Origin of the sequence: Streptomyces sp. NPDC090083 (genome assembly GCF_044747445.1) — a bacterium.
Taxonomy (GTDB): domain Bacteria; phylum Actinomycetota; class Actinomycetes; order Streptomycetales; family Streptomycetaceae; genus Streptomyces.
The window spans coordinates 885071-998605 of the sequence record NZ_JBIVED010000003.1; the positions used below are offsets into that span (position 1 = coordinate 885071).

Below are 113535 nucleotides of genomic sequence, written 5' to 3' on the forward strand. Positions count from 1 at the left end.
CACCAGCTTCGCGGACCCCGCTGCAAGTCCTCTGCAAGTTGCCTGCAGGCGGCCCACCAGGACTTCTGCAGACGCGCGGACGGCCACGGCGACGCCCGGCCGCTCCCTGGGCCGCCGGTGCCGCGTACCGAGCGGGAGGTGCGGGCTACCGGGTTCCCGTGGCCGGTTCCTGTGCCTCGCGGCAGCCCAGCTCGCGGAAGACGGCGAGCGCTTCGGCCCTGGCCGCCCGCGCGGCCGACGCGTCTCCGTGCGCCTCCCGTACGGCGGCCAGGTCCCGGAGCGTGCGGGCCCGCCATAGGGGCAGCCGCAGCGTCTCCCATGCCGACAGGGAGCGCTCCAGCGGCTCCCGCGCGCCGTCCGGATCGCCCGCGGCGAGATGCCATTCGCCGAGCGTGCGCAGGACGAGCGCCTCGCCGAAGCGGTCCTGGCGCTCGCGGGCCACGGTCAGGCAGCGGCCGAGCCGCGCCCGTGCCTCGTCGAGACGGCCGAGCCTCAACTCCGTCTTGGCCAGCGACTGTTCGGTGTACATCACCCCGAAGGTGTCCCGCAGGGCCGAGAAGATCCGCAGCGCCTCGCCCAGCAGCCGCTCGGCGTCCGCGAGCGCGCCCTCGGCCCGGTCGCACAGGGCCAGCGACCGCAGGGTCAGCGCCTCGCCGTGCCGGTCGCCCTCCGCGCGGTACAGCTCCAGCGCCCGCGCGAGCGCCTCCCGGGCCGCCGCGCCGCGCCCCTGTTCCCGGTGCACGTACCCGATGCCGTACAGCACCCGGGCCCGGGCGCCCCGCTCCGCGGACTCCCCGTACCGCTCCAGCGCCGCGTCCAGCAGCTCCGACGCCTCGGCGTACCCGGCCTGTTCACGGCGGACGGTCCCCATCCCGGCGAGGGCGAGCGCCGCGCCCTCGGGCACGTCACCGCGCGTCTCGAACAGCCGCAGGGCCTTGCCGAAGTAGCTGTACGAGTCCTCGAACTCGTCCTGTTCGTAGCGGAGTTGGCCAAGTCCCGCGAGCAGCCAGGCCTCTCCCTCGTCGTCCCCGCCGCGGTGCACGGCGGCCATGGCGGCGGCGTGCGAGCGGGACCAGGCGTCGAACTGGTTGTACAGCGCGGCCGAACTCGCGATCAGCGCCCCGGCCAGATCGCGGGCGGCGCGGATCATGCCGTGGTCGGCGCAGTACTCGACGGCCGCCAGGAGACAGGCCTGTTCGGCGGCGAACCAGGACGTGGGCCGCTCCAGCAGTTCCTCCTCGGTCTCCGCGTCGAGGGGCCGTACGGCGGCCGGTTCGGGGAAGCGCCGGGCCGCTCCGCCCGGGCCGAGGGCCGCCGCCTTCTCGGCGAGACCCAGCCAGGACGCCACCAGCCGCAGCACGGCCGCCGTACGCTCCTGCGGGCTCTCCTCGGACAGACAGCGCTCGCGGGCGTGTTCGCGGGCCAGGTCATGGATGCGGTACCGGCTGCGTCCCGTCCCGTCCACGCCGATCACGTCGATGAAGTGGCAGTCCACCAGCCGCTCCACCGCCTCCTCGGCCTCTTCCGTGCCGATGTCCAGCAGCGGGGCGGCGATCCAGGCCGCGAAGTCCGGCAGGTCGAGCAGGGCGAGCCGGCGCAGCGCCCGGCGCTCCGGCGGGTCCAGGTCGGCGTAGCCGAGCTCCAGGCTGGAGCGCAACTCCAGGTCTCCGGCGCGCAGTTCGCTCAGCCGGCGGCGTTCGTCGCGCAGCCGGTCGGCGAGCCGGCCGGCCGCCCAGTGCGGGCGGGCCGCCAGCCGGGCGCCCGCGATGCGCACCGCCAGCGGCAGCCGCCCGCACAGCGAGACGATCTCCGCGGCCTGCTCCGGCTCGGCGTTCGTGCGGCCCTGTCCGGCGACGCGGCGCAGCAGTTCGAGCGCCTCCGCCTGGCCGGGCACGGCCAGGTCCAGGTGGGCGGAGCCCTCCAGCGCCACGAGCCGGCGCCGGCTGGTGACGAGGACGGCGCAGCCCGGGCCGGGCGGCAGCAGCGGCCGTACGTGTGCCTCGCCGCCCGCGTTGTCCAGGATCAGCAGGACGCGCCGGTGCCCGATGTGGGTGCGGTACAGCCCGGTCAGCTCCTCGACCGAGGTCGGCAGGGTCTCGGGGTCGGCGCCCATGGCGCGCAGCAGCCGGGCGAGGGCGTCGGCGGGCTGCAGCGGCGCGCTGTCGGCGGCCCGCAGGTCCACGAACAGGCGGCCGTCCGGGAAGAGGTCGGACACCCGGTGGCCGACGTGCACGGCGAGCGCGGTCTTGCCGGTGCCGGACCGGCCGGAGATCACCCCGATCGGCGGAGCGGTACGGCCGGCCTCGTCGACCCCGCCCACCAGCGCGGCGGCCCAGGCGATCTGCTCGGTGCGGCCCACGAAGTCGGCGATGTCCGGCGGGAGATGGGACGGCGCGGGGGTGGCGGCGGGACGGTTGGCGGCCGGCGGTCCCGGGGGCGCCGCGGGTTCCCGTCCGGTGCCGGGCGGGCGGGCGGTGCCGGGCGGCTGCGGGGGGCCGGCCGGACCGGGGCCGCCGGGCGGGCGTGACGTGCCCGCCAGCTGTGCGTCGTTGGTCAGGACGGCCTGGTGCAGTGCCTGCAGTTCCGGGCCGGGATCGATGCCCAGTTCCTCGCGCAGGACCGCGCGGCCCTCCTGGTAGGTGCGCAGGGCGTCGGAGACGCGGCCGGTGCGGACCAGCGCGGTCATCAGCTGGCCGCGCGGCCGCTCCCGCAGGGGGTGGGCGGCGACGTGCGCGAGCAGCGGGGCGATGGTCCGGTCCGCGCGGTCCAGATCGAGGTGCAGCCCGAAGGTCTCCTCCTGCGCGAGGATCCGCAGTTCGCCCAGCCGGGCCGCCTCGATCCGGGCGAAGGACTGGGCCAGTCCCTCCAGCGCGTCCGGGCCGCGCCACAGGGCCAGTGCCTCGCCGAGCAGGTCGGCGGCCTCCTCGCGGTGGCCCGCGGCGGCGGAGGCCCGGCCCGAGGCGAGCAGGTCCTCGAAGCGGCGGGCGTCGATCCGGGACGGGTCGAGGTCGGCGACGTAGCCCGGTGGCCGCGTCGTGACCACGGCGTCCTGGGTGACCTGGGCCAGTGCCCGGCGCACGGCGGAGACGTGGGTGGCGACCAGGGCGCCCGCGGTGGCCGGTGCCCGCTGGTCCCAGACGCAGTCCACGAGCCGGTCGGTGGAGAGCACCTCACCGAGGTGGACGACCAGTGCCGACAGGACCGCCAAAGGTCTGACACCGCCGAGCGGGGCCCGCCGGTCGCCGGCCCACACCTCCACCGGACCGAGCAGCCGCACTTCGAACATCGTTCCCCGATCGCCGCACCACCCGCCCGATGGAGCACGGCCAACATAGCGGCGAAGATGCCCATGACATAGCCGGGGCACAGCAAGGGCCGGACCGCCGTGACCGGATTCGATCGATGCGGCGGACCGGTGTCCCTCACCTGCGATGTCAGGGCAGGTGGGGTCGGTGGTGCCCGTCACCGCTCAGGGCGGCGGCGCTTCTCCCTCCTTGTGCCGGTTGACCTGTTCTCGACGGTCGGCGAGGCCGGTCGCGTGCAGGGAGGACGGTTCTCCGACGGCCGTCGTATGAGCGCCGGAGAAAGAAAAAACCCTGTGATCCAGGGGGCATACGGACGGGACCCGCGGGGCGTCAACCGCTCGAAAGCACCACGTCCGTCCGACCGGATCCCCGGGAGCCGCCCCATGCACCGCTGGACCCTGGCCCTGCTGACCGCCGGTCTGCTGGCGACGACGGCCACCGCATGCGCGGGCACCACGACGACGCCCGGGGCGTCCGCGAGCGGCACGCCCCGCCCCGCGGGCGGCCCGGCGGAGACGCTGCGGCTCGCGGAGCAGCTCCTCATCAGGACGTGCATGGAGAAGGAGGGACACAAGTACTGGATCGAGCCGCCCGTCCCGCAGGACGTCTCGGCCCGGTTCCCCTACGTCGTGGACGACCCGGCCTGGGCCGGGGCCCACGGCTACGGCACCGATCTGCGGCGCGAGCGCGAGGCCCAGGTCCACAGCGACCCCAACCAGCGGTACTTCCACTCCGTGCCGGCCGGCACCAGGGCCGTCCTGGTGAGCGATCTCAACGGGGCGCGCCCGCAGGGACTTTCGGCCCGGCTCCCGAACGGCATACGGGTCTCGCACAGCGACCAGGGCTGCCAGGCCACCGCCGAACGGCAGCTGTACGGCGACCTCCAGGCCTGGTTCAGGGCCACCCGGGTCACCGACAGCCTGGCCGGCATGCGCGTCGGCCTCGTCACGGCCGACAAGCGCTACAAGGCGGCCGTCACGGTGTGGGCACGCTGCATGCGCGAGCGGACGTACCGCTACGCGGACCCCGCCCGGGCCCGTGCCGCGGCCACCCTGCCGAAGACCCCGTGGCCGCACGACAAGGAGGTACGGCTGGCCTCGGCCGAGGCGGCCTGCGCCGTCTCCAGCGGCCTGTCCTCCGTGGCCGGGTCCCTGGACTCCGAGTACCGCGACCGGCTCCGGCGCGAGCACCCCCGGGAGACGGCCGACCTCGCCCGCCTCAAGCGGGAGGCGCTGCCCCGCGCCCGCGCGATCGTCGCCCGCGGCGACTGAGCGCGGCCCGCCCGCCTCCCCGCCCACCCAGACCACCACGGCCGTCGGGCCGTGGGCGCACCACCCCACCGCAACGAAACGAGGGAAACCATGTCCGTCAAGCGTCTCCTCACCGTCGCCGCCTCGGCCGCCGCCGTCGCCGCGCTCTTCTCCCCGGTCTCCAGCGCCAGCGCGCTGGACGCGGGCACCCAGAAGACCGCGAGCGCCCAACTCGCCAACGACGGCTACCTCCACGTCTACACCCAGCCCTACGGCGGCGGCCGCGAGTGCAAGTGGTCCGGCAACTCCGACAACTGGGGCAGCTGCCGCAACCTGACCTCCGACATCTGGAACAACGGCTACGCGGGCGGCCTGGACGCCGTCGACCTGTACACCGCCCCCAACGCCGGCGGCGCGCACGCCTGCATCAGCCAGGGCGACAGCTGGCCCGACACCACGACCGGCGAATACCGCTTCACCTACGGCGCGGGCCTGGAGCAGTTCGGCAAGAGCGTCAACAACAACATCTCCTCGCACCGCTGGGTGGACTACTGCAGCCAGGGCTGAGGACCCGGCGGTCTCGCCCCGGTACGCCCGCGCCCGGGCGTACCGGGCCGACCCGCGTCCGGGTGCCTCCCCGCCGAGTGCGTCCGCCGCGCGGAGCCCGTGCGCGACCGGTCCGTCCGTACGACGGTCCTCGCGCCGGCCCGGAGCCGCGCCGCGGCCCGGTCGCGATCCGGGGTCCGGAGCGCCCCCCGCGCGCCCCGGACCGTGGACCCCCCATTCCCCGCGTTCGGTCAGCTCTTCGGTGGCCCGTGCGACACGGGGGCGACGCCGGATGTGCTGCGGTCGAATGCCCCCGGCATATCGACCGCAGCACGCGCCTCGGGATCGTCCGAAGGCATGACGAGTGCGCCCGTTCCCCCATGGGACGCGCCCCCGTGCCCGTAGGCTCCGGCACAGACAGCTTCCCCGGTCGTCGGGCCGGTCCGGAGGGGTCAGGTGTTGCCAGCGGGTATTTGGCAACACCGATCGGGCGGTGCGTTGTTGGGGGGATGGTCATCGAGCACGACGGGTTCGGCGCCGAGTTACGGCGGCGCCGCATCGCGGCCGGCATGTCGCTGAGCGAGCTGGCCGGCAAGGTCTACTGCAGCCGCAGCTTCCTGAGCCGCGTGGAGAACGGGCGGCGCAGGGCGTCCCTGGAACTGGCCCAGCTCTGCGACGCGGTGCTGGACGCCAAGGGCGCACTGGCCGGACTGGCACCGCTGCCGGGCACCGACGCCGTACCGAAGGCGGTCCGGGGCGGGGCGGGGGAGCGGGCCGCCGGGGCGGTCACGTCGCCGGAGCGGGACGGGCGTTCGGCCGCCGGACCGGACCGGGCCGAGTTCCGCAGGCTGCTGCGGCGCGGCGACCTCAGCCACGCCGCGGGCGAGATGCGCGAGGCCGAACGGCACTACACGGCCGCCTACCGCGGCGCCGAGGGCGATCCGCGGGCGCAGGCCGAGGCCGTGATCAGGATGGCGCGCCGCTGGTCGGACCCCGGGCAGGTCGACCGCGAGCTGCTCCAGTCCATCCGGGGCTGCCTGGCCGCGCTGGACGGCGACGGCGGCGCGGAGGCGGCGGGGCTGCGGCTGCGGCTCGAAGCCCATCTGGCGAAGAAGATGGCGCTGGCCGTCAGCCAGGACACCGCCGCGGGACTCGCGGGACCCGCCGAGGGCGCGCGGCTCGCCGAGGACACCCTGCGCCGATTACCCGACGACGGCGACGACGAGGTCCGCTGCGAGGTCCTCACCGAATGCCGGTGGGCACGCTACGACTTCCTGCCGGCCCCCGAGTCGCTGACGCTCTCCGAGCGGCTGCGCGAGGCCGCGGCCCGGCAGGACTCCCCGTACTTCCGGGGCGAGGCACTGATGGCGGTGGCCGTCGACCAGCTGCGCAACGGCCGGATCTTCAGCGCCCTCGCCACCGCGAACCAGTACCGCAAGCACGCCGCCGACACCCACAGCGCCCTCGCCCGCTGGCAGCGGCACACCCTCGACGCCCTCCTCGACCTCTGGCACGGCCGGTTCGACGCGGCGGCCGAGTGGATCTTCGTGGAGTCGCTGAAGTTCATCGAACTCCTCCGTGCCGACTACGCCGTTCCCGCCGACAACCTCACCCAGACCCGCCTCGGCCAGGCCTACTGGCTGCTGAGACAGCAGGGCCGGCTGGCCGAACTGTTCACCTCCGACCTGGCCGGTGACGTCGAACGGCACGCCTACTTCCCGGTCTGGCGGGCCGGACTGGCCCTCGCCCTGTGCGAGACCGGGCAGTACGCCGAGGGCGCGGACCTGTTCCTCGGCTGCGTCGCCGACGTCGACCGCTTCCCGCCGTCCGGCTGGGCCGTCCCCGCGCTCGTCCTGCTGGCGGAGGTCTGCGCGGCGCTGGACCTGGAGGGCGGATTCGACGCCGAGCTGGCGCCGGTGCTGCCCACGCTCCGGGCCCGCCTCGCACCGCACGACGGCGAGCAGATCGCCCTGGGCGGCTGGCCCACCGTCCTCGTCGGCCCGACCGCCCGCGCCTGCGGTGTCCTCGCGCTGGCCGCGGGCGAACCGGAGACCGCCCTCGACCACTTCCGCCGCGCGGCCGTCCCGGCCCGCTCCTCCCAGCCCGAACTGGCCCGCCTCCGCCTGGCCCAGGCCCGCGCGACGCGCCGGATGGGCGGCCCGGGCAGCGAACCGAACGCGGTACGGCTGCTGCGGGAGGCGTCCCGGGGCGCGGAGACGTACGGGATGACGTGGCTCCGGGGGCAGTGCGAGGGGTTGTTGGAGGAGCCGGGGCGGGCGTGAGTCCGCGGCGCCCTCGTCACCGCCGGAGATCGGTGGAGCCGACGTGTGCGGACCGTGTTCATGCTGTGAACTAGGTCACACGGCCGTCGGTGTCCACCGCCTCGCGGCGCCGCGCTCCCACCGCCCCGGGAGCCCCCCGCGCCACCCCCTGCCCCGCACCTCACCTTCTGTAGTCAGCCAAAACGTCTTCGTGGCCGCGGAGTTGGAGGTGACGGATTCCGAATCGTCTACGCGCATAGTGTGCCGAGTGGTCCAAACCCGTGTCTCCGGTGGGTTTGTGGGGTCTCTTGACCCGGGTGGGATGGCTGAGTTTCATACCTAACCAACTGCGCGGGGGGCATGGGCGCCCATCGTGAAATCCGCAGGGTGTCCTTGGTGTTCCTGGCGTGTCGCGCCGTCAACTCCCCAATGTGTGCAGGCGTGTTGACGTGTCTGCCGACTCGTTCGGCACGTCGTGCGCCACCCCGGAAAGGAAAGCGCCGGTGTCGCAGTTCCTCACCGCAACCCCGCCTCTCTGCCGTGCCGCCGCAAGCCGGTGGACGAGGTGAGCCGGCACCGGGGTACGGCCGCACCGGCCGACGCGGGAGCGAAGAACGGGCGGGGACGCAGTATCCGGACCTCGCTCATCACGCTCGCGGTGGTGCCGGCGATGGCGCTGGTGCTGCTCTGGGTCAGTGGTTCCTACGCGCTCTTCGACCAGTGGCACAAGGCCGGCCAGGAGGGACAGCCGGCGAAGACCACCTACGCCCTGGTGCCCGCGGTCGGCGAGTTCCAGAAGGAACGGCTGCTGACGGTCGGGGTACTGGCCTCGTCGCACCGCGGTTCCGCGGCGCTGACGGCACAGCGGCGCCGGACGGATGCCGTCATCGCCGGGTTCCGCACGGTGGACGCCGCGTCCGGGAAGGTCGGATCGGCCCAGTACCGGGCCCAGTTGGCCACCGTACGGAAACGGCTCGCCGGGCTGACCGCCGAACGCACCGCCGTCGACGGCGGCACGACCGACCGGCAGCAGGCCTACGCCGTCTACTCCGACGCCGTGTCCTCGGTGCTGAACCTCTTCGGGATGCTCAGCACCGACAGCGGTGACGCCCCCACCGCGGCGGACGCCGGTCACGCACTGGCGTTCCTGCGCGGCACGGAGGCGCTCTCGCAGGAGGAGGCGATCCTCAACGGGGTCGCCGGATCAGGGAAGTTGAGCGTCCAGGAGCGGTCGGCGCTGGGCGCGGCCCAGGCCGTGCGGGTCTCCGTGCTGTCCAACGAGGTCGAGCCGTATCTGCCGGCGAAGCTCGGTGCCGAGCTGGGCAGCGCCATGGGCGGGCAGGACTGGGCCGCCATGACCGCCTTCGAGAAGACCGTCGCCGGGGCGTCCGCCGGACACGACGGCACGATCTCCGTCCCCTCCGTCCCGGCCGCCCGCGCCGCCGCCCCCGGGCGGGTGTCCGGCGCGGTGCAGGCCGTGGAGGGGCAGTTCCTGGGCAAGGTCACCCAGGACTCCGCCGACCGCACCCACCAGGTGCTCGTCAAGGCACTGCTCGGCAGCGCGCTCGCGCTGGTGGCCGTCCTCGCCGTGGGCCTGCTGTCCTGGCGCATCGCCCGCTCCCTCATCGGCCGCATGTCCGGGCTGCGTACGGAGACGCTCGAACTCGCCGAGGAACGGCTCCCGGAGCTGATCGCCCGGCTGCGCACCGACGGGAAACGGGCCGACGCCGGCGACCTGCCCGAACTCGACTACGGCAGCGACGAGTTGGGCAAGGTCGCCGATGCCTTCAACACCGCCCAGCGGACCGCGGTCGGCGTCGCGCTGGAGCAGGCCGCGCTGCGGGAGGGGGCGCGGCTGGTGTTCCACAACATGTCGCGCCGTATCCAGCTCCTCGTGCACCGGCAGCTCACGGTGATCGACTCCATGGAACGCAAGGAGCAGGACCCCCAGCTCCTCGCCGACCTCTACCGGGTCGACCACCTCGCCACCCGGATGCGGCGCAACGCGGAGAGCCTGACCGTGCTGTCCGGCGCGGCGCCCCGGCGGCGCTGGAAGCAGGCGGTGCCGCTCGCGGATCTGCTGCGCAGCGCGGTGTCCGAGATCGAGGGCTACACCCGGGTCGTGGTCGAACCCCTGCCGCCCGTCGCGGTGCTGGGCCCCGCCGTCGGCGACACGATCCACCTCATGGCCGAACTGATCGAGAACGGCGTGACGTTCTCGCCCCCGCACACCGAAGTGCGGGTACGGGCCCTGCCGGTGGCGCAGGGGTACGCCGTCGAGGTCGAGGACCGGGGGCTCGGACTCTCGGCCGAGGAGTACGCGGCGGCCAACGAACTCCTGCACCACCCCAAGGACTTCAGCTTCACCACCCTCGGCGAGGACCCGCGCCTCGGCCTCTTCACCGTCGGCCACCTCGCCCAGCGCCACGGCATCACCGCGAGCCTCCAGGCCTCGTCGTACGGCGGTTCGCTGGCCGTCGTCGTCCTCCCGCACACCCTGACCGAGCCGGCGGCGGACCTGGCACCGCCGCCCCTGGACGTACGGGGGGAACGCCACCTGGCGTCGGTCGCGGAGGCGGCGACGGGCGGGACGGCGGCGGGGACGGCGGCCGGTCCGGTCGCGGGCTCTCCCACCGGTCCGGTCGCCGGAATCGGACGCGGCAGGGTGACGGCCGCGGGCATGCCGATGCGCACCCGCACCCGCACGGCGTCGTCCACCCGGGCGAACACACCCGCGCAGGGCGACACGCCCACCCGGCCCGCCACGTCCAACCAGGCCGGCGCACCGGCCCGGCCCACCACGTCCGCCCATCCGGCACCCGCCGCCCCCGGTTCCGGCCGGCTGCCCCGGCGCGTTCGGCAGGCCCATCTCGCGCCGCAGCTGCGGGACCGGGCGGAGGACGCGGACGGGGAGTACGGGGCGGGGCGGGAGGCCGACCGGCGGCCGGAGCAGGCCCGGTCGATGCTGGCCGCGCTGCGGGACGGCACCCGGCGGGCCCGCGCGCAGGAGGACGTGCCGCTGCCCGCCTGGCCGTCGGCGGCACGGGGAGACGCCCGTCGGCGGGACGTCCCCTGGTCCACGGCACCGCAGGAGAAGGCCCCCTGGTCCGGGTCGCCCCGAGACGAAGCCCCCGTAGCCGACCGGAACACGGACCCGTCCGACCGGCGTCAGTTGCCCACCCGTCCCCGTCCGACAAGGAACACCCCATGACCGCGCCCAACACCACGCACGGCGGACTGGCCTGGCTGCTGGACAACCTGATCGAGCGGATCCCGGAGACCCTGCACGCCATCGTGCTGTCCGAGGACGGTCTCCTCGTCGGCGCCTCCGAACGGCTCGCCCGGGACGACGCCGAGCAACTCGCCGCGATCTCCTCGGGAGTCCACTCGCTCGCGCTGGGCACCAGCCGGCACTTCGGCGGCGGGCGGGTGCAGCAGACCGTCATCGAGATGGACGACCTCTTCCTCTTCGTCACCACCGCGGGCGGCGGCGCCCGGCTCGCCGTGCTCGCGACCTCGCAGGTGGACGTCGGCACCGTCGGCTACGAGATGACCATGGTCGTACGGCAGGTGGGACAGTTCCTCAGCGCGCCCCCGCGGTTCCCGGAGTACAGCGGAGCGCCCTTCGCGGGTGAGCATGAATGAGACATTGGTCGGAGGAAGACCCGTGGGAGGACGAAGACCCCGCGCTGCTCGTCCGCCCCTACACGGTGACCGGCGGCCGGACCCCGTCCGCGCGCCCCGGCGTCGAACTGATCACCCTGATCAGCACCGTCCGGCCGCCCACCCGCGACCAGCGTCTCCAGCCCGAGCAGAACCGGCTGCTGGCGCTCTGCCGTACCCCGACCGCGCTGGTGGAGGTCGCCGCCCGCCTCGATCTGCCCGTCGCGGTCATCCGGGTCCTCCTCGATGACCTGCTGGACAACGACCTCGTCTCCGTCTCCCCGCCCACCGCGGCCGGTATCCCCGACGCCCGTTTCCTCCAGGCAGTGATCGATGGCATTCGCAGAATCTGACCGCCGCACGGCCCGCCCCCGGGTCACCGCCGTCGCGCCCGACGCCGCCACCGCCAAGATCCTGGTCGCGGGCGGCTTCGGCGTCGGCAAGACCACCCTCGTCGGCGCGATCAGCGAGACCGCGCCGCTGCGGACCGAGGAACTCATCACCGAGGCCAGCGTCGGCGTCGACAGCCTCGCCGGGGTGGAACGCAAGACCACCACGACGGTCGCCATGGACTTCGGCCGGATCACGCTCAGTCAGGCCCTCGTGGTCTATCTCTTCGGGGCGCCGGGGCAGGACCGGTTCTGGTTCATGTGGGACGACCTGTCGCGCGGCGCGCTCGGCGCGGTCGTCCTCGCGGACACCCGGCGGCTGGAGAGCTGCTTCCCGTCCGTCGACTTCTTCGAGCACCGGGGCATCCCCTTCGCCGTCGGCGTCAACTGCTTCGACGGCCGGTGCGACGAGGACCCCGAGGAGATCCGCGCCGCCCTCGACCTCGCCCCCGACATCCCGCTCGTGCTGTGCGACGCCCGCGACAAGGAGTCGGTGAAGACGGTGCTGCTGGCCCTGCTCGAACACGTCATGCGGGGGCTGGCGGTGGAGGCGTCGGGCGACCGCTGGCCGGGCTAGCCGTACGGTCAGGAGGGCTTCGCCGCCGATACGGCCGTCGCGGTCAGCGTGCCGTCGCACTCCGCGAACTGTCCGTCGTCCAGGACGACTTGGTGGGCCCCGGAGTGCGGCAGGCCGATCACCATCGTCGGGTAGAGGACGGGCGCCGACCCCGACTCGCAGAAGCCGTCGCCCTCGCCCTGCACCTGCACGAAGGTCAGCTTCAGCCAGGCCTGCGCGCCGGGGGCGAGCCGCACGGGGGCGGCGGGGCCGACGGGGGTGACGGTCAGCGGGACGTTGAGTTCCGGGGAGCCGTTCGCGGCGCCGGCGACCGTGGGATGCCCCTGGAGGACGCAGGAGGTGGCGCCCGCGTTGGTGAACCGCACGATCGCCGCCCCGGTCCCGGTACCGGCCGGGCGGTCGGCGGCCTGGTAGGCACTCGCCTTCAGGGAGCCCGCCGTACAGGCCTTCGCCGCCGTGCCGGTGGACCCGGCCGACCCCGATGACCCGGACGAGCCGGGGGAGGAAGCGGTCGCGGTCGGCGTGCTCGACGAACCGTCGGCCCCGTCCGCCGGGGTGTCGCCCGGCTGACACCCGGTCACCACCGCCGCCACCGACACCGCGGCCACGGCCCACACGCTCCTGCGGATGCTGCTCTTCTGCATGACGTCCCCCGAACCGGCTGTGCACGGGCCGGACTTCGCCGGCGCTCGCGGGGGGAGACAGGTCCGCCCGCGCCAGGAGTTCCGCCCGTGCACCATCTGTGACGCAACGGTGACGCTCAGTCGAAGCTGGCGAAATAGGCCGCCGCCATGTCCTCGTCGCCGTGGCCCTGCGCCGCCGCCCGCGCGAACCGCTCCGCCCCGGCCGCCGCGACGTCCAGCCGCACGCCGTTCGCCGCGCCCGCGCCCACGATCAGCCGGGCGTCCTTCTCCGCCGTGGTGACCGCGAAACTCGCCGGTGTCAGCCGGTCGTCGAGGATCGCGGCCGCCTTGGCGTGCAGATAGCCCATGTCGAGCGGGCCGCCCGCGATGAGGTCGAAGAAGTCCTGCGGGTTCACGTCCAGGCCCTTGGACAGGGCCAGCGCCTCGCCCGCCGCGTTCGTCACCGCCAGCACCCAGCTGTTGGCGACCAGCTTCAGCCGGGTCGCCGTCGCCGCCGCGCCGTCCTCGCCCACCCACAGGGTGCGGACGCCGACCGCGTCGAAGACCGGCGTCACCCTCTCGCGGCCGGACTCGGGACCCGCCGCCAGGACGGTGAGCTGACCGGCCTCGGCGGGCTGGCGGGTGCCGAGGACGGGAGCGTCGTAGAAGACGAGTTCGTGCCGGGCCGCGAACGCGGCCAGCTCGCCCACCGATTCGAGGCTCGACGTCGTCGACTGGACCCACGTGGCGCCGGGGCGCAGCGCCGGTGCGGCCTCGCGGACGACGTCGAGGACGGTGTCGCCGTCGTAGAGCATCGTGAGGACGACGTCCGCGTCGCGCACGGCGTCCGCGATCGTGTCGGTGACGTGCGCGCCGTCGGCGGACAGCGGGTCGGCCTTGGCGCGGGTCCGGTTCCAGGCCCGGACGGTGTGTCCCGCGCGGGCGAGGTTGCGGGCCATCGCGGCGCCCATGATGCCGGTGCCCAGGACGCCTACGGTCAGCTTCTCGGTGGTCATGTCTCGGCTTTCGTCCTCGACGGTGTTGTCGGGGACCAGGGTGCCAGGGTGACGCGCGCCCGGCCTCCCGGCGGGGCGCGCGCCGCCCGTCAGCCGGTGACCGTGAACCAGGTCGCGCGCGACTTCTGCCACTCCGGGTGCGAGAGGTCCTTCGCCTCGGTGCCGTCGCCGTACAGGTCGGCCGCGCCGTCGTCGGTGATCAGCTGGGCGCGGGCCCCCGGGACCGTCAGGTCCGGTACGTCGACGACGGCCTCCCAGGCGCCCGGGTCCGTGGTCGGCAGGTCGCGCAGCTTGACCGGCTTGTCGGCCGCGCTGCCGGTCCAGGAGTAGAGGGCGTACGGGTCGGAGTTGTCGTCGGCGGCCCAGGAACCGGCGACGATCAGGTACTGGTTCGCCGCGTTCTTGCGGATGTCCCGCACCGAGAGCCCGCCGAGGTCCAGCTCGATCGGCGTGCCGAAGGCCGCGGCGGTGCCGTCGGCGACCACCTTGTCGATGTTGGTGACCGGCACCAGCAGCGCCTTGCCGCCCTTGACCGCCGGGGCGAGCGGTGCGCGGAAACCGAGGTACGCGGTGGTCGTCGAGCCGGGCGCGAACTCCAGCCCCTCCACGTTGAACCCGTTGATCTCCTTGGGGATCTGGCCGTCGGCCGTGCCCGCCGCGAAGCCGTACCGGTTGCCGTTCGCCTTGTCCCACGCCACCAGGTTGTCGCGCAGCTTGCCGTACGAACTGCCGTAGGACAGCGAGGTGCCGGCGCCGGTGCCGGTCACCTTGGTGGTGAAGACCGTGTTGCGGGCCGACTTGTACTCGCCGTCCTTGTTGTTGCCCAGCGAGCCGGTCCAGTAGATCGTGTCGCCGACGCGGGCCGCGCCCTCGATGTCGATCTCCTTGGACACGTCGATGTCGTCGCTGAAGTCCCACGTCCTCACGGGCGCGCCGGACGCCGAACGGTCGTACAGACGCAGCACGTTGGACTCGTCGTCGGCCACGACGACATAGCCGCCGCCCACGTCCACGGCGGCGGAGGCGTCGCTGGAGCCGGTGAAGTAGCGGGTGTCGGCAGGCAGTTGGACCGCCGCCGAGGCCGCGTAGTGCAGGGTCTTCGTGGCGGTCTTGCCGCCGAGGCCGGTGACCTTCACGGTCAGGTCGGTGTAGCCCTGCGCGGCTGCCGCGACGGCGAGCCGGCGGGTGGCGCCGGTGCCGGTGACGGTCACCGCGCTCGTCGGCGCCACGGACGTCTTGCTGCTCTTGCTCGCCGCGACCGTCAGCGCGCCGGCGTCCGCGCCGCTCTGCGCGACCGTCACCTGGACGGTCGGGTCACCGGTCGCGCCCACCGCGCCCGACAGGTAGCCGGCCGAGAGGGAGATGGTCGGTGTGCCGTAACTCGCCGCGTGCGCCTGGCTGTTCAGGCCCAGGTTCAGTCCCAGGGCCGTGAGGGCGAGACAGGTGCCCGCCACGGCGACCGCCCGGCGACCGTTCGAGAAAATGTAGTCCTGCTGCACAGGGACCCCTTCGTCGGCTCGGTGTCGACGAGAAGGTTCAGCGGGCTTCACCAACTCCGCGGGGTGTGGGCGGGTCCTGGGGGTGAACAGCTGCGGACGGGCCGAGGGAGCGTGCCATGACCCGGTCCAGGTGACGGGTGAACACCTCCCGCGTGTCCGGGGTCAGCGTGCGCAGCGCCACCAGCGCGGTGATCACCACGTCGCACAGCTCGCCCTGCACGTCCTCCCAGGTGTGGGTGACGCCCTTGCGCGGGTTCTGGCCGGTCGCACCGATCACCGCCTGGGCCACCTCGCCGACCTCCTCGGAGAGTTTCAGCATGCACACGAGCATGCCCTCCCGGCCGTCGAGGGGGTCGTTGCGGTCCACCCAGGTCCACAGGTCGTCGATGCCGGTCCAGAGGTCGGCTGCCCGGTCGTCGTGATCGCTCATGCGCCCAGCCTGCCAGCACCGGCCGGCCCGTCCGCCCTACTCGTCGAACAACGTCTCCTGCCCGGACTCCCCGGACGCCGACGCCTCCCGCACCCGCCGGTTCCGCAGTCCGACGACCACGGCCGTCGCCGCGCCGGTCACCGCGAGCGCGGCCGGGACCATCCAGCCCCGGTTCACCGCGTGCCCGAGCGCGTGGTCCAGGGAGATCCGGCCCGGTCCGGTGACCGCGAGGCCGGCCGCGGTCAGGGCGAGGGAGGCCGCGTACTCGTAGCCGCCGCCCGCCGCGAAGAAGCCGTTCGGGGCGTGCACGGCGGTCGCTCCCACCATCGCGCCGGCCGCCGCGGCGCCCGCCGCCGGGGTCGCGAGGCCCAGCGCGAGCAGCGCGCCGCCGCCCGCCTCGGACAGGCCCGCCATGACGGCGCTCTGTCTGCCGGGGGAGTACCCCATCGCCTCCATGGCCGCGCCGGTGCCCTCGATGCCGCCCCCGCCGAACCAGCCGAACAGCTTCTGCGCGCCGTGTGCGGCCAGCACCCCGCCGGTACCCAGCCGGAGCAGCAGCAGGCCCAGATCGCTTCGGTCGTAGCAGGTCACGATGACTCCCCGGACGGACGGTGCGGACGGTCCCTCCACCGTCGCACCCCGGGCGCGCGGCGGGCGGGTTCGCGCGGCCGTTCGGGTGGCGGGGCCCGGGGAACGGTGTGAGTCTGACCGGCATGACGATTCAGACAGCCAAGCTCAGCGATCCGGCCGTGCGGGCGTTCGTCAGCGCCGTCAACGCCCATGACCGGGACGCCTTCCTGGCGCTGCTCGCACCGGGCGCGACGATGGCGGACGACGGCTCCGACCGTGACCTCGCCGAGTGGATCGACCGGGAGATCTTCTCCTCGCACGGCCACCTGGAGGTCGACCGCGAGTCGAACGGCGGCCGGGCCCTCGTCGCCCGCTACTCGAACGACGCGTGGGGCGAGATGCGCACCCGGTGGAGCTTCACGGTCGGCGACGACGGCAGGATCGCCCGCTTCGAGACCGGCCAGGCCTGACCGAGGCGGCGATCCGGCGGAGCGGAACGCGGGGGCGACGACGGGACGAAGGGGCCGCTCACTCCCGGGCGGTCGGCCGAGGCCGGCCAGGTGCTCGGTGGGTGAACGGCCCCTTCGGCGGCCGACAGGCGGGCGGGACGGCCCCGTTGGGGCTGCTCCGGCTCAGTGACCCTGGTTGCCCTGCTGCGCGTACTCCTGCTGCCCGGCGAACCGGCCGCCCCGGCCCTGCTCGGTCAGCGTGATCCGGCCGGCCTTGATGGTCGCGAGGCGCGGCGCGCGGCGGGCGATCGACGAGTCGTGGGTGACCATGACGAACGTCAGGCCGTACTCGTGCCAGAGGCCTTCGAGCAGGCCCATGATGTCGTCGCGGGTGCCCTCGTCGAGGTTGCCGGTGGGCTCGTCGGCGAGGAGCACCTTCGGCTTCTTGACCAGCGCGCGGGCGATCGCGACGCGCTGCTGCTGGCCGCCGGAGAGCTCGGAGGGGGCGTGCCGGAGCCGGTCGCCGAGGCCCACCGACGCGAGCGCCTCCGCCGCCCGCTCGCGGCGCTCGGCGGGCTTGACGCCGAGCGGGACCAGGGCCGTCTCGACGTTCTCCTGCGCGGTGAGCGTCGGGATGAGGTTGAACGACTGGAAGATGATGCCGATCTTCTCGGCGCGCAGCCGGGTCAGCTTGGCCTCGCTGACGGCGGCCAGGTTCACGCCGTCCAGCTCGACACTGCCCTCGGAGGGCCGGTCGAGGCCGCCGATCATCTGCAGCAGCGTCGACTTGCCGCCGCCGGTCGGGCCCTGGATGACGAGCTGGTCGCCGTCCTCGATGGTGAGGTCGACGCCCCGCAGCGCCTCGACCGTCTCCTTGCCCCGCGTGTAGCGCTTGGTGACGCCGGTGAGCTTGTACATGGGATCTCCGTCGGATACGTCGGTGAGGAAGAGGGTCGGGGCGCCGCCCCTCGGGGGGAGTGGAGGCGGCGCCCCGGATCAGGGGCCGCGGCTAGGAGACGCTGCGCAGCGCGTCCGCGGGCCGCATCCGGGAGGCACGCCAGCCGCCCATCGCGCCGGCGATCAGCCCGCCGGTGACGGCGAGGCCCACCGCGAGGGCGATCGTGGTCAGCGAGACCGGCGCGTTCAGGGCGATCTCCAGGGTGTTGGAGGCGGTCTGCCGGCCGGGTCCGCCCTGGCCGCCGGGGCCGCCGCCCATGCCGCCGCCACCGCCGGTGGAGCCGAGCTGCGCGGTCAGCTTGGGGCTGATCGCGGTGACCGCGTAGGCCGCGGCGAGGCCCAGCGCGATACCGAGGGCGCCGCCGATCAGACCGTTGACCATGGACTCGCCGACGACCTGCCGGGTCACCTTGCGGCTGGGCCAGCCGAGCGCCTTCAGCGTGCCGAACTCACGCACCCGGCGCGACACGGCGGAGGAGGTGAGCAGCGCGGCCACCAGGAAGGCGGCGACCAGCACCGCGATCGACAGCCACTTGCCGACGCTGGACGCCAGGTTCGAGGCGGTGGACAGCGAGCCGGACACGGTGGACGCGAGGTCGGCGGAGGTGGTGACCGTCGTACCCGAGATGTTCTTCTGGATGGTCGACTTGACGGCGGAGATCTGCTTCGAGTCGGTCGCCTTGACGTAGATCGTGGTGACCTTGTTCTTCGCGTCGCCCAGCGTCTGCGCCTGCTTCAGCGGCAGGTACACGTCGATCGTGGACTCGCTGCTGGTGGGCGTCGCGATGCCGATGACGGTGAACTTGGTGCCGGAGATCTTGAAGGTCGAACCGACCTTGTACTTCTTCGACTTGGCGTACGACGCGCTGACGACCGCGACCTTCGCGTCGGTCTGCGTGGCCGTGAACGTCTTGCCGGTGCTGATCTTCGAGGTGGACAGCGGGCCCAGGGCCTGGTTGGTGACGTCGATGCCGGCGACCGAGTACGAGTTCACGTTGAAGTTGGCGCCGCCGCCCTGGACCTGCGGCTGGCCGCTGCCGCCGCTGCCCGTGCCGCCGCCGGGGCCGCCCTGCTGCGAGGAGCCCGAACTGCCCGACGTGGTGGACGACTTGGCCTTGCCCTGGGTGAAGGAGCCGTCGACCTTGGTGACGTTCAGGGTGAGCGCGCCGACCGCGCTGGACACGCCCTTCTGTCCGGCGACCTTGGTGACCAGCGAGGACGCGAGGGCCTGACCGCCCTGCGTGTTCACCCGGTCCGAGCTCTGCGAGCTGCTGCTGGAGGAGGTGGCGCCGAACTTGAAGCTGGGCCCCTGCGAGCTGCCCGCCTTGGGAGCCGACTGTGCTTTGGTCACGGTCATGTCGGTCCCGAGACCGTAGAGAGACTTGAGGACCTTGTCCTGAGCCTGATTCATGCCGGCCGACACCGAGTTGACGGTGATGACCAGCGCGATACCGAGCGCCAGACCCATCGCGATGACCAGGGCCGCCTTCTTGCGGCGGCCCAGCTCGCGCTTGAGATAGATGCCAAACATCCCATTCCCCAAAGGTTCTTGGCGCCCGCTGTGGGCGCGGCCACAAGCTATGGAGGAACCTTTGAGTCGACCTGAGTAAAGGATGTGTCAGGCCTGAGAAAAAAGGGCGCGACATCAGAATTGAGTCAGACAGCTCATTCCTATGCTGCCGAGGGCTTCCTGCCAGGAAACCCCTGTTCAATGGCCTGCTGGCATGGGATGTCGATCACCTTTTCGATGCCGGTGCGGCCACCCCGCCGCGCACCGCCGCACCCCCGTTTTGTACGGTCCCGGGATGCGCGATTCCTCTCGGCTCACCCGGCGTGCCGCTCTCGGCCTGACCGCCGCCGTTCTTCCCCTGGCGGCGGCGACCCCCGCGTCCGCGGCGACCGCGATAGGCGGTGAGCGCCTGGGCCGGGACGGGATCCAGGCGGGCGATGCGGCCGGCCTGCCCAAGAAGCTCACCGCCCGCTCCTGGCTGATCGCCGACCACAAGACCGGCGAGGTGCTCGCCGCGTACCGCGCGCATCAGCGGCTCGCGCCCGCGTCCACGCTGAAGATGCTGTTCGCCGACACCGTGCTGGGCAAGTTCGAGCGGACCCGCACCTACCGGGTGACCGACGCCGACCTCGCCGACGTCCCCTCCGGCTCCAGCCTCGTCGGGGTGAAGCCCGGGATCCAGTACACCGTCCACCAGCTGTGGCAGGGCGTCTTCCTGCGCTCCGGCAACGACGCCGTGCACGTGCTGTCCCACATGAACGGCGGGATCGCCGCGACGGTCGCCGAAATGCAGGCCAAGGCGAAGGACCTCCAGGCCCTGGACACGCATGTGGTGAGCCCGGACGGCTTCGACCACCCCGGGCAGGTCTCGTCGGCGTACGACCTCACGCTCTTCGCCCGGCACGGGCTGCACGACGACGACTTCAGCTCCTACTGCTCGACCCGGGTCGCGAACTTCCCGGCCGGCGGCAAGAAGACCTTCCAGATCCAGAACACCGACCGCCTGCTCAGCGGTGCCTACGGCCTGCGCCCGTACCCGGGCATCATCGGCGTGAAGAACGGCTACACCAGCCACGCGGGCAACACCTTCACCGGCGCCGCCACCCGCGACGGCCGCACCCTGCTGGTCACCGTGATGCACCCCAAGAACGGCGGCAACGAGGTCTACAAGGAGACCGCGGCACTGCTCGACTGGGGCTTCGGCACAGGGAGTTCGGCCCAGGCCGTGGGCACGCTGGTCGATCCGCTGAGCGAGGGCGGTGCCACCGCGAGCCCGGTGCCGTCGGGCGCCAAGGGGGCGCCGGGAGCCTCCGGGAGGTCCGCCTCGTCCGCGTCGGACGGTGCCTCGCCCTGGCCGGTGCTGGGCGGTGCGGCGGGCGCGGTCGCGGTGCTCGCGGGCGGCGCGTTCGCGCTGCGCCGCCGTCGGGCGGCCGTGGCGGCGGCCGGGTCCGGGGAACCCGACGGGAGCTGATGTGACGCGACAGCCGCTCCACGGTCCGGTGCACAGCCCGCGGTCCCACGCGGGCTCCACCCCCACCCGGGCCGTGGAACGACTGTCGCCTCTCCCCCCTCGGAGTGGCTTACGGAACGCGGGCTTCCGGCGGTGCGGAAGCCCTGTGCTCCAAGTGTGAAGCTTTGATGGAGAGAGTTGAGCATAAGTCAGCAACCGGCCGCAATGGTGCGGACGGTCAAATTCCGGTTGTGCAACTTGCCCTAGCCGCGCCCGACATACGGCATCGCGGTCGCCAGCACCGTCGCGAACTGCACGTTCGCCCCCAACGGCAGCTCCGCCATGTGCCGTACGGTACGCGCCACATCGGCCACATCCATCACCGGTTCCGGGGCGACCACCCCGTTGGCCTGCAGCGCCCCGGTCTCCATCCGCGCCGTCATGTCCGTCGCCGCGTTCCCGATGTCGATCTGCCCGACCGCGATCGAGTACGGCCGCCCGTCCAGGGACAGCGACTTGGTGAGCCCGGTCAACGCGTGCTTGGTCGCCGTGTACGCCACGGAATGCGGCCGGGGCGCATGGGCCGAGACCGACCCGTTGTTGATGATCCGCCCGCCCTGCGGCACCTGCTCCTTCATCCGCCGGTACGCCGCCTGCGCGCACAGGAACGCCCCGTTGAGGTTGGTGTCCACCACATGCCGCCACGCGTCGTACGGCAGCTCCTCCACCGGCACCCCGCCCGGCCCGAACGTCCCCGCGTTGTTGAACAGCAGGTCCACCCGCCCGAACCGCTCCACCGTCGCGTCGAACAACGCGTCCACGTCCTCCGGCCGCGCCACATCCGTCGCCACCACGAGGGAGGCGCCCCCGGGCACCAGCGCGGCCGTCTCCTCCAGGGTCCCGGAGCGGCGGCCGGCCAGCGCCACCGACCAGCCCGCGCGCAGGAGTTCCACGGCGACCGAGCGGCCGATCCCGGAACCGGCGCCGGTCACCACGGCGATCTTCGATGAGTGCTGTGCGTTCATGGGCCGCAGCCTACGAGTCACCCCTCCTGCGGATACCGCACCCCGATCCGCTCCCGCACCGCGTCCAGCGTCCGCATCACCGCGAGCGTGCCCTCCAGCGGCACCCACGGCGACTCGGTCTCCCCGGCCCGCACCGCCCGCATCACCTCGGACGCCTCGTGCCGCAGCGTGTTCCGGGGCCCGTCCGCCGGGTCGAGGACGAACTCCTCGGGGTCGCGCCCGTCCCGGTGCAGCACGAACCGGTCCGGGTGGAAGAAGCCGTCCGGGATGTCGATCCGGCCCAGCGAGCCGGTCACCGACGCCGAGGTCCCTGTACCGCCGACGATCGAGCAGTGCAGCGCGGCCAGCGCGCCGCCGTCCCAGGAGAACAGGGCCGCCGTCTGGAGGTCCGCGCCCTCGGGGGAGAGCACCGCCGACGCCTTGATGTCGTCGGGCTCGCCGAGGAGCAGGTGCGCGAACGACACCGGATACACCCCGAGGTCGAGGAGCGCGCCGCCGCCCTGTGCCGGGTCGCGCAGCCGGTGCGCGGGCGGGAAGGGGCCCGCGAGCCCGAAGTCGGCCTGGACGGTGCGGACTTCACCGATGGCCCCGTCGTCGACGAGGGCCTTGAGCCGCCGTACCAGCGGATTGCAGTACATCCACATGGCCTCCATCAGGAAGCTGCCGCGCCCGGCCGCCAGCGCGACCAGTTCGGTGGCCTCGCGGGAGTTCAGGGTGAAGGCCTTCTCCACCAGGACGTTGCGCCCGGCCTCCAGACAGAGACCGGCGGCCGTGCGGTGGGCCGCGTGCGGGGTGGCGACGTAGACGACATCGATGTCCGCGTCGTTCGCCAGCGCGTCCCAGTCGCCGTAGGCCCGCTCGATCCCGAAGCGCTCGGCGAAGGCCTTCGCCGAGGCCTCCGTGCGGGAGGCCACCGCGACCACCTCGGCGTCCGGCAGATCGACGAGCTCCGCCGTGAACGCGGCGGCGATCCCGCCGGTCGCCAGGACCCCCCAGCGCACCTTCTGCTCCGTCATCGCTGTCCCACCCTCGCTCACCAGACCCTCGGCACCCTGTACGAGCTGAGAGCATAGGTGGCGGATCACCCGGAGAGGGAGGGGCACATGTCCGAGCAGGGGGCGCAGACACCGAGCGTGTCGCAGTCCACCGAACCGTCCGTCGTACCGTCCGCCGCGCCGTCGCCCGGGGCGGTCCGGCGCGCCGGACTCCTCGTCGTGCTCGTGCTCGGCGGCCTCACCGCCACCCCGCCGCTCGCGATGGACATGTACCTCCCCTCGCTGCCGGAGGTCACCCGCTCCCTGCACGCGCCCGCCGCGACCGTCCAGCTCACGCTCACCGCCTGCCTCGCGGGCATGGCCCTCGGCCAGCTGGCGGTCGGCCCGATGAGCGACAAGTGGGGCCGCAGACGCCCGCTGCTGACCGGCCTGGCGCTCTACGTCGTGGCGACGGCCCTGTGCGCCGTCGCGCCGAACGTCGAGTCCCTGATCGCCTTCAGACTGGCGCAGGGCCTCGCGGGCGCGGCCGGCATAGTGATCGCGAGGGCGGTGGTCCGCGACCTCTACGACGGTGTGGCGATGGCCCGCTTCTTCTCGACCCTGATGCTGGTCTCGGGGGTGGCACCGATCGTCGCGCCGCTGGTCGGCGGACAGATCCTCCGCGTGACGGACTGGCGGGGCGTGTTCGTCCTCCTCACGGTCGTGGGCATCCTGCTCACCGCACTGGTCTGGCGCCGCCTCCCCGAGACCCTCGCCCCGGCCGACCGCCACGCGGGCGGCACCGCGGAGGCCCTGCGCTCCATGCGCGCCCTCCTCACGGACCTCCCCTTCACCGGCTACATGCTCACCGGCGGCTTCGCCTTCGCCGCGCTCTTCGCGTACATCTCGGCGTCCCCGTTCGTCATCCAGGAGATCTACGGCGCCTCCCCGCAGACCTTCAGCCTGCTGTTCGGCGTCAACTCGGTCGGGCTGGTCGCGGTGGGCCAGATCAACGGCAAGCTGCTGGTGGGCCGGGTCTCCATGGACAAGGTCCTGGCGGCGGGCCTGGCGGTCGTGGTGCTGGCCTCGACGGCGCTGCTGCTGATGGCGACGGGAGCGTTCGGCGAGGTGGGCCTGATCCCGGTCGCCACCGCGCTGTTCGTCCTGATGTCCGCGATGGGCGTGACGATGCCCAACGCCCAGACCCTCGCCCTGATGCGCACCCGCCACTCGGCGGGTTCGGCCTCCGCCCTCCTCGGCACCTCGTCCTTCCTGATCGGCGCGGTGGCGTCTCCGCTGGTGGGCATCGCGGGCGAGCACACCGCGGTGCCCATGGCGGTCGTCCAACTGGTGGCCGGACTGGTGGCGGTGGCCTGCTTCGTGGGAATGTGCCGTCCCTGGAACACACGTACGACCGCGGAGGGAGTGGGGAGCTGAGCGCCCCGAGACTGCGCCACGACACCCCGGAACGGGCGGGCCTCGACCCCGAGGAACTCCGCCACCTGGTCCGGGAGGTCCACGACCTCACCACCGGCGAGCATCCCTGGGCCGCGGGCGCCGTCGTGGTCGCCGGCCGCGGCCCGGTGATCGCGGTGGAGGAGGCCGCGGGCTGGGCCGTACGGTATTCCGCCTACGACCCCGAGACCGACCGGGGCGTCGAACTGCCACCGGCGTCCCGCGTCCCGACGCGGGTGGACACCCCGTTCGACCTGGCATCGGTGACCAAGCTCTTCACGGCGGTCGCCGCGATGCAGCAGATCGAGCGGGGAACGCTGGGCATGGACGCGCGGGTGGGCGCGTACCTCCCGGACTTCCGGGCCGCGGCCCGCCACGGCATCACCGTCCGCCAACTCCTCACCCACACCTCGGGACTGCGCCCCGAACTCCCGCTCTACGACTGCGCCGACGACGCCGAACGCCTGTCGATGCTCCGAACGGAGGCGCCGGTCGGCGAGCAGGGCGCGTACGTCTACTCGGACCTGAACCTCCTGCTGCTCCAGTCCGTCCTGGAACGCATCACCGGCCGCACGCTCGACGTCCTCGTCCACGACGGGATCACCCGCCCGCTGGGGATGCGGTCGACGGACTTCGGCCCCAGCCCCGGCGCGGCGGCCACGGAGGACGAACGCCGTCCCTGGGCCAAGGCCGACCGCGGCATGCTCCGGGGCGTCGTCCACGACGAGAACGCCTGGGCGCTGGGCGGGGTGGCCGGCCACGCGGGCCTGTTCTCGACCGCCCGGGACCTGGCGGTCTTCTGCCGCACCCTGCTCGCCGGCGGCTCCTACGGCCCCGCCCGCATCCTGGGCTCCGACTACGTGGAGCTGCTGCTGACCCCGCCGGGCCTCGGCTTCGGGGTCGATCAGGCGTGGTTCATGGGGGAGCTGGCGGGACGCGGCGCGGTGGGCCACACCGGGTTCACGGGCACGTCGGTGGTGCTCGACCCGGCCACGGACACGTTTCTGGTGCTGCTGGCCAACACGGTCCACCCCCGACGACGACCGGCGGACAGCGGGCCGAGAGCGGCAGCGGGGACGCGGCTGGCTCGGGCGGTGCGGGGGTGACGGGGGTGACCGGGGGTTCGGGGGCGGAGCCCCGGGGACCTCGGCGGCAGCTCCGGGGCACTTAGAATCGGCGGGTGAACGACCCCGTGGCCCCGGCCGAATCCCTCCGTACCGCTCTGGCCCGCCTCCTCGAGGACCTCCCGCCCCGGCAGGCCTCCGCCGCCGTGGAGAGGCTGATCGCCAATTACCGCGGAGCCACTCCCACCGACGCCCCGATCCTGCGGGACCGCGCGGACGTCGCGGCCTACGCGGCGTACCGGATGCCGGCGACCTTCGAAGCCGTACGGTCCGCGCTGGAAGCGTTCGCGGACGCCGTGCCCGGGTGGAGCCCCGAGGGGCACACGGACATCGGCGGCGGGACCGGCTCCGCGACCTGGGCCGTCGCCGCGACCTGGGCCGGCGAGCGCCCGGTGACGGTCCTCGACTGGGCCGAACCCGCCCTCGCCCTCGGCAGGGAGATCGCCGCCGCCAACCCGAGCCTGCGCAAGGCGGGTTGGCACCGCGAACGGATCGGCCCCGCGCTCACTCTCACCCCCACCGACCTCGTCACCGTCTCCTACGTCCTCAACGAACTCAGCACCTCCGACCGGGCGGTCCTCGTCGACACCGCCGCTTCCGCGGCCCAGGCCGTCGTGATCGTCGAGGCCGGCACCCCCGCCGGTTACGCCCGCGTGATCGAGGCCAGGGACCGGCTCGTCGCGGCCGGTTTCCACATCGCCGCCCCCTGCCCGCACAGCGCCGCCTGCCCGATCGCCCCCGGCGAGGACTGGTGCCACTTCTCGGCGCGGGTCAGCCGCTCCTCCCTGCACCGCCAGGTCAAGGGCGGCTCCCTGCCGTACGAGGACGAGAAGTTCAGCTACGTGGCCGCCGCCCGCTTCCCCGTACGGCCCGCCCCCGCCCGTGTCGTACGCCACCCGCGGATCCGCAAGGGCCAGGTCCTCCTCGACCTCTGCGAGGCCGACGAACAGCTGCGCTCGACGACGATCACCAAGCGTCACGGCGACCTGTACAAGGCGGCCCGGGACGTGAGCTGGGGAGATCCCTGGCCGGAAAAAGAGTGACACCTGCCCCGAAAGCGCCACCCGTGTGTCTCGTCCCACCCACCCCGGATGCGAGGTCCCGCCTCTCGGGGCGCAGGATGGTGGGACCATAGGGGAAGTTCTCCGCACAACGGCAGGACTCCGCACAACGGCAGGGCAAGAGCGGCACGGCGACAACAGCAGGGCGAGGAGATAGATGAGTGCGACGTTCGGAGGCCGGACCGGTCGGCAGGGCAAACTCTCCTCGTGGCTGCGTGGACGCCGCCCGCAGGAGGCCCCCGACGGCAGCGGGCGCGAGGCGCTGCTGCTGGCCGCCGCCGAGGCCGGGCTGCCGCTGGCGCCCGCCGCGCACCCGGCCCCGGGCTACCGGTGTTCGTGCGACCGTGTGGGCTGTCCCACACCGGCCCGGCACCCCGTCTCGTTCGCCTGGCAGACGCAGTCCACGACCGACCGCGCCCAGATCGAGCGCTGGGCCCGCCACCAGCCGCAGGCCAACTTCATCACCGCGACCGGCATGGTCAACGACGTCCTGGACGTCCCCCTGGAGGCAGGGCACGAGGCACTGGAGCGGCTGCTGGCCGCCGGTGTCGAGGTCGGCCCGGTCGCCGCGAGCGACGACGGGCGGCTGCTCTTCTTCACCCTCACCCGCGGCACCCCCGAGGACGAGGACGAGTGGTGGCCGTGCGAACTGGACTGCCACCCCGAGACGATGGACGAACACCCCGGCCTGCGCTGGCACTGCCGGGGCTCCTACGTCCTCGTCCCCCCGGCCCGGCTCCCCGGTGAGAACCAGTCCGTTCACTGGGTACGCGGCCCCGAGCACCCGCTGCCCGACCCGCTGACCCTCCTCGAAACCCTGACGGACGCCTGCGCCCGCCATGCGGGTGCCGAGCCGGACCATGCGAACTCGGCCTGGCCGCTGGGCCGTTGACTCCCCAGGTCAGCCGCCCTGCGCCGAGGTCAGCCCCTCGATCCGCCCCAGCACCGACACCTTCCCGCCCCGCTTCGGGTCCAACGCCACCTCGTTGGAGATGAGTTGAAGGGTGAGGCTCTGCTGCACCTCGCCCGTCGTCAGCGCCTGGACGTCCTTGTTCTGGGCCGGCACCGACGTGCCCGCCGCCGCGGTCTCCTTCTGGAAGTACCGCGTGGTGAAGAACACCAGCGCCCCGCCGTCCGCCGTGCGCAGCGCCAGCGGCGCGTAGTCGCCGCTCGTCAGCGGCTGGTCGAGGAACTGGACGGCGAGCCCCGGCTTGGTGGCCTTCTCCCGGCTCGCCCGCCATCCGCTGGTGTGCACGCCGTCGGTGAACTCCGACCCGCCGCTCTTCAGATAGGTCGCGTAGCGCTCGCTCAACTCGCCCGGCGGAACCGCCAGTTCGGCAGAGTTCGCCGGTACGGCCTCGGCCCAGCCGTCCTTGTCGGTCTTGAACTCCGGTACGGCGGTGGGCGCGAGCAGCGTCAGATACGCCACCTGCCACGGCTCGCTCAGGTCGTTGCGGGTGAAGACCAGCAGCCAGCGGGAGCTGCCCCCCTTGTTGGCGGCGGTGTCGGCCACGAACCAGCGCGGCCAGCCGGCCTTCTTCGGGATGGTGAACGTGGCGTCCGTCAGCTCCAGCGGCGTGTGACCGGCGTTCCCGGACGGCGAGTTGGCGTGCCCGGCCTTCAGCCGCGCCGCGTCGATGTCACCGAGCGCGCCGGTGACATGGGCCGCGTCCAGGGAGCTGTCGTACGCCTTGTCCGCCGCGTTGTACGCGGTCGTGAACTGCTGGAGCGCCGTGGCGGCCTCGGCGCGCGTGGTCGCGGGGAGCACCTCGCGCTCGCCGTGCACCACCACGCAACCGCTCGCCGTGAGCGACAAAGCGGTCACCGAGGCCGCTGTCAGTACACGCCGGTCAAGCCTGCGGAGCCTTCGAGGGCCGCGATCCCTGCTCATCAGGTGTCTTCACCTTCCCCTTCCCGGAGGCGAACCCTACCGGGGCGAAGAACAGTGCGAGCGTGGGGACCAGGTACAGCAGCCACACCGTGATCTGCAGGACGGTCGGGTCCGGCTGGAAGTTGAAGACGCCCTTGAGGAGGGTGCCGTACCAGCTGTCCGGCGGAATCGTGTCACTGATGTCGAACGCCTGCTTCGTCAGCCCCGGCAGCCAGTCGGCCTCCTGCAGGTCGTGGAAGCCGTACGCGAGGACACCCGCCGCCACGACGACCAGCATCGCGCCGGTCCAGGTGAAGAACTTCGCGAGGTTGATCTTCAGCGCGCCCCGGTAGAACAGCCAGCCGAGCAGCACCGCCGTGGCCAGACCCAGTCCTACGCCGACCAGCGGACGCGGGGTGCCGTCGCTCGCCGCGTGCACCGACGCCCACACGAACAGGGCGGTCTCCAGGCCCTCACGGCCGACGGCGAGGAACGCGGTGGCGACCAGCGCGCCCGTGCCCATCGCGAGGGCGGCGTCCAGCTTGCCGTGCAGTTCGGTCTTCAGGTGCCGGGCGGTGCGCCGCATCCAGAACACCATCCAGGTCACCAGACCGACCGCGAGGATCGACAGTGAGCCGCCGAGCGCCTCCTGCGCCTCGAACGTCATCTCCTGCGAGCCGAACTCCAGCGCGCACCCGAAGCCCATCGCGATGAGGACGGCGACGACGATGCCGGTCCAGATCGGCTTCAGCGCGTCACGCCGGTCCGTCTTGACGAGATAGGCGATCAGGATGCAGACGACGAGGCTGGCTTCCAGGCCCTCGCGCAGACCGATCAGATAGTTCGAGAACACGGTCTACGACTCCTTCGCGTCCGGGGAGAACAGCGTGCTGCCCCACCAGTCGTCCTTGTCGCGGACGCCCGGCGGGACGGCGAAGACCGCCGAACCCACGTGCTGGATGTACTCGTTGAGCGCGTCGGACGCCGACAGCTTCCGCTGCAGCGGGATGAATCCCTTGCGTACGTCGCGCTGGTAGGCCAGGAAGAACAGGCCCGCTTCGAGACGGCCGAGGCCGTCGGTGCCGTCGGTGAAGGAGTAGCCCCGGCGCAGGATCGTGATCCCGCTGTTGGAGTCGGGGTGCGCGAGCCGGACATGCGCGTCGGGCTTCATCGCCTTCAGGAACGGCGGATCGTGCTCCTTCGCCTTGCCGACCGGCGCGCCCTCGCCCTTGTCCCGTCCGAAGACGTCCTCCTGCTCCTGGAGCGAGGTCCGGTCCCAGGTCTCGATGTTCATCCGGATGCGCCGGGCGACGAGATACGAACCCCCCTTCATCCAGGCCGAGTCGGCACCGCCGTCGCCGTCGCCGACCCACACGAACTTCTTCAGCCGGTCCGTCTCGGTCCCCGCGATGTTGCGGGTGCCGTCCTTGAACCCCATGAGGTTGCGCGGGGTCTGAGCCCCCGGGGTCGTCGACGACGTCTTCCCGAAGCCCAGTTGGGACCAGCGGATGGCGACCTTGCCGAACCCGATGCGGGCCAGGTTGCGGATCGCGTGCACGGCGACCTGCGGATCGTCGGCACAGGCCTGGACGCAGAGGTCGCCGCCCGTACGGGACGCGTCGAAGTTGTCGCCGGGGAACTGCGGCAGGTCGACGAGTGCGTCGGGGCGGCTGTTCCGCAGCCCGAAGCGGTCGAAGAACGACGGCCCGAAGCCGATGGTCAGGGTCAGCCGCGAGGGTTTCAGCCCCAGCGCCTCACCGGTGTCGTCCGGCGGCGCCTCGGCGAGCCCGCCGTAGGCCCCGTCACCGACCGGGTGGCCGCCGGTCATCCGGCGGGCGGCGGCCGTCCAGTCCTTCAGCATCCGCACGAACTCGGCGCGGTCGTCGGTCTTCACGTCGAACGCGGCGAAGTGCAGCCGGTCCTGTACGGGGGTCGCGATGCCGGACTGGTTCGCGCCGTGGAAGGCGACCGCGGCACCGGTGTCGGCACCGGCCGGATCGACGTCGTCGCCGGTACGGGTCATCGCCACCGCGCCACCGGCCGCGACGGCACCGAGCGCGAGCCCGGCACCGCCCCAGCCGATCAGTGAACGGCGCGACGGGGATTCCGACTTCGGGGTCTCGGTCATGGCCACGCCCTACTTCACGACGGCGGCGGCGAGCTTCGACAGCGGCTCCGCGAGGGCGTTGACCGCGTCCGACAGTTCCTTGCGCTGGTCCTTGGTGACCTTGTCGTACGACACGAAGCCGTCCGAGGTGGAGGTCGAGCGGTACTTGTCCAGCAGCGTGTTCAACGCGGCGAACTGCTTGTCCAGTTCGGTCGTCAGGGCCGCGTCGTTCTTCTGCGCGACCGGCTTCAGCAGCTCGTACGCCTTCTGCGCGCCCTCGACGTTGGCCTTGAAGTCGCTCAGGTCGGTGTGCGAGTAGCGGTCCTCCTCACCGGTGACCTTGCCGGTGGCGACCTCGTCGAGGAGTTCCTTGGCGCCGTTGGCCATCGAGGTCGGGGTGATCTCGGCCTTGCCGACGCGCTTCTGCCAGTCCTTCAGATCGGTGACCAACTCGTCGGCGAGGGCGGTCTGTTCGGCACCGGTCTTCTTGTCGGTCCACAGCGCCTTCTCCAGCGCGTGCCACCCGGTCCACTTCTGGCCCTTCTCCAGGTCGTTGACGCGGGTGTCGGTCTTGGGGTCGATGTCCCCGAACGACTCGGCGATCGGCTCGGTGGCCTCCCAGCCGTAACGGGAGGGCGCGTAGGCGTTCTTGGCGGCTTCCAGGTTCCCGGCCTTGATGGCGGCGGCGAAGGTCTCCACCTTCGGGATCGTCGCGTCGGCCTGCTCCTGCGCGTACTCGCGGTAGGCGGCGACGGCCGCGTCCAGCTTCGGGTCCCGCTTGGCGACCGAGCCGCCGGTGACGGTGAGCTTCTGCCGCACACCGTGGCCCTTCATGCCCGGACGGCAGGCGATCTCGTACGACCCCGCCTTCACCTCGGCGGTCAGCGTGTACTTGGTGCCGGGCCCGATGTTCTCCTTCTCGGAGACGATCCGGTCGTCCGGGAAGAGGATCTCGACCTCGGTGGCCTTGGAGCCGGTGTTCTCTATCTTCAGCGTGACCTGGCCGGCCGGGATCGACGTGGCGGAGGTCGTGCACTTGGAGTCGGCCGCGGTCACCTGGATCGCGTCCCCGTCCTTGGCGTCGCTCTTGGCGGTGCACGCCGTGACGGCGGTCAGTGCGGCCGCGGCGGCGACGGCGGTGGCGACGGGAAGTCGGACGGCACGCATGCAGGCTCCAAGCGAGAGGGTGTGACGGGGTGACTGCCGTGAGGCGGTGTGGTGAGGCTGCCCTAACTTACCTGAGGCTTACCTCAGTGATACCCGTCCCGTCCGGCATTCACCGCCCACAGAAAAATCACAGACACGGCTTGATATCGGTGGCGAAAAACGGATGGCAAGGGACGGTCAAGAGAGGGTCAAGCGGGTCGGTGCGGGGTCACGACGACCGCGCCCGTGCGGGGATGCGGGAACACCTCGACCGCCTGGTCGTAGACGTCCGACAGCAACTCCTCGGTGAAGACGGCTCCGGGCGGACCGTCGGCGGCGACACGACCGGCGCGCAGAATCGCGACCCGGTGCGCGTAGGCGGCGGCCAGCGCGAGATCGTGCAGCACCACGACCACCGCATCCCCCGCGTGCGCCCTTTCCCGGCACAGCCGCAGCACCAGTTCCTGATGCCGCAGATCGAGCGCGGCGGTCGGCTCGTCGAGCAACAGCACCGGCGCCCGCTGGGCCAGCACCCGCGCGAGCGCGACCCGGGCCCGCTCCCCGCCGCTGAGCGCGGAGAACGGCCGGGGCGCGAAACCGGTCACCTCGGCCCGCGCCATGGCCTCCGCCACGGCGATCTCGTCCTCGACGGGGTCGCCGGCGTGCGGCGCCCGTCCCATCCGCACGACCTCCTCGACCGTGAAAGGGAAGGACAGCGTGGCCGCTTGCGGAAGCACGGCCCGCCGCAGCGCGAGCTCGGGCGCGGACCATTCGCCGACAGGCCGCCCGTTGATCCGAACCACCCCGGCGGCGGGCGTCAGATCCGCGGCGAGCGCCCCCAACAGGGTCGATTTCCCGGCCCCGTTGGGCCCGACGAGCGCGAGCACCTCCCCGGCCCGAACAGCCACGGACACCCCGTGCAACACCTCACGCCCACCGAGCCGCACCTGCACCCCCTCGGCCTCGACAAGCACCTCACCGGGTTCAGCCGGAGAGGGCGGCACAGCACGACGACGCAGAAGTCTCATCCGAGGGCTCCTTGAGAGGGACGGGCGAGGTCCGACACCTGACGACCGGACTCCGCCCCGGCGTAACAGAGGCGCGGGGAACTGCGCGACCAGCCACGGACGGCCCGCGCTTCCCGACGTACGGCCACCGGCAGGGCGTGAAAGGGACCCGGGCTCACGCCCAACCTCCCTGCCTGCGCCGCGTCCTCCGCAGCAGCCAGAAGAAGAACGGGCTCCCGAGCAACGCCGTGAGAACACCCAGCGGAAGCTCCGCCGGCGCCGCGACCGTCCGGGCGGTCAGATCCGCCGCCAACAACACCAACGCTCCCAGCAGCGCACTGGCCGGGATCAGGAACCGGTGACCGGGCCCCGCCGCCATCCGCAGCAGATGCGGGACGACGAGCCCCACGAAGCTGATGATCCCGGACACGCTCACCGCCGCCGCCGTGAGCAGCGCGATGACCAGCACCAGGACGATCCGGAGCCGCTCGACGTCGACTCCCAGGTGGCGCGCGGGGCGTTCCCCGAGGGCCAGCAGGTCGAGGCGACGGGCGTAGAGCGGCGCGAGGCCGAGCCCGAGCACCGCGCACGGCAGGATCGCGAGGACCTTCGGCCAGGTCGCCTGGGAGAGCGAGCCGAGCTGCCAGAAGGTGATCTGGTTGACGGCCGCCGTGTCCGCGAAGAACAGGAACAGCCCGATCAGCGCCCCGGCGAACGCGTTCAGCGCGATCCCGGTGAGGATCAGCGTCACGACCTCCGTTCGGCCCCCGGAGCGCGACATCGCGTAGACGAGCAGCACGGTGGCCAGCCCGGAGACGAACGCCACCGCCGACACCGTCCAGTTACCGAGGAAGTCCAGCCCGAACGCGATCACCGCGACCGCGCCCACCGCCGCCCCCGAGGACACCCCGATGACCCCGGGCTCCGCGAGCGGATTCCCGAACACGCCCTGCATCAACGCCCCCGCGCACCCCAGCGACGCCCCGACGAGCAGCGCGAGCACGATCCGCGGGAACCGCACGTTCCACAGCACGGACTCCGGGACCCGGCCCAATGGCCGCCCGCCGAGCCCGAGTTGGTGCTGCACGGACGCCAGGACGTCCCCGGTGGGGATCGGGTACGCGCCCAGCCCGGCGGCCACCGGCACCAGCACCAGCAGGGCGGCCACCAGCCCGGCGGTGACCATCCAGCCCGTACTGCGTCTCCGACGCGGGGGAGCCGGGGCAACGCTCGCCCCCACCCCCTTCTCCAGCACGGTCATTCGCTTCCGCCCCCGTACAACTGGTCCACCAGCGACCTGAGCACCTGGTCGGTGCGCGGCCCGTAGTTGAGGAGCACCCCGTCCTCGATCGAGACGACCCGCCGGTTCATCCCGGCCGGGGTCTGCGCGACGCCGGGGATCTTCACCAGTCCGTCGATGCCGCCGACGGATTCGAGTCCCTTGGTCATGACGAGGATCGCGTCCGGCGCGGCCTGCGCGAGCGCCTCGGTGGTGATGGCGGTGAAGTCCTTCGTCAGGCCCGACTCCGCGCCCGCGTCGACCGCGCCGGCTGCCTCCAGGAGCGAGGTCGCGCCCGACCCCTTGCCGCCGATGAGATAGACGGACGCGGACCCGCGCAGGTACAGGAACGCGACCCGCGGTGTGTCCTTGTGCCGAGGAATCGCCTTGCGCACGGCGGCGATCCGGTCCTCCGACCGCTTGGTCAGCTCCGTGCCCGCGGCCGGGACGCCGAGCGCGTCGGCCACCGCCTGGATGCGCGGACCGACGTCGGCGAGACCCCGCGCCGGGTCGACGACGAGGACGGGGACACCGGCGGCGCGGATCTGCCCCATCGCCTCGGACGGTCCCGTGGTCTTCTCCGCGAGGACGAGATCGGGCTTGAGGGACAGCACGCTCTCGGCGGAGACATCGTGGTTCCGGGTCACCATCGGGAGTTTCACGGCCTGTTGGAACGTGGCGGTGATGTCCCGGGCCACGACCCGGTCGCCGAGTCCGAGGGTGAACACGATCTCGCTGAGGCTGCCGGAGAGCGGGACGATGCGCCGCGCGTTCCTGACGGTGACCTGCTTGCCGTCGGCGGACCGGACGGTGACCGGCAGCCGGGGCGTGGGGGTGTCGGTCAGCGGTTCCACGCGGTTGGCCGGGGCGGTGGCCTTCGCCGGCGTGGTGTCCGCGGACGTGGCCGCGCCCCCGCATCCGGTGAGCGTGAGCGCGAGCACGGTCAACAGTGCTCCCGCCAGTCGTGTGCGCAAGCGTGGCACGGTCCCGTCCGTCTCTCTCGGCATGCTCGGTGTCTCTCGGGCACTGTCGTTTCTGATGAGGAAAGCTTAGGTTAGCCTTACCTTTGTTCGCTACCGGCCGTCGTCAACCGGAGGACCCACCCATGCCCGCGCGCCCAAGAGCCCTGGTAGCCGTGTTGTGCGCGGCGATCCTGGGTGTCCTCCTCCCGGCGGCCGTCGCCCACGCCGAGAGCCGTACCGTGCAGGGCGGCCGGCTGGACTGGGGCATCAAGTCCTCGTTCCAGAGCTATGTCACCGGCCCCATCGCGAACGGCGGTTACTCCCTCACGGGCGGCGCGGCGACCGTGGGCAGCAGCCAGTTCCGCTTCCCGTCGGCGACCGGTTCGTACGACGGCTCGACCGGCGCGTTCCGCTCGTCCTTCGCGGGCGGGGTGCACTTCGTCGGCCACAGGAAGACCGACGGCAGCTACGAACTCGACCTCACCCTGAGCCGCCCCACGGTCCGCATCTCGGGCTCGACCGGCACCCTCTACCTGAACGTCACCAGCAAGGCGAAGGGCACCGGGACGGTCACGACGTCCTCTCAAGTGCCCTTCGCCTCCCTCTCGTTGGGCGGCATCGACATGCGCGGCGGCGGCAACGCGGTCGTCCTCAACAACGTGCCCGCGACACTCACCGCCCAGGGCGCGAAGTCCTTCGCCGGGTACTACACGGCGGGCACGGTGCTGGATCCGGTGAGCCTCTCGGCGGACGTGAAGCCCGCGACCGCGGCCACCAAGACCACCACGCCCACCCCCACACCCACCAAGTCCGCGGCGAAGAAGAAGACTTCGGGCGGGACGATCGCGGACGGCGCCGTCGACTGGGGCGTGCGCCGCACCTTCCGGGAGTACGTCACCGGCGACATCGCCAAGGGCAAGTGGACCCTCTCGTCCGGAGCACAGGACGGCGGCGCCCTCTTCCGCTTCCCGGGCGGCGAAGGGACGTACAGGAGCGGGGAGTTGACGGCCGCGTTCAAGGGCGCGGTGCGCTTCACCGGCGCCGGAGGCCTCGATCTTCGGCTGAGCGGTGTCCGGGCCACGGTCGAGGACGGCAAGGGCACGCTCTACGCCGACGTCACCGGAACCGACGGCGCGGGCGCCGGCTTCACCGGTGAGAAGGTCCCCCTGGTCACCTTCGCGGCCAAGGGACTCAAGGCCGCCAAGGGCCTGGTGAAGGTCACCGAGGCGCCCGCGCGGCTCACCGCCCAGGGCGGGAAGGCCTTCGGCGGAATGTACCCGGCGGGCACGGCCATGGACCCGGTGTCCCTGGCCGTCGCCCTCACCGACGACGCGAAACTCCCCGCGCTGCCCGACCTCGGCACCACCCCCACGGCGAGCGGGACGCCGGAGGAACGGACGGCCGACTCCTCGGTGCCGGCCGAGCCGGTCGCCGACAACTCCACCGGCGGGGGCGGCGGTTCGGCCGCCCTGCCGATCGGTCTGGCGGCGGGCGCGCTGGCGCTGGTGGCGGCGGTGTCCGTGCTGCTGGTCCGCAGGCGCCGCACACCGGCCGAGGCCTCAGGGCCCGGCGACCCGGAAGACCACTGACCCCGTTGTCCGGCCCGCCAGTCGGCGGGCCACCCCCGAAACTCAAGGAGTACCACGGCCATGCCCGTCAGACCTCGACGTTCCTTCGCCCTCGCCGCGGCCGTCGCGACCGCCGCCGCGCTCGGCGCCACCGCGCTCGCCACGACCACCGCGTCGGCCGCCGAAGTCCCGCTCAGCGGCTACGAGTTGACCTGGGGCATCAAGCAGTCGTACCGCACCTACGTGAGCACCTACGCGCAGGGCGGCTTCACCGCGACCGACGGCGCCTCGCAGGCCGCGAACAACGGTGTGTTCACCTTCACCGACGGCACGGGCACCTACGACACCACCACCCACGCCCTGCACCTCACTTTCAAGGGCACGGTCACCGCCAAGTCGACGCTGCACGGCTTCGTGCGGGAGATGTCGGACTTCCAGTACGACAGCGCGGCCGGCACCCTCACCGCCGACCTCGTCTCGGACGGCGGCACCAAGCAGCAGGACGTGACGCTCGCCAAGGTCGCCGCCCCCACCAGCCAGGACCTGACGGACCTGGGCACCACGCTCACCGCGGCGGCGGGCACGTTCCTCGGCAGCGACTCGTACGCGAACGCCGCGGGCGACCCGCTCTCCGCGGTCAAGCCGGCGTCGACGGCGTCCCCGACGCCCACCCCGACGCCGACCCCGACCGCGTCCCCGTCGCAGTCGGCGTCCCCGTCGGCCACGCCCACGCAGTCGGCCACGCCGAGCGCCACGGTCTCCTCCTCGCCCTCCGCCAGCCCCTCGGACACGGTCTCCGAACCGGCCACCAAGGGCGACATCGCGGACGGCAAGCTCACCTGGGGCGTGAAGGAGTCGTTCCGCTCCTACGTCGTCGGCAGCGTCGCCAAGGGGAAGATATCCGCGACGGGCGGCGCGACCCAGGCGGCCGGCAACGGCGTCTTCACCTTCACCGGTGCGACCGGCAGCTACGACACCGACGCCGACACCCTCACCGCCGCCTTCGACGGCGCGGTGAACTTCAAGGGGCACGAGGACAACGGGACCTACGGCCTCGACCTCACCTTCACCGACCTCAAGGCCACCCTCGACGGCGGCTCCGGCACACTGACGGCGGACGTCACCAGCCTGGGCGAGAAGTCCGAGGACGTGGTCCTGGCCGACCTCAAGGCGGGCTCGGCCGACCTCACCGCGAAGGACGACGTCGTCACCCTCGACGACGTCACCACCACCCTCACCGCGGCCGGCGCGAAGGCCTTCGGCGGCTTCTACCAGTCCGGCGCGGAACTCGACCCGCTGGACCTGTCGGTGGCCCTCACGGCGGACGCGACCCTCCCCACGGACGGCTCGTCGTCGACGGCCGGCACGGGCTCCTCGGGCGGCACCGGCAGCACCGGCGGCAGCGACAACTCCGGTACGACGGGCTCGACTTCGGGCGGTGTCACCGGCTCCACGACGGGCGACGTGAGCGGCGCCCTGGCGTCGACCGGCTCCGAGGTGCCCGCGGTGGCCCTGGGCACGGCGGCTGCGGTGACCGCGGCGGCGGGCGCGGGTGTGGTGTTCGCGATGCGCAGGCGCCGTACGCAGCAGGCGTAGGACCGTGCCCCCTGGCGACCAGGGGGCACGGAGGTCGACCGCCGGAGGGCGGACCCGTGCCGGCCGTGACAGGCCGGCCCGGTCCGCCCTCCGGCGCGTTCCGGGACGGCGGCGGCCGGGAACCCGCTCACCGGGCCGGTTCCCCGCCCGGCCCCGGCCTGGGATGAACTCGCGGCCCGTGCGGTGTTTGAATGCCCCCGTGACTGACTACGACGTACTGCGTGTCTTCTGCGGACCCAGCGGCGGATACGGCAACGAACTCGGCGTCGTCCGCGAGGGTTCCGTCATGCCGGACCCGGACGAGCGGCAGGTGTTCGCCGGGAAACTCGGCTTCAGCGAGACGGTGTTCGTCGACGACCCCGAGCGCGGAGTCATCGACATCTACACCCCGACCACCCGCCTGCCCTTCGCCGGCCACCCCTGCGTGGGCACGGCCTGGCTCCTGGACATACCCGAACTGGTCACCCCCGCGGGCGTCGTGGGCGCCCGCCTCGACGGCGAGTTCAGCTGGATCGAGGCCCTCCCGGAGTGGGCCCCGCCGCGCGCCCTGCGCCAGTACGCCACCGCCCGCGAGGTGGACGCCCTGCCCGTGCCCCCGCCCGGCGAGTGGATCTACGCCTGGGCCTGGGAGGACGAGGCGGCGGGCCGGGTCCGCGCCCGTGCCTTCCCCGGCCGGGACGACGGCGTCCACGAGGACGAGGCGACGGGCGCGGCGGCCCTGCTGCTGACCGACCGGTTGGGCCGGGCCCTCAACATCACGCAGGGGGCGGGCTCGCAGATCCTCACGGCCCCGCAGCCCGGCGGGTGGGTGGAGGTCGGCGGCCGGGTGTTCCTGGAACGCTGACCTCTCACGCGGAGAGCGGGAACTCCTCCCCGAGCGCCCGGAAGACCCCGGTGTTCAACGCGAACGCCCGCTTGCACTCGGCCACGATCCGCTGCTTCTCCAGGTCGTCGACCCGCACTTCGTCCAGCAGCTCGCGGTACTCCCGCTTGAAGGCCGCCGGGTTCCCGATCCCCTCGAACACGTAGAACCGCACGCCGTCGCCCTTGCGGGAGAACCCCCGCGTCCGCTCGGCCTTGTCCCGGATGATCTGCCCGCCGGAGAGATCCCCGAGGTAGCGCGTGTAGTGGTGGGCGATGTACCCGGCGGGCCATTCCTCCGCGCACTCCCGCACCCGCTCCGCGTAGGCCTCGGTCGCGGGCAGCGCGGTCAGTCCCGACCGCCAGTCGGCGCCCCGCAGGTGCGCGAGGTCCCGCTCCAGCGCGGGCAGCCGGAACAACTCGGCCCGTATGAACGCCCCGGCCACCGGATCCGCCGCCAGCCGCTCGACCCCGGCCTCCAACGCCTCGTAGACGAACCACAGTTGCTCGGTGTACCGGGCGTACGCGTCGACGCCCAGCCGCCCGCCGAGCAGATCACTCATGAAGGTGGAGGTCTCGGCCTCCACGTGCTGTTCGTGGGACGCGGTGCGGATGACTGTCGAGAAAGAGTCCATGGGCCCTATCCTCTAAGGCAAGCCTTACCTAAGTCAACAGGTTACCGACAGCCTGTCGGCAAAAGCGTACAAGAAGAGACCCGTCCCCGGCGGAGCAGGCCGAGAACGGGTTCCGGTGGGGCTGTTACGGCAGGGTGAGGACCTCCGCCCCCGTCTCCGTCACCACCAGCGTGTGCTCGAACTGGGCCGTCCGCCTGCGGTCCTTCGTGACGACCGTCCACCCGTCGTCCCACATGTCGTACTCGTACGAGCCCAGCGTCAGCATCGGCTCGATGGTGAACGTCATCCCGGGCTGGATCACCGTCGTCGCGTGCGGGCTGTCGTAGTGCGGGACGATCAGGCCGGAGTGGAAGGACGAGTTGATGCCGTGGCCGGTGAAGTCACGGACCACGCCGTAGCCGAAGCGCTTGGCGTACGACTCGATGACCCGGCCGATGATGTTGATCTGGCGGCCCGGCTTGACCGCCTTGATCGCCCGGTCCAGGGACTCACGCGTGCGCTCGACCAGCAGCCGGGACTCCTCGTCGACGTCACCGACCAGGTAGGTCGCGTTGTTGTCGCCGTGCACACCGCCGATGTACGCCGTCACGTCGAGGTTGATGATGTCGCCGTCGCGCAGCACCGTGGAGTCCGGGATGCCGTGGCAGATCACCTCGTTGAGCGAGGTGCACAGGGACTTGGGGAAGCCGCGGTAGCCGAGCGTGGACGGGTAGGCGCCGTGGTCGCACATGTACTCGTGCGCGACCCTGTCGATCTCGTCCGTGGTCACCCCCGGCGAGATGATCTTCGCGGCCTCCGCCATCGCCCGCGCGGCGATCCGCCCGGCGACCCGCATCGCCTCGATCGTCTCGGGGGTCTGCACCTCCGGCCCGGTGTACGGGGTCGGCGCGGGCTTGCCGACGTACTCGGGGCGACGGATGTTTCCGGGCACGGGACGGGTGGGGGAGAGCTCCCCTGGTACGAGCAGCGACTGGCCAGACATGCCAGCGAGTCTAACCAGCGGAGATGGGGGAACATGGCCGTAGGGAAAGGAGCGGTTGATGGCCCTGTTCAAGAAGCGCACGGCCGGGAAGCCCGGCGAGTGGTACTACTGCCTCGAACACAAGAAGGTCGAGGAGGGGCCGGACTGCCCCGCCAAGGACCGGTTCGGGCCGTACACCACCCGCGCCGAGGCCGAACACGCGATGGAGACGGCCCGCGAGCGCAACCTGGAGTGGGAGAACGACCCCAAGTGGCACGACGCGGCCAAGGGCGCCGACGACACGTGACCGGCTCGCGCCGGGGCGCATCGCGGGTGGCCGGGTTCGGGTGCGGGTGAGCGGGGGCTTGTCGCGCGGTTCCCCGCGCCCCTGAGGGGGTGGAGCGGGCCGGGGTCGGCCTGCCTGGTCGGTTGCCTGATCAGGCCGCGCTCGACCGGCTTCGGCGCCGGCCGCTCAGGCGTCGACGGGAGCCGTAGGCGCCGCCTCCGCCGCCTGCGTGCCCGCCCGCCGCGCCTTCAGCCGCAGCGCGTGTTCGTCCGTCCGCGCGTCGTACGACATCAGCTTCGGCAGGCCCGCGGCCAGCAGGCCCACCGCGCCCAGGCACATCAGGCCGCCCGCCCACACCGAGGTCCGCACCCCGGACAGGGCGGCCATGCCACCGGACCTGACCTGGCCCAGCTGCGGGCCCACCGAGTAGGACAGCAGCTCGATCCCGGCGAGCCGGCCCCGCAGCTCGTCCGGGATCGTCTGGTTCCACATGACCCCGCGGAAGACGCCGCTGACCATGTCGCAGCCGCCCGCGACGGTGAGGAACAGCAGCACCAGCCACACGTTGCCGACCGCGCCCGCGCAGGCGATCGCCACGCCCCACAGCGCCGCCGCCAGCACCACCATCCGCCCGTGCCGGTGGATCCGCGAGGTCCAGCCGCTGGTCACGCTCACCACCAGCGCACCGGCCGGCAGCGCCGAGTACATCAGCCCCAGCGCCCACGGCGCGTGCAGATCGTCCGCGAGGAACGGCAGCACCGCGAGCGGCATCGCGAAGAACATCGCCGCCAGGTCGATCGCGTACGTCCCGAGGAGTTCCTTGCGGCTCCACGCGTACCGGGCGCCCTCGGCGATCGACCGGAGCGACGGCTTCCGCGCCTCGTGCGCGCCGGGGGACGCGGCGATACGGAAGATCAGGACCACGGAGACCGCATACGTCACCGTGTCCGCCGCGAACGCGTACGGCAGCCCCGCGTACGCCACCACCACCCCCGCCACCGCCGGTCCCGTGACCCCGCCGACCGTCCAGCGCAGCGAGTTGAGCGCGGCGGCGGCCGTCATGTGCTCGTGCGCCACGATCCGCGGCCACAGCGAGTCCAGCGCGGGCCGCTGGATCGCGCCGAGGACGGAGGTCAGGGCGGCGATCACATAGAGCGGCCACACCGCGGGGTGCGGCACCAGCGAGTTGAGCAGCAGCGCCCCGCACAGCACCCCGAGCCCCACCTCGGTCCACACGATCAGCTTCCGCTTGTCCCACGCGTCGGCGAGCGCCCCGCCGTAGAGCCCGAACACGATGAGCGGCACCAGTTCCACGGCCCCGACCGCGCCCACCGCCGCCGCGGAGCCCGTGAGTTCCTTGATCTGCACCGGGATTGCGACGAACGTCAGGAAACTCCCGAAGGTGGAGACCAGCCCCGCCAGCCAGAGCCTGCGGAAGTCGGCGGAGGCATGCCAGGGGGAGAGGTCGGGGAGGAGGGCGCGGAGCCGGGTCGGAGGTGCGGGATCGGGTGTGGGGGAGTCGGCGGTCACAACGGGCCACGATCACCCGGCGGCGGGGGAGTGGCAACCGATTTTCCCGTCCGCCGCTCGGCGGACGGCCCGGGACGGGCGGGAGACGCCCTACCAGGGCGCGGGCGGCGGGGCCGTCAGGTGGTCCGTCAGGCGCGACACCCGGTCGCGGAACCGGCGGCGCCCCCGCGTCACCGGCAGCACGTTCTCCCCGGCCGCCGCGCTCACCAGGTGCTGCACGGTGTCCAGGTCCAGGTCCGTGCCCGGCGGGACGGGGAGCGACTCGTGGGCCAGGGAGGCGAGTTCGCGGTTCTCGGAGCCCAGGGAGAGGACGGTCGCCCCGGCCCGGCGGGCGTCGTGGACGCGCTCCAGGAGCGGATCGCCCGGCCCTTCCGGTGACACCACCAGCAGCGTCTCACCGCGCCGGACCGCCTCGATCCGGCCGAGCCCGACCGCCAGATGCGCCGGATCGGTGGGACGCGCGTCATGCCGTACGAGAGTCGGTGCCAGTTCGGGCGTGCCCGACCAGGCGGCCTCGTCCACGAAGTGCGCCGCGAGATGCCACGGCTCGTAGCCGGGCGTGCCCACCAGCAGCAGCCCGCCCCCGTGCGACACCACCGACCCGCGCAACACCCCCGCGAACCGCCGCGTGGCCCCCAACCACTCGGTCCCGGCGAGCACTTCACGCAGCAGCGCGACCCGTACGGCATCCATGTCCGCGCATCCTGCCCCAACCGGCCGTTCGTGACGTGGAGTTCACCGCGAATTCGCCCGACTTGGGGATGGTGCGGGCGCATAGGCCCCACAAGGAACCAACGGTCACACAAGGAGTCAAGTCATGACAGAAGCATCCGTCCCCTTCACCGCGGGCCAGGAAGGTCACGCCAGTTACCGCATCCCGGCGGTCGTGGTGACCGCCGCCGGCACCCTCCTGGCGTTCTGCGAGGGCCGGTTCGACTCCGCGAGCGACCACGGCCACATCGAGATCGTGCTGCGGCGCTCCACGGACGGCGGCCGCACCTGGGGCCCGCAGACCGTCGCCGCCGACAACGGCGGCGGCCTCGCGGGCAACCCGGCCCCCGTCGTCCTCGACACCGGCCGCGTCCTGCTCGTCCACGTCCGCGCCGCCGCGACCGCCACCGAGGACGCCATCCTGCGCGGCAAGGTCACGGCGGCCGACGGGCGCAGGGTGTGGGTGTGCCACAGCGACGACGACGGCGTCACCTGGTCGACCCCGAAGGAGATCACCGCGCAGGTGAAGAAGCCCGAATGGCGCTGGTACGCCACCACGCCCGGACACGCGATCCAGCTGAGCACCGGCCGGGTGGTCGTCCCCGGCAACCACACGATCCCGCCCACCGGCACGGACGTCGGCAACGAGGGCAAGTACAACAGCGGCCACTGCCTGCTCAGCGACGACCGGGGCGAGACCTGGTCCCTCGGCTACCTCGACGAGAACCCGAACGGCTACGTCAACTGCAACGAGACCACCGCCGCCGAACTCCCCGACGGGCGCGTCTACTTCAACACCCGCAACGACGCGACCGCCCCCGGCCACCGCGCCGACGCGTACTCGGCCGACGGCGGCACCACCCTGGTCAAGCCGTTCCGCCCGCAGGCCGGCCTCACCGCCCCCGTCTGCGAGGCCAGCGTCCTCCAACTCCGCGACCCCGACGTGCTGTTGTACTCCGGCCCCGGCGACCCGGCCGCCCGCGCCCTGATGACCCTGCGCGCCTCCACCGACGCCGGCACCACCTGGCGCCCCGTGCACACGGTCGACGGACTGCCCGCCGCCTACTCCGACCTGGTCCGGATCGACGACGACACGGTCGGACTCCTCTACGAGACCGGCGACTTCGGGGCGTACGAGACGATCACGTTCCGGCGGGTGCCCGTGACGGACCTCACCTGAGCCGGTGCGGGTGCGGAGGCGGACGTAAAGTCGGCCCATGACCTCTACCGACAGTGCTGCACAGACCCCCGCGACGCCCTCCGGTACCGCTCCCGCGAAGGCCCCCGCCAAGGACCCGTGGGACCTCCCCGACGTCTCCGGACTGGTCGTCGGCGTGCTCGGCGGGACCGGGCCGCAGGGCAAGGGCCTCGCGTACCGGCTCGCCAAGGCCGGCCAGAAGGTGATCATCGGCTCCCGCGCCGCCGAGCGCGCCCGGGCCGCTGCCGAGGAACTCGGCCACGGGGTCGAGGGCGCCGACAACGCCGAGACCGCGCGCCGCAGCGACGTCGTGATCGTCGCCGTGCCCTGGGACGGCCACGGCAAGACCCTGGAGTCGCTGCGCGAGGAACTGGCCGGCAAGCTCGTCGTCGACTGCGTCAACCCGCTCGGCTTCGACAAGAAGGGCGCCTACGCGCTGAAGCCGGAGGAGGGCAGCGCCGCCGAGCAGGCCGCCGCCCTGCTGCCCGACTCGCGGGTCGCCGCCGCCTTCCACCACCTGTCGGCGGTGCTGCTCATGGACACCGAGATCGCCGAGATCGACACGGACGTGATGGTGCTGGGCGAGGAGCGCGCCGACGTCGAGATCGTCCAGGCGCTGGCCGGCCGTGTCCCCGGCATGCGCGGGGTCTTCGCCGGGCGGCTGCGCAACGCCCACCAGGTGGAGTCCCTGGTCGCGAACCTGATCTCCGTCAACCGCCGCTACAAGGCACACGCGGGACTGCGCGTCACGGACGTCTGAGCGGGTGGGGGACACTGGTGGCGACCGACCATCAGTGCCCCCCTTGTTCCGACAGGAGCCGATCCCATGCCCCGCCTCGCCGTCTACGCCCTCGTCGTCTGCCTGCTCGCCGTGGCGGCGGCGGTCGTGTCCTTCGTCGAGGGCAGCTGGATCGGGATCGTGTGGGTCCTGCTCGCGGGCCTCTCGTCCAACATGTGCTGGTACTACCTGAAGCGCGGCAGGTCCGTCACCGGCTGATCGAGCAGAACTCGTTGCCGCCCTGCCAGAAGCGGTACAGGTTCTGCCCGCAGTAGGTCTCGAAGTCGCTGATGCCGAGGCCGCGCAGGATCGCGTCGATCACGTCGAAGAAGTACGTGTTGACCGACGGCACCCACAGCAGCGCGAACACGAACAGCAGGCCGAACGGCGCGAACGGCTCGACCTGCCGCTTGACGTTGTACGACAGCCAGGGCTCGATCACGCCGTAGCCGTCGAGGCCCGGCACCGGCAGGAAGTTCAGCAGCGCGGCGGTGACCTGGAGCAGCGCCAGGAACGCCAGCGCGAACCGGAAGTCCCGCGGCACCCCGTCGAGCGCGTGCAGCCAGAACGGCGCGGTGCAGACGGCCGCGAACAGCACGTTCGTCAGCGGACCGGCCGCCGAGATCAGACTGTGCCGCCACCGGCCCCGGATGCGGTTGCGCTCGATGAACACCGCGCCGCCGGGGAGACCGATGCCGCCCATGATGACGAAGATCACCGGGAGCACGATGCTGAGCAGCGCGTGCGTGTACTTCAGCGGGTTGAGGGTGAGGTAGCCCTTCGCGCCGACGGAGATGTCCCCGCTGTGCAGGGCGGTGCGGGCGTGCGCGTACTCGTGCAGGCACAGGGAGACGATCCAGGCCGCCGTCACGAACAGGAACACGGCGACGCCCGGCTGCTCGGCGAACCCGGTCCAGGTGGCCCAGCCGGTCACCGCCGTGACGGCCAGGATCCCGACGAAGACGGGACTGATCCGCCGGTCGCTGGGGCGGGTGGTGGTGGCGGTCATGGGTGGGTGGGCTCCCTGCTGGGTCGGTGGACGCGAAGCCCGACGGTACCGGGCCCAGGGGGAAAACGTCTCGCGAGCGGCCGTCGGTTCCGGGGAAGGTGGGCCCATGGAACTCCGGCCCGCCCTCCACGACTCCGGGCCGCCTTCCCTCGTCCCGGCCACCCCCGTCCCGGCCACCACCGTCGCGGACATCCCGCGCCGTGCCCGCCCGACCCCGTGACCGCCCCGGTCGCCAGCAGAGACAATGGACCCCGTGCGCTACCGCATCCTCGGCACCACCCAGGCACTCCGTCCCGACGGCTCGGCCGTCCCGGTCGGCGGGGCGCGGCTGCGCGCCCTGCTCACCGTCCTCGCCCTGAGGCCCGGCAAGGCCGTCCCCGCGAGCCTGCTGGTGGACGAGGTGTGGGCCGGTGACCCGCCCGCCGACGCGACCGGCGCGCTCCAGGCGCTGGTGGGCAGGCTGCGCCGGACGCTCGGCGCCGACGCGATCACCTCGGTGGAGAGCGGGTACCGGCTCGCCGCCGCCCCCGACGACATCGACCTGCACCGTTTCGAGCGGCTGACCGGCGAGGGGCTGCGCGCGCTGGCCGACGGCAACCCCGCGAAGGCGGCGGAGGTCCTGGACGACGCGCTCGCCCTGTGGCACGGCCCGGCGCTGGCCGACCTCCCCGACCGCACCGCGGAGGCGGCCCGCCGGGAGACCCGCCACCTGGACGCCCGCCGCGCCCGCCTCACCGCCGCGCTGGCCCTCGGCGAGGCGGACACCGCCCTGCCCGAACTGACCGCCCTCTGCGACTCCCATCCCCTCGACGAACCCCTCCAGGCCCTGCGCCTGCGAGCCCTCCGCGCGACGGGCCGCACGGCGGAGGCCCTGGCCGCCTACGAGGACGTACGCCGGCTGCTCGCCGACCGCCTCGGCTCCGACCCCGGTTCCGAACTGCGGTCGCTGCACGGGGAGTTGCTCAACCCGGAGGACACCGGGCCGACCGGTGACGCCGACGGCGGCGGACCCGGGCCCGACAGCCGGGCCTCCGGCGACCGCGCCCCCGCCACCTCCCTGCCCGGCAACCTCCGCGCCCGCCTCACCTCCTTCGTCGGCCGCGAAGCCGACATCGGTGTCATCCGGAGCGACCTCGCCGCCGCCCGCCTGGTGACCCTGCTCGGGCCCGGCGGCGCCGGAAAGACACGGCTGTCGCAGGAGGCCGCCGAGGGGATGCGGGACGCGGCGCGGGACGGGGTGTGGCTGGCCGAACTCGCCCCCGTGGACGACCCCGAGGCCGTACCGGAAGCCGTCCTCACCGCCGTCGGCGCCCGCGAGACCGTGATGTACGGCGCCGGTGCCGAGGCGATCAGGGCCGCCGGGGGCGAGCGGCACGACGACCCCGTCGAGCGGCTCGCCGAGCACTGCGGCAGACGCCGGATGCTGCTGATCCTCGACAACTGCGAACACGTCGTGGACGCCGCCGCCCGCCTGGTGGAGACCCTGCTGGAACACTGCCCCGGCCTCACCGTCCTCGCCACCAGCCGCGAACCCCTGGGCGTACCGGGCGAGTTGCTGCGCCCGGTGGAGCCGCTGCCGGCCCCCGTCGCACTCCGGCTGCTCGCCGACCGCGGCGCTGCCGCCCGGCCCGGGTTCAGGGTCGAGGACGACCCCGAGGCCTGCGCCGAGATCTGCCGCCGGCTCGACGGACTGCCGCTCGCCATCGAGCTCGCGGCTGCCCGGCTCAGGATGTTGACGCCACGTCAGATCGCCGACCGGCTCGACGACCGCTTCCGCCTCCTCACCTCCGGCAGCCGTACGCTCCTGCCCCGCCAGCAGACCCTGCGGGCCGTCGTCGACTGGTCCTGGGACCTGCTCGACGCCGACGAACGGGACGTCCTGAGCACCCTGTCCGTCTTCGCCGGCGGCTGCGAACTCGCCGCCGCCGAGGCCGTCTGCGGCCCCGTCGCGTTCGAGACCCTCGGCTCCCTCGTCGACAAGTCCCTTGTGGTGGCCGCCCCTTCGGGCGACGGCGAGATGCGCTACCGGCTCCTGGAGACCGTCGCCGAGTACGCGGGCGAACGCCTCGACGAAGCCGGGCTGCGCCCCCGCGCCGAGCGCGCCCACCTGACGTACTACCGCGAACTCGCCCGCACCACCGACCCGTTGCTGCGCGGCCCCGGCCAACTCGCCGCCGTGGAAAGGCTGGAGCGCGAGTACGAGAACCTCCGCACCGCCCTGCGGCACGCCGTCGCCGAACGCGACGAGCAGGAGGCGATCTGCCTCGTCCTCTCGCTGGTCTGGTACTGGCAGATGCGCGACGTCCGCATCGAGGCCCGCAACTGGTGCGTCGAGGTGATGGCGCTGGGCCCCGACCCCTTCGCCGCCCCCGTCCGGCGCGCCACCCCCGTCTGGCAGCGCTGCACCGACGTCCCGCCCCCGCTCACCGGCGAACTCCTCGACGAGGCCAGGCGCGGCCTCCACCTCGCCCATCTCGGCTGGATGGACACGGAACTGGAGGCCTGGCAGGCCCCGAAGGCCAAGGAGAAACTGCGCCTGATCACCGAGGTCTACGAACCCGGCTTCCCGCAGACCTGCCGCACCCCCGGCATGCTCTGGTTCTACGCCGTGCTCATGACCGGCAGCGTCGAGCGGCTGCCCGGCATCCTCGAAGCCGGGGTCCGCACCTGCCGTGCCACCCCCGGCATGGAGTGGGAGCTGGCCACCACCCTCCAGATGCGCGCCAACATGCTCGCCAACCGCAGCGACTGGGCGGGCGACGCGGCCCGCGACGCCGACGAGTCGCTGGAGATCTTCCGCCGCCTCGGTGACGCCTGGGGCACCGCCGAGGCGCTCTCCGCCCGCGCCGAGGCCCGCGAACGCGTCGGCGAGTTCCAGCTCGCCGCCGCCGACTACCAGGCCGCGATCGAGCACGCCGAACGGCTCGGCGCGCACGGCCAGACCGCCGTCCTCGGCGCCCGGCTCGGCAGCGCGCTCGTCGAGGGCGGCGAGTCCGAGCGGGGGGAGCGCATCCTGCGCGAGGTGATCGAGAACCAGCCGTACCGCGGGGGCAACGAGGCGATGCCCGCCGCCCGCATGTTCCTCGCGGGCTACCTCGCCATGACCGGCCGGCCCGTGGAGGCGCGCGAGCAACTGCTCCTGCTGCGCGAGCAGTTCTCCGTCTCCCACTTCGTCGTCTTCGACGCGTACATCCTCGGTCTCGAAGCCTGGGTGGCGACCGTCGACGGCCACCACGACGAGGCACTGGACAAGATCAGGGGGGCGCTGCGCCGGGCGGGCGACCCGTTGTCCGAGGCCATCGCCCCGCACATGGCCCCGCTGTACCTGGGAGTGGCCGCGATAGCCCTGGCCGAGATCGACGGCGGCGGCCGGGCCCGTGACGCCGTCCGCTGCCTCGTCACGGCGCGGGCGCTGCTGCCGCGGGGGCATGTCGCGACGTCGATGGAGCGCGAGGTCTACCTCCGGGCCGAGCGGGGCGCGCGTGCCGCGCTCGGCGACGAGGCCTACGAGACCCACGAGGCCGAGTACGCCGGGGGCGGCGGCCTCTCGATGGAGAAGGCCGCCGCCCTGGTGTGACGCCGACGCGTACCGGTGGGACGCGGCTGTGGAGCGTTCCGGTCCGGCCCGGTCAGGTCTTCGTGCGGAACTTGTAGATCGAGATGGGCGCCATCACCGCGGTGAGCCCCACCGACCAGGCGAGGGTCAGCAGCGCGCCGTGGGCGACCGGGCCGCCCACCATCAGTCCGCGGGCCGCGTCCGCCAGGGCGGAGAGCGGGTTGTACTCGGTGAAGTTCTGCAGCCAGCCCGGCATCGACTGGGTCGGCGCGAAGATCGACGAGCCGAACTGCAGCGGCATCAGCACCAGGAAGCCCATGGCCTGCACCGACTGCGCGCTCTTCATGGTCACGCCGAGGGTGAGGAACACCCACATCAGGGCCGAGCCGAAGACCGCGGACAGCCCGATCGCGGCGAACATGCCGAGCCAGTGGTGGATGTGGAAGCCGACCAGGACGCCGACGACCATCAGCACCGCGGACGCGACGAGCATGCGCATCATCTCGACCGCGATCTTGGCGATCAGCACCGAGGCGCGTCCGATGGGCAGGGACCGGAACCGGTCCATGACCCCGGTGTGGAAGTCGGTGTTGAAGCCGGTGCCCACCCCCTGGGCCATGTTCATGCCCATCATGGCGAGCAGTCCGGGCACGACGTACTGCACGTACGCCTCCTGCCCGCCGCCCAACGACTGCCCGATCGAGCCGCCGAAGACGTACACGAACAGCAGGGTGAAGATCACCGGGAACAGGATGGCGTCGAACATCGACTCCGGGTCCTGCCGGATCCACAGCAGGTTGCGGCGGATCAGCGCGCCGGTGTGGCGCAGATGGTTGCGCAGCGGGATACGGGGATCCGCCGCGACATCGGCGGAGCTCACGGCGACGGCGCTCATACGGCGACCTCCTCGCGGTCGTGGGTGGGCACGGAGTCCTGCGGGGCACTGGCGCGGTGACCGGTGAGGGACAGGAACACCTCGTCAAGGCTGGGCAGTTCGGTGGTGATGGAGGCGATGGTGAGGCCGCGTGCGGTCACCGCGCCCACCACGGCGGTCAGTTGCTCGTCGCTGAGGATCGGCACCAGCACGGTCCCGCTCTCCACGTCGACGGTGACGGTGGCCAGGCCGGTGATCCCCAGCTCGTCCAACGCCCGCGCCAGCGGCCGCAGTTGCAGCGGGTCGGCAGGCCGGATGCGCAGCGCGCGTCCGCCGACCCGGGCCTTCAGGGCATCGATGGCGCCCTGTGCCACGACCTTGCCGTGGTCGACGACGGTCAGCTCGGAGGCGAGCGCCTCGGCCTCTTCCATGTACTGGGTGGTGAGCAGCACGGTCACGCCTCCGCCGACCATGGACTTCACCTCGGTCCACACCTCGTTGCGGGTGCGGGGGTCGAGACCGGTGGTCGGCTCGTCGAGGAACAGCACCTGCGGGTGCCCGATCATCGAGGCGGCCAGGTCGAGCCGGCGCCGCATACCGCCGGAATAGGTACTCGCCGGCCGCTTGGCGGCGTCCGTCAGCGAGAACCGCTCCAGCAGTTCGTCGGCGCGGGCCCGGGAGTCCTTGCGGGACAGGTCGAGCAGCCGCCCGATCATGTACAGGTTCTCCCAGCCCGGGAGCTTCTCGTCCACGGAGGCGTACTGGCCGGTGAGGCCTATCACCCGGCGCAGCTGGCGGGGCTGGCGCAGGACGTCGTAGCCGGCGACGGATGCCTCGCCGGAGGTCGGGGCGAGCAGCGTGGACAGGATGCGTACGAGGGTGGTCTTGCCGGCACCGTTCGGCCCGAGCACACCCATCACGGTGCCCTCCCGGACGTCCAGGTCGACGCCGTCCAGCGCCTTGGTCTCGCCGTAGTGCTTGACCAGCCCCCGCACGGACACCGCCGTGCCGCCGGAGTTCTTGTCGATTCGCGTCATGCGGAAGACAGTGCCAGCGCCCGCCGACAAACCACCGACAGCCCGCCTACAGCCGCCTACAGGGGCGGGCGGCGGGCGGCAAAAAGGGGCAGCCCGCCGACGGGGGATGATCGGCGGGCTGCCATGGTGCCGCAGTGGTTCGGATGGGCCGGACGGGCCGGACCGGTCAGTGGACGGAGTGCTCCTCGGCGGGGAACGTCCCGCCCACGACATCCTCCGCGAACGCCCGCGCCGCGTCGCCCATGACCCCGCGGAGATCCGCGTACCGCTTCACGAACTTCGGCATCTTCCCGCCGGTCAGCCCCAGCATGTCGGTCCACACCAACACCTGCGCGTCCGTCTCGACCCCGGCGCCGATCCCGACCGTGGGAATGTGCAGCACCCGGGTCACCTCGGCCGCCAGCTCGGCCGGCACCAGTTCCAGCACGACCGCGAACGCCCCCGCGTCCTGCACGGACTTCGCGTCCCGCAGCAGCTGCTGGGCCGCCTCCTCGCCCCGCCCCTGGACCCGGTACCCCATCGCGTTCACGGACTGCGGGGTGAGGCCGATGTGCGCCATCACCGGGATCCCGGACTCGACGAGCAGCCGGATCTGTTCGTGCGACCGCTCACCGCCCTCCAGCTTCACGGCCCCGACGCCCGCCTCCTTCACCAGCCGGGTCGCCGAGCGCAGCGCCTGCACCGGACCCTCCTGGTAGGACCCGAACGGCAGGTCGGCGACGATGAGGGCGCGGCTCGTGCCCCGGACGACGGCGGCGGACAGCATGGCCATCTCGTCGAGGGTGACGGGCACGGTCGACTCGTACCCGAGGTGGCAGTTGCCCGCCGAGTCACCGACGAGCATGACCGGGATGCCGGCCTCGTCGAAGACGGACGCGGTCATCGCGTCGTAGGCGGTGAGCATGGGCCACTTCTCGCCGCGCTCCTTGGCGAGGCCGATGTCGCGAACGGTGATGCGGCGTGTGCCCTTGCCTCCGTACAGCGCCTTGCTGCCGTCGGAGGAGCTGTTCGTGCCAGCCTGGGCAGCCGAAAGCTGCGTCATTGCAACGGCTCCTTCAGTCATCTCGAGGCGCCCTCACGGCGTCCCCGGATCCCCTCCATGGTGGCACCTCGTGCCACCGAGGGCCAGAGGGACCCCCGTAGCCCCCGTCACGTCCCGACCGGTACGTAAGGCCTGAGTAAAATATTTACGATACGGCACGGTCCCGTATCGTAAATCTCCAGCCGCTCCCTAGTCTGGACCGCATGACCACTCCACCCGTCCCTGGCACCCGGATACCCGAAGCGGTGCACCGCCGCCGCTGGGCCATCCTCGGCGTGCTGATGCTGAGCCTGCTCATCGTGGTGCTCGACAACTCGATCCTCAACGTCGCCATCAAGACCATCTCCACCCCGGCCCCGACCGGCCTGGGCGCGACACAGAGCGAGCTGGAGTGGGCGATCAACGCCTACACCCTCGTCTTCGCGGGCCTGCTGTTCACCGCCGGCCTCCTCGGCGACCGGATCGGCCGCAAGAAGGTCCTGCTCGGCGGTCTCCTCGTGTTCGGCATCGGCTCCGCGCTCGCCGCCGAGTCCGGCTCGCCCGACCAGCTCATCGGCTACCGCGCCCTCATGGCGCTCGGCGCGGCCTTCGTGATGCCCGCCACCCTCGCCGTCCTCATGAACGTCTTCGAGCGCGACGAGCAGCCCAAGGCCATCGGCATCTGGGCCGGCGGCGTCGGCCTCGCCATCGCGATCGGCCCGATCACCGGCGGCGTCCTCCTCGACCACTTCTGGTGGGGCTCGGTCTTCCTGATCAACGTCCCGATCGTGGTGATCGCCCTGGCCCTGATGATCTGGCTGGTCCCCGACTCCCGCGACCCGAGGCCCGGCCGCCTCGACCCGGTCGGCGTCATCCTGTCCGTCGTAGGCCTCGTCCTGCTGGTCTACGGCATCATCGAGGGCGGCGAACTGGCCGACTTCACGGCGCCCAAGGTGCTGTCGACGATCATCGCCGGTGTCGTGGTGCTCGCCGGGTTCGTCTGGTTCGAGAAGCGCAGCGACCACCCGTCGATCGACGTCACGTACTTCAAGAACAAGGTGTTCTCGGCCGCCATCGCCGCCATCGCGCTGGTCTTCTTCGCGCTGATGGGCGTGACCTTCTTCTCGGTCTTCTACACCCAGAGCGTGCGCGGCTACTCGCCGCTGCAGACCGGCCTGCTGATGCTGCCGCTGGCCGCCGCGCAGATGGTCTTCGCGCCGCGCGCCCGGCTGGTCGTCAACCGGTTCGGCAACAAGGTCACGACCGGTGTCGGCCTGGCGGTGCTCGCCGCGATGCTGGCCGCCTTCGCGACCCTGAAGGCGGATACGCCGATCTGGATCCTGGAGGTCATCTTCTTCCTCATGGGCGCGGGCATGGCCCACGTCATGACCCCGACCAGCGTCGTCATCATGCAGGCCCTGCCGCGCGAGAAGGCGGGCTCCGCGTCCGCGCTGAGCAACACCTTCCGGCAGGTCGGCGGCGCGCTCGGCATCGCCGTCCTCGGCTCGGTGCTGTCCACGGCGTACCGCAACGGCATCGAGGGCAAGCTCGGCTCGGTCCCGGCCGCGCTGCGGGACACCGCCGGCGAGTCCATCGAGGCCACCCTCGGTGTCGCCGCGAAGCTCGGACCGCAGGGCAGGGCCCTGGTCACCCCGGCCAACGACGCCTTCCTGCACGCCATGCACGTCACCGCCCTGTGCGGCGCGGGCGTCGCGGTGATCGGCGCCGTGGTGGCGTTCGTGTTCCTGCCCGGGAAGCCGCCGGTTCCTCAGGAGGGCAAGGAGGAGCAGGAGTTGGTCGTCGTCGGAGAGTAGCGGCGACAATCGCCCGAGGACGCGAACGGGGGTACAGCGAAAGGACGGAGTGAAGTGAGCCTTGCCGACCACGGCACCGGGAGCCGGACCCGGGCGTGCGCCCCGGCCCGGGGACGCCCGCGCAGCGAGGCCGTCGAACGGGCCATCACGGAAGGGGTGATGAAGCTCCTGGAGGACGGCGTGCCGCTGGCCGAACTCTCCATCGAGCGCATCGCCCGTACCGCCGGGGTCGGCAAGGCCACCATCTACCGCCGCTGGCCGGGCAAGGAGGAACTGTTCGTCGACGTCGTCCGCGAGGCCGAGCCGCAGGACCCCGAACTGCCCGGCGTCTCCCTGCGCGACGACCTCGTGGCCATGACCGAACAGCTGCGCCAGCGCGGCCTGATGACCCGGTCGTCGGCGCTGCTGCACAACGTGTACGCGCAGATGAAGAGCACCCCGAAGCTGTGGGACGCGTACCACGCGACCGTCGTCGAGCCGCGCCGCCGCCGGCAGGTGGAACTCCTGCGCCGCGGTCAGGAGAGCGGTGAACTCCGCACCGACATCGACGCCGAGCTGATGAACGACATGATCGTCGGGCCGATGCTCCTGCGGACCGTCATGCGTGTCGACGCGGATCTCCCCGAGGGGCTGTCCGAACTCCTCGTGGACACCGTGCTGGTGGCCCTGCGGCCGGTCGGTCCGTAGCGGGTTCCCGGGCCGCGCGAATGTGCGCGTTCCGTCACAGAAGCCGCTGGAGCCGCGTGTGTTCGGAACTCCGGACGCCGACTTGTTCGTCCTCGTGCCCGTACGGCCGTCATGGGACGGCGGATCGGAACCGATCATCCCCTAGGGTCGTAGGCGCGGGGACGATGGTGTGCACGGCAGGTAGTGAGGCGACGGTATGGCACAGCAGGCGTATGTGACGGAGACGGACGACGGCTCGGGGGACGAGCCGCGCGGATCCCGGCTTCGGCGCCTGTGGAACAGACTGGCCGGCGGCTGGCGCGGCGACCCGAGGATCTGGCGCCGGGGCCTGATCCTCGCCGCGCTGGCGCTCGTCCTCGCCCTCGTCATGTTCCTGCACTCCCGCATCCCGAACCGGATCGGCAACCTCGGCAGCCTCACAGAGACGTTCCTGCCCTGGTTCGGGCTGCTGATCCCGGTCCTGCTGGTCCTCGCCATGGTCCGCAGGTCGGCGACGGCGCTCATCGCGATCGTCCTGCCGACGGCCGTCTGGCTGAACCTCTTCGGCGGCCTGCTGCTCAGCGACAAGACCGGCACCGGCGGCGACTTCACGGTGGCCACGCACAACGTGAACGCGGAGAACCCCGACCCGGCCGGCACCGCCCGTGACGTGGCCGCGTCCGGCGCGGACGTCGTCGCCCTGGAGGAGCTGACGGCGTCGGCGGTCCCGACGTACGCGAAGGCACTCGCGCCGACGTACAAGTACCACTCGGTCGAGGGCACCGTCGGCCTGTGGAGCAAGTACCCGATGAGCGGGGTCAAGGCCGTCGACATAAAGCTGGGCTGGACGCGCGCCATGCGCGCCACCGTGGCGACCCCCGAGGGCCGGATCGCGGTCTACGTCGCCCATCTGCCGTCGGTGCGGGTGAAGATCGAGGCGGGCTTCACGGCCCGGCAGCGGGACACGAGCGCCGACGCGCTGGGTGAGGCCATCGCCGCCGAGCCGCTCACGCGGAAGATCCTCCTCGGCGACCTGAACGGCACGATGAACGACCGCTCCCTGAACGCCGTCACCTCCCAGATGCGCTCCACGCAGGGCGCGGCGGGCAGCGGCTTCGGGTTCAGCTGGCCGGCGTCGTTCCCGATGGCCCGGATCGACCAGATCATGGTCCAGGGCGTCGAGCCCGTCACTTCGTGGACGCTGCCCAGGACCGGCAGCGACCACCTCCCGATCGCGGCCCGTGTGAACCTCGACACGAGCTCTTAACCTCGTGGAATAGAGCGCCTGGGAGTCTTTGTTCCGGAACTGAACTTAAGCTCAGTACGGAACTCCGCTCTCCCGTGAAAGGCACAGGCTCCTCCATGCCCCTGGCCCTGCTCGCCCTGGCCGTCGGCGCTTTCGGTATCGGCACCACCGAGTTCGTGATCATGGGCCTCCTGCCCGAGGTCGCGGACGACCTGCACGTCACCATCCCCACCGCCGGACACCTGGTCTCGGCGTACGCGCTGGGCGTGGTCATCGGCGCTCCGCTGCTCGCGGCGGTGACCACCCGCCTCTCCCGCCGCACGGTCCTGATCGGCCTGATGGGCCTGTTCGTGGCGGGCAACGCGCTGTCGGCGTTCGCACCCGGCTACGACTCGCTGCTGGCGGCGCGCTTCCTGAGCGGCCTGCCGCACGGCGCCTTCTTCGGCATGGGCGCGGTGGTCGCCACCACGATGGTCGCGCCGGAACGCAAGGCACGCTCCGTCTCCCTGATGTTCCTCGGCCTCACGGTCGCCAACGTCGTGGGCGTGCCGGCGGCCACGCTGATGGGCCAGCACCTGGGCTGGCGGGCCACGTTCCTCGGCGTGAGCGCGATCGGCCTGGTGGCGATAGCGTCCCTGGCCCTGCTGATCCCGCACGACCACGCGCACGCCCCGCAGGCGGGCCTGCGCCGCGAACTGGCGGCGCTGAAGTCCCTCCCGGTCTGGCTGGCCCTGGGCACGACGGTGGCGGGCTTCGGCGCGCTCTTCTCCGCCTACAGCTACATCACCCCGATGCTGACGGACGCGGCGGGCTTCGCCGACGGCAGCGTGACGCTGCTGCTGGCGCTGTTCGGCGTGGGCGCGACGGTGGGCAACCTCGTGGGCGGCCGGCTGGCGGACCACTCCCTCCGCGGCACCCTGTTCGGCGGCCTGACGTCCCTGGCGGCGGTCCTGGCCCTGTTCCCGCTCCTGATGTCGACCGAGTGGACGGCGGCCCTGGCGGTGGTCCTCCTGGGCGTGGCCGCGTTCGTGACGGGCTCCCCGCTCCAGCTGATGGTGATGGAAAAGGCGTCGGCAGGCCCGTCGCTGGCCTCCTCGGCCAACCAGGCGGCCTTCAACCTGGCCAACGCGGGCGGAGCGTGGATCGGCGGCCTGACGCTGGCGGCGGGCTTCGGCGCCACGTCCCCCGCGCTGGCCGGCGCGCTGCTGGCGCTCCTGGGCCTCGGCGTCGCGGCCACGGCGGCGACGGTGGACCGGCGCAGGTCGGTACCGGGCCGCGAACGCGTGATCGCGACCCACGTACCGCACGGGACCGAGGCCGAGGCCCTGACCCGCTGACCTCTCGGGCGCAGGCCCGGCCGCCGGCCGGCCCGCGAGGCGCCGGGTCACCGCCCCCGCCGACGATCGACTCCTAGTCGAACCGCGCCAGTTCGGCCAGCCAAGCCGTGGCCGAGCCGTCCGAGGGCGCCCGCCAGTCGCCCCGCGGCGACAGCGAGCCGCCCGCCGAGACCTTCGGGCCGTTGGGCATCGCGGAGCGCTTGAACTGGGCGAAGCCGAAGAAGCGGCGGCAGAAGACCTCCAGCCAGCGCCGGATCTCGGGGAGGTCGTACGCGACGCGCTTCGCCTCGGGGAATCCGGGGGGCCAGGCCCCCGCCTCCGCCTCGTGCCACGCGTGCCAGGCGAGGAAGGCGATCTTCGACGGGCGGAAGCCGTGGCGCAGGACGTGGAACAGGGTGAAGTCGTGCAGCGCGTAGGGGCCGATCTTCGACTCCGTGGACTGCATCTCCTCGCCCGGTACCAGCTCGGGGCTGATCTCCGTGTCGAGGATCGCGGTGAGGATCTTGCCGGTCTCCTCGTCGAACTGGTCGCTGCTGACCACCCAGCGGATGAGGTGCTGGATCAGGGTCTTGGGGACGCCGGAGTTGACGTTGTAGTGGCTCATCTGGTCGCCGACGCCGTACGTGGACCAGCCGAGCGCCAGCTCGGAGAGGTCGCCGGTGCCGAGGACGATGCCGCCCCGCTGGTTGGCCAGGCGGAAGAGGTAGTCGGTGCGCAGGCCCGCCTGGACGTTCTCGAAGGTGACGTCGTAGACCGGCTCGCCGGAGGCGAAGGGGTGGTCCATCTCCTTGAGCATCAGCCGGGCCGTCGGCGTGATGTCCAGCTCCGCCGCCGTCACCCCGATCGCCCGCATCAGCGCGTGCGCGTTGTCCTTGGTGTGGTCGCTGGTCGCGAAACCGGGCAGCGTCCACGCCAGGATGTCGCTCCGCGGGCGCCCCGCCCGGTCCATCGCACGGGCGGCGACGATCAGCGCGTGCGTGGAGTCGAGGCCGCCGGAGACCCCGATGACCACCTTCGGGCCGCCGATCGCGGCGAGCCGCTGCTGGAGGCCCTCGACCTGGATGTTGTACGCCTCGTAGCAGTCCTGCGCGAGGCGCTCCGCGTCGGCCGGCACGAACGGGAAGCGTTCCAGACGGCGGCGCAGGCCCAAGTCCGTGAGCGGCGGGGCGAGTGCGAAGGACACCGTGCGGAAGTCGGCCGTCCGCGCCCGGTGCGTACGGCGGTTGTCGTCGAACGTGCCCATCCGCTGCCGTTCCTGCCGCAGCAGGTCGAGGTCGATGTCGGCCACCGCGTACTCGTCGCCCAGCGGGAAGCGGTCCGTCTCGGCCAGCAGCGCGCCGTTCTCGTAGACCATCGCCTGGCCGTCCCAGGACAGGTCGGTCGTCGACTCGCCGAGGCCGGCCGCCGCGTAGACGTACGCGGCGAGGCAGCGGGCGGACGCCGAGCGGCACAGGAGCTTGCGGTCCTCGGCGCGGCCGACGGTGATCGGGCTGCCGGAGAGGTTGACGAGGACCGTCGCGCCCGCGAGGGCCGCCTCCGCGCTGGGCGGCACCGGCACCCACATGTCCTCGCAGATCTCCGCGTGCAGGACGAGCGAGGGGACGTCCTGGGCCGCGAACAGCAGGTCCACGCCGAAGGGGACCGTCTCCCCGCCGACCCGGATCGAACCGCCGCGCTCGTCCGCGCCGTCGGCGATCTGGCGGCGCTCGTAGAACTCGCGGTAGTTCGGGGGATACGACTTCGGTACGACGCCCAGGACGCGGCCCCGGTGGACGAGGACCGCGCAGTTGTAGATCCGGTTGCGGTGGCGCAGCGGGGCGCCGACGACCAGGACCGGGAGGAGGTCGGCCGAGCCGGCGACCACGTCCCGCAGCGCCTCCTCGACCTGGTCCAGGAGGACGTCCTGGAGGAGCAGGTCCTCGATGGAGTAGCCGCACAGGCCCATCTCGGCGAAGACGGCGACCGCGACGCCCTCCTCGTCGCAGCGGCGGGCGTGGCGCAGGACGGCCTCGGCGTTGGCGTGCGGGTCCGCGATCACGGTGTGGCCCGTGCAGGCGGCGACGCGGGCGAAGCCGTGCTGATAGATCGACCAGAAGTTCAGTGGAGGCACGGGTCCACTGTAATCGTCAGTGAGACGCGATGGGGTGGCGCGGGGTGTCGGATACCCCACGCCACCCCATCGACAGGTGGCTCGTTCACCGCCTACCGGGTCAGTGGTGACCCTTCGCGGGGACGAACGACGAGACATAGCCGTTCGCGGGCGAACCCACGCCGGTCACGTCGTCGTAGCCCTTGACCGCGGACAGCGAGCTGTCCTTGCCGAGGCTGCGGACCGAGGTCAGCAGGCCCGCGGTGGCGTCGTAGCCGTTGGCGAAGTCCACGCGTGCCACCGCCAGGCCGGAGCCCGTCGGGTTGTCGGTCACGTCGTGGTAGACCTTCGTGCCGAACTTGGCGTAGATCGACGGGTTGGCGAAACCGATCGCCTTGCCGCCGCGCGCCTCCTGGGCCAGGGCCTGGACCGCCGCGATCACCGGGGAGGCCAGCGAGGTGCCGCCGATCCGGTACTCGCTGTACGACTCCGAGCCGTCCGCCTGGGTCTGCGTCTGGCCCACCTTGAACCCGGTGTTCGGGTCGGCGATCGCCGAGATGTCCGGGACGACGCGGTTGCCGGTGGCGCTGTTGGCCTTGGCCAGGGAGTCGGGGACGACGCCCTTCTGGTAGTACGGCTCGTTCACCGTCTTGCTGGTGCCGCCGCCCGCGCCCGAGGTGAAGGCGCCGGGGAAGCCGGTCCAGCTCTTGCCGTCGGCCGACAGCGAGGCCTTCTCGGTGCCCCAGCCGGTCTCCCACAGGTACTTGTCGCCCTTGCCGACCGCCAGCGAGGTACCGCCGACCGCCGTCACCCACGCCGAGTTGGCCGGGGTGTCGACCTGCTTCGTGCCGGTGTTGGCGACCTCGTCGCCGTTGTCACCGGAGGAGAAGTAGAAGCCGATGCCCTCGACCGCGCCCAGCTGGAACACCTGGTCGTAGGCGGCCGCGAGGTCCGGGGTCTGGTTGGCCTCGATGTCGCCCCACGAGTTGGAGACGATGTCGGCCAGGTGGTTGTCGACGACCTTGCTGAGCGAGTCGAGCAGGTCGTCGTCCATGCAGGAGGCGGCGCCCACGTACGTGACGTTCGCCCCCGGGGCCACCGCGTGCACGGCCTCGACGTCGAGGGTCTCCTCGCCGTACCAGCCCGAGGCGTCGCACTCGTCGGCGCCCGTGTTGGTGTACTGCGAGGGGAGGACCTGCCGCAGCTGGCTGGTCGTCCACTTGGCGTCGCCGTGGTTCTTCGCGTAGGTGGCCGCGTCGAACGCGATGGTCGGCGAGGCGTAGGCGTCGGTGATCGCGACGCGCACGCCCTTGCCGGTGTACTTGCCGGCGCCGTAGGCGGCCCGCAGCTGCTTGCCGGTGTAGCCCTTGACGGCGTACGGGATCTTCTTGCCGTAGGCCGAGGGGAGGGTGGTCGCGGTGTTGGAGCCGTAGTACGAGGAGAACGGTCCCGCGTTCTTGAACACCGTGGCCGGGCCCGGCAGCTGGTCGTCGTGGCTCGCCTTGTGCGGCGCGTTGTCGAGACCGGTGACGGTCAGGACAGCACCGTTGAGGCTGTCCGGCGCGGAGGCCGTCTTCGACGGGGCGCGGTAGGTCTTCGAGCCCTTCGCGTAGTTGTGCAGCGAGGTGCTGAACGCCTTCTCGACCGCGGCCACGTCACCGGAGACCGTGACGTAGTGCTGGGTGGTGCCGGTGACCTTCAGCCCGGCGGACTTCAGCCAGGACTTGACGGCGGTCACCTGGGCCGTCGTGGCGCCGAAGCGCTGCTGCACCTGAGCGGCGCTCAGGTACTTGCCGTACAGGGCCGAACTCGGGTCCGAGACGGACTTGGCGTACGCCGCGAGACCGGACGCGTTCCGGCCGGCGAGATAGACCCGCGCGGAGACCCGGGAGCTGTCGGAGGTCGCTCCCTTGTCCGCCTTGGCCGTGGCCCACGCGGGCTTGGTGCCCGCGAGGGTGTCCCGGCCCGGGTTGCCCGCGGCGTGCGCCGCGGGTATGCCGAGCGCCAGAGCACCGGCGATCATGGGCAGTGTCGCTGCCATGCTCACGCCGGCGCGCATGGTGGCGCGATTGGATCTCATAAAACCCCCTGCTATGCGGTTCGACGCATGGAGTGGTCGGTCATCGGCGATCCGTACGGAACCTGCGGCGGGGAGGTTCCGTGAAGGGATCACGCGATGGGGGCCACTCTTTCGATGAACCGTTCATGCCAGGGGAACGCAAAAGTCAAGAGAAGCCCAAGGAACCTTCATCCAGGGCGAATTGGGGGCTTTTTTCCTTACGGGCAGGTAACGAACATCCGGTGACGCTTTACGAACGCGCTTCCGCGCCACGCTCCTTGAGCATGTCGGCCATCAACCGGATCTCCGACCGCTGCGCGTCGACCATCCCCTGCGCGAGCCGCTTCTCCACACCCACGCGGCACTTGTCCACACAGCCCTGCGCCATGTGGACGCCGCCCTTGTGATGGTCCGTCATGAGCTGGAGGAAGAACACCTCGGCGGGCCTGCCGCTCAGCGAACCCAGCTTCTTCAGCTCGGAGTTGGTCGCCATCCCCGGCATCAGCGCGCCGTCCTTCCCGGACGCCATGTCACCCATGCCCATCCAGGTCATCGGCGGATCGGCCGACACCTTCGGCAGCCCCCACAGGTCCAACCAGCCCAGCAGCATGCCCCGTTGGTTGGCCTGCGTCTGCGCGATGTCGTACGCGAGCCGCCGCACCTCCACGTTCTTCGTACGGTCCCGCACGATGTACGACATCTCGACGGCCTGCTGGTGGTGGACCGCCATGTCCCGCGCGAACCCGGCGTCCGCCGAATCCGCCGCCGGGACGGCCGGATCGCCCGAGCCGCCGCCGCTGCCGTCCTCGGCCACGGCGTACGTGATCGCGCCGGCCGCTACCAGCACGGCGGCCGCGGCACCCGCGACCCACCCGATGTACGCCCTCACGTCACATCGTCCCGCCGGTGCACGAGGCACCCGGCTCGGGCGTCTGGCTGCCCTGCACGAACTTCGAGAAGAACGAGTCCACGTCCGGGTCGCTCGCGCTCTTCACCGTCCGCTGGTGCCCCCACGCCGACAGCATGATCGGCGCCTTCTGGTCCTCGTACGGACTCATCAGCGAGTACGGCGTCCGCTTCACCTTCGCCGCCAGCGCCTTCACGTCCGCCGCCGGCGCCTTCGAGGTGTACGTCACCCAGACCGCGCCGTGCTCCAGCGCGTGCACCGCGTTCTCGTCCTTGACGGCCTTCGGGTAGACGTCGCCGTTGCAGTTCAGCCAGACCGGGTTGTGGTTGCCGCCGACCGGCGGGTGCATCGGGTACTTCACCGTGCCGGAGACGTGGGTACGGCCCAGCGTCCCCTTCCACGTGCTCACCCCGTCGGCGCCGACGACGAAGCGGCCCGAACCGCCGCTCTTCGAGTCGCTCGCGGAACTGTCCTTGCCGTCCTTGCCGGACTGCGCGTGCACGACGGCGACACCACCGACGACGAGACCGGCGGCGACCACCGTGCTCGCCGCGATCTTCACGATCCGGCCGCGCCGCTCGCGGGACTGCTCCGCCCGCCGCATCTCCTCGATGCGGGCCTTGCGCGCCGCGCTGCCGGTGTTCTTGGCGGAACCCATGAGGTATGTGTCCTTTTGGGGGAAGGGACAGGAAGGTCGGGCCCTGCTGATCGTAGTGGCGACCAAGGGGTTCCCGTAGGGGGCCCACAGCAAAGTTGGGGAAGACCCGGGTCACCCCCGGACCAGGCATGACGAATGCCAGTCCGAGCGGGCAAGATGGTCGGAAGACGGGCGACAGCGCAGGACACCTGTCGTACGCGAGCCGTTCAGCCCGAAGACAGCCGGTCGATCATGGTCGGCAACGCGCACGAAACGGTGCTGTGGTGGGATGCTCAGGTGCCCGACCGCCTCCTGCGGTACGAGGACAGGCGGCCTGACCAGCAAGGATGGGGAAGCGGAAGATGGACAAGCAGCAGGAGTTCGTGCTCCGGACGTTGGAGGAGCGCGACATCCGGTTCGTACGGCTGTGGTTCACGGACGTGCTGGGCTTCCTCAAGTCCGTCGCCGTGGCCCCCGCCGAGCTGGAACAGGCCTTCGACGAGGGCATCGGCTTCGACGGCTCCGCGATCGAGGGCTTCGCCCGTGTGTACGAGTCCGACATGATCGCCAAGCCGGACCCCTCCACCTTCCAGGTCCTGCCGTGGCGCGCCGAGGCCCCCGGCACGGCCCGCATGTTCTGCGACATCCTCATGCCGGACGGCTCCCCGTCCTTCGCGGACCCGCGCTACGTCCTCAAGCGCGCCCTCGCCAAGACCTCCGACCTGGGCTTCACCTTCTACACCCACCCGGAGATCGAGTTCTTCCTGCTGAAGGACCGCCCCCTGGACGGCTCCCGCCCGACGCCCGCCGACAACTCCGGCTACTTCGACCACACCCCGCAGAACGTGGGCATGGACTTCCGCCGCCAGGCGATCACCATGCTGGAGTCGATGGGCATCTCGGTCGAGTTCTCCCACCACGAGGGAGCCCCCGGCCAGCAGGAGATCGACCTCCGCTACGCCGACGCGCTCTCCACCGCCGACAACATCATGACGTTCCGCCTCGTCATGAAGCAGGTCGCGCTGGAGCAGGGCGTCCAGGCCACGTTCATGCCGAAGCCGTTCTCCGAGCACCCCGGCTCGGGCATGCACACCCACCTCTCCCTCTTCGAGGGCGACCGGAACGCGTTCTACGAGTCCGGCTCCGAGTACCAGCTCTCCAAGGTCGGCCGCTCCTTCATCGCGGGCCTGCTCAAGCACGCGGCGGAGATCTCCGCGGTCACCAACCAGTGGGTCAACTCCTACAAGCGCATCTGGGGCGGCTCCGAGCGCACCGCGGGCGCCGGCGGCGAGGCCCCCTCGTACATCTGCTGGGGCCACAACAACCGCAGCGCCCTGGTCCGCGTCCCCATGTACAAGCCCGGCAAGACCGGCTCCGCGCGCGTCGAGGTCCGCTCCCTGGACTCGGGCGCGAACCCGTACCTGGCCTACGCCCTCCTCCTCGCCGCCGGCCTCAAGGGCATCGAGGAGGGCTACGAACTCCCCCCGGGCGCCGAGGACGACGTCTGGGCCCTCTCCGACGCCGAACGCCGCGCGATGGGCATCGAGCCCCTGCCCCAGAACCTGGGCGAGGCCCTCACCCTCATGGAACGCAGCGACCTCGTCGCCGAGACCCTGGGCGAGCACGTCTTCGACTTCTTCCTCCGCAACAAGAAGAGCGAGTGGGAGGAGTACCGCAGCGAGGTCACGGCGTTCGAGCTGCGGAAGAATTTGCCGGTGCTGTAGCCCCTTCACGCTCCGACGGGGACGCCGGGCGCCAAGCGGTGTCGGTTCCGTTACCGGATGTACGCCGGGGACACCGCCGCATCGCTGAGCAGTCGGGCCCTGCCCGTGCCGTTCGCCGGGACGGTGTAGAGGTCGGCGCCGTAGTCGCCGGGGAGGGCGTAGACGATCGTGCGGTCGTCGCGCCACACGGCCTGGTCGTCCACGCTTCTCGACTCCGCCAGGGGCGTCTCGCGCATCGTGCGGAGGTCGAGGACGTACAGGTGCCAGGGCGCGTCCTTCGGGAGGCCCTTGACCCGCTTCTTGTACGCGACGCGGGTGCCGTCGGGGGAGAGGGACGGGCATTCGACGTTGGCGTGGAGCGTGCTGACCGTACGGGTGCGCAGGTCGCCCCGGACCAGGTAGGTGCTGCCCTTCGTCGCCAGCGTCGCGTAGAACGTGCGGTCGTCCGCCGCGAAGGTCACGCCCCAGAAGTTGACGTCCGCCGCGTGGTAGACGTGGCCGTCCTTGACGATCCGGAACGACTCCAGCGTCGGGATCAGCTTCCCCGTCCGCGTGTCCACGATCGCCGCCCGCGTCGAGAAGTTCGTCCCGGCGTACGAGTCACCGCCCACGAACGCCGTCCACGCGGCGAAGCGACCCGTGGGGGAGACCCGGGCACGGGAGGGGATGCCGGGGACGTCGTAGCGGGCCGTCTCCTTGAGGCGGGCGTCCAGGATCAGCGCGCGGTACGTGTCCGTGACCGTGCCGTGGACCGCCTGGAGACACACCCCTGTGCCCGCAGCGGCGTAGAAACGGAGGCACTTGAGGCCCGAGGCGGTGCGGGGGCCGGCCGGGGCCGCGGCCGGGACGGTGGTGAGTTCGTCGCGGTGCGGGCCCCAGGCCATGTTGCGGAACACCATCGTGCCGGGTGCCGTCAGGGTGACCCGGCCCGCGGTGACGCGCGGGCCGCCGGGCCGGGCCTCGTTCCGGCGCTCGGCACGGGCCGACGCGTGCAGGACCGACGCCGTGGCCACCACGGCGAGCGCGGCCACGGCGGCGAGGAGGACCAGGAGGCGGTTGCGCAGGGTCATGAGGCAGGCTCCAGAACGGGTCGGCCCGGGCGGAGGACGAAGGCGGACACAGCGCAGACCGCCAGCGCCACCGCCGACGCCGTCAGCGCCGTACGGTCGCCCCACAGCGTCCACGCCGCGCCGAACCCCAGCGAGCACACGAACCGCGCCGCCGCCTGCCCGGTCTGCACCAACGCGAGCCCCGACGACCGCAGTCGCTCCGGCACGCTGTCCGAGGCCACCGCCATGAGCACGCCGTCGGTCGCCGCGTAGAAGGCGCCGTGCAGGACGAGGACGGCGTAGGGGAGGGCCGTGCCGTGCCAGGACGTCAGCAGCAGGGCGTACGCCGTGAGGAGCGCGCCGTGGCCGCCGAGGAACACCCGCCAGCGGCCGACCCGGTCCGCGAGCCGGCCCAGCGGCACGGCCAGCAGCAGGAACGCCGCCGCCGTGCCCAGCGGCAGCAGCGCGAACCAGCGGTCGGGGACACCGAGCCGCCGTTGCAGCAGCAGGTACACGAAGGAGTCGCTGACCGTCGCCAGGCCGAGGAGGAGCGCGCAGACGGTGACACGGCGCAGGTCGCGCCGGGCGAGGAGCGCGAGGGCGGCGCCCAGAGTCGGGCGTGCGGCCTTCTCGTCCTCGACCCCTACGGTTTTCTCCGTGCGGGGCGCGGCGGTCGACGGAGATCCCGGCACGAACAGCACCAGCACCAGGACCCCGACCACCGCCACGCAGAAGCTCACCGTGAACACCGCGTCGTACCCGTCCACCGTCGCCCGGAGGATCAGGAACGCGGCCAGCGGGCCGAGCAGCGCGCCCGCCGTGTCCATCGCGCGGTGCACGCCGAAGGCGCGGCCCCGGTTCTCCGGGGTGGAGGAGAGCGAGATGAGCGCGTCGCGCGGGGCGGTGCGCAGACCCTTGCCCGTGCGGTCGGCGGCGAGGACCAGGCCGATGGGGGTGAGGGTGTGGGCGAGCAGGAGGAGCGGTTTGCAGAGGGCCGAGACGCCGTAGCCGAGGCCCGCGATCCACTTGTGCCGGCCGCCGCCCCGGTCGGCGAGATGGCCGCCGGCCAGCCGGACGAGTGCGGAGAAGCCGTTGTAGACGCCGTCCAGGAGACCGAAGCCGAGCGGTGACAGGCCGAGGCCCGTCACCAGGTACAGCGGGAGGACCGCGGTCACCATCTCGGACGACACGTCGGTGATCAGGCTGACCGCGCCGAGCGCGAGGACCGTGGGGGCGACGGCGGCGGACACCCGCGCCGGAACACCCGTACGGTCCACGGCACTTGGAGCGGCGCCGGCGCGGCTGTCCGCCACGTACACCTCAGGACGCCCAGACGCCGGTGATGTCGGCGGCGGACGCCGCGTTGCCCGCGTGGGCGGACAGGCCCTGGGAGTCCTCCAGGGTCCGCAGCAGGTTGTAGTGGTTGTAGGTGGTCGAGGACGTCGAACCCGCCTTCACCGGCTGGCCGTAGAGGACCGTCGGGATGCGGTTGCCGCTGAGCAGGTTGTCCTCGTCGAAGGTGACCACGAGCAGGCTGTTGTGGGTCTTGGCCCACGTGGCGTACGCGCCGAGGTTGTTCTTCAGCCAGGTGTCACCCGTCGCCACCGAGCAGTCGTGCATGTCGCTGCACAGGTTGGGGGTGACGAAGGAGATGTCGGGGAGCGTCGTGTAGTCCGTCGGGAACTGCGCGAACGTCTTCGCCGTGGACGTCGCGACGTTGCTGAAGCCGAACCACGGGTTGTGCTTGCGCGCGTAGTTGCCGCTGCTGCACGTCGTCGAACCCTGGCTGGGCAGCGTCTCGTTGTAGCTCGCCCAGGTGCCGCCCGCCGCCGTCACCTCGGAGGCGAGGTTCGCGGCCGAGGAGAAGCCGGCCGTGTAGCAGCTGTCGCTGGTGATCCCCTGGGTGGAGCCGGAGAACAGCGCGAAGTAGTTGGGCTGGCTCGGGTGGGTGATCCCGTACGACTGGGTGAGGGCGGCGCCCCCGCCGGCCAACGAGTTGATGTAGGGGGCACTGGAGGAGCCGATGACCTGGCTGTAGGCGTGGTTCTCCATCACCACCACGACGACGTGGTCCGGGGTCGGCACCCCGGTCGCGGCGTGCGCGGTCGTGGCGTCGCCGAAGCCGGTCCAGACCCCGACGGCGGCGGCCGAGAAGGCGAGCGCGGACGCCACGACGGCGCGGCTGCGGCGGTACGCGGAACGGCCGTGGCCGCCGGACACTTCTTCACTGCCGGACACTTCTGCCTCCGGGTGGGGGGACGACGGGGGTGACGGTGCGACATGGAGCATGCACACGCCAAGATGCCCGTGTCCCACCCTGCCCAACCCGGCGGATGAAGAACCGGTGAACTGCTGCCGCCGCCGAACCGCCGCACCTACTCCCGCGGCCCCGCCAGCTGGGCCAGCACCCGGTGCAGCGGCTCGGTGGCCCGCTTGCGGTACTCCTGGATCGCCCACCCGTTGCCGTCGGGGTCCTTGAAGTACATGAACGTCGCGCCGTCCTGCGGGGCGAACTGCACCGGCTCACTGACGTCGAGACCGCGCGCGGTCAGCTCCTCGTAGGCCGCCTTCGCGTCCTGCACGCACAGCTGCAGGCCGTGGTACGTCCCCGGCCGCGGTGTTCCGGTCGGCACCTCCAGGCCGTCGACCAGCGCGATCGAACACCCGGACCCCGGCGGGGTGAGCTGCACGATCCGCACGCCCTCCATCACCTCGCCGTCGAGATCCACGTGGAAACCGACCTTGTCCTGGTAGAACGCCTTGGCCCGGTCCACGTCGGAGACGGGAAGCAGGATCACTTCGAGGGTCATGTCCATGGCTCGACTCCTTCGTCAGGCGCGTCACGCGAACCGCCACCTCGTCTGGCTGAACGGCTCCCCCTTACCGAAGCCGAAAACCGTCCGGGGCGCCACAGCGAAGACGAACGCGGACCCGCCACCGTGGTGGAAGGCCCCCTCCCGCACGTCGAAGTGCCAGAAACGGCCGTACTTCGCCTCCCAGGCCGCGGCCAGCTCCCGCAGCCGCCCCTCGTCCCCGACCCGCTCCGCCGCACCCTCGACGACCAGGTCGTACCCCTTGTCCCAGGTGCTGGTGCCGGTGGTCAGCACGACGTGCGGATTGCCCGCGAGGTTGAGCGCCTTGCGCTCCTCGGGCCCGGTGCAGAAGTGCAGCGCCCCCCGCGACCACACCGCAGGCAGCGGTGTCACATGCGGGCGCCCGTCCGGCCGTACCGTCGAGATCCAGAACTGCTCGGCGGCCGTGAGCCGGGCCTCGGCCGTCGCCCATGCGGTCGCGGTCGCCGCCGGGTCGCTGTAGCGGGGGTCGAGGCGGGTCTGCGGCTGCTGCTCGGTCATCGGCTTCTCCCTGTGTCCGGCGGTGCGTTCCCCTACGGGCTCCCACAGGGAAGACTCCGGGTCCCGCCGGAACTCATCGCCGCACGCCCCGGCGCCGCCGCCCGCACCTGCGGTTAGGCTCGGCACGTTACGACCTTGATCCGAGGGAGGCCGGGCATGACGGCGCCGAGGCGCAGGAGCAGTACCTTCACGCGCCTGCTGCGGCACGGCTTCACCGATCCCTCGGCGGCCGAGCGGCTGCTGGAGAGCGCCGAACTGGCGCCGATAAGGAACGACCCGGTCCTGCTGGAGGCCCTGGGCGCCACCGCCGACCCCGACCTGGCCCTCCAGGGTCTGGTACGGCTGCTGGAGGCGCAGCCCGAGGACACGCCCCGCGGCGAACTGCTCGACACCCTGATCGCCGCGAAGCCGCTGCGCGACCGGCTGCTCGGGGTGCTCGGCGCCTCCGCCGCCCTGGGGGACCATCTCGCCCGGCACCCGCTCGACTGGCACGCCCTCGTGATGTACGAGCCGCGCGACCTGCATCCCGGGGTGGAGGAGTTCGAGCGCGGGCTCGCCGAGGCCACCGATCCGGTCGCCCTCCGCGTCGCCTACCGCCGCTGCCTGCTCTCCATCGCCGCCCGTGACGTGTGCGGCACCACCGACCTCGCGCAGACCGCCGCCGAGCTCGCCGACCTCGCCACCGCCACCCTGCGCGCCGCCCTCGCCCTCGCGAGCGCCGCCGCACCCGAGGACGCGGCGCTGTGCCGGCTCGCGGTGATCGCGATGGGCAAGTGCGGCGGCCACGAGCTGAACTACGTCTCCGACGTCGACGTCATCTTCGTCGGCGAGGCCGCGGGGGCGTCCCCGGGCCCCTCCGGCACCGGGGGAGACGCGGACGAGACCAAGGCGATCCGCGCGGCCACCCGGCTCGCCGCGCACATGATGCGGATCTGCTCCGAGACCACGGTCGAGGGCTCGATCTGGCCCGTCGACGCCAACCTGCGCCCCGAGGGCCGCAACGGCCCGCTGGTCCGCACCCTCGCCAGCCACCTCGCCTACTACCAGCGCTGGGCGAAGACCTGGGAGTTCCAGGCGCTGCTGAAGGCCCGCCCGGTGGCCGGCGACCTCGCGCTCGGCCGCGAGTACGTCGACGCGCTCGAACCCCTCGTGTGGAAGGCCGCCGAGCGCGAGAACTTCGTCACCGACGTGCAGAAGATGCGCCGCCGCGTCATCGAGAACATCCCCGCCGCCGAGATCGACCGCGAACTCAAGCTCGCTCCCGGCGGCCTGCGGGACGTCGAATTCGCCGTCCAGCTCCTGCAGTTGGTGCACGGCCGGGCCGACACCTCACTGCGCAGCGGCACCACCCTCGTCGCCCTGGAGGCCCTCGCCGCCGGCGGCTATGTCGGCCGCGAGGACGCCGGCCGTCTCGACGACGCCTACCGCTTCCTGCGCACGATGGAACACCGCATCCAGCTCTACCGGCTGCGTCGCACCCACCTCGTCCCCGTGGACCAGACCGACCAGCGCCGCCTCGGCCGCTCGATGGGCCTGCGCACCGACCCGGTGACCGAGCTGAACCGCGAGTGGAAGCGGCACGCCACCGTCGTACGACGCCTGCACGAGAAGCTCTTCTACCGTCCGCTGCTCGACGCGGTCGCCCAACTCGCGCCCGGCGAGACCCGGTTGCGCCCCGAGGCAGCCCGCGAACGACTGGTCGCCCTCGGCTACGTCGACCCGGCCGCCGCCCTGCGCCACCTGGAGGCTCTCGCCTCCGGCGTCTCCCGCAAGGCCGCCATCCAACGCACGCTGCTGCCCGTCCTGTTGGGCTGGTTCGCGGACTCCGCCGATCCGGACGCCGGCCTCCTCAACTTCCGCAAGGTGTCCGACGCGCTCGGCAAGACCCCTTGGTACCTGCGGCTGTTGAGGGACGAGGGCGCCGCCGCCGAGAACCTGGCCCGCGTCCTGTCGGCCGGCCGGCTCGCCCCCGACCTCCTCATGCGCGCCCCCGAAGCGGTCGCCCTGCTCGGCGACGGCGACGGCGGCAGCGGCCTCGAACCCCGCGAACGCCCGCACCTGGACCAGGAGATACTGGCCGCGGTGAGCCGCGCCGACGGCGCCGTCCAGGCGGTCACCTTCGCCCGCGGCGTCCGCCGCCGCGAACTCTTCCGTACGGCGGCCCTCGACATCGTCGGCTCCTACGGCACCGAGACCCAGCCGGTCGAGGCGGACCAGGGCGCCCTCGTCGACCGGGTCGGCGGCGCCATCTCCGACCTCACCGCCGCGACCCTCGCCGGCACGTTGCGCGCGGTGGTCCGCGAGGGCTGGGGCGACACCCTCCCCACCCGCTTCGCCGTCATCGGCATGGGCCGCTTCGGCGGCCACGAACTGGGCTACGGCTCCGACGCGGACGTCCTGTTCGTGCACGAACCCCGCGAGGGGGTCGCCGACCGGGAGGCCTCCGAGGCCGCCAACAAGGTCGTCTCCGAGATGCGGCGGCTGCTCCAGGTCGCCAGTTCGGATCCGCCGCTGCTGATCGACGCGGATCTCCGGCCGGAGGGCAAATCGGGGCCGCTCGTACGGTCGTTGAAGTCCTACGAGGCGTACTACCGCCGGTGGTCGCTGGTGTGGGAGTCGCAGGCGCTGCTGCGGGCCGAACCCGTCGCCGGGGACGGGGAGCTGGGGGAGCGGTTCATCGAGCTGATCGATCCTCTGCGGTACCCGGCGGAGGGGCTCGGCGACGATGCCGTGCGGGAGATCCGGCGGCTGAAGGCCCGGATGGAGTCCGAGCGGCTGCCCCGCGGGGCCGACCCGACGCTGCACACCAAGCTGGGGCGCGGGGGACTCTCCGACGTGGAGTGGACCGTGCAGCTGATGCAGCTGCGGCACGGGTGGGCCGAGCCGGGGCTGCGGACGACGCGTACGCGGGCGGCGCTCGCGGCGGCTTGCGCGGCCGGGCTCATCTCCGGTGAGGACGCGGAGACGCTGGACGAGGCGTGGGTGCTGGCCACGCGGGTGCGTAACGCGGTGATGCTCGTGCGGGGTCGCGCGGGTGACACGTTCCCGTCCGATCCGCGTGAACTGGCTGCCGTGGGGCGGTACTTGGGGTACGGGCCGGGGCATGTGGGGGACATGCTGGAGGACTATCGGCGGACCACGCGGCGGGCGCGCGCGGTGGTGGACGCGTTGTTCTACGGAGCGTGATCGCTCCGCGGGGGCTTCGAGGGGGTGCGTTTTCGGGTGCCGGTCGGTGGGGGCCGGTCGCGCAGTTCCCCGCGCCCCTTTGAACGCCTGTGGCCTTTCCAGGGGCGCGGGGAACTGCGCGACCGGCCACGACGGTGCCGCACCCGGACGACTACCCCTCCCGGCGCCCCGGCGGAGCCACCCGCGGCAAGGCGTACGGGAACGTGCCGTACCAGAGCCGGGAGAGCAGGAATCCGAAGGCCAGGCAGAGCATGCCGCCCACCGCGTCGAGCCAGAAGTGGTTGGCCGTGGAGACGATCACCATCAGGGTCGCGGCGGGGTAGAGCAGGCCGAGGACACGGACCCAGGGGACTTTCGCCAGCGCGAAGATCGTCAGGCCGCACCACAGGGACCAGCCGATGTGCATGGACGGCATCGCGGCGTACTGGTTCGACATGCGTTTCAGGTCGCCGGACGCCATCGAACCCCAGGTCTGGTGGACCATGACGGTGTCGACGAAGTGGCCGCCGTTCATGAGCCGCGGCGGGGCCAGCGGGAAGAAGTAGTAGCCGACCAGGGCCACGGCCGTCGTCGCGAAGAGGACGAGGCGGGCCGCCGCGTACCGGCCCGGATGGCTGCGGTACAGCCACACCAGGACACCGAGCGTCACCACGAAGTGCAGTGTGGCGTAGTAGTAGTTCATACCGACGATCAGCCAAGTCACCGAGTTCACGGCGTGGTTGACCGACCGCTCGACGGCGATGCCGAGGCCGTTCTCGACCCGCCAGATCCAGTCGGCGTTGCGCAGCGCCGCGGAGCGCTGCTCCGGGACCGCGTTGCGGATCTGTGAGTACGTCCAGTAACTCACCGCGATCAGCAGGATCTCGAACCACAGCCGGGGCCGGCGCGGAGTCCGCAACCGGCGCAGAAAACCCTGCCCCGCGGCGTCCGCGACGGGGCTCGGAACGGCTTCTTCACGGCCTTCCAATGTCGTCACGGTGGTCTCACCCATAGACACAAAGTCTGCCAGAAAAGGCTTCCGCGACCGATCATCCCCTGGTCGGGTCCGGCTCGCATGTTCTACGCCGGGAAGAGTCCTCGGACTCCTACCAGCGCACGGGCCGCCGCACGGTTTTCTCCCCCTTAGGGACGATTCCGGTCCCCAGGGGCCGAAGCGGTCGACCCGCGCACCACCAGCTCCGGCATGAACACGAACTCGCTGTGCGGCGCAGGCGTCCCGCCGATCTCCTCCAGCAACGTGCGCACCGCCGCCTGTCCCATCGCGGGGACCGGCTTGCGGATCGTCGTCAGCGGCGGGTCGGTGAACGCGATCAGCGGCGAGTCGTCGAACCCGACCACCGAGACGTCCTTGGGCACGTCGAGCCCCCGCTGCCGGGCGGTCCGTATCGCCCCCAGCGCCATCATGTCGCTCGCGCACACCACCGCCGTGCAGTCGCGGTCGATCAGCGCCGCCGCCGCGGCCTGTCCGCCCTCCAGCGTGTACAGCGAGTGCTGGACGAGCCGGGTCTCCACGTCCTCGGCGCTCAGGGCCAGTTGGTCCTGCATCGCGCGGACGAAGCCCTCGATCTTGCGCTGCACGGGTACGAACCGCTTGGGGCCCAGGGCCAGTCCGATGCGCGTGTGCCCGAGCGAGACGAGGTGGGTGACCGCGAGGGTCATCGCGGCGCGGTCGTCGGGGGAGATGAACGGCGCCTGCACCTTCGGCGAGAAGCCGTCCACGAGCACGAACGGGACGCCCTGCGCCCGGAGTTGCTCGTAGCGCTGCATGTCCGCGGAGGTGTCCGCGTGCAGGCCGGAGACGAAGATGATGCCGGCCACCCCGCGGTCGACGAGCATCTCCGTCAGCTCGTCCTCGGTGGAACCGCCCGGGGTCTGCGTGGCGAGCACCGGCGTGTAGCCCTGCCGGGTCAGCGCCTGCCCGATGACCTGCGCCAGGGCGGGGAATATCGGGTTCTCCAACTCCGGTGTTATCAGGCCTACCAGACCCTCGCTGCGCTGCCGCAGTCGTACCGGGCGTTCGTAGCCGAGCACGTCGAGGGCGGCGAGGACGGACTGGCGGGTGGTGGCGGCGACGCCCGGCTTGCCGTTGAGGACGCGGCTGACGGTCGCTTCGCTCACGCCCGCCTGGGCGGCGATGTCGGCAAGCCGTGTGGTCACGGGAGTGGACTGTACCGGCCGTCGGCGCGCTGCGGGTTGCTGCGTCATCGCGATCCCTCGTGTTCTGGTCGGCCGATGGTCGACGTACGGCGTGCGGCAAGAGCTTGCAGAGTCTTGCACAAGTGTCCCCTTGCCCGCTCAGCCGCACCAGCCTTGGGTTTCACCGGGATCGAGGAGAGGTCACGGGAGGGTAACTCTCGGCCCGTCTTGCAGTTTTTTGCAGCAAGGACTTTCGCAACGCTTGCATCGCTGTTACGTTCGGCGACGCCCGGCGGCCGCGAAGGCGCAGCCGGTGAGTCGCAGGGGCGGCGGACGGGCCCGCCCCCTGCATCACGCGGGCTTTCACCCTCAAGGAGATCTCATGCGGCGTGGCATAGCGGCCACCGCTCTGGTGGCGTCCCTCGCCCTCGCGGCGACGGCCTGCGGCGGCAGCGACAGTGACAGCGGCAAGTCGGACGGGCCGGTCACCATCACCTGGTGGGACACCTCCAACGCCACCAATGAGGCACCCACGTACAAGGCCCTGGTCGCCAAGTTCCAGGCGGCCAACAAGAACATCAAGGTCAAGTACGTCAACGTGCCCTTCGACCAGGCGCAGAACAAGTTCGACACCGCCGCCGGCTCCAAGGGCGCCCCGGACGTGCTGCGTTCGGAGGTCGGCTGGACCCCCGCCTTCGCGAAGAAGGGCTACTTCCTGCCGCTCGACGGCACCGAGGCCCTCGCGGACCAGGCGAAGTTCAAGTCGAACCTGATCACCCAGGCCCAGTACGAGGGCAAGACGTACGGCGTGCCGCTGGTCACCGACACCCTCGCGCTCGTCTACAACAAGGCCCTCTTCAAGCAGGCCGGCATCACCCAGCCGCCCGCCACCTGGGACGAGCTGAAGGCCGACGCCGCGAAGGTCAAGGCCAAGACGAAGGTCGACGGCTACTGGGGCTCCACCCAGGCCTACTACGCGCAGAGCTTCCTCTACGGCGAGGGCACCGACACCGTCGACGCCTCCGCGAAGAAGATCACCGTGGACTCCGCCGCCGCGAAGAAGGCCTACGGCACCTGGCTGAGCCTCTTCTCCGGCACCGGCCTGCACAAGGCCGACACCACCGCGGACGCCTACGCCCACATCCAGGACGCGTTCGTCAACGGCAAGGTCGCCGCGATCATCCAGGGCCCGTGGGAGATCACGAACTTCTACAAGGGCTCGGCGTTCACCGACAAGTCGAACCTCGGCATCGCCACGATCCCGGCCGGCTCCACCGGCAAGTCCGGCGCCCCGACCGGCGGCCACAACCTCTCGGTCTACGCCGGCTCGGACTCCGCGCACCAGAAGGCGGCCCTGAAGTTCGTCAACTTCATGACCTCCGCCGCCTCGCAGTCGACGATCGCGCTGAAGAACTCGACGCTGCCCACCCGCGACGACGCCTACACCGCCGCCGTGAAGGCCGACCCGGGCATCGCCGGCTTCCAGAGCGTCCTCGGCGCCGCCCAGCCGCGCCCGGCGCTCGCCGAGTACAGCTCCCTGTGGGGTCCGTTGGACACCGAACTGCCCAAGGTCGCCGGTGGCAAGGAGTCCCTCGACAAGGGCCTGAGCAACGCCGAGCTGGCGATCGCCAAGCTGGTCCCGGACTTCAGCAAGTAGCCCCGAGTGGCCGTCGGATCCGCAGTGGAGAACCTGGGGGACGGATCCGGCGGCCACCGGCCCGCGCCGCCGTAGTCCTCGAACCCGCCGTGCCCGCTTGAACTTCCAGAAGGTGTCGAACGAACCATGACAGTCGCCATCGACCGCGCGACCGGCCAGCGCCACGGTGACCGCGCGCCCCGGCCCGGACCGGGCCAACGCCTCAAGCGCGGCTACCAGAAGCACTGGTACGCGTACGCGATGATCATCCCCGTGGTCGTCGTGCTCGGCGTCCTCGTGCTCTACCCCCTGGTGTACGGCCTCTACCTGACGCTCACCGACGCCAACAGCCTCAACACCGCGCGCACGATCGGCGTCAACCACATCGACGCCACCTACAAGTTCATCGGGCTCGACAACTACAAGGACATCCTGTTCGGCCCGACGTCGTACGACCGCTTCTGGTCGCACTTCATCTGGACGATCGTCTGGACCGCGCTCTGCGTCGCCCTGCACTACACGGTGGGCCTCGCGCTCGCCCTGCTGCTCAACCAGAAGCTGCGCGCCCGCACCTTCTACCGGCTGATCCTGATCCTGCCGTGGGCCGTCCCCACCTTCGTGACGGTCTTCGGCTGGCGCTTCATGCTCGCCGACGGCGGCATCATCAACTCCGCGCTGCACAGCCTGCATCTGCCCCAGCCCGACTGGCTGGAGAGCACGTTCTGGCAGCGGTTCGCCGCCATCATGGTCAACACCTGGTGCGGGGTGCCCTTCATGATGGTCTCCCTGCTCGGCGGCCTCCAGTCCATCGACACCTCGCTCTACGAGGCCGCCGAGATGGACGGCGCGAGCCCCTGGCAGCGCTTCCGCTACGTCACCCTGCCGGGCCTGAGGTCGGTCAGCTCCACCGTCGTCCTGCTCGGCGTGATCTGGACCTTCAACCAGTTCGCCGTGATCTTCCTGCTGTTCGGCAACACCGCACCCGACGCGCAGATCCTCGTCACCTGGTCCTACTTCCTCGGCTTCGGCCAACAGCCGCGCGAATTCGCCCAGTCGGCGGCCTACGGCATCCTGCTGCTGGCCATCCTGATCGTCTTCACCTCCTTCTACCGGCGCTGGCTGAACCGCAATGACCAACAGCTCGCGATCTGAGGCAGGAGTCCCCATGAGCACCACGACACCACCGCAACGGACCCGCCGACGGGGCGAGTTGAGCCGCTCCGGCACCCTCGCCTCGCACGGCGTCCTGATCGTCGCGAGCCTGATCGCGCTCTTCCCGATCGCCTGGCTGGTCTTCCTCTCGCTCGGCCCGGACTCGGACGACTACCTCCACCCGGCCGGCATCTGGAAGAAGATGACGTTCGGCAACTACTCGTTCGTGCTCCGGCACACCGAGTTCTTCGACTGGCTGAAGAGTTCGCTGATCGTCTCGCTGGGCACCACGGTCATCGGTGTCACGATCGCCGCGACCACCGGGTACGCCGTCTCGCGCATGCGGTTCCCCGGGTACCGGAAGTTCATGTGGGTGCTGCTCGTCACCCAGATGTTCCCGATAGCGGTACTCATCGTGCCGATGTACCAGATTCTGGCCGATCTGCAGCTGATCGACAGCTACCTTGGTCTCATCCTCGTCTACTGCTCGACGGCGGTGCCGTATTGCGCCTGGCTGCTCAAGGGCTACTTCGACACGATCCCGTTCGAGATCGACGAGGCGGGACGCGTCGACGGGCTCACCCCCTTCGGCACGTTCGCGCGCCTGATCCTGCCGCTCGCCAAGCCGGGCCTCGCGGTCGCCGCGTTCTACAGCTTCCTCACGGCCTTCGGCGAGGTCGCGTTCGCCTCGACGTTCATGCTCTCCGACACGAAGTACACCTTCGCGGTCGGCCTGCAGACGTTCGTCAGCGAACACGACGCGCAACGCAACCTCATGGCGGCGACGGCGGTGCTGATCGCGATACCGGTCGCCGCGTTCTTCTATCTCGTACAGAAGAACCTGGTCACCGGGCTCACGGCAGGCGGGACCAAGGGCTAGAACACCGGTTCCTGGAGCGGCCGCACCCGAGACTCGAGGCGGCCGTGGTGTCCATCCGACCCCGCTGACACCACGGCCGCCTCGTCACCAACTCTCCCTGACCCGAACTCCGTTACGTACCAAGGACGCCATGACCCAGCACCACTCGGCCATCGCCCCCGCACCGAACACCCCCACCAAGGCCAAGCTCAAGGACTGGTGGCGGCACGCGGTCATCTACCAGGTCTATCCGCGCAGCTTCGCCGACAGCAACGGCGACGGCATGGGCGACCTGGAAGGCGTACGCGCGAGGCTCCCGTACCTGCGCGACCTCGGCATCGACGCCGTCTGGCTCAGCCCGTTCTACGCCTCCCCGCAGGCGGACGCCGGCTACGACGTCGCCGACTACCGTGCCGTGGACCCGATGTTCGGCAACCTGCTGGACGCCGACGCGCTGATCCGCGACGCCCACGGACTCGGTCTGCGCATCATCGTCGACCTCGTGCCCAACCACTCCTCGGACCAACACGACTGGTTCAAGCGGGCGTTGAGGGAAGGCCCCGGCTCACCGCTGCGCGAGCGCTACCACTTCCGGCCCGGAAAGGGTGAGCACGGCGAACTCCCGCCCAACGACTGGGAGTCCATCTTCGGCGGCCCGGCCTGGACCCGGGTCACCGAGCCGGACGGCTCGGCGGGGGAGTGGTACCTGCATCTCTTCGCTCCCGAGCAGCCCGACTTCAACTGGGAACACCCGGCGGTCGGCGACGAGTTCCGCTCGATCCTCCGTTTCTGGCTGGACATCGGCGTCGACGGTTTCCGCATCGACGTGGCCCACGGCCTGGTCAAGGCGGCGGGCCTGCCCGACCTCGGCTCCCACGACCAGCTCAAGCTGCTGGGCAACGATGTCATGCCGTTCTTCGACCAGGACGGCGTCCACGACGTCTACCGGCAGTGGCGCACGGTTCTCGACGAGTATGCGGGCGAGCGCATCTTCGTGGCGGAGGCCTGGACCCCGACGGTCGAGCGGACGGCCAACTACGTCTGCCGGGACGAACTCCACCAGGCCTTCAACTTCCAGTACCTGTCCACGGACTGGGACGCCGAGGAACTGCGCACGGTCGTCGACCGCACGCTGGAGGCGATGCGCCCGGTCGGCGCCCCCGCCACCTGGGTCCTCTCCAACCACGACGTCACCCGGCACGCCACCCGCTTCGCCAACCCGCCCGGCCTCGGCACCCAGATCCGCACCGCAGGGGACCGCGAGCTGGGCCTGCGCCGGGCCCGCGCCGCGACCCTGCTGATGCTGGCGCTGCCCGGCTCGGCGTACATCTACCAGGGCGAGGAACTCGGCCTGCCCGATGTCGTCGACCTCCCGGACGAAGTCCGCCAGGACCCGGCCTACTTCAGGGGCGCGGGCCAGGACGGCTTCCGGGACGGGTGCCGGGTGCCGATCCCGTGGACGCGTGACGGATCGTCATACGGCTTCGGCAGTGCGGGAAGTTGGCTGCCGCAGCCGGAGGGCTGGGGCGAGCTGAGCATCGAGGCGCAGACCGGGACGCCCGGTTCGACGCTGGAGCTGTACCGGGCCGCGCTCGCCGCCCGCCGCACCCAGCCCGACCTCGGCGCCGGTGAAGCGGTGGAGTGGCTGCGCGCGCCCGAGGGCGTACTCGCCTTCCGGCGCGGGGAGTTCGTGTGCGTCGCGAACACGACCGGGGAGTCGGTGACGACCCCGGCGTACGGCCGTCTCCTGCTCGCCAGCGGTGAGGTGACCGAGGCGGACGGCGAGGCGAAGCTGCCCGCCGACACGACCGTCTGGTGGACCACCACTCCGTAAGTTCTTTCGTCAACTTCACCCGGCCCGCTGCCCTTTTGGGCGGCGGGCCTCTACCATCTGGCCACCGCAAGTTTCCATCTGGTTTCCGCAAGAACCTTCAATGGAGAAGGAACCCCCACATGGCCAGCAGCAGATCACTTGCAGGAGCCGTCGCGCTCGCCGCCGCGACCGCCGTCCTGGTGCCCGGCACCGCACATGCCTCCCCACCCGGCACCAAGGACGTCACCGCCGTCCTCTTCGAGTGGAACTTCGCCTCGGTCGCCAAGGAGTGCACCAGCACCCTCGGCCCGGCCGGCTACGGCTACGTCCAGGTCTCCCCGCCCGCCGAGCACATACAGGGCTCGCAGTGGTGGACGTCGTACCAGCCGGTGAGCTACAGGATCGCCGGGCGGCTCGGCGACGCGACCGCGTTCAAGAACATGATCAGCACGTGTCACGCGGCGGGCGTGAAGGTCGTCGTCGACACGGTCGTCAACCACATGTCCGCGGGCAGCGGCACCGGCACCGGCGGCTCGTCGTACACGAAGTACAACTACCCCGGCCTGTACTCCTCGTACGACATGGACGACTGCACGGCGACGGTCAGCGACTACACCAACCGCGCCAACGTGCAGAACTGCGAACTGGTCGGCCTGGCCGACCTGGACACCGGCGAGGAGTACGTCCGCGCCACGATCGCCGGCTACATGAACACCCTCCTCGGCTACGGCGCGGACGGCTTCCGCATCGACGCGGCCAAGCACATCCCGGCGACCGACCTCGCGAACATCAAGTCCCGTCTGACGAACCCCTCCGCGTACTGGAAGCAGGAGGTCATCTACGGCGCGGGCGAGGCCGTCCAGCCCACCGAGTACACCGGCAACGGAGACGTCCAGGAGTTCCGCTACGCCTACGACCTCAAGCGGGTCTTCACCAACGAGAACCTCGCCTACCTGAAGAACTACGGCGAGGGCTGGGGGTACCTGAGCAGCTCGGTCGCCGGGGTCTTCGTCGACAACCACGACACCGAGCGCAACGGCTCCACCCTCAACTACAAGGACGGCGCCGACTACACCCTGGCCAACGTCTTCATGCTCGCCCACCCCTACGGTGCCCCGGACATCAACTCCGGCTACGAATGGTCGGACGCGGACGCCGGACCGCCCAACAACGGTGCGGTGACGGCCTGTTGGCAGGACGGGTGGAAGTGCCAGCACGCCTGGCCGGAGATCAAGTCCATGGTCGCCTTCCGCAACGCGACCAGCGGCCAGGCCGTCACCGACTGGTGGGACGACGGCAACGACGCGATCGCGTTCGGCCGGGGCAGCAAGGGCTACGTCGCCATCAACCACGAGTCGTCGTCGCTGACGCGGACGTACCAGACCTCCCTGGCCGCGGGCACGTACTGCGACGTGCAGAAGAACACGACGGTGACGGTGAACTCCAGCGGGCAGTTCACCGCCACCCTCGGCTCCAACACGGCGCTGGCGATCTACGCGGGCAGGTCGTCCTGCTGAACCGTCAGGGAGTGACGCCGATGTGCCCGGCCAGCGCGGTCACCGACAGGTCGCCGTGGTCGACCCACTGGGGGAAGGCCAGTGTCTTGTGCTGGGTGGACGCGGGCGGGGTGATCTCCAGGTAGGAGGCGTGCACCGCGCCCGAGGTGCCCGTGTTGGCGTGGGTCCAGGCGACGACGGCCTCCGCGCTCTGGCCGTCCTTGAGGAAGAGGGTCTTCTTGCCGGGGTCGTGCGCGTACCAGGTGCTGCCCCAGCTCGTGTGGGTCGTCAGCTTCTTGTGCGCGGAGTTCTCCAGGCCCAGGCCCGGGTAGCCGCGCAGCGCGCAGGTCTTCCCGCTGAGGTTGCGCAGCCGTATGACGACGCCCTCGTGGTTCATCCCTCCGCCGAGCTGCTGGCCGTAGGTGGCCTTCAGGGCGGCGGCGGAGCACGTGGGGGTCGTGGCGCCGGTCGCGGGGGGGGGGGGGGGCGCCCCCCCCCCCCCGGCCCCCCCCCCCCCCGCCCCCCCCCCCCCCCCCCCCCCGGGACCCCCCCCCCCCCCCGCGGCGGGGGGGGGGGGGGGGGGGGGGGGGGGGGGGGGGGGGGGGGGGGGGGGGGGGCCCCCCCCCCCCCCCCCGAGGCCCAGCCCGGCGACGGCGGCCATGCCGGCCACCCTTCGTGCGAACCCGCGGTCGTGACGGCGCCTGGTGGTGGTCTGCTGTGTGTCCATGGTGTCGGTGCTCCGCTCGTGTGCTGGGTCGTCCTCGGCTCTCACTGGTTCCGATGCGGGACACGGCGGAAAAGTTCGGAAGAAGCGGGCCCCCGTCGAAAACGTTCCGACGGGGGCCCGCTCACGGTCGGCCGGACGGCCGGTCCGCTACTTCCAGGTGTCACTCGCGGTGTAGCCGGACCCGGTGCCCGTCGTGTACGAGCGGTTCGTGCCGGACTCCCAGGTCACGTTCCCCGAGCCGTCCTTCTTGATGTACTTGTACGTGAAGGCCGTGCTCTTGGGGACGATGACGAGCCTGCTCCATGTCGGGTAGGACGCCGACGACAGCGGGATCGCGTCGCTCGTGTTCCAGGAGCCGAGCGAGGCGATGGAGCCGGTGACGTAGACGTTGGTGCCGAGATCGGTGGTCGCGTACTCGTTGAAGGTGACGTCGGTGGCGGCGGTGTCGGCCACGTTCCAGGAGTTGTTGAGCGAGACCGCCGAACCGGCCGTCGTGGCCGACCTGTTGGCGTTCGACTCCCAGGTGACGTTGCCCGACGCGTCCTTCTTGATGTACTTGAACGTGAAGGACGTGCCGGCCGGCACGCTCACCGCCCCCGACCAGACCGGGTACCCGGACGACGACAGCGCGACCGCCTTCGAGGTGTCCCAGCCGCCGAGCGCGTCGATGGAGCCGACGACGTAGACGTTCGTACCGGACGTGGTGGCCGCGTACTCGTTGAAGGTGGCGGTCACCGTGGACCCGGACGAACCGCCGCCGCCACCGTTGTCGTCGCAGCCGACCGTGCAGGTGTAGTCGGCGTTGAAGAAGGCGACGGCGTCCTTCGCCGGGATGGTGATCGACGCGTTCCCGCCGGAGACCGTCACGGTGCTGGCCCCGCCGTCGACGACGTTCGTGTACGTGCCGTCCGCCATGCCGGTCGCGAAGGTGTAAGTGGCCGCGCTGGAGCCGTTGTTGACGGCGAAGAAGCCGGCGCCGCTGCGGCCGAAGCCGATGACGGAGGACGACTTGGTCGACCAGTTGGAGACGGCCGCGCCGCCCGCCGCGTTGTGCCAGGCCACCATGCCGACGACCGCCGTGTCACGGTCGAGGCAGTTCCAGCTGCCGGAGCAGTCCGTGTCGGTGACGAAGCCGGCCGAGTTCGGCGGGGCCTGGTCGCTCTGGGTCCACTGCCAGCTCGCATAGATGGTCGGCGTCGACCACTTGTAGGCCAGCTCGAAGAGGTTGGCCAGTCTGTAGCTGTCGCCGTCCTTGTAGCTCATGTCCAGGCCGTTGCGCTCGGTGTCGTGATTGGTCACGAAGGACACCGAGTTGGCGGCCGGGAGGATGCCGCTGCTCTCCAGCGAGGACAGGTCGCTCACGTTGCCCTGGAACGCCGACTTCATTCGGCTCGCGTACGTGAAGTCGAGGACGTCGCCGGAGCCGTAGTAGTCGCTGGGCTGCGGGGTCGAGCCGGGGTAGACCTCGTCGAAGACGTACGGCGCCGCACCCGACGTCGTGGTGTTCAGCTTGGCGACGATGGCCGCCATGTCGGTGGCCGGGATGTGCTTGGCCGAGTCGACGCGGAAGCCGTCGACGCCCAGCGCGATCTGCTTGTTGAGGAAGGCGGCGAGGACCGAACGGACGTTGTCCGCACTGGTCTTGAGGTCGGGCAGGCCCAGGAGTTCGCAGTTCTGGACCTGGGTGAGGTTCGAGTAGTCCTGGATGGTCAGGTCGGAGGTGGGGCAGTCGGCCGAGGTGTGGTAGTCGCTCGGGTTCCAGTCGGGGGTGTCGTACTTGTTGGTGATCGTGGTGCCGTTGTAGCCGGTGCCGGTCTGCGCGGCGGTGTGGTTGATCACCGCGTCCGTGTAGACCTTGACGCCCGCCGTGTGGCAGGCGGTGATCATCGACGCGAACTGGGCGGCCGTCCCGAAGCGGCTGTTCAGGTCGTACGAGTACGGCTGGTAGACGTCCCACCAGTAGTAGTTGGTCTGCTTCAGCGACTCGGAGGGGGGCGCCACCTGGACCGCGCCGTAACCGGCGGGGCCCAGTACGTTCGTGCACTCCGAGGCGATGGACTTCCAGTTCCACTCCCAGAGGTTGGCGATGACGTCGCCCTTGGTGGTGGTGTCCGCGTGGGCGGTGGTGGCGGGGAGGGCGACGGCTCCCGCGAGGGCCAGGGCGCCGGCGGCTGCGGCGCCGACCACGCGCCTGATGGTTCCCGACGATCGGTATCTGCTCATCTGCGGCTCCGAAAGGGGGTATTCGGGTTTCAACAACTGGTGAGCGTGGGCCAGTTGAGAAGGGCACGTCAAGGTTGCGGTTGAAAGTTCTTTCTGTGACTTTCAAGTCTCTTGCTGCAACCCTTGCGTCGGCGATACGGTCTCGCCGGGGTCGGACCCGAACTGAGCCGTAATCGCAAGGAGTTCACGCCTGTGATACCGAGATGGCCGGCGTCCCGCACACGCCGCACCGAGCGACGGAGAAGGGCCACGGGTGTGATCGTCGCCGCGCTCCTCGCGGCCTTCGTCCAGCCCCTGGCCGCTCACGCGGCCGCCCCGCCCGCACCTCCGTCGGACGCCGCGCTGGCCGCGACGCCCGCCCGGCACGACGACACCCGCGAGCAGTTCTACTTCGTGATGCCGGACCGGTTCGCGAACGGCGACACCTCCAACGACCGCGGCGGGCTGACCGGTTCACGGCTGAGCACCGGCTACGACCCCACCGACAAGGGCTTCTACCAGGGCGGTGACCTCAAGGGCCTGACGAACAGGCTCGACTACATCAAGGGCCTCGGCACCACCGCCATCTGGATGGCCCCGATCTTCAAGAACCAGCCCGTGCAGGGGACCGGCGCCGACGCCTCCGCCGGCTACCACGGTTACTGGATCACGGACTTCACGAAGGTCGACCCGCACTTCGGCACCAACAAGGACCTCGCGACCCTCATCTCCAAGGCCCACGCCAAGGGCATGAAGGTCTTCTTCGACGTCATCACCAACCACACCGCCGACGTCGTCGACTACGAGGGCGCGTCCTACGACTACCTCTCCAAGGGCGCCTTCCCGTACCTCACCAAGGACGGGCGGCCCTTCGACGACGCCGACTACGCGGACGGGAGGAAGGCCTTCCCCGCCGTCACCACGGCGTCCTTCCCCAAGACCCCGACCGTCCCGGCCGGCAAGGCGGACGTGAAGGTCCCGTCCTGGCTCAACGACCCGACGATGTACCACAACCGGGGCGACTCGACCTACGTCGGCGAGAACGCCACCTACGGCGACTTCTCCGGCCTCGACGACCTGTGGACCGAACGCCCCGAGGTCGTCAGCGGCATGGAGAAGATCTACGAGAAGTGGGTCCGCGACTTCGACGTCGACGGCTTCCGCATCGACACCGTGAAACACGTCGACATGGACTTCTGGACCCAGTGGGCCACCGCCCTCGACCGGTACGCCGCACAGCACGGCCGGAAGAACTTCTTCATGTTCGGCGAGGTCTACTCCGCCGACACGTCCGTCACCTCGCCGTACGTCACCCAGGGCCGCCTGGACGCCACGCTCGACTTCCCCTTCCAGGACGCGGCCCGCGCCTACGCCTCCCAGGGCGGCAGCGCGCAGAGGCTCGCGAGCGTCTTCGGCGACGACTACAAGTACACGACCGACAAGGCGAACGCCTACGAACAGGTCACCTTCCTCGGCAACCACGACATGGGCCGCATCGGCTACTTCCTCGGCCAGGACAACCCGAAGGCCACCGACGCCCAACTCCTCGCCAAGGACCGGCTCGCCAACGAGCTGATGTTCCTCAGCCGCGGCAACCCCGTCGTCTACTACGGCGACGAACAGGGCTTCACCGGCTCCGGCGGCGACAAGGACGCCCGCCAGCCGATGTTCGCGTCGAAGATCGCCGACTACCTCGACGACGACGAGATCGGCACCGACCGCACGGCCGCCGCCGACGCCTACGACCCGACTGCCCCGCTGTACCGGCAGATCGCGGCCCTCTCCACGCTCCGCAAGGCCAACCCGGCCCTCACCGACGGAGTCCAGACCGAGCGCTACGCGGCCGACGGCGCCGGCGTCTACGCCTTCACACGGACGGGCACGGGAGCGGACCGCACCGAATACGTCGTCGCCCTCAACAACGCCGGCACCGCGCGGACGGCGACCTTCGCGACCGGTTCGCCGGACATGAAGTACCGCGGGATCTACGGCACTTCGGCCACCGCGACGAGCGGCGCCGACAGCAAGGTGACCGTCACCGTACCCGCCGGTGCGGCCATCGTCCTCAAGGCGGCCGGCGCCCTCGCCAGGCCCGTCACCAAGCCCGCCATCACCCTCAGGGCCCCGGACGCGGGCGCCACCGGCACCGTCGAGCTGAGCGCCGACGTCACCGGCGGCCAACTCGACCGGGTCGTCTTCGCCGCCCAGACCGGCAACGGCGCATGGCGGACCCTCGGCTCCGCCGACCACGCCCCGTACAAGGTCACGCAGACCATCGGCACGGACGTACCGGCGGGAACAGCCCTGCGGTACAAGGCAGTCGTCGTCGACTCCGCCGGACGCACGGCGAGCGCGACGGCCGTCTCCACCACCGGCACCCCGCCCGCCGAGGAGATCCCCACCGCCTCCTCGCGCGACTACGTGATCGTCCACTACAAGCGCACCGACGGCGACTACGCCGACTGGGGCCTGTACGCCTGGGGCGACCTCGCCGACGGCGAGGGGACGACCTGGCCCGCGAGCCATCCCTTCGTCGGCCGGGACGCCTACGGCGCCTTCGCCTACGTCAAGGTGAAGCCCGGGGCGACGAACGTCGGCTTCCTGGTGATCGACAAGGACGGCGACAAGGACGTCTCCGCCGACCGCTCGATCGACGTCACGCAGACCGGCGAGGTGTGGATCGAGCAGGGCAAGGAGGACGTGCGGACGCAGCGGCCCGACTACCCGGCGCAGGACACCACCAAGGCCGTCCTCCACTACCACCGCGCCGACGGCGACTACACCGGCTGGGGTCTGCACGTCTGGACGGGCGCCGCGAACCCCACGGACTGGTCGAGCCCGCTCCAGCCGGTGCGGACCGACGCGTACGGTGCCGTCTTCGAGGTACCGCTGAACTCCGGTGCGACCAGCCTCAGTTACATCCTCCACAAGGGCGACGAGAAGGACCTCTCCGCCGACCAGTCGCTCGACCTCAGAACTGACGGCAACGAGGTGTGGCTCCTGAACGGCCAGGAGAAGCACCTCCTGCCCCAGCCCGCCGGGAGTGCCGCCGCCCTCGACCTGACCACCTCCAAGGCCGTCTGGATCGACCGGAACACGGTCGCCTGGAACGGCTCCGACGCCGCCGCCTCCACCCAGCTCGTGTACTCCCACGACGGCTCGATCACCGCGAAGGACGGCACCCTGACCAGCGACGACGAGCGCTGGCTGCGGCTCTCGAAGACCACGCTCAGCGACGCCCAGAAGGCCAAGTTCCCCTATCTGAAGGACTATGCGGCCTGGTCCGTCGACCCGCGCGACCGGGGACGCGTGAAGGAGGCCCTGGGCGGACAGCTCGTCGCCTCCCAACGGGCCGTGAACGGCGCCGTGCTGGCCGCCACCGGCGTACAGCTCGCCGGCGTGCTCGACGACGTGTACGCCTCCGCGACCAGGGCCGACCTCGGCCCGACCTTCCGCGACGGCCGTCCCACACTGGCCGTCTGGGCGCCGACCGCGCAGAGCGTCTCCCTCGACCTCGACGGCTCGCCCAAGAGGATGACCCGGGACGCCGGCACCGGCGTCTGGTCCGTCACCGGTCCGGCCTCCTGGAAGAACAAGCCGTACCGGTACGTCGTGAAGGTGTGGGCGCCGACCGTCCGGAAGGTCGTCACCAACGAGGTCACCGACCCCTACTCGGTCGCCCTCACCGCCGACTCCAAGCAGAGCCTCGTCGTCGACCTCGCCGACAAGTCCCTCGCCCCGAGCGGCTGGTCGGGCCTGCGGAAGCCGAAGGCGGTGCCGCTGAAGGACGCGGAGATCCAGGAACTGCACATCCGCGACTTCTCCGTCGCGGACACCACCGTCCCCGCGAAGGACCGGGGGACCTATCTCGCCTTCACCGACAGGAACAGCGACGGCTCGCGGCATCTGCGGGAGCTGGCCGGGTCCGGGACGTCGTACGTGCACCTGCTGCCCGCCTTCGACTTCGCGACCGTCCCCGAGAAGAAGTCCGAGCAGTCCACCACCGGCTGCGACCTCGCCTCCTACGCCGCCGACTCGGAGCAGCAGCAGGCCTGCGTGGCGGCCGTCGCCGCGAAGGACGCATACAACTGGGGCTACGACCCGTACCACTTCACCGTTCCGGAGGGCTCCTACGCGACCGACCCGGACGGCACCGGCCGTACCGTCGAGTTCCGGACGATGGTCAAGTCGCTGAACGAGGACGGCCTGCGGGTCGTCATGGACGTGGTCTACAACCACACGGCGGCCAGTGGACAGGCGGACACCTCGGTGCTCGACCGGATCGTGCCGGGCTACTACCAGCGGCTGCTGGCCGACGGCAGCGTCGCGAACTCCACCTGCTGCGCCAACACCGCGACCGAGAACGCCATGATGGGCAAGCTCGTCGTCGACTCCGTCGTCACCTGGGCCAAGGAGTACAAGGTCGACGGCTTCCGCTTCGACCTCATGGGGCACCAGCCGAAGGCCAACATCCTCGCCGTGCGCAAGGCGCTGGACGCGCTGACCCCCGCGAAGGACGGCGTCGACGGCAAGAAGATCATCATGTACGGCGAGGGCTGGAACTTCGGCGAGGTCGCCGACGACGCCCGCTTCGTGCAGGCCACGCAGAAGAACATGGCCGGCACGGGCATCGCGACCTTCTCCGACCGGGCCCGTGACGCGGTGCGCGGCGGCAGCCCCTTCGACGACGACCCGGGCGTCCAGGGCTTCGCGTCCGGGCTCTACACCGACCCCAACGCGTCCACCGCGAACGGGACCGCGGCCGAGCAGAAGGCCCGCCTCCTGCACTACCAGGACCTCATCAAGGTCGGCCTGAGCGGCAACCTCGCGGCGTACCGCTTCACCGACACCGACGGGAAGGACGTCACCGGCGCCGAGATCGACTACAACGGCGCCCCCGCCGGCTACGCGGACGCGCCCGGCGACGCCCTCGCCTACGCCGACGCGCACGACAACGAGTCGCTGTTCGACGCCCTCGCCTACAAGCTGCCCGCGACGACGAGCGCCGCCGACCGGGCCCGGATGCAGGTCCTCGCGATGGCCACCGCCACCCTGTCGCAGGGTCCGTCGCTCTCCCAGGCCGGGACCGACCTGCTGCGCTCCAAGTCCCTGGACCGCAACTCCTTCGACAGCGGTGACTGGTTCAACGCGGTCCACTGGAACTGCGCGGACGGCAACGGCTTCGGGCGGGGCCTGCCGATGGCGGCCGACAACGCGTCCAAGTGGCCTTACGCGAAGGGCCTGTTGACGTCGGTGAAGGTGGGCTGCGGGCAGATCGACGGGGCCTCGGCCGCGTACCAGGAGCTGCTGAGGATCCGTACCACCGAGCCCGTCTTCTCGCTCGGCACGGCCGCGCGGGTGCAGTCGCAGATGTCCTTCCCGCTGTCCGGGAAGGACGAGACACCCGGGGTGATCACCATGGAACTCGGCGATCTCGTCGTGGTGTTCAACGCGACGCCTACCGAACAGAACCAGCGGGTCGGGGCGTTGGCCGGTACCGGCTACCGGCTGCACCCGGTGCAGGCCGGGGGCGCCGACGCCACCGTGAAGGCGGCCTCGTACGCGAAGGGGACGGGCACCTTCGCCGTTCCGGGGCGCACTGTGGCGGTATTCACACGGACACCCTGAAAGCGCATTACCGTAGTGGGGCGGGCTGTGGTCACCGGCCTGCCCCACCGGTGTGTCAAAGGGCCAGGTCTGAGAAATGGACGTCAACGGCAAGCTGACGCACGCGACCGTACTGGTCGTCGACGACGAGCCGGCGAGCCGGTTCGCGGTCGAGAGCGTGCTGAGCCGTGCCGGGCATCGGGTCATGGCGGTCGGCAGCGGCGCCGAGGCGCTCGCCGAACTCGACGTGCGGCTGCGCAAGGGGAACCTCCCGGACGTGGCGCTGATCGACGTGCACCTGCCGGACATGAGCGGCTTCGAACTGTGCGGGCTGCTCAAGGAGCGGCCGCGGATGGCGGGCCTGCCGGTCGTGCACGTCTCCGCGCTCGCCGCACCGCCGAGCAACCGCTGCCAGGCGCTCGACGCGGGCGACGAGGCCTTCCTGACCGTGCCCGCGGAGCCCGAGGAGATCGAGGCGGCCGTCCGCTCGGCGGTCCGCGCCGCCCGGCTGCGGGCCGACGACCAGGCGCTCGTCAAGAGGCTGACCCTGCTGTCCGAGATGATCGTCACCATCCAGGCGGCGCGCTCCCTCCAGGAACTCGTCGACGTCGCCGCCGACGGCACCGCACGGCTCACCGGCACCCCGGCCGCCGTGTTCGTCCTCGACCGGGACGACCAGCTGTACCGCGGCCTGCCCCGGGACCGCACCGCGGTCGCGCTGCCGGGCGAGGACGCCGACCGGGCCGTGGCCCGGCTGCTGCGGCGGCTCTCCCAGGGCCAGTCCGGGGTGCAGATCACCACCGTGCCGGCGCCGCTGTGGCCCACCGGGTTCTTCCGGCCGGGCGTGGAGCACGACGCGCGCCTCGCGCTCGTCCTCACCCAGGAGGGCCGGGCCCCGGTCTGCCTCGCCGCCCCCACCCGCGGACTGCGCCGGGTCGGCCCCGAGGCCGGCGCGCTGATCGCGCAGCTCGCCCAGGCCACCGCGCTCGCCGCCGAGCCGCTCCTCATGTACCAGGTCGAGCGGCATGTGGCCCTCACCCTGCAGCGCAGCTTCCTGCCCAAGCCGGACCGGCTGCCCGAACTCCGCGGCACGGACGTCGTGGTGCGGTACGTGCCCGCGTCCCAGGACACCGAGATCGGCGGCGACTTCTACGCCGTCCTGAAGGTCGGCTCGCGTGTGCTCTTCGTCGTCGGCGATGTCGTCGGGCACTCGCTGGAGGCGGCCACCGTCATGGTCGAGATTCGGCACGCCCTGCGCGCCTACTGCGTCGACGAGAGCGACCCGAGCGTGCTGGCCGAGCGGCTGGACCGGATGCTCCGGCACTACCACCCGGAGACCACGGCCACCGTCTGCCTGGTCCTGGTCGACCCGGACACCGGGCGCACCCTCATCTCCAACGCGGGGCACATCCCGCCGCTGATCATCCGGGACAGCGGCAGCGCGGACTACGCCAAGGCCTCGGGCCCGCTGCTCGGCGTGGGCCTGTCCCATCCGCCGCCCACGGAGCTGTTCCTCGAACCCTCCGACCGGCTCCTGATGATCACCGACGGCCTCATCGAGACCCGCGGCACCGACCTGTCCGCGTCGATGGACCAGCTTCGCGCGGCGGCCTCCGGCGCCCTGCCCGGCCTGGACGCCCTGTGCGACACCCTGCTCGACTGCTTCGGCGTCGACCGGGACGACGACATCGCGATGCTGGCGCTGCGGCTGGGCTGAGCCCGCGGGCGGTTAGGGTGAGCCCGTTGTTGGCTGAGAAACAGGAGCGCCTGATGCCGCAGATCACCGTCGACCACTCCCACACCATCTCCTTCGACCAGGACGGTTTCGCCCGTGCGCTGCACCAGGCGGTGGTCGAGATCGCCGCGGCGAAGCCGGAGGCGTGCAAGACGCAGTTCCGCCCGAGCGAGTACACGGCCTTCGGGTACGAGGGTCTCGACGAGCTGGGTCACACCGTCGTGCACGTCACCCTCGGCCTGCTCGCCGGGCGCACCGAGGAGACCAAGGCCAAGCTGACCGAGAAGGTCCTGGAGCTGCTCCGCGAGTACATCGACGAGGACGGCTCGGTGCTGCACGCCTCGGCCGAGGTCCGCGAACTGGACGCGTCCTACCGGAAGTTCGAGCGCTAGAACGCTCCGTACGACCTAGGACGCCAGCGCGATCAGCCGGACGACGAGGTCGCTGAACGGCCCGTCGCCCGGCTCGTGCTTGAGCGACTCGCGGAGCAGGGCGCCGAGTTCGTCGTCGTAGGCCGCGCTGACCGCGGCCAGCGCCCCGAAGTCGTGCACGAGTTGGCGTTCCAGGTCGGCGCGCGGGATGCGCCGGCCGTCCAGCCAGATCAGGGCCGTCGACTCGACGAGCGAGATCCACGACCGGATCATCAGCTCCAGCCGCGCGGGCGGGTCCTGGACCTTCATATGGGACAGGATCTGGAGGTACGCGGCCTGCCGCACCCCGTCGACCAGCGCGTTGGTGGTGGACGAGCCGACCGCGGGACCGCCGCGCATCAGCGCCGCGAAGCCCGGCCCGTGGTCGTCCACGAAGTCGAAGAACCGGCCCATCACCCGCAGCAGCCGTCCGCCGAGCGAGCCTTCCTCGGCGACCACGAACCGTCCGGCCAGATCGTCCGAGGCGCGCTGCAACGCGGCCTCGTACAAGCTGAGTTTGCCGGGGAAGTAGTGGTAGACCAGCGGCCGGGAAATGCCCGCGGCGGCGGCTATCTCGTCGATGGAGACCTCGTCGGGCGAGCGACGGCTGAAGAGGTCGAGAGCGACGCCGATCAGCTGCTGCCGCCGTTCCTCGACTCCCATCCTGCGGCGAACCCCGGTACTCATGCGAACACCTTACCGATCGGAACCGGAGCTCAACGGCCCGGTCCCTCCAAGGTCGTTCACATGTCCAGCACGATTCGCTCACCACGGGCCCGGGACACACAGATCAGCATCGAGTCATCACGCTCCGCGTCCGTGAGCAGCTCGTCCCGGTGCTCCACCTCCCCTTCCACCACGCGCTGTTGGCAGGTTCCGCAGAACCCCTGTTCACAGGAGTAGAGCGTGTCGGGCAGCTCCGCCCGGACGGCGGCCAGCACCGTGGAGTCGGCGGCCACGGTCAACGTCCGTCCGCTGCGCCGGAGTTCGACCTCGAAGGCGGTGTCTCCGCCACTGGCTCCGCCCAACTGGGCCCGGGGCGCGAAGCGTTCGAGCCGCACGTCCGGGAACCGCTCCGCCACGGCCGCCATCATCTCCTCGGGCCCGCAGCAGTAGACGACGGTCTCCTCGGGCAACTCCGCGCGCAGCGCGTCCAGTTCGGGTCGCCGCCCGCTCGCGACGGTGACCCGGTCCGCGCCGAACTCCGCCAACTCGTCCAGGAACGGCATGGAGTCCGGCGTTCGGCCCGCGTACACCAGCCGCCAGTCGGCGCCCTCCGGCAGCGCCCGCAGCATCGGCAGGACCGGGGTGATCCCGATGCCGCCGACGACGAAGACGTAGGACGGCGCCGCGATCAGCGGGAACCTGTTGCGCGGTCCCCGGACCTCCAACTCCGTTCCCTCCCGCACCTGTTCGTGCACCTCGCGGGAACCGCCCCGCCCGTCCCGCACCAGTCGCACGGCGACCGTGTACGACGAGGTGTCCGCCGGGTCCCCGCACAGCGAGTACTGCCGGACCAGCCCCGAGGGCAGCACCAGATCGATGTGCGCCCCGGGCTCCCAGCGCGGCAGGTCCACCCCTTCCAGGCGCAGTCGTACGACGTCCTCGGCGACCGTCTCCCGCGCGGCGACCCGGAGCCGCAGTGCCCGGGTGCGCGGCCGGCCGGAGACGGGCGGGTCGAGGGCGGGCAGCGGCCACAGCGGCGAGGCCCGCACCCGGCGCCGTAGCGCGCTGCGGGTCAGCAGGGCGGCGCCGGCCAGGACGGCGACGGTGAGAGGCTTGGGCACTACTCGGCCCTCTTCTCGGCGGCCACCGCCGCGGGTGAGGACGCGAGGTAGGCGACGGCCTGCTCGGTGCTGCCCTCGTGGGAGGGGTGGTAGGCGCGGCTCAGGTAGCGGGGGATGGACCTGAGCATGTCCCCGGTGGCGGGCAGGGTGCCGCGCTTCCCGGCGACGTAGAAGTCCTTGAAGCTCACGTGGGGGTCGGCGAGGGTCGGGTCGTTCGCCATGAAGAAGCGGGAGCCGCGCTGCCACAGGAACATCAGGGCGGCGAAGGCGGTCGCCCAGGTGCGGGCGCGGCGCCGGTAGCCGCCGTCGACGTGCATGAAGAGGTCGAAGGCGACGGAGCGGTGCTCGACCTCCTCGGCGCCGTGCCAGCGCAGCAGGTCCAGCATGGTCGGATCGGCGCCGCGCCGGTCCAGCTCCTCGGCGTTCAGCACCCAGTTGCCGAGGAACGCGGTGTAGTGCTCGATCGCCGCGATGATCGCGACCCGCTCCATCAGCCACCACGCGCGGGCCCGGCCCGGCGGCAGGGTGCGGTCGCCGAGCAGCTTCTCGAAGAACCAGTCGACCTGCGCGGTGTAGGGCGTCGGGTCGAGGCCCAGTTCCCTGAGGTGGGGGAGGACCTCGTCGTGGGCCTGGGAGTGCATCGCCTCCTGGCCGATGAACCCGATCACGTCCTCGCGCAGCCGGTCGTCCCGGATGAGGGGCAGCACCTGCTTGTAGACATGCACGAACCACCGCTCACCCGCGGGCAGCAGCAGATGCAGCACGTTGATCGTGTGCGTGGTGAAGGGGTCGCCGGGCACCCAGTGGAGCGGCGTGCCCTCCCAGGAGAAGGACACCTTCCGGGCCTTGAGCGGCTTGTTGGACATGACGTCAATGTACTGACGGGTAAGTCCCTGGGGAAGCCTTGTGCGGAGACTTGTTGACACGAATGTCAGCGAGGGTCGGGGCCTCCCGGGGACCGGTCAGCGCAGGCCCGTGATGGTGCCGCCGTCGGCCAGCGTCCCCTTCAGCTCGGCCTGGACGCCCTGCCGCGTCTTCACCGCCAGCAGAGCACCCTGTGCCGAGCCGTTGACCCCGCCCGTCGCCGTCACGGCCTCCGTGCCCTTGCCGGCCGCCGCCAGCAGGTACCAGCCGCCCGCCGCCGACTTCCACAGCACCCCGGCCAGCACATGGGGGTCGCGCGCCCCGCAGGCCGCCACGTCCTGCGCCTTCGCCGCGACCGCGCCGTACGTCCCGCCCGGCGTGCGGAACTGCGCCAGCACCCGCTCGCCGCCGCCCCGCCAGGTCTCCGCCCGCGTGCACACCCACTCCGCCGCACCGCTCGCGTCGGGCAGCGGCTGCTCGGCGTACTGCCAGGAGTTCACCGACCGTACGCCCAGCGAGCGCATCGCGCCGAGCGAGCAGGCGTACGGCGCCCAGGCGTGCCGCGCCGCCGAGCCCGACACCTCGTGCACCGCGCCGGGGCGGCCCGCGGTGAGGTGCGCGGGGACCAGTTCGCCGAGGTCGCTCACCAGCCGGGTGCCGGTGTCGTCGGTCAGCTGGAGCACGTTCCACGACGTGCACGCGCCGGTCGCCGTCGCGGGGCTGGCCATCGGTGAGGTGATCCCGTCGGTGAGGGTCATCGGCAGCTCGCCGGCGTTCGGCTTCTGCAGGTCCCGCTCGGTCACCTTCTTCACCCAAGGGGCCGTCAGATAGCGGACGTTGCCGTCGGCCCGGTCCAGGACCACCGCGTCCGCCTCGGCCCCGGTCGCGCCGTCGACCCGCGCGAAGTCCAGCGCGGCGCCCTTGGTGCCGTCCTTCGGCTCCGCGTAGCGGGCGATGCGCAGACCGTCGTAGAGGATCACCACGCGCGCGTTGTCGACCGTGCCCGCGTACAGGAGCTGGGGTGGTCCGGCCGGGCCGCCGGACGGGGTGCCGGGGGTGGCCGAGACCTGGACGGACTCGCCGGGGCGAGCCCAGACGGCGAGGGCGCGGCGCAGCAGCGCGGTGTCGCCGGTGAGGTCGCCGCGGGCCGGCCAGACGGAGAAGTCCTCGCGCGCGGAGGACTGCCACGCGGTGGGCGCGATGCGCGTCAGCTTGCCGGGGTTCAGGGCGGCTTCGGACGCCGGGTTCTGCGCGTACGCGGGGGCGGCGGCGCCGTCCGGGCCCCAGCCGCCGCCGGGCAGCGCGAGCAGCGCACCGCACACGACGACGGCCGCGGCGGCGGCGAGGGCCGCCCTGCCGTGCTGGCGGCGGCGCATCAGGTCGGTGGGCCGGGCGTGCAGCGAACAGGGGTCGAACTCGGGGGAGTCGAGGAGGTCGTACTGCGCGGGCGTCCCGTCCGCCTCGCGCAGCGCCGCGTCCACCGTGTCGACCCCGGCCGCCGCGAGCACCCGGCGGACGTCACCGTCGGGCAGCCGTTCGAGACCCCGCAGCACGTAGGCCGCGCGGGCCGGGCCGGAGAGGGCCGACAGCCGCTGGTCCAGGGCGAGTTCGTCGGCGCCTCCCGAGCGCGGGAAGAGCCGCAGGCCCCGCACCTGGGGGAGCAGCGGCGGGAGCTGGGAGCGTTTGGGCAGCGCGCGGAACGACAGCGGGAGGCCCGCCTCCAGCGCCGTACGCACCACCTGGAGGCGGACGAAGGCGTAGCCCGGGTCGACGTCCCGGCCGTCCCCCGCCCGCGCATTCGCTCGGTCGGGGTGACCCCCGTTCTGGGCCGGGATCGCGGACGCGGACGCGCGGCCCCGGGGCAGGGCGCGCTGGGTGAGGGCGTGCGCGGTCAGGACGCGCCGGTTGCGGCCGAGGCTCGGGGGGAGCACCAGGTAGGCGAGCCGGACGAGCCGTGGATAGTGCTCGACGAGCGCGGCCTCGGCCTGTTCGACATCGACGACCGGGTCGGTGGGTGAAGCTGGGGGGCGCTTGGCGACATCCTGTGACTGCACGTTCAGCAAAACGAGCGAACGGTGAGTTGGTCACCGCCGTCCGGACGACTCAGGCCCCGGGCTCGACCAGCGCGCGTGCGTAGTTCGCCATCGACCGCTGGTAGCGCGGCAGATGGGGCGCGAGGGCGCCCAGCACGAGGGACAGGCCCTCGCGGTCGCGGCCGAGACCGGACAGGCACAGGGCGAGGCATGCGCGGACCGCGTCGTCCAACTCGTCCGAGGGGCCGTCGAGTTCGGGCGTCAGCAGCTTGACGCCCTCCTCCGCCTGCCCGATGTTCCGCAGGGAGCTGGCGAGTTGGATCTTCGCCCGGCGTCCCTTGTAGCCGCCGAGCCCGCGGGCGAGTGCCTCCCGGTACAGCGGGGCGGCCCGGTCGGAGTGCCCCGTCGAGTCCCAGGCGCAGGCCTGCTCGAAGGGCCCCAGCGGGCTGCCGTCCGGGAGTTCGGCGACGAGCGCGTCGATCACCGCCCGGAAGTCGGCGGCCCGTTCCTCCGGATACGCGTCGAAGGTCGCCCACGCGGCGGTCGTACGGTCTTCCCAGTCCTGGTTCACGGGCGCCACCTTCGCACACGCGTACAGCCGGGGACCACGGATTTGAGCGCGGGGCGCGTCAGGGCCGTATCGAAGGAGAAGGTCCCTCGCCGGGGCCGACTGCGGCATGCTGCTGACCGGACGACCGGAGGAACGACAGATGAGGCTGACCCGACCGATGCTCGCGGTGGCCGGCGCCACGGCGGCGCTGGCGCTGGTGGGCTGCGGCGCCGACACCAAGGCCGCGACCGTACCGACGGCGGCCACCGGCAGCCTGGAGAGCCTGGCGGCCAAGGTGAAGTGCACGCCCGACATCCAGACCGACGCCGACGAACTCCGCCAGGCCATCTGCAAGATGAGCTACGGCAAGTTCGTCCTGGCGACCTTCGCCACCGACCGCGGCCAGCGCGAGTGGATCAACGACGCGAAGGACTACGGCGGTTTCTACCTCGTCGGCCGCAAGTGGGTCGTCGTGGGCACCGACACGATCGTCAAGAAGCTGCAGACCACGCTCGGCGGCGACGAGGAGATCGGCACCGACCACTCGAAGCACACGAGCTGAACTCCCGCCGGGGGAAAGCCCCTTGGCCTTGGCGGCACACGAAAGCGGGCGGTGGGAGAATCCCACCGCCCGCTTCCTACTGCTTGCCGGTCAGCTGCTCACTGGCAGTTCTTGCCGGAGTTGACGCAGTTGGCGATCTTCGCCGCCAGGTTGTTCTTGGTGACGCTGATGAAGTCGTCGTGGTCGGTCGACGGCTTGTGCAGCTGCTCCGGGAATCCGTCCACCGCGTAGGCGTTCTTCACGGTGCCGTTCGCCTGGAGGGTGGGGGGCGTGATCTTGTAGACCAGGCGCATCGTCAGCTGCGGGATGGCCTTGAAGCCGTTGCCGCAGACACCGCTCGCCGGGTCCGCGAAGGCCACGTGCGTACGGTGGTTGGCGCTGTCGATGTTCACACCGTCCCAGCAGCTCTGGAACGCGAAGGTGCGGACCACGTTGCTGCCCCGCGGGCAGATCGGGTACTGCTCCGTCAGCTGGACCTTGGTCTCGAAGCCGGTGCAGCTCCAGTGCGCGTTGGCGTTGGCCAGACCGTTGGTCGTGGTCTTGGCGTCACCGGTGATGATGCGCAGGAACTGCGGCATCGCGACGACCTTGGAGGCGGGCGAGCCGACGTACTTGATCTGCGCCGACACCGGGGTCAGGATCTTGCCGACGTTGCCTTCCTTGCCACCGCCGTCCGCGTTCTGGTCGAAGTCCTGCGTACCGTTCTGGACGCGCACGACCGGCCAGTAGTACGACGAGAGGTCACTCTGGTTCTGGCAGCTGGAGGGGGCGGCCAGCAGCGAGTCGTTCGTGGAGAACGCGTTGACCTTCTGGTTGCCGACGTAGTCGTGCAGGTGGTGCGCGCCGTTGTTCACACCGGGCGCCACGATGACGTTGTCGGTGTTGTGGTTCTTGTTGGCGTTGACACCGCACCGGGTGGTGAAGCTGCCCTTCGAGGCCTGAGCCTGGTTCTGGGGCTTCGCCAGGACGTTGTTCGCGACCTTCGTGATGTCCACGAAGTCCGCGGCCACCGGACCGTTGCCGGCCTGGCCGCCGATGTTGGCGGGCGCGGAGGCACTGGCACTCGGCGCGGCCGTGTTGCCGTTGTTCTGGCCGCCGTTGTTGCCGTTGCCGTTGTTCTGTCCGCCGTTGTTGTTCTGTCCGCCGCCGTTGTTGTTCTGACCACCGGCGGTGGTGTTGTTGGCGTTCTGCGTGGTGCAGGCGGCGAGCTGCTTCAGCGCGTTCGCGTTGACGGAGCCGCCCACTCGCTGGATGTCGATGCGAATGCGGTCGATCGTCGCGGCCCGCTTCTCCTTGAGGGGACCGACGATCGCGTTCTGCACGAAGCTCGCGTCGTTCGCCTGGGCCTGACGCGTCGACGCGAGCCGGGCGTAGGCCTCGGTGATCTGCTTGTCGAGGTTCGCCAGTTCGACGGCGACACCCTGACGAGCCTTCTGCGGCACGTTCGTCAGCTGCTGGCCGACGTCCGGGCAGGCGATCGTCGCGACCTGCGCCGAAGCGGCGGCGGCCTTGGTCTCGTTCTGGCCCGACGAGTTGGACTCGTGCGCCGAAGCGTTCATCTGCGCCCAGAGCAGCCCGCCCCCACCGAGCACTAGGGCAGCCGATGCGGCAATGGCCTTGGTGGCCAGCGGCGTACGGCGTTTACGATCATTGCGTCCCATGGAACTCCTCTGACTTCCTTGCGGGGCAGCGAGGCGCCCGACAGGAGTGAAGCGGCGCCCATTGATACGCAGGAGGTCCCAGGAGTGTTCAGCAAGCTCAGAAACTGATGAGAGATTCTTGGGTAAGTCCCCTCTCAACTGCCCTTTAAACACCAGCAGTTGTGATCGACTCACAGGTAGTGCTCAGCGTCCCTGATCCAAATAGGCCAGTACCGCCAGTACGCGGCGATTGTCGTCGTCCGAGACTTCTAGTCCCAGTTTGGCGAAAATATTGGACGTGTGCTTCCCGATCGCCCGTTCCGTGACGACGAGTTGCCCGGCGATCGCCGCGTTCGACCGCCCCTGCGCCATCAGTTCCAGCACCTCGACCTCCCGCGGCGTCAGCCGCCCCAGCGGCCGGTCGTCGGCCGCCCGCCGCGCCAGCAGCTGCTGGATGACCTGCGGATCCATCACCGTCCCACCCCCCGCCACCCGTCTCACGGCATCCACGAACTGCTCCGCGTCGAACACCCGGTCCTTCAGCAGATAGCCCACCCCGCCGGTCCCGTCGGCGAGCAGCTCCCGCGCGTACAACTGCTCCACGTGCTGCGACAGCACCAGCACCGGAAGCCCCGGCCGCTCCCGCCGCGCCCGCAACGCGCACTGCAGCCCCTCGTCGGTGTGCGTGGGCGGCAGCCGTACGTCGACGACGGCCACGTCGGGCGCCGACTCGGCCAGCGCCCTGGTGAGTTCGGGCCCGGTCTCCACCGCCGCGGCGATCTCGAAGTCGTAGGCCTCCAGGAGCCGCACCAGCCCGTCCCGCAGCAGGAACAGGTCTTCGGCTAGGACAACGCGCACGGAATCTCCATGGTGACCATGGTGGGACCGCCCGCGGGGCTGCTGACGGCCAGGACGCCGTCGAATGTACCCAGTCGCCGCTCCACTCCGGACAGCCCCGACCCCGCCCCGACCACGGCACCACCTGTGCCGTTGTCCGTCACGGAGATCCGCAACGCGCCCTCCGCGTACCGCAGATCGACCCAGATCCGGTCCGCGCCCGCATGCTTGACGGCGTTGGTGAGCAGCTCGCTGACGGCGAAGTACGCGGCCGACTCGACCGGCGCGTCGGCCCGCCCGCCCCCCAGCTCCGCACCCACCTCCGTCGCCACCGGCATCCGCAACGCCAACGCCCGTACGGCATCGGCGAGTCCGCGCTCCGCCAGCACCGGCGGATGAATCCCGCGCACCAGGTCCCGCAACTCGCCCAACGCCTCGGCGGACGACTGCCGGGCCCGCGCCAGCAACTCCCGGGCCTTCGCCGGGTTCTTCTCCAGCAGCGCCTCGATCGTCCCGAGATCCATCCCCATGGCGACCAGCCGCGCCTGCGCCCCGTCATGCAGATCCCGCTCGATGCGCCGCAGCTCGGCAGCCGAGGAGTCCACCGCGTCCCGCCGCGTCTCGGTCAACACCCGTACCCGCTCGGCGAGTTCACCCGCTCCCGGGGCGAGCACGGCACGCGTCAGCAGGAAGTGCGCCCGCAGCAGCGCAGGCGTGAGGACAGCGGAGGCGGCAAGGATTCCGGCCCCCAGCAACCCGGCGAGCAGCGCACTGCCCTGCCCGCTCACCGGCACGAACCCGTACCACCAGCCGACCCGCGTCCCGTCCGTGAACACCCGCCACAGCCCGAACGCCAACGCGAAGCCCTCCAGCGGATAGAAGACCAGGACGGCGGGCAGCAGCGCGGTCACGAACCCGGCGGTCATGTCGACGGGCAGCCACCACAGATCCCGCCAGGTGGCGGGGTCACCGAGCATCCGGAACGTCCGCGTCCATGGCTTCGCCCCGTCCGGCACCGCCCGGTACGCGGACGGAATTCGCACCCCGCACCACTCGGCCGCGCACACCCGCCGCCGGTCCGCCTGCGCCCGCACCCCGGCCAGCACCCAGGGGGTGGTGATCAGCCCGACCCCCGCGGGAATCAGCGCCAGCGACACGACGACGAGCACGAAGAGCGTCAGTGACCCGCCGAGCGACAGCAGCGCGAGGCCGAGCCCCCGCACCCCGGCGACCACCACATCCCGGACCCGCTCACGGCTGATTTCCATACGCCCAGTCTCACCGAGCGGAGCACCCGGGGTCACGGGGCCGGGCCCCCGTGACGGGGGTGTCGATGGCAACACCCCCCGCCTCGTGCGGGCGTCCTCAGGCGGCTACGGGCCACGGAGCGCGGACTACGACTCCACCGGAACCCCGAGCACCCTCGCCTCGACCGCCGGGTCGAGCCCCACCGCCGGGCGATCGGCCCGCTGCGGCGCGACCCCGCCCACCTCCCGCAACCACGCCCAGGTGTCCGCCACCGTCTCCTCGACAGGCCGACACCTCAACCCCGCCTCCACCGCCCGCGACACATCCGCACCGTGCAACGCGCCGTACCCGTCAGTCCCCGCCGGCACCCACACCGGCAACTGGGTCCACGGCTCGATCCCCGCCCCCAGCACCACCTCCGCCGAGGTCCACCGCAGCTCGGCCCCCGCCCCGCCCGCGACCCGCACACACGCGTCCAGCAAGGACCCCATCGTCGCGTGCCCCCGAGGCGAGATGACGTTGTACGGCCCGCTCGACTCCCGCTCCACGGCACCGAGCAGCCACGCGGCGAGATCCCGCACATCCACGTACTGCAGCGCCAACTCCCGTGGCCCCGGCGCCAGTACGGGCCCGCCCCGGGCGACCCGCCCCAGCCACCACGGCAGCCGGCCGATGTTCTCGTACGGCCCGAGGATGAGCCCGGCCCGCGCGAACACGGACCGCTCCGCCCCGAACGCCCCGAGCGCGGCCAGCTCCCCGCCCCGCTTGTCCCGCGCGTAGTCCGTCCTGTCGGCGTCGGGAGCGGCACCCTCGACGACGGGCGCGTCCTCGGCGTACCCCGAGGGCGGAGCCCACGCGTACACCGAGCAGCTCGACACATACACGTACCGCCCCACCCGGTCGGCGAGCAGCCGCGCCGCGTCGTCGACGGCCCGCGGCGCCGCCGACCAGGTGTCGACCACGGCATCCCACTCGCCGGAGGCCAGCGCGGCGAGCCCGCCGGGCGCGGTGCGGTCACCCCGCAACGCCCGTACCCCGGCCGGGGGTTCGTGCCGTCCCCGGTTGAGGACGGTCACCTCCCAGCCCCGCCTGAGGGCCGCCTCCACGACGGCCCGCCCCGCGAACTCCGTACCGCCCAGCACCAGAAGTCTCATACCGACGACTCTGCCCGCCGGGCCTGCGGAAGGGAACGCCGATCTGCCCTCGGCAGACGGTCAGCGCGCGGTCGGCGGTGTGTACTTGTACCCCACCCGGCGCACGGTCTGGATCGCCTTGCGGTGCTCGACGCCCAGCTTGCGGCGCAGCCGCGCGATGTGGACGTCGACCGTGCGGCCGTCGCCCACATGCCCGTAGCCCCACACCGTGGTGACCAGCTGGTCGCGGGTGTGCACCCGGTTGGGGTGGGCGACGAGATGGGCGAGGAGTTCGAACTCCAGGTAGGTCAGGTCGAGTTCCTCGCCGTTCAGCTGCGCGGTGCGCTGCACGGTGTCGATCCGGACGAGGGGTTCGGCCCCGGCGGGAGGGGCCGGGGCGACCGGGGCGCTGCGGACGAGGTGTGGGCTGTCGGCCGGGATGAGGACGAGGTACCCGACCATCGGCGGCTGCCCCGGGAGCGTGGGCAGCGTGTGCGGCGGCGCGGGCAGCCAGGTGGCACCCGGGGGCAGGAACTCCGCGACGTCGATCACCTCGTCCCGGTCCACGGCGCGCAGATGGTGCCGCGGCGCGTTCGGAGCGGTCGGGGTGGCGGTGTCGAGCGTGGCGGAGGACAGAGAACGGATGATCGCCATGAGAGGTCAGCTTTCGCGCGAGAGGTTCGTCAGGGGGACGTACGTCGAGTCGCGCGGGCCGGAGGCCGAGGGTGTTTCGGCTTTAGAGGGCCGGCGCGTTCATCGCGCGACAACACACCCGGTCGAAGTCGTGGTGCTGACGGGAAGGCCAGAATGGCTCAAGGTCACGGCGACCCGTCGCGGCGCATTTCTGGTGGCTGGCCATGAGCCCATTGAAGCAGACACCGGCCCGGGACAGGACCCTCCTCTCACAGCTTGGACGCTTCCTTGGCGTGAACCGGCCGCCCTGGCCCTCAGCCCACCAGCCGTCGGCGCCAGGTCAGCGGTCCGACGTCGATCGCCCTGTCCGGATCGCCGTCCCAGTGCGCGGACAGCCCGGCGGCGCGCAGCGCGGCCAGCACCTCGTGCCCGACGGCCTCGGTGGTCCCGGCCGAGCCGTCGAACCCGCCGTAGTGCAGCGCGAGGCCGTGCCCCTCGGCGGCGTGCTCGGTGACCTGCTGGTGGAAGAAGACGAACCCGCGGGCGCCCTCGCGCTCGGCGCCTATCTCCGCGAGGCCGCAGCCCCGGCAGCAGGTGAAGTTCTCCCGGGCGGTGATGCCGCTCGCGTCCAGCACCTCGAAGGCGCCGGTGAGCAGCTCGGGCTCGGTGACGCCCTCCCACCGCGCCTGCTCGGCCACCCGGTCCAGCCACAGCCGGTCCACCAGCCGCGCGGCCTGCGCACGCGACACCGGCCGCTCGTCACCGTCGGCCGTCCACTCCTCGGCGAGGGCGGTCAGGGTCCGCCGGTCGTCGTAGCCGCAGCGCAGCCGGACCCGGATCCGCTCCTCGACCTTCTCCCGCACCTCGTCCGGCAGCTCGGGGACCTCTTCCCGGGGACCGAGGTCCACCGGCTCCCACACGACCCCCGCGTCCCACCCGGCCGCCTCCCGGGCCCAGCCGGTCAGCAACTCGGCCGTCCTGTCGGCGCCGTCGACGTCCGTGCCGCGGAACTCGCTCTCGCTCAGCCGGTGTTCGAGGCGGTAGCCCCCGTCCTCCCCGTCCTCCCGGCCCTTCTCGTGCCACACCTGCGCGAAGACGTGCGGAAGGTCCGGTATCCGCTGCACGACCAGGAAACGGTCGCCCGCGCCGCCGATCCGTGCCACCAGCTCCCGCAGCCCGGCCGCCGAAACGCGGCTGTGGGCCTGCCCGTTCTCCGTCTCGACCTTGATGCCGAGACCCCCGTCGATCTCCATGCCCCCACGATGGCACGCGCCACTGACAACGCCGAAGGGCGCCCACCGTGACGGCGGGCGCCCCTCTCGCGAGTGCGGGGTGGATCAGACCTGGCCGGCCTTCTCCAGGGCGGAGCAGCACGTGTCGACGATGAGGCGCGTCACGACGTACGGGTCGACGTTGGCGTTCGGGCGGCGGTCCTCGATGTAGCCCTTGCCGTCCCTCTCGACCTGCCACGGGATACGGACCGAGGCACCGCGGTTGGAGACGCCGTAGGAGTACTCGTTCCACGGGGCGGTCTCGTGCAGGCCCGTCAGGCGGTCGTCGATGCCGGCGCCGTAGTTCTTGACGTGGTCGAGGGGCTTGGAGCCCTCGCCGAGGGACTCGCACGCGGTGATGATCGCGTCGTAGCCCTCGCGCATGGCCTTGGTGGAGAAGTTGGTGTGCGCGCCCGCGCCGTTCCAGTCGCCCTTGACCGGCTTGGGGTCGAGGGTCGCGGAGACGCCGAAGTCCTCGGCGGTGCGGTAGAGCAGCCAGCGGGCGATCCACAGGTGGTCGGAGACCTCCAGCGGGGAGACCGGGCCGACCTGGAACTCCCACTGGCCGGGCATGACCTCGGCGTTGATGCCGGAGATCGCGAGACCGGCCTTGAGGCAGTTCTCCAGGTGGGCCTCGACGATGTCGCGGCCGAAGATCTCGTCGGCGCCGACACCGCAGTAGTAGCCGCCCTGGGGGGCCGGGAAGCCGCCCTCGGGGAAGCCCAGCGGGCGCGAGCCGTCGAAGAAGGTGTACTCCTGCTCGATGCCGAAGACGGGCTCCTGCGAGCCGAACTTCTCGACGACCTCGGCGAGCGCGGCACGGGTGTTGGACTCGTGCGGCGTCATGTCGATGTCGAGGACCTCGCACATGACGAGGATGTCGGCGCCGCCGCGGATCGGGTCCGGGAAGCTGGCGACCGGCTTGAGCACGCGGTCCGAGGAGTGCCCCTCGGCCTGGTTCGTGGACGACCCGTCGAAGCCCCAGATCGGCAGCTCGGCACCGTTCGCCGGGCTCTCGGAGTCCGCCAGTATCTTCGTCTTGGAACGGAGCTTGGCCGTCGGCTGGGTGCCGTCGATCCAGATGTACTCAGCCTTGAAGGTCACGGGCCACATCCTTCGGGGTGGGTCTTTCGGTCGCACTCGCGGTGCTGCGGCGCAGCGGCACTGAGGCGCCACGATTCATGCCGGGCAGCCTGTCAACAGGCGATTTCCCGGCCATTGCCCGAGTGTGAACCCCGTGTTACCTGGTGGTGCTGTGGCGCGATTCACGCGTCCCGCGCCCGCCGTACCGGGGGGAGAGCCGTGCGCGGCCGCGGACGGGCGGCGAGGCCCGCGGTCCCGGTGGCTCGTATGCGATGGGATTGGCCCGTGAGCCCGTGAGCCCGTGAGCCCGTGAGACCTTGGGCCCGGACGCGCCGGTCCCGCCGCCTCTGGCCGGAGGCGGCGGGACCTGTGACACATACCTGGCGGCGGCCCGAGCGACAGGGCCGTCACCTCACCGGTTGTCTCGGACCCTGAGCGTCACCCCACCTTCTGGATCAGAGCACGGCGGATGAGGAACTTGCCGGGCTCGCGGACCTGTTCGAAGGCCGCGTTGTTCAGCAGGACACAGCTGCCGGAGACCGAAGTGACCTTCACCGTCGTGGACTTGTTGTTGTCCAGGTTGGTGACCTTCAGCGTCGTGCCGGCCGGGAACTGGTTGCTGGACGCGGCGGGCGCACCGGCCTCGCCGGAGAGCGTGACGGTCGAGCCGTTGCAGACCTGGCTGCCCGCGGCGGCGTTACCGCCACCGTTGTTGCCCGCCGCCGGCGGAGTCGCGGCCGGCGGGGTCGCGGCCGAGGTGGCGGGGGAGCCCGCGGGAGCCGACTGCGCCGGCGGCGCGGCCTGGGAGTCCTGAGCCGACTCCCCCACCGCACAACCCGACGCCTTCTGCTGCACCTTGATCTGTGCGATGACCGCCTCGCGGTTGGCGATCCGCGCGCTCGACTGGGCGTCGGGGGCCGCGCGCTGGCCGTCGATGAACTTCTGGTTGTTGCCCAGGGCGGTGGCGAGGCCCTGGCAGACCGTCGAGTCGGCGGCCGACAGCGTCCTGGCGTTCTGGGCCGACGGCTGCGACGCGTTCGACGTGGTGGCGAGAGCGAAGGCCCCGCCTCCGGCGACCGCCGCTGCGGTGACCAGCAACGCCAGCTTCTTCTTCGTGCTGGCAGTTCTCCTGCGCGACATGCGCGGCTCCTGTGGGGTAGGGGACCGTTCGCCGGTATGTACGGGATACCGAACGAGGTAACTCACCCGACACACAAGTCACTGAAGTGACGTACGCCACAAGAGAGTTGTTGATCAGTGGACGCAGCCCCGCTACCGGGCCAGCGCGTCCCGTACGGCCTCGTCACTGCGGGCGACCACCGCCGTGCCGTCGTCCGCCGTGATGATCGGGCGCTGGATCAGCTTCGGGTGCGCGGCGAGCGCGGCCACCCACCGGTCCCGTGAACGCGCGTCCCGCGCCCACTCCTTGAGGCCCAGCTCCCGCGCCGCGGCCTCCTGCGTGCGCGTGATGTCCCAGGGTTCGAGGCCGAGCCGCTCCAGGACGGCCCGGATCTCCTCCTCGCTCGGCACGTCCTCCAGATAGCGGCGGACGGTGTACTCCGCCCCCTCGGCGTCGAGCAGGCTCACGGCGCTGCGGCACTTGGAACAGGCCGGGTTGATCCAGATCTCCATGCCCCTCACGGTACGCCGGAACCCGTCTTCCACCTGCGTCACAACACCCTCAAAGGCCTTGTGGCCAGGGGCGATTGTCAGTGCCGGGCAGTAGAATGGAAGAAGTGTTCGAGGGTGCCGCCGGGGGGTCCGGCGGTGCCCTGATCGCGACAGGAGGATGCCCGTGCCCGCTGCCGCACTGAAGCAGAAGCCACTGCCCACCCAGTCCACCGCGAAGCGCTCCGTCCAGCTCGATCTGCCGTACGTGCCCGTGGAGAAGCGCCCGTTGCCGCCGGGGCGTCCGCGGGAGTGGTACGTCACGCACAACCGGCGTCTCAAGGCGATGCGGCTGGCCATCGCCCTGCTCGACTCCGGGGTGTTCGTCCCCAACCAGGCGCGGAACGAGACGATCCGCAGCACCGCCGAGCTGATCGGTGTCCATGCGCCGTCGGACACGACGTGTCACATGGTGCGGGCGCTGATGCGGTACTCGCGCTGACCGTGGCGCCGGGTGCCCTGTGCTGTCGGGTGCCCGGCGTCATTGCTCGCGTCTCCAGGAGCTGCGCCAGCGGCCGACTCCCCTCACGCCGACAACTCCCGTTCCACCGGCGTCCGGAACCGCGGTGTCACCCGGGTCTCGCCGACCCACCCCCGCAGCCGTTCCGCCGCCGCCCCGATCGCGGCCTCCGCCTCACGGCCGATGTCTTCGAGGCCGAGGAGGCGCCAGGTGATCTCGCCGTCGGGGCGCTGGGCCCAGCCCCCCACCACCCGGCCGTTCCACCACACGGTCGGGCCCACGTTGCCGCTCCGGTCGAACAGCGCGGGGCGCAGCTCCGGGGCGAGATACCAGTCCCGGTGCTGCCATCCCATCGCCGTCGGGTCGAGTGCCGGGAGGAGGGCGGCCCAGGGTTCGGCCGGGTCGGTCACCGGGGCGAGATCGCCGGCGGTGACGTAGCCGGTGCCCTCGTCCAGGGTCACCGGTTCCGCGCCGATGGCCGCCAGCGCCCGGCGGACGTCCGTCACGCGCCAGCCCGTCCACCACTTGAGGTCGGCCTCCGTGGCGGGGCCGCAGGTCGTGAGCCAGCGGCCGAGGAGGGTGGCCTGGGCCTCGGCGGTGTCCAGTTCGGGGTGCGCGGGGGCCACGGCCCAGCGGAACTGGCTCGACGTCCAGCCGCCCAGCGGGCGCCCCCGCACCACCTTGCCCTCCACACCCAGCACCCTGAGCAGACGCGACGAGACGGTGTGCACGCCCTCGTAGGGCTTCCCGGCCGCGTAGGCGAACTGCTCCTTCAACCTCGGCTCGTCCAGGGCGAGTTCGGACGCCGTCGCCTGTCCGCGCCGGGCCAGAGCGGACAGGGTCGCCTCCTCGACGGCCTTCAGCCAGGTCGCGTCCGGCGCCCCCGCCTTCGCCATGTCCTTGACCAGGTTGGCCCGTTCCCGCGCGGCGACGGCGAGCCCGGTGGACGCGTGGACCACGGCGGTCAGCTCGGCCGGGTACACGAACACCGTGTGCCGCATGCCGTGCGCGCGGATCAGGGTGCGGTCCTCGTACAGGGCGCGGGTGGTCTCCGTGACCGTGGCGGAGGCGTCGGCGAGACGGGCGCCCACGGCGAGGTGGACCGTCGCGGGGTCGCTGCCGTGCAGAGCGACGAGGGAGGCGGCGACCTCCTCGGGCGTGGTGGCGTGCGCACCGGGGGCGAGGCGGTGGCGGAGGGCGAGGCGGGCCCGGCGTTCGGGGGCGGGGATGTGACGGGGGGTGGGACTCATCTCGACCTCGCCTCGACGACGTTCACGTGTCGACCGACAGTAAACGTTCACCCGATCGACGTCCCCGGAATGCACCCCCACGCCGGCCCGGTTTCACTGCGAAGCAACAGGCGGTGCCCTCCCGGAAGGCGGCGGCATGCAGAGACTCGGCACATGACCAGCCCGGCCGACCGGGCGGAGCGGGGTCGTGCCGCGCGCAAACGCGTTTCCCGCTCGGCCCACGCGGGCTGGATCCCCGCCGTGGACCGCCCGGACCCCGTCGCCGTACTCGAACGGCAGGGCCGGGACAGACTCCCGGAACTCCTCCCGATCCGGTACGGCCGCATGGCCGCCTCCCCGTTCGCGTTCCTGCGCGGCTCGGCCGCCGTGATGGCCGCCGACCTGGCGTCCCAGCCGCACACCGGCCTCACCGTCCAGCTCTGCGGCGACGCCCACCTCCTCAACTTCGGGCTGTACGCCTCCCCGGAACGCACCCTGCTCTTCGACCTGAACGACTTCGACGAGACGTTCCCGGGCCCGTTCGAGTGGGACGTCAAGCGCCTCGCCGCGAGCGTCGCGGTCGCCGCCCGCGAGAACGGCCACAGCGACACGAAGGCCCACCGCGCCGCACGGGAGGCGACGGCCGCGTACCGTACGGCTCTGCGCGAGCTGGCCCGCAAGGGCGAACTGGCCGTCTGGTACGAGCGGATCGACGCCGACAGCTTGCTGCCGCTGGTGCGCTCGGCCCGCCACCGGCGCCGGGTGGAGTCCACCCTCACCAGGGCCCGCCGCCGTACCAGCCTGCACGCCGTGGGCAAGCTGACCGAGACCGTCGACGGCCGCCGCCGGATCGTCCACGACCCGCCCCTCCTCGAACCGGCCGGCGCCGCCGACATGGCCTCCCTGCGCAAGATCTTCAGCGACTACCGCTCCACGCTCTCCGAGGAACGCCGCCTCCTCCTGGACCGCTACCGCTTCGTCGACGCGGCCCGCAAGGTCGTCGGCGTCGGCAGTGTGGGCACCCGCTGCTTCATCGTGCTGCTGGCCGGCCGCGACCAGGACGACCCGCTGTTCCTGCAGATCAAGGAGGCGCGGAAGTCCGTACTCGAAGAGCATCTGCCGAACGGCCCCTACGTCCACCCGGGCCACCGGGTCGTGGCGGGCCAGCGCCTCCTCCAGGCGGCCAGCGACATCTTCCTCGGCTGGATGACGGGCCCGCAGGGCCGGGCCTTCTACTGGCGCCAGCTGCGCGACATGAAGGGCTCCGCGGACGTCGTCGGCATGGGCCCGGCGGCGCTCACGGCGTACGCCCGCCTCTGCGGCACCGCCCTGGCCCGCGCCCACGCCCGCTCCGGCGACCGCGTCGCCATCGCCGCGTACCTGGGCGGCACGGACACCTTCGAACGCGCGGTGGCCGACTTCGCCCTGGCCTACGCCGCCCAGACCACCGCGGACCACGCGGCCCTCGACGCGGCCGTGACGGCAGGCGTGGTCACGGCGGCACCGGGCATCTGACGGCACCGGGCATCTGACGGCCCCGCGCGGAAAAGAAGATGCACACCGAGTGACCGGCTCCCTACGCTGGAGACGCATTGCGGAGCAGGTCACCACTGCTTCACGCAGGACCGGCGTCACCCTGCGGAGTCGGCGCTAGTCTCTGACGCACCCAACCCACCGACGGTCGGCCGCCCACCCCAGCGCCCTGTCGGGACGCAGTTCACACCGCTCGGACACCACACCCACGCCCACGGAGGCCCGTCATGGGCACCATCGTCATCTCCGGGACCGTCGTCCTGGTCGTTCTGGGATTCGGGAACCACGTCTGGTGGCTCGCCGCCGTCGCCGTGCTCTTCCTCTACGTCCAGTACGGCAGGGACTCGGAGTCGTCCACCTCGTCGTCCTCGTCGTCCTCGCCGAACGCGTCCGCGTCGTCCTCGTCGGGCGGCGGTTCCTCCTCGGGAAGCAGCCCGTCGAGCTACCGCGCCTACCGCGACCGCCGTGACAGGCAGGCCAAGTGGGAGCGCCGCTACCAGCGCGAACGTCCCCTGGAGTCGCGCCGTCAGGCGCGTGAGAAGAGCAGGTAGGAGACCGGGGCCCGCCCGTCACAACCCGGGCGCGCCCCACACCGGGAACCACCGGCTCAGGTCCTGCTCGATCCGCAGGTCGTTGCCGAGCATCGACCTGACCTGGAGTTCCAGTGCGCTGTCGCGCCGCTGACCGTCACCGGCCAGCGGCGCGAACGGGAAGAAGGTGCCGCGCTTGTACAGATAGACCAGCGCCAGCCGCCGGCCGCCGCCGGCCCCTCGGACCTCTGCGGCCTCTCCGGCCTCTCCGGATTCTCCATCCTCGAACCCGGCCAGCGAGCACAGGAGTTGGGGCCCGAAGCCGTTGACCTCCATCGCGCTGTTCACCGCGTGCAGATCGTTGACCAGGGCCGACAGCTGATCCGGCGCGCGCCGCGACACCAGCCACGAGTAGCCGTAGGCATCCTGGGTCAACTCCACCGGCGGGCCCGTGCGTTCGGCGTCCGCGTCCAGCAGCGCCTGCACCTCGCGGTGCGTCTGCTCGAACGCCCCGCCCTCCACCGTCGCGAAGCACACTGCACCGCGCCCGGTCGCCCGGAACCCGGCCGCCGCCTCCAGCGTCACCGCCGCCGAGGGCAGCGCGAACAGCTGGTCGAGATCGGGGGCGACCGGTTTCGTACGGCCGAGCAGGATGTCCAGCAGCCCCATCCTTAGTCCGCCTTCCCGATGCCGGGCACCGCCGCCTCACCCAACTCGGCGGAGATCCGCCCCAGTTGGTCGAGCCGCTGCTCCAGGCTCGGGTGGGTCGAGAAGAACCGGGAGATGCCGGGCTCGGTGCCGGTCGCCGGGCTGAAGTAGAAGGCGTTGAATGCCTGCGCGGTCCGCAGGTCCTTCGTCGGGATCCGGGCGATGTCGCCGTCGACCTTGGTGAGCGCGGAGGCGAGTGCCGAGGGCTTGCCGGTGAGCAGCGCCGCGGCCCGGTCAGCCGCCAGCTCCCGGTACCGGGACAGCGCCCTGATCAGCAGGAAGCTGATCGCGTAGACGGCCGCCGAGATCCCCATGATCCCCGCGAACACGGCCAGCGTGTTCTGGTCCTTGCGCCCCCGGAAGATCTGCGAGTAGAACGCGAACCGGACCATCAGCCCGGCCAGCACCCCGAGGAACGACGCCACCGTGATCACCGCGACGTCCTTGTGTGCCACGTGCGACAGCTCGTGCGCGAGCACACCCTCCAGCTCGGCGGGCTCCAGCCGCCGCAGCAGTCCGGTGGTCACGCAGACGACGGCGTGATCGGCGTTCCGCCCGGTGGCGAAGGCGTTCGGCATGTCGATGTCCGACACGGCGACGACGGGCTTCGGCATGTCGGCCACGGCACACAGCCGGTCGATCACACCGTGCAGCTCGGGAAACTCCTCCCGCTCCACGATCCGCCCGTGCATCGCGTACAGCGCGATCCGGTCGGAGAACCAGTACTGCGCGACGAGCAGCCCGCCCGCCAGCACCACGACCAGCACCCAGGACTTCAGCAACACGATCAGCGCGGCCACGAACGCCACGTACAACAGCCCGAGCAGGAACAGCGTCAGACCCATACGCATGGTCAACCGCCGGTCGCTCCGGAAGCGGCTCTGCATCTGCCATCACCCCGCAGTCAGGCACTCGTCCCACCGCCCAGTGTGCACCCGCCCTTTCCCATGAAGCGGTCCCGATCGGGCCTAGGCGGGGCAAAGGCTCCTCGGGGCGGGTGAGAATCGGATGAGGGCGAGGCGGCAGGTCAGCCCGGCGGCCCGGCCTCCCGCCGCCGCTCCGCTACGGCGCGCGGAAGTTGACGTATCCCAGCAGCACGATCACCGCGGCCACGCTCCCCAGCACGACCGCCGTCGACAGCCACGAGGACCGCCGGGGCCCCGACCCCTCGGGCTCGCCGCGGAACGGCACGGCCTCCGGCGGGTTCTCCTTCCACCGGGCCGCCAGCATCCGGGCCCGCGCGGAAGGCTCCTTGTACTCGGCCCCGTCCGCCCACGCGAGGTCGAACTCCCGCTCCTCGTCGCCCTGCTCCTGTCCCATCCCCGTCACCCCTCCCCAATCCCGATCCCGACTTCAGTCCGTGCACGACGGTGCCCCCGCCTCTCCGAAGAGAGACGGGGGCACCCGACGATCGGTTCGACCGGTCCGGTCACACGTCGAAGTACAGCTCGAACTCGTGCGGGTGCGGACGCAGCTGGAGCGGAGCGATCTCGTTCGTGCGCTTGTAGTCGATCCACGTCTCGATCAGGTCGGACGTGAAGACGTCGCCGGCGAGGAGGAACTCGTGGTCGGCCTCAAGACGGTCGAGGACGGCCGGGAGGGAGGTCGGGACCTGGGCGACGCCCGCGTGCTCCTCGGGGGCCAGCTCGTAGAGGTCCTTGTCGATCGGCTCGGCCGGCTCGATCTTGTTCTTCACGCCGTCCAGGCCCGCCATCAGCAGCGCCGAGAAGGCGAGGTACGGGTTGCCGGAGGAGTCGGGCGCGCGGAACTCGACGCGCTTGGCCTTCGGGTTGGAGCCCG

Annotated in this window: 96 protein-coding genes (1 of these 96 running past the window's edge); 39 read left to right on the forward strand and 57 right to left on the reverse strand. The window is 71.6% G+C overall.

Going from position 1 to position 113535, the window contains the following annotated elements; all coding sequences use genetic code 11:
• Positions 1–145: 145 nt before the first annotated feature.
• On the reverse strand, positions 146–3286 hold the full coding sequence (locus tag ACIPTO_RS14995; RefSeq protein WP_401191879.1) for an AfsR/SARP family transcriptional regulator: 3141 nt from the start codon (positions 3284–3286) through the stop codon (positions 146–148).
• A gap of 402 nt (positions 3287–3688) precedes the next feature.
• Here ACIPTO_RS14995 and ACIPTO_RS15000 point away from each other — a divergent pair, with 402 nt between their 5' ends.
• From ACIPTO_RS15000 to ACIPTO_RS15030, 7 genes are all read left to right on the forward strand, one after another.
• Positions 3689–4576 (forward strand): hypothetical protein, encoded by an 888-nt coding sequence (locus tag ACIPTO_RS15000; RefSeq protein WP_401191882.1) that lies wholly within the window; start codon positions 3689–3691, stop codon positions 4574–4576.
• Between the two features lie 90 nt (positions 4577–4666).
• The gene (locus ACIPTO_RS15005) at positions 4667–5122 is read left to right on the forward strand and encodes a hypothetical protein (RefSeq protein WP_366314187.1); all 456 of its coding nucleotides are present in this window, start codon (positions 4667–4669) and stop codon (positions 5120–5122) included.
• Between the two features lie 488 nt (positions 5123–5610).
• The gene (locus ACIPTO_RS15010) at positions 5611–7383 is read left to right on the forward strand and encodes a helix-turn-helix domain-containing protein (RefSeq protein WP_401191885.1); all 1773 of its coding nucleotides are present in this window, start codon (positions 5611–5613) and stop codon (positions 7381–7383) included.
• Positions 7384–7927: 544 nt separating this feature from the next.
• Positions 7928–10573: a nitrate- and nitrite sensing domain-containing protein gene (locus ACIPTO_RS15015; RefSeq protein ID WP_401191888.1), complete on the forward strand. Its 2646-nt coding sequence runs from the start codon at positions 7928–7930 to the stop codon at positions 10571–10573.
• Positions 10570–11007, forward strand: a complete 438-nt coding sequence (locus tag ACIPTO_RS15020) for a roadblock/LC7 domain-containing protein (RefSeq protein ID WP_366314191.1) — start codon at positions 10570–10572, stop codon at positions 11005–11007. Before ACIPTO_RS15015 ends, ACIPTO_RS15020 begins: the two co-directional genes overlap by 4 nt.
• Positions 11004–11378, forward strand: coding sequence for a DUF742 domain-containing protein (locus ACIPTO_RS15025; RefSeq protein WP_366314193.1), 375 nt, complete (start codon positions 11004–11006; stop codon positions 11376–11378). Before ACIPTO_RS15020 ends, ACIPTO_RS15025 begins: the two co-directional genes overlap by 4 nt.
• Positions 11359–11991: a GTP-binding protein gene (locus ACIPTO_RS15030; protein ID WP_401191891.1), complete on the forward strand. Its 633-nt coding sequence runs from the start codon at positions 11359–11361 to the stop codon at positions 11989–11991. The genes ACIPTO_RS15025 and ACIPTO_RS15030 overlap by 20 nt, the downstream gene beginning before the upstream one ends.
• 8 nt (positions 11992–11999) lie before the next feature.
• On the opposite strand, the gene ACIPTO_RS15035 is transcribed toward ACIPTO_RS15030, so the two are convergent.
• From ACIPTO_RS15035 to ACIPTO_RS15055, 5 genes are all read right to left on the reverse strand, one after another.
• Complete coding sequence (locus ACIPTO_RS15035) at positions 12000–12635, reverse strand: DUF4232 domain-containing protein (protein WP_401191892.1); 636 nt, start codon at positions 12633–12635, stop codon at positions 12000–12002.
• A gap of 116 nt (positions 12636–12751) precedes the next feature.
• The gene (locus ACIPTO_RS15040) at positions 12752–13630 is read right to left on the reverse strand and encodes an NAD(P)-dependent oxidoreductase (RefSeq protein WP_401191894.1); all 879 of its coding nucleotides are present in this window, start codon (positions 13628–13630) and stop codon (positions 12752–12754) included.
• Positions 13631–13719: 89 nt separating this feature from the next.
• Positions 13720–15129 (reverse strand): DUF3616 domain-containing protein, encoded by a 1410-nt coding sequence (locus ACIPTO_RS15045; protein WP_401191895.1) that lies wholly within the window; start codon positions 15127–15129, stop codon positions 13720–13722.
• Between the two features lie 37 nt (positions 15130–15166).
• Positions 15167–15559 (reverse strand): MazG-like family protein, encoded by a 393-nt coding sequence (locus ACIPTO_RS15050; RefSeq protein WP_401191897.1) that lies wholly within the window; start codon positions 15557–15559, stop codon positions 15167–15169.
• Positions 15560–15595: 36 nt separating this feature from the next.
• Complete coding sequence (locus tag ACIPTO_RS15055) at positions 15596–16150, reverse strand: DoxX family protein (protein ID WP_401191899.1); 555 nt, start codon at positions 16148–16150, stop codon at positions 15596–15598.
• A 122-nt stretch (positions 16151–16272) separates the two neighbouring features.
• Here ACIPTO_RS15055 and ACIPTO_RS15060 point away from each other — a divergent pair, with 122 nt between their 5' ends.
• On the forward strand, positions 16273–16599 hold the full coding sequence (locus tag ACIPTO_RS15060) for a nuclear transport factor 2 family protein (protein ID WP_366314204.1): 327 nt from the start codon (positions 16273–16275) through the stop codon (positions 16597–16599).
• A gap of 162 nt (positions 16600–16761) precedes the next feature.
• On the opposite strand, the gene ACIPTO_RS15065 is transcribed toward ACIPTO_RS15060, so the two are convergent.
• Both ACIPTO_RS15065 and ACIPTO_RS15070 read right to left on the reverse strand, forming a co-directional pair.
• A complete protein-coding gene (locus tag ACIPTO_RS15065) occupies positions 16762–17496 on the reverse strand; it encodes an ABC transporter ATP-binding protein (RefSeq protein ID WP_366314206.1) in 735 nt (244 codons plus the stop codon).
• Positions 17497–17587: 91 nt separating this feature from the next.
• A complete protein-coding gene (locus ACIPTO_RS15070; protein WP_401191903.1) occupies positions 17588–19066 on the reverse strand; it encodes an ABC transporter permease in 1479 nt (492 codons plus the stop codon).
• Positions 19067–19340: 274 nt separating this feature from the next.
• On the opposite strand from ACIPTO_RS15070, the gene ACIPTO_RS15075 reads away from it, so the two are divergent.
• Positions 19341–20516 (forward strand): D-alanyl-D-alanine carboxypeptidase family protein, encoded by a 1176-nt coding sequence (locus tag ACIPTO_RS15075; protein ID WP_401191905.1) that lies wholly within the window; start codon positions 19341–19343, stop codon positions 20514–20516.
• A gap of 242 nt (positions 20517–20758) precedes the next feature.
• On the opposite strand, the gene ACIPTO_RS15080 is transcribed toward ACIPTO_RS15075, so the two are convergent.
• Complete coding sequence (locus ACIPTO_RS15080) at positions 20759–21520, reverse strand: SDR family oxidoreductase (protein WP_366314212.1); 762 nt, start codon at positions 21518–21520, stop codon at positions 20759–20761.
• A gap of 17 nt (positions 21521–21537) precedes the next feature.
• Complete coding sequence (locus ACIPTO_RS15085) at positions 21538–22536, reverse strand: Gfo/Idh/MocA family protein (RefSeq protein WP_401191908.1); 999 nt, start codon at positions 22534–22536, stop codon at positions 21538–21540.
• A gap of 87 nt (positions 22537–22623) precedes the next feature.
• Here ACIPTO_RS15085 and ACIPTO_RS15090 point away from each other — a divergent pair, with 87 nt between their 5' ends.
• The 4 genes from ACIPTO_RS15090 (at position 22624) to ACIPTO_RS15105 (ending at position 27026) form a co-directional block, all read left to right on the forward strand.
• A complete protein-coding gene (locus ACIPTO_RS15090; protein ID WP_401191910.1) occupies positions 22624–23931 on the forward strand; it encodes a multidrug effflux MFS transporter in 1308 nt (435 codons plus the stop codon).
• Complete coding sequence (locus ACIPTO_RS15095) at positions 23883–25055, forward strand: serine hydrolase domain-containing protein (protein ID WP_401191912.1); 1173 nt, start codon at positions 23883–23885, stop codon at positions 25053–25055. Before ACIPTO_RS15090 ends, ACIPTO_RS15095 begins: the two co-directional genes overlap by 49 nt.
• Positions 25056–25129: 74 nt before the next feature.
• Complete coding sequence (locus tag ACIPTO_RS15100; protein WP_401191914.1) at positions 25130–26116, forward strand: small ribosomal subunit Rsm22 family protein; 987 nt, start codon at positions 25130–25132, stop codon at positions 26114–26116.
• A 175-nt stretch (positions 26117–26291) separates the two neighbouring features.
• Positions 26292–27026 carry a bifunctional DNA primase/polymerase gene (locus tag ACIPTO_RS15105; RefSeq protein WP_366314222.1) on the forward strand — a complete coding sequence of 245 codons (735 nt, stop codon included), beginning with the start codon at positions 26292–26294 and terminating at the stop codon, positions 27024–27026.
• A 9-nt stretch (positions 27027–27035) separates the two neighbouring features.
• Here the strand turns inward: ACIPTO_RS15105 and ACIPTO_RS15110 are convergent, their stop codons facing one another.
• The 7 genes from ACIPTO_RS15110 to ACIPTO_RS15140 form a co-directional block, all read right to left on the reverse strand.
• Positions 27036–28025 (reverse strand): hypothetical protein, encoded by a 990-nt coding sequence (locus ACIPTO_RS15110; RefSeq protein ID WP_401191917.1) that lies wholly within the window; start codon positions 28023–28025, stop codon positions 27036–27038.
• Positions 27985–28857 (reverse strand): iron uptake transporter permease EfeU, encoded by an 873-nt coding sequence (gene efeU / locus ACIPTO_RS15115; protein ID WP_366314226.1) that lies wholly within the window; start codon positions 28855–28857, stop codon positions 27985–27987. The genes ACIPTO_RS15110 and efeU overlap by 41 nt, the downstream gene beginning before the upstream one ends.
• Before the next feature lie 3 nt (positions 28858–28860).
• Entirely contained in the window at positions 28861–30132 is a 1272-nt protein-coding gene (gene efeB / locus ACIPTO_RS15120) for an iron uptake transporter deferrochelatase/peroxidase subunit (RefSeq protein WP_401191920.1), read from the reverse strand.
• A gap of 9 nt (positions 30133–30141) precedes the next feature.
• Positions 30142–31278 (reverse strand): iron uptake system protein EfeO, encoded by a 1137-nt coding sequence (gene efeO, locus ACIPTO_RS15125; RefSeq protein ID WP_366314230.1) that lies wholly within the window; start codon positions 31276–31278, stop codon positions 30142–30144.
• Positions 31279–31466: 188 nt separating this feature from the next.
• Positions 31467–32285 carry a heme ABC transporter ATP-binding protein gene (locus tag ACIPTO_RS15130; RefSeq protein WP_401191922.1) on the reverse strand — a complete coding sequence of 273 codons (819 nt, stop codon included), beginning with the start codon at positions 32283–32285 and terminating at the stop codon, positions 31467–31469.
• A 154-nt stretch (positions 32286–32439) separates the two neighbouring features.
• On the reverse strand, positions 32440–33525 hold the full coding sequence (locus ACIPTO_RS15135; RefSeq protein ID WP_401191925.1) for a FecCD family ABC transporter permease: 1086 nt from the start codon (positions 33523–33525) through the stop codon (positions 32440–32442).
• Positions 33522–34550: an ABC transporter substrate-binding protein gene (locus ACIPTO_RS15140; protein WP_366314236.1), complete on the reverse strand. Its 1029-nt coding sequence runs from the start codon at positions 34548–34550 to the stop codon at positions 33522–33524. The genes ACIPTO_RS15135 and ACIPTO_RS15140 overlap by 4 nt, the downstream gene beginning before the upstream one ends.
• 98 nt (positions 34551–34648) lie before the next feature.
• Here ACIPTO_RS15140 and ACIPTO_RS15145 point away from each other — a divergent pair, with 98 nt between their 5' ends.
• The 3 genes from ACIPTO_RS15145 (at position 34649) to ACIPTO_RS15155 (ending at position 38513) form a co-directional block, all read left to right on the forward strand.
• Positions 34649–36094, forward strand: coding sequence for an HtaA domain-containing protein (locus ACIPTO_RS15145; RefSeq protein WP_401191927.1), 1446 nt, complete (start codon positions 34649–34651; stop codon positions 36092–36094).
• A gap of 60 nt (positions 36095–36154) precedes the next feature.
• A complete protein-coding gene (locus ACIPTO_RS15150) occupies positions 36155–37669 on the forward strand; it encodes an HtaA domain-containing protein (protein ID WP_401191929.1) in 1515 nt (504 codons plus the stop codon).
• A gap of 199 nt (positions 37670–37868) precedes the next feature.
• Positions 37869–38513, forward strand: coding sequence for a PhzF family phenazine biosynthesis protein (locus ACIPTO_RS15155; RefSeq protein WP_401191932.1), 645 nt, complete (start codon positions 37869–37871; stop codon positions 38511–38513).
• 4 nt (positions 38514–38517) lie between these two features.
• Here the strand turns inward: ACIPTO_RS15155 and ACIPTO_RS15160 are convergent, their stop codons facing one another.
• Together ACIPTO_RS15160 and map are read right to left on the reverse strand one after the other, a co-directional pair.
• On the reverse strand, positions 38518–39165 hold the full coding sequence (locus tag ACIPTO_RS15160; protein ID WP_401191934.1) for a heme oxygenase (biliverdin-producing): 648 nt from the start codon (positions 39163–39165) through the stop codon (positions 38518–38520).
• A gap of 124 nt (positions 39166–39289) precedes the next feature.
• Entirely contained in the window at positions 39290–40147 is an 858-nt protein-coding gene (gene map / locus ACIPTO_RS15165; protein WP_366314246.1) for a type I methionyl aminopeptidase, read from the reverse strand.
• 58 nt (positions 40148–40205) lie between these two features.
• On the opposite strand from map, the gene ACIPTO_RS15170 reads away from it, so the two are divergent.
• Positions 40206–40433: a hypothetical protein gene (locus tag ACIPTO_RS15170; RefSeq protein WP_366314248.1), complete on the forward strand. Its 228-nt coding sequence runs from the start codon at positions 40206–40208 to the stop codon at positions 40431–40433.
• A gap of 165 nt (positions 40434–40598) precedes the next feature.
• On the opposite strand, the gene ACIPTO_RS15175 is transcribed toward ACIPTO_RS15170, so the two are convergent.
• Both ACIPTO_RS15175 and ACIPTO_RS15180 read right to left on the reverse strand, forming a co-directional pair.
• Positions 40599–41942: an MFS transporter gene (locus ACIPTO_RS15175; RefSeq protein ID WP_401191937.1), complete on the reverse strand. Its 1344-nt coding sequence runs from the start codon at positions 41940–41942 to the stop codon at positions 40599–40601.
• 90 nt (positions 41943–42032) lie between these two features.
• Entirely contained in the window at positions 42033–42635 is a 603-nt protein-coding gene (locus tag ACIPTO_RS15180) for a hypothetical protein (protein ID WP_366314252.1), read from the reverse strand.
• 124 nt (positions 42636–42759) lie between these two features.
• On the opposite strand from ACIPTO_RS15180, the gene ACIPTO_RS15185 reads away from it, so the two are divergent.
• The 3 genes from ACIPTO_RS15185 (at position 42760) to ACIPTO_RS15195 (ending at position 44848) form a co-directional block, all read left to right on the forward strand.
• Positions 42760–43833 carry a sialidase family protein gene (locus ACIPTO_RS15185; RefSeq protein ID WP_366314254.1) on the forward strand — a complete coding sequence of 358 codons (1074 nt, stop codon included), beginning with the start codon at positions 42760–42762 and terminating at the stop codon, positions 43831–43833.
• Between the two features lie 37 nt (positions 43834–43870).
• A complete protein-coding gene (npdG, locus tag ACIPTO_RS15190; protein ID WP_401191940.1) occupies positions 43871–44611 on the forward strand; it encodes an NADPH-dependent F420 reductase in 741 nt (246 codons plus the stop codon).
• A 66-nt stretch (positions 44612–44677) separates the two neighbouring features.
• Positions 44678–44848 carry a hypothetical protein gene (locus tag ACIPTO_RS15195; RefSeq protein ID WP_352183527.1) on the forward strand — a complete coding sequence of 57 codons (171 nt, stop codon included), beginning with the start codon at positions 44678–44680 and terminating at the stop codon, positions 44846–44848.
• Here the strand turns inward: ACIPTO_RS15195 and ACIPTO_RS15200 are convergent.
• Positions 44838–45638 carry a site-2 protease family protein gene (locus tag ACIPTO_RS15200; protein ID WP_366314259.1) on the reverse strand — a complete coding sequence of 267 codons (801 nt, stop codon included), beginning with the start codon at positions 45636–45638 and terminating at the stop codon, positions 44838–44840. The two genes, ACIPTO_RS15195 and ACIPTO_RS15200, sit on opposite strands and share 11 nt — an antisense overlap.
• 244 nt (positions 45639–45882) lie before the next feature.
• Between ACIPTO_RS15200 and ACIPTO_RS15205 the strand changes: the two genes are divergently transcribed.
• On the forward strand, positions 45883–49215 hold the full coding sequence (locus tag ACIPTO_RS15205) for an AfsR/SARP family transcriptional regulator (protein WP_401191943.1): 3333 nt from the start codon (positions 45883–45885) through the stop codon (positions 49213–49215).
• A 52-nt stretch (positions 49216–49267) separates the two neighbouring features.
• Here ACIPTO_RS15205 and ACIPTO_RS15210 read toward each other — a convergent pair whose 3' ends face one another.
• The 3 genes from ACIPTO_RS15210 to panB form a co-directional block, all read right to left on the reverse strand.
• A complete protein-coding gene (locus ACIPTO_RS15210) occupies positions 49268–50089 on the reverse strand; it encodes an ABC transporter permease (protein ID WP_366314262.1) in 822 nt (273 codons plus the stop codon).
• On the reverse strand, positions 50086–51105 hold the full coding sequence (locus ACIPTO_RS15215) for an ATP-binding cassette domain-containing protein (protein WP_401191946.1): 1020 nt from the start codon (positions 51103–51105) through the stop codon (positions 50086–50088). The genes ACIPTO_RS15210 and ACIPTO_RS15215 overlap by 4 nt, the downstream gene beginning before the upstream one ends.
• Positions 51106–51271: 166 nt before the next feature.
• Positions 51272–52147 (reverse strand): 3-methyl-2-oxobutanoate hydroxymethyltransferase, encoded by an 876-nt coding sequence (gene panB / locus ACIPTO_RS15220; protein WP_366314266.1) that lies wholly within the window; start codon positions 52145–52147, stop codon positions 51272–51274.
• 203 nt (positions 52148–52350) lie between these two features.
• On the opposite strand from panB, the gene ACIPTO_RS15225 reads away from it, so the two are divergent.
• From ACIPTO_RS15225 to ACIPTO_RS15240, 4 genes are all read left to right on the forward strand, one after another.
• Entirely contained in the window at positions 52351–53940 is a 1590-nt protein-coding gene (locus tag ACIPTO_RS15225; protein ID WP_366314268.1) for an MFS transporter, read from the forward strand.
• A 54-nt stretch (positions 53941–53994) separates the two neighbouring features.
• Positions 53995–54627, forward strand: coding sequence for a TetR/AcrR family transcriptional regulator (locus ACIPTO_RS15230; protein WP_401191950.1), 633 nt, complete (start codon positions 53995–53997; stop codon positions 54625–54627).
• A 196-nt stretch (positions 54628–54823) separates the two neighbouring features.
• Positions 54824–55873, forward strand: coding sequence for an endonuclease/exonuclease/phosphatase family protein (locus ACIPTO_RS15235; RefSeq protein ID WP_401191952.1), 1050 nt, complete (start codon positions 54824–54826; stop codon positions 55871–55873).
• A gap of 95 nt (positions 55874–55968) precedes the next feature.
• The gene (locus tag ACIPTO_RS15240) at positions 55969–57189 is read left to right on the forward strand and encodes an MFS transporter (protein ID WP_401191954.1); all 1221 of its coding nucleotides are present in this window, start codon (positions 55969–55971) and stop codon (positions 57187–57189) included.
• A 73-nt stretch (positions 57190–57262) separates the two neighbouring features.
• Here ACIPTO_RS15240 and ACIPTO_RS15245 read toward each other — a convergent pair whose 3' ends face one another.
• The 4 genes from ACIPTO_RS15245 to ACIPTO_RS15260 form a co-directional block, all read right to left on the reverse strand.
• Entirely contained in the window at positions 57263–59299 is a 2037-nt protein-coding gene (locus ACIPTO_RS15245) for an NAD(+) synthase (RefSeq protein ID WP_401191957.1), read from the reverse strand.
• A gap of 100 nt (positions 59300–59399) precedes the next feature.
• The gene (locus ACIPTO_RS15250) at positions 59400–61358 is read right to left on the reverse strand and encodes a protease pro-enzyme activation domain-containing protein (protein ID WP_401191959.1); all 1959 of its coding nucleotides are present in this window, start codon (positions 61356–61358) and stop codon (positions 59400–59402) included.
• 229 nt (positions 61359–61587) lie between these two features.
• A complete protein-coding gene (locus ACIPTO_RS15255; RefSeq protein WP_401191961.1) occupies positions 61588–62226 on the reverse strand; it encodes a DUF305 domain-containing protein in 639 nt (212 codons plus the stop codon).
• Position 62227: 1 nt separating this feature from the next.
• The gene (locus ACIPTO_RS15260) at positions 62228–62902 is read right to left on the reverse strand and encodes a DUF3105 domain-containing protein (RefSeq protein WP_366314282.1); all 675 of its coding nucleotides are present in this window, start codon (positions 62900–62902) and stop codon (positions 62228–62230) included.
• 341 nt (positions 62903–63243) lie between these two features.
• Between ACIPTO_RS15260 and glnA (ACIPTO_RS15265) the strand changes: the two genes are divergently transcribed.
• Positions 63244–64605 (forward strand): type I glutamate--ammonia ligase, encoded by a 1362-nt coding sequence (gene glnA, locus ACIPTO_RS15265; RefSeq protein WP_352183541.1) that lies wholly within the window; start codon positions 63244–63246, stop codon positions 64603–64605.
• A gap of 50 nt (positions 64606–64655) precedes the next feature.
• Here the strand turns inward: glnA (ACIPTO_RS15265) and ACIPTO_RS15270 are convergent, their stop codons facing one another.
• The 5 genes from ACIPTO_RS15270 to ACIPTO_RS15290 all read right to left on the reverse strand — a co-directional run bounded on the left by ACIPTO_RS15270 (position 64656) and on the right by ACIPTO_RS15290 (position 69007).
• Positions 64656–65675: a TolB family protein gene (locus tag ACIPTO_RS15270; protein ID WP_401191963.1), complete on the reverse strand. Its 1020-nt coding sequence runs from the start codon at positions 65673–65675 to the stop codon at positions 64656–64658.
• Entirely contained in the window at positions 65672–66973 is a 1302-nt protein-coding gene (locus tag ACIPTO_RS15275; protein WP_401191965.1) for an MFS transporter, read from the reverse strand. The genes ACIPTO_RS15270 and ACIPTO_RS15275 overlap by 4 nt, the downstream gene beginning before the upstream one ends.
• Position 66974: 1 nt before the next feature.
• Entirely contained in the window at positions 66975–67826 is an 852-nt protein-coding gene (locus ACIPTO_RS15280) for an alkaline phosphatase family protein (protein ID WP_401192142.1), read from the reverse strand.
• Positions 67827–68029: 203 nt separating this feature from the next.
• Positions 68030–68470, reverse strand: a complete 441-nt coding sequence (locus ACIPTO_RS15285; RefSeq protein ID WP_366314298.1) for a VOC family protein — start codon at positions 68468–68470, stop codon at positions 68030–68032.
• Positions 68471–68494: 24 nt separating this feature from the next.
• Positions 68495–69007 carry a pyridoxamine 5'-phosphate oxidase family protein gene (locus tag ACIPTO_RS15290; protein ID WP_401191967.1) on the reverse strand — a complete coding sequence of 171 codons (513 nt, stop codon included), beginning with the start codon at positions 69005–69007 and terminating at the stop codon, positions 68495–68497.
• Between the two features lie 156 nt (positions 69008–69163).
• On the opposite strand from ACIPTO_RS15290, the gene ACIPTO_RS15295 reads away from it, so the two are divergent.
• Entirely contained in the window at positions 69164–72193 is a 3030-nt protein-coding gene (locus ACIPTO_RS15295) for a bifunctional [glutamine synthetase] adenylyltransferase/[glutamine synthetase]-adenylyl-L-tyrosine phosphorylase (RefSeq protein WP_401191969.1), read from the forward strand.
• Positions 72194–72344: 151 nt separating this feature from the next.
• Here ACIPTO_RS15295 and ACIPTO_RS15300 read toward each other — a convergent pair whose 3' ends face one another.
• Positions 72345–73184 (reverse strand): phosphatase PAP2 family protein, encoded by an 840-nt coding sequence (locus tag ACIPTO_RS15300; RefSeq protein ID WP_401191971.1) that lies wholly within the window; start codon positions 73182–73184, stop codon positions 72345–72347.
• 131 nt (positions 73185–73315) lie between these two features.
• Positions 73316–74350 (reverse strand): LacI family DNA-binding transcriptional regulator, encoded by a 1035-nt coding sequence (locus tag ACIPTO_RS15305; protein WP_366314306.1) that lies wholly within the window; start codon positions 74348–74350, stop codon positions 73316–73318.
• 361 nt (positions 74351–74711) lie between these two features.
• Between ACIPTO_RS15305 and ACIPTO_RS15310 the strand changes: the two genes are divergently transcribed.
• From ACIPTO_RS15310 to ACIPTO_RS15330, 5 genes are all read left to right on the forward strand, one after another.
• Positions 74712–75986 (forward strand): extracellular solute-binding protein, encoded by a 1275-nt coding sequence (locus ACIPTO_RS15310; protein ID WP_366314308.1) that lies wholly within the window; start codon positions 74712–74714, stop codon positions 75984–75986.
• A 126-nt stretch (positions 75987–76112) separates the two neighbouring features.
• Positions 76113–77117, forward strand: a complete 1005-nt coding sequence (locus ACIPTO_RS15315; RefSeq protein WP_366314310.1) for a sugar ABC transporter permease — start codon at positions 76113–76115, stop codon at positions 77115–77117.
• A 13-nt stretch (positions 77118–77130) separates the two neighbouring features.
• The gene (locus ACIPTO_RS15320; protein ID WP_366314312.1) at positions 77131–77997 is read left to right on the forward strand and encodes an ABC transporter permease subunit; all 867 of its coding nucleotides are present in this window, start codon (positions 77131–77133) and stop codon (positions 77995–77997) included.
• 130 nt (positions 77998–78127) lie between these two features.
• On the forward strand, positions 78128–79810 hold the full coding sequence (locus ACIPTO_RS15325) for a glycoside hydrolase family 13 protein (RefSeq protein ID WP_401191975.1): 1683 nt from the start codon (positions 78128–78130) through the stop codon (positions 79808–79810).
• 119 nt (positions 79811–79929) lie between these two features.
• Positions 79930–81306 (forward strand): alpha-amylase family protein, encoded by a 1377-nt coding sequence (locus ACIPTO_RS15330; RefSeq protein ID WP_401191977.1) that lies wholly within the window; start codon positions 79930–79932, stop codon positions 81304–81306.
• Between the two features lie 4 nt (positions 81307–81310).
• Here ACIPTO_RS15330 and ACIPTO_RS15335 read toward each other — a convergent pair whose 3' ends face one another.
• Together ACIPTO_RS15335 and ACIPTO_RS15340 are read right to left on the reverse strand one after the other, a co-directional pair.
• Complete coding sequence (locus tag ACIPTO_RS15335; protein WP_401191980.1) at positions 81311–82012, reverse strand: DUF4232 domain-containing protein; 702 nt, start codon at positions 82010–82012, stop codon at positions 81311–81313.
• Positions 82013–82159: 147 nt separating this feature from the next.
• Positions 82160–84235: a carbohydrate-binding module family 20 domain-containing protein gene (locus ACIPTO_RS15340; protein WP_401191983.1), complete on the reverse strand. Its 2076-nt coding sequence runs from the start codon at positions 84233–84235 to the stop codon at positions 82160–82162.
• A gap of 192 nt (positions 84236–84427) precedes the next feature.
• Here ACIPTO_RS15340 and pulA point away from each other — a divergent pair, with 192 nt between their 5' ends.
• The 3 genes from pulA to ACIPTO_RS15355 all read left to right on the forward strand — a co-directional run bounded on the left by pulA (position 84428) and on the right by ACIPTO_RS15355 (position 91948).
• Positions 84428–89842, forward strand: coding sequence for a pullulanase-type alpha-1,6-glucosidase (gene pulA, locus ACIPTO_RS15345; RefSeq protein ID WP_401191986.1), 5415 nt, complete (start codon positions 84428–84430; stop codon positions 89840–89842).
• Positions 89843–89918: 76 nt separating this feature from the next.
• Positions 89919–91538, forward strand: a complete 1620-nt coding sequence (locus tag ACIPTO_RS15350) for a fused response regulator/phosphatase (RefSeq protein WP_366314324.1) — start codon at positions 89919–89921, stop codon at positions 91536–91538.
• Between the two features lie 53 nt (positions 91539–91591).
• Positions 91592–91948, forward strand: a complete 357-nt coding sequence (locus ACIPTO_RS15355) for a 5-carboxymethyl-2-hydroxymuconate Delta-isomerase (RefSeq protein ID WP_266767949.1) — start codon at positions 91592–91594, stop codon at positions 91946–91948.
• A 15-nt stretch (positions 91949–91963) separates the two neighbouring features.
• Here the strand turns inward: ACIPTO_RS15355 and ACIPTO_RS15360 are convergent, their stop codons facing one another.
• The 5 genes from ACIPTO_RS15360 to ACIPTO_RS15380 all read right to left on the reverse strand — a co-directional run bounded on the left by ACIPTO_RS15360 (position 91964) and on the right by ACIPTO_RS15380 (position 97221).
• Positions 91964–92653, reverse strand: coding sequence for a TetR/AcrR family transcriptional regulator (locus tag ACIPTO_RS15360; protein WP_366314327.1), 690 nt, complete (start codon positions 92651–92653; stop codon positions 91964–91966).
• Positions 92654–92709: 56 nt separating this feature from the next.
• The gene (locus tag ACIPTO_RS15365) at positions 92710–93753 is read right to left on the reverse strand and encodes a PDR/VanB family oxidoreductase (RefSeq protein ID WP_401191990.1); all 1044 of its coding nucleotides are present in this window, start codon (positions 93751–93753) and stop codon (positions 92710–92712) included.
• Positions 93753–94619 (reverse strand): metal-dependent hydrolase, encoded by an 867-nt coding sequence (locus ACIPTO_RS15370; protein WP_401191992.1) that lies wholly within the window; start codon positions 94617–94619, stop codon positions 93753–93755. The genes ACIPTO_RS15365 and ACIPTO_RS15370 overlap by 1 nt, the downstream gene beginning before the upstream one ends.
• Positions 94620–94715: 96 nt before the next feature.
• Complete coding sequence (locus ACIPTO_RS15375) at positions 94716–96671, reverse strand: hypothetical protein (RefSeq protein WP_401191994.1); 1956 nt, start codon at positions 96669–96671, stop codon at positions 94716–94718.
• 49 nt (positions 96672–96720) lie between these two features.
• Entirely contained in the window at positions 96721–97221 is a 501-nt protein-coding gene (locus tag ACIPTO_RS15380; protein WP_366314335.1) for a tetratricopeptide repeat protein, read from the reverse strand.
• A gap of 139 nt (positions 97222–97360) precedes the next feature.
• On the opposite strand from ACIPTO_RS15380, the gene ACIPTO_RS15385 reads away from it, so the two are divergent.
• Positions 97361–97762 carry a hypothetical protein gene (locus tag ACIPTO_RS15385; protein ID WP_366314337.1) on the forward strand — a complete coding sequence of 134 codons (402 nt, stop codon included), beginning with the start codon at positions 97361–97363 and terminating at the stop codon, positions 97760–97762.
• Positions 97763–97860: 98 nt separating this feature from the next.
• Here the strand turns inward: ACIPTO_RS15385 and ACIPTO_RS15390 are convergent, their stop codons facing one another.
• From ACIPTO_RS15390 to ACIPTO_RS15430, 9 genes are all read right to left on the reverse strand, one after another.
• Positions 97861–99423, reverse strand: a complete 1563-nt coding sequence (locus ACIPTO_RS15390; protein WP_366314339.1) for a DUF1996 domain-containing protein — start codon at positions 99421–99423, stop codon at positions 97861–97863.
• A gap of 183 nt (positions 99424–99606) precedes the next feature.
• Positions 99607–100260: a response regulator transcription factor gene (locus tag ACIPTO_RS15395; protein ID WP_366314341.1), complete on the reverse strand. Its 654-nt coding sequence runs from the start codon at positions 100258–100260 to the stop codon at positions 99607–99609.
• A complete protein-coding gene (locus tag ACIPTO_RS15400) occupies positions 100245–101507 on the reverse strand; it encodes a sensor histidine kinase (RefSeq protein WP_401191998.1) in 1263 nt (420 codons plus the stop codon). Before ACIPTO_RS15400 ends, ACIPTO_RS15395 begins: the two co-directional genes overlap by 16 nt.
• Positions 101508–101633: 126 nt before the next feature.
• Positions 101634–102641 carry an NAD-dependent epimerase/dehydratase family protein gene (locus ACIPTO_RS15405; RefSeq protein ID WP_401192000.1) on the reverse strand — a complete coding sequence of 336 codons (1008 nt, stop codon included), beginning with the start codon at positions 102639–102641 and terminating at the stop codon, positions 101634–101636.
• 60 nt (positions 102642–102701) lie between these two features.
• Positions 102702–103274 (reverse strand): winged helix-turn-helix domain-containing protein, encoded by a 573-nt coding sequence (locus ACIPTO_RS15410; protein ID WP_366314347.1) that lies wholly within the window; start codon positions 103272–103274, stop codon positions 102702–102704.
• A 293-nt stretch (positions 103275–103567) separates the two neighbouring features.
• Entirely contained in the window at positions 103568–104506 is a 939-nt protein-coding gene (locus ACIPTO_RS15415) for a DUF6891 domain-containing protein (RefSeq protein ID WP_401192003.1), read from the reverse strand.
• A gap of 84 nt (positions 104507–104590) precedes the next feature.
• On the reverse strand, positions 104591–105628 hold the full coding sequence (glnII, locus tag ACIPTO_RS15420; RefSeq protein WP_366314351.1) for a glutamine synthetase: 1038 nt from the start codon (positions 105626–105628) through the stop codon (positions 104591–104593).
• 417 nt (positions 105629–106045) lie between these two features.
• Positions 106046–106747, reverse strand: a complete 702-nt coding sequence (locus tag ACIPTO_RS15425) for a hypothetical protein (protein WP_401192006.1) — start codon at positions 106745–106747, stop codon at positions 106046–106048.
• A gap of 132 nt (positions 106748–106879) precedes the next feature.
• The gene (locus ACIPTO_RS15430; protein WP_401192009.1) at positions 106880–107239 is read right to left on the reverse strand and encodes an arsenate reductase family protein; all 360 of its coding nucleotides are present in this window, start codon (positions 107237–107239) and stop codon (positions 106880–106882) included.
• Positions 107240–107402: 163 nt separating this feature from the next.
• Between ACIPTO_RS15430 and ACIPTO_RS15435 the strand changes: the two genes are divergently transcribed.
• Complete coding sequence (locus ACIPTO_RS15435; protein ID WP_266767926.1) at positions 107403–107717, forward strand: hypothetical protein; 315 nt, start codon at positions 107403–107405, stop codon at positions 107715–107717.
• Positions 107718–107800: 83 nt separating this feature from the next.
• Here ACIPTO_RS15435 and ACIPTO_RS15440 read toward each other — a convergent pair whose 3' ends face one another.
• The gene (locus ACIPTO_RS15440) at positions 107801–108985 is read right to left on the reverse strand and encodes a winged helix DNA-binding domain-containing protein (protein WP_401192011.1); all 1185 of its coding nucleotides are present in this window, start codon (positions 108983–108985) and stop codon (positions 107801–107803) included.
• A gap of 153 nt (positions 108986–109138) precedes the next feature.
• Between ACIPTO_RS15440 and ACIPTO_RS15445 the strand changes: the two genes are divergently transcribed.
• Complete coding sequence (locus tag ACIPTO_RS15445; protein WP_401192014.1) at positions 109139–110479, forward strand: DUF2252 domain-containing protein; 1341 nt, start codon at positions 109139–109141, stop codon at positions 110477–110479.
• Between the two features lie 245 nt (positions 110480–110724).
• Positions 110725–111048 carry a hypothetical protein gene (locus tag ACIPTO_RS15450; RefSeq protein ID WP_366314361.1) on the forward strand — a complete coding sequence of 108 codons (324 nt, stop codon included), beginning with the start codon at positions 110725–110727 and terminating at the stop codon, positions 111046–111048.
• Between the two features lie 18 nt (positions 111049–111066).
• On the opposite strand, the gene ACIPTO_RS15455 is transcribed toward ACIPTO_RS15450, so the two are convergent.
• The 4 genes from ACIPTO_RS15455 to glnA (ACIPTO_RS15470) all read right to left on the reverse strand — a co-directional run.
• Positions 111067–111696 (reverse strand): hypothetical protein, encoded by a 630-nt coding sequence (locus tag ACIPTO_RS15455; RefSeq protein ID WP_401192016.1) that lies wholly within the window; start codon positions 111694–111696, stop codon positions 111067–111069.
• Positions 111697–111698: 2 nt separating this feature from the next.
• Positions 111699–112622, reverse strand: coding sequence for a zinc metalloprotease HtpX (htpX, locus tag ACIPTO_RS15460; RefSeq protein WP_366314365.1), 924 nt, complete (start codon positions 112620–112622; stop codon positions 111699–111701).
• 175 nt (positions 112623–112797) lie between these two features.
• A complete protein-coding gene (locus ACIPTO_RS15465; protein WP_401192019.1) occupies positions 112798–113055 on the reverse strand; it encodes a hypothetical protein in 258 nt (85 codons plus the stop codon).
• Between the two features lie 109 nt (positions 113056–113164).
• Positions 113165–113535: the final stretch of a type I glutamate--ammonia ligase gene (gene glnA, locus ACIPTO_RS15470; RefSeq protein WP_366314369.1), read on the reverse strand. Its footprint extends 1039 nt past the window's final position; 371 of the gene's 1410 nt are visible here — the last part of the coding sequence; its start codon lies beyond the right edge, outside the window; the stop codon is at positions 113165–113167.

Bases quoted from the DNA above. Each gene is read 5' to 3' on its own strand.
- npdG (WP_401191940.1), top strand. From the start codon at position 43,871: ATGACCTCTACCGACAGTGCTGCACAGACCCCCGCGACGCCCTCCGGT.
- ACIPTO_RS15445 (WP_401192014.1), top strand. From the start codon at position 109,139: ATGACCAGCCCGGCCGACCGGGCGGAGCGGGGTCGTGCCGCGCGCAAA.
- ACIPTO_RS15225 (WP_366314268.1), top strand. From the start codon at position 52,351: ATGACCACTCCACCCGTCCCTGGCACCCGGATACCCGAAGCGGTGCAC.
- ACIPTO_RS15320 (WP_366314312.1), top strand. From the start codon at position 77,131: ATGAGCACCACGACACCACCGCAACGGACCCGCCGACGGGGCGAGTTG.
- ACIPTO_RS15290 (WP_401191967.1), bottom strand. From the start codon at position 69,007: ATGACCGAGCAGCAGCCGCAGACCCGCCTCGACCCCCGCTACAGCGAC.
- ACIPTO_RS15415 (WP_401192003.1), bottom strand. From the start codon at position 104,506: ATGGAGATCGACGGGGGTCTCGGCATCAAGGTCGAGACGGAGAACGGG.
- ACIPTO_RS15160 (WP_401191934.1), bottom strand. From the start codon at position 39,165: ATGGACTCTTTCTCGACAGTCATCCGCACCGCGTCCCACGAACAGCAC.
- efeB (WP_401191920.1), bottom strand. From the start codon at position 30,132: ATGACCGAGACCCCGAAGTCGGAATCCCCGTCGCGCCGTTCACTGATC.
- ACIPTO_RS15075 (WP_401191905.1), top strand. From the start codon at position 19,341: ATGCGCGATTCCTCTCGGCTCACCCGGCGTGCCGCTCTCGGCCTGACC.
- ACIPTO_RS15050 (WP_401191897.1), bottom strand. From the start codon at position 15,559: ATGAGCGATCACGACGACCGGGCAGCCGACCTCTGGACCGGCATCGAC.
- ACIPTO_RS15250 (WP_401191959.1), bottom strand. From the start codon at position 61,358: ATGAGATCCAATCGCGCCACCATGCGCGCCGGCGTGAGCATGGCAGCG.
- htpX (WP_366314365.1), bottom strand. From the start codon at position 112,622: ATGCAGAGCCGCTTCCGGAGCGACCGGCGGTTGACCATGCGTATGGGT.
- ACIPTO_RS15215 (WP_401191946.1), bottom strand. From the start codon at position 51,105: ATGACGCGAATCGACAAGAACTCCGGCGGCACGGCGGTGTCCGTGCGG.
- ACIPTO_RS15195 (WP_352183527.1), top strand. From the start codon at position 44,678: ATGCCCCGCCTCGCCGTCTACGCCCTCGTCGTCTGCCTGCTCGCCGTG.
- ACIPTO_RS15005 (WP_366314187.1), top strand. From the start codon at position 4,667: ATGTCCGTCAAGCGTCTCCTCACCGTCGCCGCCTCGGCCGCCGCCGTC.
- ACIPTO_RS15010 (WP_401191885.1), top strand. From the start codon at position 5,611: ATGGTCATCGAGCACGACGGGTTCGGCGCCGAGTTACGGCGGCGCCGC.
- ACIPTO_RS15400 (WP_401191998.1), bottom strand. From the start codon at position 101,507: ATGGAAATCAGCCGTGAGCGGGTCCGGGATGTGGTGGTCGCCGGGGTG.
- ACIPTO_RS15060 (WP_366314204.1), top strand. From the start codon at position 16,273: ATGACGATTCAGACAGCCAAGCTCAGCGATCCGGCCGTGCGGGCGTTC.
- ACIPTO_RS15110 (WP_401191917.1), bottom strand. From the start codon at position 28,025: ATGAGCAGGGATCGCGGCCCTCGAAGGCTCCGCAGGCTTGACCGGCGT.
- ACIPTO_RS15150 (WP_401191929.1), top strand. From the start codon at position 36,155: ATGCCCGTCAGACCTCGACGTTCCTTCGCCCTCGCCGCGGCCGTCGCG.
- ACIPTO_RS15240 (WP_401191954.1), top strand. From the start codon at position 55,969: ATGCCCCTGGCCCTGCTCGCCCTGGCCGTCGGCGCTTTCGGTATCGGC.
- ACIPTO_RS15450 (WP_366314361.1), top strand. From the start codon at position 110,725: ATGGGCACCATCGTCATCTCCGGGACCGTCGTCCTGGTCGTTCTGGGA.
- ACIPTO_RS15020 (WP_366314191.1), top strand. From the start codon at position 10,570: ATGACCGCGCCCAACACCACGCACGGCGGACTGGCCTGGCTGCTGGAC.
- ACIPTO_RS15405 (WP_401192000.1), bottom strand. From the start codon at position 102,641: ATGAGACTTCTGGTGCTGGGCGGTACGGAGTTCGCGGGGCGGGCCGTC.
- ACIPTO_RS15130 (WP_401191922.1), bottom strand. From the start codon at position 32,285: ATGAGACTTCTGCGTCGTCGTGCTGTGCCGCCCTCTCCGGCTGAACCC.
- ACIPTO_RS15210 (WP_366314262.1), bottom strand. From the start codon at position 50,089: ATGAGCGCCGTCGCCGTGAGCTCCGCCGATGTCGCGGCGGATCCCCGT.
- glnA (WP_352183541.1), top strand. From the start codon at position 63,244: ATGGACAAGCAGCAGGAGTTCGTGCTCCGGACGTTGGAGGAGCGCGAC.
- efeO (WP_366314230.1), bottom strand. From the start codon at position 31,278: ATGCGTGCCGTCCGACTTCCCGTCGCCACCGCCGTCGCCGCCGCGGCC.
- ACIPTO_RS15105 (WP_366314222.1), top strand. From the start codon at position 26,292: ATGAGTGCGACGTTCGGAGGCCGGACCGGTCGGCAGGGCAAACTCTCC.
- ACIPTO_RS15360 (WP_366314327.1), bottom strand. From the start codon at position 92,653: ATGAGTACCGGGGTTCGCCGCAGGATGGGAGTCGAGGAACGGCGGCAG.
- ACIPTO_RS15080 (WP_366314212.1), bottom strand. From the start codon at position 21,520: ATGAACGCACAGCACTCATCGAAGATCGCCGTGGTGACCGGCGCCGGT.
- ACIPTO_RS15335 (WP_401191980.1), bottom strand. From the start codon at position 82,012: ATGGACACACAGCAGACCACCACCAGGCGCCGTCACGACCGCGGGTTC.
- ACIPTO_RS15455 (WP_401192016.1), bottom strand. From the start codon at position 111,696: ATGGGGCTGCTGGACATCCTGCTCGGCCGTACGAAACCGGTCGCCCCC.
- ACIPTO_RS15065 (WP_366314206.1), bottom strand. From the start codon at position 17,496: ATGTACAAGCTCACCGGCGTCACCAAGCGCTACACGCGGGGCAAGGAG.
- ACIPTO_RS15270 (WP_401191963.1), bottom strand. From the start codon at position 65,675: ATGACCCTGCGCAACCGCCTCCTGGTCCTCCTCGCCGCCGTGGCCGCG.
- map (WP_366314246.1), bottom strand. From the start codon at position 40,147: ATGTCTGGCCAGTCGCTGCTCGTACCAGGGGAGCTCTCCCCCACCCGT.
- ACIPTO_RS15310 (WP_366314308.1), top strand. From the start codon at position 74,712: ATGCGGCGTGGCATAGCGGCCACCGCTCTGGTGGCGTCCCTCGCCCTC.
- ACIPTO_RS15390 (WP_366314339.1), bottom strand. From the start codon at position 99,423: ATGGGACGCAATGATCGTAAACGCCGTACGCCGCTGGCCACCAAGGCC.
- ACIPTO_RS15425 (WP_401192006.1), bottom strand. From the start codon at position 106,747: ATGTCGCGCAGGAGAACTGCCAGCACGAAGAAGAAGCTGGCGTTGCTG.
- ACIPTO_RS15465 (WP_401192019.1), bottom strand. From the start codon at position 113,055: ATGGGACAGGAGCAGGGCGACGAGGAGCGGGAGTTCGACCTCGCGTGG.
- ACIPTO_RS15185 (WP_366314254.1), top strand. From the start codon at position 42,760: ATGACAGAAGCATCCGTCCCCTTCACCGCGGGCCAGGAAGGTCACGCC.
- ACIPTO_RS15090 (WP_401191910.1), top strand. From the start codon at position 22,624: ATGTCCGAGCAGGGGGCGCAGACACCGAGCGTGTCGCAGTCCACCGAA.
- ACIPTO_RS15040 (WP_401191894.1), bottom strand. From the start codon at position 13,630: ATGACCACCGAGAAGCTGACCGTAGGCGTCCTGGGCACCGGCATCATG.
- ACIPTO_RS15285 (WP_366314298.1), bottom strand. From the start codon at position 68,470: ATGGACATGACCCTCGAAGTGATCCTGCTTCCCGTCTCCGACGTGGAC.
- ACIPTO_RS15200 (WP_366314259.1), bottom strand. From the start codon at position 45,638: ATGACCGCCACCACCACCCGCCCCAGCGACCGGCGGATCAGTCCCGTC.
- ACIPTO_RS15340 (WP_401191983.1), bottom strand. From the start codon at position 84,235: ATGAGCAGATACCGATCGTCGGGAACCATCAGGCGCGTGGTCGGCGCC.
- ACIPTO_RS15300 (WP_401191971.1), bottom strand. From the start codon at position 73,184: ATGGGTGAGACCACCGTGACGACATTGGAAGGCCGTGAAGAAGCCGTT.
- ACIPTO_RS15205 (WP_401191943.1), top strand. From the start codon at position 45,883: ATGGACCCCGTGCGCTACCGCATCCTCGGCACCACCCAGGCACTCCGT.
- panB (WP_366314266.1), bottom strand. From the start codon at position 52,147: ATGACGCAGCTTTCGGCTGCCCAGGCTGGCACGAACAGCTCCTCCGAC.
- ACIPTO_RS15330 (WP_401191977.1), top strand. From the start codon at position 79,930: ATGGCCAGCAGCAGATCACTTGCAGGAGCCGTCGCGCTCGCCGCCGCG.
- ACIPTO_RS15315 (WP_366314310.1), top strand. From the start codon at position 76,113: ATGACAGTCGCCATCGACCGCGCGACCGGCCAGCGCCACGGTGACCGC.
- ACIPTO_RS15140 (WP_366314236.1), bottom strand. From the start codon at position 34,550: ATGCCGAGAGAGACGGACGGGACCGTGCCACGCTTGCGCACACGACTG.
- ACIPTO_RS15180 (WP_366314252.1), bottom strand. From the start codon at position 42,635: ATGGATGCCGTACGGGTCGCGCTGCTGCGTGAAGTGCTCGCCGGGACC.
- ACIPTO_RS15235 (WP_401191952.1), top strand. From the start codon at position 54,824: ATGGCACAGCAGGCGTATGTGACGGAGACGGACGACGGCTCGGGGGAC.
- ACIPTO_RS15085 (WP_401191908.1), bottom strand. From the start codon at position 22,536: ATGACGGAGCAGAAGGTGCGCTGGGGGGTCCTGGCGACCGGCGGGATC.
- ACIPTO_RS14995 (WP_401191879.1), bottom strand. From the start codon at position 3,286: ATGTTCGAAGTGCGGCTGCTCGGTCCGGTGGAGGTGTGGGCCGGCGAC.
- ACIPTO_RS15370 (WP_401191992.1), bottom strand. From the start codon at position 94,619: ATGTCCAACAAGCCGCTCAAGGCCCGGAAGGTGTCCTTCTCCTGGGAG.
- ACIPTO_RS15030 (WP_401191891.1), top strand. From the start codon at position 11,359: ATGGCATTCGCAGAATCTGACCGCCGCACGGCCCGCCCCCGGGTCACC.
- ACIPTO_RS15000 (WP_401191882.1), top strand. From the start codon at position 3,689: ATGCACCGCTGGACCCTGGCCCTGCTGACCGCCGGTCTGCTGGCGACG.
- ACIPTO_RS15170 (WP_366314248.1), top strand. From the start codon at position 40,206: ATGGCCCTGTTCAAGAAGCGCACGGCCGGGAAGCCCGGCGAGTGGTAC.
- ACIPTO_RS15355 (WP_266767949.1), top strand. From the start codon at position 91,592: ATGCCGCAGATCACCGTCGACCACTCCCACACCATCTCCTTCGACCAG.
- ACIPTO_RS15260 (WP_366314282.1), bottom strand. From the start codon at position 62,902: ATGGGTTCCGCCAAGAACACCGGCAGCGCGGCGCGCAAGGCCCGCATC.
- ACIPTO_RS15440 (WP_401192011.1), bottom strand. From the start codon at position 108,985: ATGAGTCCCACCCCCCGTCACATCCCCGCCCCCGAACGCCGGGCCCGC.
- ACIPTO_RS15145 (WP_401191927.1), top strand. From the start codon at position 34,649: ATGCCCGCGCGCCCAAGAGCCCTGGTAGCCGTGTTGTGCGCGGCGATC.
- ACIPTO_RS15135 (WP_401191925.1), bottom strand. From the start codon at position 33,525: ATGACCGTGCTGGAGAAGGGGGTGGGGGCGAGCGTTGCCCCGGCTCCC.
- ACIPTO_RS15035 (WP_401191892.1), bottom strand. From the start codon at position 12,635: ATGCAGAAGAGCAGCATCCGCAGGAGCGTGTGGGCCGTGGCCGCGGTG.
- ACIPTO_RS15410 (WP_366314347.1), bottom strand. From the start codon at position 103,274: ATGGCGATCATCCGTTCTCTGTCCTCCGCCACGCTCGACACCGCCACC.
- ACIPTO_RS15430 (WP_401192009.1), bottom strand. From the start codon at position 107,239: ATGGAGATCTGGATCAACCCGGCCTGTTCCAAGTGCCGCAGCGCCGTG.
- ACIPTO_RS15385 (WP_366314337.1), top strand. From the start codon at position 97,361: ATGAGGCTGACCCGACCGATGCTCGCGGTGGCCGGCGCCACGGCGGCG.
- ACIPTO_RS15025 (WP_366314193.1), top strand. From the start codon at position 11,004: ATGAGACATTGGTCGGAGGAAGACCCGTGGGAGGACGAAGACCCCGCG.
- ACIPTO_RS15325 (WP_401191975.1), top strand. From the start codon at position 78,128: ATGACCCAGCACCACTCGGCCATCGCCCCCGCACCGAACACCCCCACC.
- ACIPTO_RS15295 (WP_401191969.1), top strand. From the start codon at position 69,164: ATGACGGCGCCGAGGCGCAGGAGCAGTACCTTCACGCGCCTGCTGCGG.
- ACIPTO_RS15070 (WP_401191903.1), bottom strand. From the start codon at position 19,066: ATGTTTGGCATCTATCTCAAGCGCGAGCTGGGCCGCCGCAAGAAGGCG.
- ACIPTO_RS15350 (WP_366314324.1), top strand. From the start codon at position 89,919: ATGGACGTCAACGGCAAGCTGACGCACGCGACCGTACTGGTCGTCGAC.